This window comes from Wolbachia endosymbiont (group A) of Norellia spinipes (assembly GCF_964273535.1).
In genome coordinates this window covers 807,401-922,743 of record NZ_OZ187006.1, presented here as the reverse complement: position 1 = coordinate 922,743, position 115,343 = coordinate 807,401, and the positions used below count along the sequence as shown (strand labels likewise).

Genomic DNA, 115,343 nt, shown 5'->3' with positions numbered 1-115,343 from the left:
TCAACACGATCGTGACTTTTATCTTCAAATGAGTAATGCAACAGTGTTTTACCTTGACTATCTTTTGCATTAGGGTCAGCACCTTTATTTAAAAGTGATTCAGTAACTTTGTGGCAAGAAACGCCATCACTATTATTAATAACATAGTGTAATGATGATTTACCTTCTCGATCTCTTGTATTAGGATTAGCACCATGCTCTAAAAGCAAAGCTATGATCTTAACTCTTGACTCATTCTTATAACCTGTATATCTTAATGCAAAGTTCAATGGTATACTGCCACCAGTACCTTCTGTATTCAAATAGTTAAATTTATCATCATTTTTTACTGTCTTCAGCAACAACTTCAGAAAATCTAGCTCATTACTGTTAATAGCTGATATTACAAGATCCGAAAAAGCTTCTGCTTGACTATCGGTAAGCGATTTATATGCCTCGATCTGCGTTTTTAATACATCTGAGTTTTTTTCACTATCAAATAATTTCTTTCTGGCTTTAGAGATAACGTCATGGCTATCTGTTAGTTCCAAAATTTTTAAAGCTTCTTCTTTATTCATGATCATTACCCCTGCTAATAGTGTTGAAGTTTAGTATAACCCAAAATTTCAAAAAGCAAAGCTTTTTATGTTAAACTGCATCCACTGCGCAATCCCATAACTGTACAAACATTGTAATTTATCTCCATCTAGGAAAGGGTGTCATCCCAGTGCCCCTATGATGTCATCCCAGTGCCCAGACACTGGGATCTAGTTTTCCATAAATGGTGCATTTTAACATAACTTTTATACTTGATAAAATTCCTGGATTCCAGCATCAAGTGCTGGAATGACACCTCTCTTTGAGCTATAAACATTAAGAAATTTACCAAATGAAAAAAAAAGGCAAAAGAAGCCCCGAGTAGCGAGTTTTGACTCTATATTACTGTAAGTGGCGCTGTAATAATGTGCTAACGCTTAAAATAAGCGCGATTTGGCTGAATGTAGAAAAAATAAAAAAGACATGCAGCCGCTATAATTTTATGTAATCCGCCAATAAATACCCTAAGTTTTTTACTGAATTTTGTCATTGAGCCTGCAGGTCAAAAACAAGTTTTGAGTCATAAATACCCTTATTGTCATGATAAGGGAGCTGGCGGAGTTTGTCAAGTCGTTTTTCGTTTAATCCGTTTCTATGAGCTACTTGGATGACGAGGAAAGAGCACTTACATATTTATGGCAACCTCATTACCTGCGCTCAAACAGTTTTTCAATATCACTGAGTTTCATTTCTATATAAGTTGGTCTTCCGTGGTTGCATTGCCCGGAATATGGAGTTTTTTCCATTTGTCTCAGCAGCTCATTCATCTCCTCTAACCTCATTTTCCTGCCTGCTCTAATTGATCCATGACAAGCGATAGTAGCCAATATCTTGTTCACTTTGTCTTCTACTGGCAATGTATCTTCTATTTCCGTTAATCTACCCACTATATTAATTAGCATCTCTTTCACATCTATTGCTCCCAAAATTGCAGGGATTTCTTTTACTATCACTTTATTCTCTGATTTGATTTCAATATCAAAACCCATTTCAAATAACTTATCTTTATAGATTTCAATCATCTCCATTCCAGCTTGATTTTTGATTTCAACCGTTTCAGGAAGAAGTAGTTTTTGTCTTTTTATACTTGATTTTTGTTTTAGGCATTCATATACTAATCTCTCGTGGGCTGCATGCTGATCAACTATAATCAATTTGTCTCTTACCTCGGCAATAATGTAAGTATTATAGACCTGACAGCGTGCAAACCCGAGCGGGTGGCTCTCTATCAAATCAACTTGCTCTAACACCTTTTTTTCTAGAACCATAATTTCCGCTTGTGATGGGGATTTCTGTATGCCGGTATAATCAAACGATTTTGACTGTTCTGATAAGCCTTTTGCTTTTTCATTTGGAGAAGCAAATTCTTTTATTAGTTGATTTTCAAAAGGACTTGGCCTTCTTTCATAAAATTCATTTTGAACATCAGATTTATCAAAAGGATCTGATAATGAACCTTTCAAAAAACCCTCTATTGTATTAGTAGTTTTCTGGTCACTAGCTGGAATGACATCAAAGGTGCCTATCCTTCTTGACAATGCTTTGATTAATCCTCTTGTCACTATCTCATATATGAGCTTCTTATTCTGAAACCTTACTTCTGACTTATTTGGATGCACATTTACATCTACTTGATCATAAGGTATCTCTAAATGTAACGCTGCAAAAGGATACCTATCGCTTGGAATAAAATCATGATATGCATACCTAACCGCACCAATAAGTAAATTATCTTTAATTGGCCTTCCATTAACAAATGTATAGATCTGAGTTGACTTACCACGATTGACGGTTGGCTTACAGATGTGTCCCGTAAGTTTGATGCCGTCTTCTTCTTCATTGACCTCCAAAGAATTGCCCTGAAATTCTTCTTCTACTTCACACAATCTATGAAATAACGAAGTCTGCTTAGCGTATTTTAAGAGCTTTTTATTACCTGAAGTGAGAGTAAACCCTATATGGTAGTTAACCATTGCTAGGTTGTTTACAATATCAACAATGCTTTGAGTTTCTGCTCTTTCGGTTTTTAGAAATTTTAGTCTATTTGGGGTAGCGAAAAACAAATCTCGTACTTCAATATGTGTCCCTTGTGATAAAGAGTAAGGAGTTAGCTCCCCCATCTTTTCTCCACCCTCATAACTTATAGACCATGCTTCACTTGCTCCGCTTGCTTTAGACGATAATTTTATCCTACTTACTGCTGCTATTGAAGGCAGAGCTTCTCCTCTAAAGCCAAGATGCTTGATTTCTATCAACTCACTATCGCTCAATTTTGAAGTAGCATGGCGCATAAACGCAAGTTCTAAATCGTTTTTTTCTACTCCGTTACCATCATCTGTCACAATAATAAGGTTACGCCCACCACTTTCTATTTTGATCTCTATTTCTAAACTTCCAGCATCTATTGCATTTTCCACTAATTCCTTTACTACACTTGCTGGCCTTTCTATCACCTCCCCCGCTGCTATACGGTTTATGGTTTTTGTGTCTAGAAGGATTATTGCCATAGATTTATTATGAAACTGGTTTTTCTTTTACTTCTTTGGTCTGTCTCTCTCTCCACTTTTTTAACCTACCTGCAATTTCACTGTTGGAAATTGACAATATAGATACGGCGGTAATGGCAGCATTATATGCTCCATTTTCTCCTATAGACATGGTTGCAACTGGAACACCCTTTGGCATTTGAACTATAGAGAGTAGACTGTCCAGCCCATTTAATTGTTTACTATGCACAGGAACGCCGATAACTGGTAAACAAGTTAATGACGCAACCATACCAGGTAAATGAGCTGCACCTCCTGCACCAGCTATAATAACCTTGAAACCTTCTTCTTGTGCAGATTTAGCAAAATTGAAGAGCCTTTCTGGTGTTCTATGTGCAGATATTATGAATATGTCATGTGAAACTTCTAATGCTTTTAGCATATCGACGGTATGGACCATAGTGGTGTAATCTGACTCACTTCCCATAATAACAGCAACATCTTTTTTTATTTTTGTCATATTCAACACAATTTTACTTACTAACTAAATAGTGTTCCAGCTAAAAAGCAACAAATATTTAAGTTATATTATAAATATAGTATATAGAATTCTCGTTAAAATAGAAATTTTAAAAATTTAAATAAATATCTATGTTAAGATATAGAGATATAAACTTCTTATGTAAGATAAATTTATAAAATAATTATTTTTGTATTTCAAGCTTTGTAATTTTAGCTTGTTCTTTCTGTAAATGATTTTTTCAGAGAGGCTGATGGTAAAATGGTAATTTAAAATTACTAGAAATTTGATTGAAATATTAATATACAATCAACTTAAAGTTTTAAATTTGATATCATATAATTATTGACAAGTTATATGATATTAATATCTTGGTATATTAAATATTATGCTGTAATATTTAATAAAGTTAATTGATATGTGAGTGTAAGAATTATGGAAATAATATCGTTAAATAACTTAGACAGTGCAGCAATAAAAACAAAGTTGCTTTATATAATAAATAAAATTATAGAAAAAAATGCTTGGACTCAGGCTTTTGCAGCTGAGAAATTTGGTATTGATCAGCCAAAGGTATCACAAATTAAAAATGGTAAAATAGATGGTTTTTCTTTAGAGCGATTGTTAGGATTTCTAAAAAAACTTGATCATGAAATAACAATCACGATGACAGAAAGCCAAGAAATAAAATCTGAGGCAGAAAAAGTAAAACATGAAGTTGAATCGCAATAGATACAAAGTTGACAACTTGTTTTTTGTGATATAGTATAAAACTTATTAAGGTAGTATCTTATGGCTGAGTCTATTGTAGAAAAGTGTACAGAACAGGTAAGTAACCGTTTCAAATTGGTTCTATTGGCAAGTCAAAGAACACATGATTTAAATACAGGAGCAAGTAATCCAGTTCAAACAGTTCAGTTTAAAGACCATAAAAACACCATAGTTTCCTTATATGAAATAGCAGAAAAACAGGTGGATACTCATGAGCTATTTAACCTTTTGGTAGGTAGATGCAAGGAGTACATGAAAGGAAATATGAATAATGTTTACAGCAGTAATACAAGTAAGCTAGCGAATTTATTAAATTTTTCTGATGGTCAATTTAACACAGATCTTGATGCAAGTCAAGAAAGCCAAGATTATGAAGTGGATGGTGAAATAAATGATCAAGATGGCGATGAAGAAGTATCCGTTTAGAAATCTACTGAAGTTACATAGTCTTTAAATGCTTCACATTGCTATCTATACACTGTTGTTCTGTATGAGTATAATGTTGTGCCGCATAGTGTCTAAGTCAAGTGATGTGTACAATAAGGTTTTAGCGTTCAATAATTTCTCAACGCAAGTAGTTGTACTCATAACAGCAATATCAATCATTCTGAATAATTTTTTTTTAATTGATATAGCATTGTTGTATGCTAGCGTTAGCTTTATATCAACTATAGCACTAATGAGATTAATGTTGTTTTAATAATTTATGATAGGATCCGTTCTTATATTTTTAGGCATTTGTTCAGTAATCATTTCAAGTGTGGGAGTAATTAGATTTCCTGATTTCTATACTAGGTTACATGCAGCAGGTATTACAGATTCTAGCGGTGCAACGCTATTGTTAATTGGTTTTGCTTTGCAGAATGGATTTTCAATCAATACTGTTAAAATAATATTATTAATTCTTATAATATGGGTAGCTATCTCAACTAATGGCTATATTTTAGCGCGCACTTATTATAAAGTTAAGAAAAAAACTGTTAAAGAAGGTTAAGGTGTTAGAAATATTAAATGTAGTGCTACTTTTGTTGTTACTAACAGTTACGGTTTTTATAGTCTTCTCGCGACATTTAGTCGTAAGTGCTGTTCTAATGTGTGTATTTAGTTCACTTATTGCGCTTATATACTTAATTATGAATGCACCTGATGTTGCAATTACTGAAGCTTCTGTTGGTGCAGGGCTCAGTACGATTTTTACGTTTGCAGCACTCTCCTTGATAAAGAATCATAAAGTAAATCTATCTCATAACCCTATAACGCTTTTTTTTATGTTATTTCTGGCTGTATGTTTGTCATATTTTATGATTCAATTGCCAGATTTTGGCAGCCACAATGCTCCGATCCACTTGCATGTTGCTCCTTATTATGTGGAAAATACCGAAAAAGCTACCGGTATTCCTAATATAGTGACAGCTGTTTTGGCAAGCTTTCGTGGTTATGACACGTTTGGAGAAACTATAGTAGTTTTTACTGCTGCGCTTTGTATAACGTTGATATTAAAAGAAGAAAAAGACAATGATTAAAGATCCGATATTAAATGCAGTAACATTTTTGATGATACCTTTTATCATTTTATTTGGTTTATACATACAATTTCACGGTGATTACACTCCGGGTGGAGGTTTTCAAGCAGGAATAATTATTGCCTCCGGGATAATATTATATTCAATGCTATTTGGTGTATCTACAACTCTAAAAGCAATACCTTATTCTGTGATTAGATTGACTAACGTGTTAGGTATTTTAATTTATGGAGGAACGGGCGTTGCAACAACTTTACTTGGCCAAAATTTTTTATCTTATGATATCTTGTCAGCCAATAATAGAACCGGTCAAAAATTGGGTATTTTTTTGGTGGAATTAGGTGTAGCATTTACTGTCTGCTCCTCTATGTTAATTATATATATGAATTTTGCTCGTAGGAAAAAACAATGACTTTATATAATTATACGATTATTATTGTATTAATGGTGCTAGGTTTATATATTATTATAAACGATAAAAATTTAATCAAGAAAATGATAGGGGTAAGCGTCTTCCAAGCATCTGTTTTGTTGTTTTACATATCTCTAGGATATATAAAAAGTTCTTTGCCTCCTATATTGGTTTCAAATTTTTATTCATATAGCAATCCTATACCTCATGTTTTAATGCTTACTGCTATAGTGGTTGGAATTGCAACATTTTCAGTTGGATTGTCCATAGCAGTAAAAATGGAAGAAAAGTATGGAACAATTGATCAAGACAAGTGTACATAAATTAACAGTATCTTAAACTATATGAAGTAACGAATAGCCACAAGTTAAAAGTAAAATTATAGACTTGCTCGTTGTAAGTTTATTTGTTAATAAGAAATAAAATTATAAACTATAAAGGTAATGATGTCAACTATTAATGATGCAGAAGATAAGAAAAAAGTTATCAGAGATCTTGTAACTAAAAGTATAAAAAAAGGTGGTTTTGTCACCTTTGATGATATAAATGATAAATTATCAGATGAAAATTTTTCGTCTGATTTTATAGATGATGCTATATCTTTATTGCAGGATTCCGGAATTAATGTGCTTGAAAGTAGCGAAGATGAAGAAGATATTCCTTCCAACAGTGATGATAGTAAACTTGATGATGATGACATATCGCCAAATATTACTGCAACTTTAGTACAAAATGATGATCCAGTGAGGATTTATTTACAAGACATGAGCTCTGTAAAGCTTTTGTCAAGGGCAGATGAAATCGAGATAGCAAAAAAAATTGAATCTGAAAAGCATAACATGTTACGTACAATAATTGAAACATCAGTAACATTAAAGGTGATAAAAGTATGGCGTGATGATTTAAGTAGTGGAGCTCTCTTACTGAGAGAAATTATAGATCTGGATGCAATTTATAACTCTGACTTTAATGTGGTACCCAAAGAAGAGAGTGAAGAAAGTGCTGAAGATGTTGAGGATTCTGAGGATGTTTCTGAAGATGCTGAGTACTGTAGTGATGATGAGAAAGATAGTAAAAAAAGTGATGATGAGAAAGACGGTGATAATGAAGATATAAATTCAGCGAATTTAAATGTTTCTATTCTTGAAATGGAAAGTGACTTATTGCCAAAGGTCATAGTTGCATTGGATGAGATAATTACTTTAACAAATGAAGCATTGGTATTAAGAAAAAATTCTAAAGATTCCTCTGATGAACTAGAGAATTTATATAGTCAAATATGGTCTATAGCATTACAAATTAAGTTAAGTGATGCTGCTGTTGCCAGAATTACACAAGAACTTTATAAGATAAATAGATCCATCACGCTTGAAGAGGCTAATCTTATTGCTGAGGCTAGAAAATACGATATCGATAGAGAAAGTTTCTATAAAGTTTATGATGACGTGCTTTTAAAGCACGAATTGAAAAAGATAATTCTTTTAAAGATCAATGAAAATCAGTCCTCTTTTACAGGTGAATTAAAAAACAAATTTTTAAGGTTTATAGACGATAACTCTGAACATATAGCTAGTACTTTGAACGGTATTAAGCAGCATATACAGGAAGATAACGTGCAAGAATTTAAGGAGCTAATCAGGAGAATACAAAAACACGAACGAGAAGTCTCTGAAGCAAAGCAAGAGATGATTAAGGCTAACTTAAGGCTAGTAGTTTCCATTGCTAAGAAGTATTCAAAAAGAGGCCTTGATCTGCTTGATTTGATACAAGAAGGCAATATTGGTCTTATGAAGGCCGTGGATAAGTTTGATTACAAACGTGGATATAAATTTTCAACTTATGGCACTTGGTGGGTAAGACAATCAATCACTAGGGCAATACCTGAGCAGTCTAAAGTAGTTAGAATACCAGTTCATATGGTAGAAGTTATCAGTAAAATCAACAGAGCATTAAGAAAAATGACTCATGAGATGGGAAGAGAGCCGACGTTAGAGGAATTAAGTGTAGAACTGACAATGCCACTGGAAAGAATACGCAAAGTTATGAAAATAGCAAGGGACCCAGTAAGTCTTGAAGCTCCAACAGGAAAGGATGATAGTAGTACCTTCGGTGATTGTATAGAAGATAAGCGAGTCTCCAGACCAGAGGATGCTGCAATACTTGCTGACTTGCGTGGCATTACAACCAATGTTCTTGCAACTTTAACACCAAAGGAAGAAAGAATTCTAAGAATGCGTTTTGGCCTTGGTAAAGATGGGAAGGAGCATACCTTAGAAGAAGTAGGAAAAATTTTTAATGTAACACGTGAGAGAATTAGGCAAATAGAGGCAAAAGCACTGCGCAAGTTGAAACATCCAAGCCGCGCTAGAAAACTTAGAGGGTTCTTTTAAGTATACGTGTCAAGTTAAGAAGAAGCTGATTTTGCCCGGAAAAAGTGGAGAAAAAGTCAGAGCGTTTTTAAAATAAAACGTTTTTTCAAAAAGGTATGATATGAAGGAAATGCACAATAAAGTTTAAAATGGGGGTTGTAAAAAAGTTGCACCGCTATTTTTTTTTATGAATCTAATGAAACAACATGCTAATCTACGGTAAATATTATGACAAACAAAAATGACAATTCTAATTCAAAGTATAGAAATTTTTATGTTCTGGGTGATAGTTTATCCGATAATGGCGCAATCATTGGAATTTTAAATAACTTATCCTTTGCAAAAAGCGTAAAGTTTGATGACCCTTTTATCAAGGAGGATCTTTTAGCAATGGCCCCACTGCTGTTGAATATGTAGCAAAATATTTAGATTTAGACGAATTTAAACCTGGGTGGAGTTATTCATTTTTTGGGAAATGCCACGAACAGCAAGGTCAAAACTATGCAGTTTCATGTGCAACAGCATCTGAAATTTTTGACCCTATTTTTTATTATTTCTTCAATAAATTTCGTTTAGCTAACCAGCTAGATGCGGTAATTAAACATCATCCAGATATAGGTAAAGAAGATTTATTTTGCATCATAATCGGCGGAAATGATGTTATGGTTGCCACTGCTTATGACGATACTAAAGCGGAAGAAGTGTTGGAACAAGCAGTGAGTGAAATATGTAATGCACTTAAGGTTCTAAATGAACATGGTGTTAAGCATGTAGTTGTTGCAAACGCACCTGAAGTTGGCTCAATACCAGCTTTTAATAGAGATGAAGAAGCAAGGGAACTAGCTACGAAGCTCACAGAGAGTTTCAATGCAAAATTGGCTAATGGCTTAGATTATATGAAGAAAAGTACAAATCTTGAAATAAAAGCATTTGATCTTAACTCTAAAATGAAAAGTATGCTTAGCGAATACAAGAGCAAAGGTTTAAATTGTCAAGATGCATGCACATCGAACATTGCAGACCAAATTGGGAGATTTAAAGAAAATATAAAAATACTCTTAAAGTTGATATTTAAAGGGGAACTTGACGTTCACTATAACCCTGGGTGTAGCGAAGAAACACTAAAGGATTATTTCTTTTTTGATTATTTCCATCCAACTGCAGAACTTCATCATGAAGTTGGTAATGAAGTGTATGAGTTGATTTGACACAGTTTTTTGAACATTCCCTAGATCCCAGTGTCCCTATGATGTCATCCCAGTGCTTGACACTGGGAACCAGAAAAGTTTGCTTGTGAACAAGCAAACTAGCACAGAAAGTGATTACAACATTTTCGATGAGATTATATGGAAAACTGGATCCCAGTGTCTGGGCACTGGGATGACATCGTTTACTATGTGCCATATTGCAATGTTCGTACAGCTGTGAGTCACGCACTTTGCTTCAATATTTGCACATTAGCCACTCCTCTGAACAGATACAGTCAGTTTAGCTATAACTTCCTAAGTTTGCTCACAATCTCTTGACTTGACCATATGTTTTTTTCCCAAATGTTACTATCTTCCTCCTTTTCCTTTCTCAATTTGTGCAACCATTTCCTTAACACTTACTTGTGTGGAAGGAGGATTTTTGCTGACATGAGATTTTGGATCAGATTTTGCTGTTATGTGTTTCGTTGCAGATCTTTTATTCTCTGTTAGAAATGAATGAGATTGTTTTTTCTTCACACCGATATCCGCTTGTGCTGCTGGGGTAGTTTTGCTTGATTTTGCTCAAATTTTTCTTTTAATGCCTTTACTTTACTGCCCATCTCGCGATTAGCTCCTCCTTTCATAGTAGCTGCTGCTACTTTTGGTATCGCCTTACCAGCAGCTTTTTGTGCTGATTTCCTATTGTCTTGATTTTCAGATTTTAGTGGTACTGTAGGTTTACTTTCAGCTGATTTTTTAAGAATTACTTCTACTACTTTTGGCTCTGTGCTTACTTTTTGATCAGCACGGCTTAGATTTTTAGGCTTTGGCGGTACTGCAGGTTTATCTTTGACTACCACTTTCGATTCTTGTCTAACTTCTTGACCAGTAGTAAACATTTTTTTTGGCACTTGCGATGCTCTTGGTGGTTTTGGTAGTACGAGGGATTGAGGTTGTTGTTTCTGCTTACGTTTTCTTTTTGCCTCTATATGTTCTTTAGAAACTGTTGCATAAATTGGCTCTTCTTTGGGCGATTTTGAACTCTGCGAATTTTCTATTAAAATTTTACTCTTCTTCTCTTGATAATTTGATATGTCTTCATATTCATGCTCTTCATTTAATAAACTTCCATAGCCTAAATCTTCTCTCTGCTCATATAAAGGATTTTCCTTTTGCTTTTTCTCTTGATAATGTGATATGTCTTCATATTCATGCTCTTCATTTAATGAACTTCCATAGCCTGAATCTCCTGCTTGTAGATCATATAAAGGATTTTCTTCTTGCTTTGACGCTGTTCTATCCTCTAAGTTCACTCTATACAATCTATGTTCCTCCTGATTTTTTTTACTTTGCTCTAAATCTGAAATTTTCTTTAAAACATTTAGGTATTCGAATGTTATTTTTTCAGCAAGACTGGGCAATTTATCATTAGCAAAATTTCTTATATCGTTATCCTGAATTGAAGCATCTTTTCCCAAGATTTTATTAAATGTTTCCTTGAATATTCCAAAAAAACCTGATGGCTTTTTGTTCACCGGTTCTATATAATTATTCAAGTCACTACATATAACAAACTTAGCTACATCTTCTGCCTTATCTGTAAAACTCTCTAATGTCTGGGATAAATCTCTCACTGTTTTATTATATTGTTCACCAATATTTTTCAGCTTTATAGCTTCTATCAAGGAGTCAAGATTTTTTTTATAGTTCTCACTTTTAAATGGATCATTCATACTAATTACAGCTCATTATTTATTAAAATATAGATCTAAAATATTAAGATCTAGTAAATATTACTTTTGTAATTCATGTAGAACTATAACTATAATAAGTAATACGTCATACCGCCGCGGTATCTCTTAGCCGCTAACACGTAGCGGGATGACGAATATACCGCCACGAACCGTCATGCCACCGCGAACCGCCATACCGCCGCAGACCGTCATACCGCCGCGGTATCTCTTAGCCGCTAACACGTAGCGGGATGACGGTTGTCGTTTAGCCATAAATATTTAAGAAATTTACCAAACGAAAAAAAAGGCAAAAGAGGCCCTGGTCATTGTCTATTTTCTGTATTGGCGTTTTTTTAAGTCTTAAACACTGCAATTTAGCTGCTTTTAAGTGCAGCTCACCTTAGTTCAAATGTTTAAGAAATTTACTAAGCAGAAAAAAAGGCAAAAGAAACCCCGTGTTAGCTAGTTATCACTCTCTAATCCTGCAAATTGGCGTACTATACTGTCTTAAACGCTTTATAAGCGCGTTTCAGCTTGTGTAGGTAAAAACCTAGAAATGTTGTGAAGACATAAGGTGCGCATAGTGCAAAAAATTAAAAATAAGACGCCAACTACGTTGTTTTTTTGCTGTTTAATCTGCGCAGATGAAGATAACTGAATACCTTCAGTTTCATGATAAGGGGGCTGACGGAGTTTGTCAAGTAGGTTTTATGGCCTAGCGTCACGCGCTGGAATGACAATTTCGATTATTTCATACATTGACTTCGGTAAATCCAAATTATATTAGCTACATCTAACGAATTTTACACTTGCTAAGATTGCGCTATTTGAGTATCTTTAACTGAAAGAAGTTATTTTTTATCCAATATGAAAAAAGCCTTTATATTCACATCCTTAATAGCAGTTGTATTAATAGTCATTACTTTTTTGTATAAAAACAGCGGAACTGACAATTCACAAGTAGTGAATGTCTATTCATCGCGCAAAGAAGAATTAGTACGTACTTTATTTGATGAATTTACAAAAAATACAGGCATTAAAGTACGTTACATCATTGATGATTATTCTCAGCTACTTTCACGCATGGAAAATGGCGGTGAAGCTGACTTGCTTTTAACTGCAGATGCAGTGAACCTGATTTTGGCAAAAAAAAGAGGGCTTTTATCTCAAGTGGATTCAGAGATTTTAAAAAGTGTTATACCTGCAAAATTTAGAGATAGTGAAGATTATTGGTTTGGCCTTACAAAAAGAACCAGAATATTAGTTTATAATAAAGAGTCAGTAAATCCTAAAAACTTAAGTACTTATGAAGATTTAGCAAATGAAAAATGGAAAGGAAAAATATTAGTGCGTTCTTCTACAAGTCCATATAACCGGTCATTGATTGCTTTTATGATTGCAAATAATGGTTTTGAAAAGACGAAAGAATGGGTAAGTGGAATTGTGAGTAATATGGCAAGAAAACCAAGTGGTGGTGATACTGACCAAATTTATGCTGTAGCTGCTGGTGAAGGAGATGTTGCAATAGTAAATAGTTATTACTTTGCAAGAATTCTTTCATCAGAAAATAAAAAGAATGTTATAGACAAGCTAGGGGCTTTTTTTCCTAATCGCAATGATCACGGCGTAATGGTAAACATCAGTGGTGCAGCAGTAACAAAAAACGCAAAAAACAGGGAAAATGCTATAGTCTTATTGGAATTTTTAGTAAGCAAGCAGGCTCAAGAGCTATACGCTAAAAAAAACCAAGAATACCCTGTTATTGAAGGCGTTGAAACTTCCGATATACTAAAGTCTTGGGGAAATTATCCACAAAGTGATTTACCTCTAAGTGAACTTGAGAAGCATCTTCTTGAGGCTGTTATGATAGCGGATGAGTGTAAGTGGAAGTAATCCCCAGTGCCACTGAACACTGGGATGAAAGATTTATGCTAATGTACCTTACTCTTGACTCGCTGAACTTTTTCTTCCTTCTAACTTAATTTTGACTTTACTATCTTTTTCTGTTCTTTCACCAAAACAATTGCTGCACAAGAGGTCTATTGAAAAACAATAATAAGAAAGTAGAATAGGTTCAAGTAGTTGAAAAGGAAACTATGCACAAGAGAAGGAATTTGTTAAACATCTCAGACCTTACAGTCGATGATGTAGAAAATATAACTAAGTTGGCTAACCAGTACCTTAAAAAAGAAGCTGCAAATAGTCATATCTTGGAAAATAAGACAGTAATAAATTTATTCTTTGAAGATTCAACGCGTACACTTGCGTCTTTTGAAATAGCAGCAAAAAGCCTTGGAGCAAATGTTGTAACTTTGCCAATAAGATCTTCTTCTATTAACAAGGGAGAAGATCTAAAAGACATGATCAAAACATTAAATGCAATGAATCCTGACTATATAATAATCAGGCAAAAAAATAGCGGTATTGTTAATATGCTGGCTAAGAATGTTAGCTGCTCGCTAATCAACGCAGGCGATGGAAGCAGTGAACACCCAACTCAAGCTCTTGCAGATTATCTTGTAATCAGCAGTCATAAAAAGCAAATAAAGGATCTCAAAGTTGTGATATGTGGAGACATTCTGCACAGTAGAGTTGCAAGGTCAAATATAAGGTTGCTAAAAATGTTTGGAGCAGAGATAAGCTTGGTCGCACCACCAACTTTGATTTGTAAGCATTTTCCTGAAGTAGATTCAGTCCATTATTCATTAATTGAAGGTATAAAGGATGCTGATGTAATCATGCTTTTAAGACTGCAGAAAGAGCGCATGAATAATAGTTGTTTTGTTCCTTCAGAGAAAGAATATTTTCATTTGTATGGACTTGATTCACAAAAGCTATCATACGCAAAACCAGATGCGATTGTTATGCACCCAGGGCCAATAAATAGAGGGATTGAGATTAGCAGCGATGTAGCAGATTGTGTTATTTTACAGCAAGTAGAATTTGGATTGGCAATACGTAAGGCAGTGCTGCACTATTATAGGCCTTGTTAATATTAAAAGATGCTACACAACTAATGCGAAAGAAGGGTTTTTTCATGAAATGACGAGAATGGTTTGAGAATGGCCATTAAGATGTTAAGGCCGAGGATATAGTGTGGAAGTTTTTACGAAAGCCTGAAGTCAATCAACAACCTTGCAGAACGGCAAATTAGACGGCTATCGTAAAAACAGCTTTTTCACCTGGTTGGAACGTGGGGAAAGGTTCGTGGAAGAATGTTGTCGATATTTTTGACATCACGTCTCAATGGCCAAAATCCCTTCCAAAAGTTACGACTGCTTAGTTCTTTATTCATTCTCACAATCCGTGAACGGTTACTTGTTTTTAGCGTTAAGCAGCAAAATTAATAATTTGAGAATTTTCCTGAAAAAACTTACCATAAACTGGTCACAATTTTCTGTGAAAGACAGATATAGAAAGACTAGAGTATCCACCTTAAGTTCATTGAATTTTCTTACCTTTGCTTCTTAACTTGACGCGTATAGTTTATTTAACGCTCCCTAAGTTCGCCATTGCCTGAACGGATACAATTATTTTAACTATAAAAGCGTTTTACTTTTTGCTCAGCATATCCATCATAACTGGCTTACTTTTAGTGATTCATGGAGTTAAAAAAGTCAGCATTGCTCTTTGTTAAAAGTAGTTTGTCACGTAAAAATTCCATTGCTTCAACAGATCCCATAGGATTGAGTATTCTACGCAACACCCATATTTTATTTAGTATAGCCTTATCAACTAATAGCTCTTCCTTCCTTGTTCCGGATTTTGTAATGTCAATAGCTGGAAATATACGTTTATCAGAAAGTTTTCTATCAAGTATAATCTCAGCGTTTCCTGTACCTTTAAACTCTTCAAAAATAACCTCATCCATTTTTGAACCAGTGTCTATAAGAGCTGTAGCAATGATTGTCAAAGAACCACCATTTTCAATATTACGAGCCGCTCCAAAAAAACGCTTGGGTCTCTGCAGTGCATTTGAATCCACACCACCAGTTAGAACTTTCCCAGACGAAGGAATAACAGCGTTATAAGCACGTGCAAGTCTAGTAATATTGTCAAGTAGGATTACCACATCTTTTTTATGCTCAACCATTCTTTTAGCTTTTTCTATTACTATTTCAGCAAGCTGTACGTGACGGTAAGCAGGCTCATCAAACGTAGAACTCACTACCTCACCTTTTACAGAACGTATCATATCTGTTACTTCTTCAGGTCTTTCATCTATAAGTAACACTATTAATTCTATTTCAGGGTGATTTATAGCTATAGAGTTAGCCATTTGCTGAAGCAATACAGTTTTTCCTGTGCGAGGTGGAGCAACTACTAACGCTCTTTGCCCTTTTCCAAGAGGAGCTACTATATCTATAGCACGCATGCTTAAGCCTTTTTTATCATCACCACTATTACACTCAAGTACTATGCTTTCCTCAGGATAAAGAGGAAGCAAATTATCAAAATGGACGTACTTTCTTAATTCACTGACTTCAGTAGAGTTTATACTTTGAACCTTAGTTAAAGTAAAATATCTTTCTTTATCACCAGGTGGCCTTATTTCTCCACATGCCATATCTCCTGTACGTAAATTAAACTTCTTTATTTGCCCGTTAGAAATATAAACATCATCGGTACTTGGAGCATAATTTGCACTTGCTGAACGTAAGAAACCGAAACCATCAGGCAATATTTCCACTATTCCACTCCCTGTGGTTATGCCTCCTTCTTCGCTCATTTTCTTCATTAAGCTGAATATCATTTCCTGCTTTAGCATTCTACCATTGCTTTTACCGTTAGTTGAAATTTTTCTTTCTTCAGCTAACTCTAACAATTCTTCTGCTGTTTTCTCTTTTAATTCGCTCAGATCTAATGTTTTTCTGTTTTTCTCAGTACCTTCATTGACCATCTGTTTTACTGTATCGTTATTGTGAATTTGCTCACTTTTTTCAGGTTGAGCTGTAACCTTTCCTTTTGCCAAAACATCTTCATTGATTGTTGTCATGATCCTCCAAAAATTTTAATTGATGCTTACTAACCTAAAATGTGACTATAAGATAATAAATTAGGCTGAGCTAGTTTTAGTGCGTATTAAGCTTAATTATTATTAAACCCCGTACTTTACTTACATTATACTAATAAACACTAGCAAGTCAAGTTAATTTAATGTTAACAAAGCACAAAAATTTGAGGATTTTCAATAGCTATTCTTTATATTTTTTAACCTTTCTTGCTTCTCTTCTTCTACTTTTGCTTTTTCCACTTCTGCTTCTAAATTTTCTTGACTACATAAGCCAAGTAGTACAGGATCTTGGGGTTTTATATTTTGCATGTTATGATGAGATCCATCTCTTACTTGCTCAACTGTGTAATTTGTTGTACTAATTAATTTAGCTATAACGTTATTATCCAAGATAGGAAATTTTTTTACTAAATAATAAATCGCATCAGGTTTATCTCTACGCCTTGCCGTAGAGGCAAAGCCAAGAATGCTACCAATCGCTTTACTCCTTTTTTTTATATTTTTTATAATCAAATTTGGTACACGGTTTGAATTTTTTTTGCAATCATCGATTTCTTTTTCAGTAATTACCCCAGAAATAATAGGGTTATATTTTTCAACTTCTATTTCCTCATCAGCTATGTCTTGTACTTCTTCAAGGGCCAACCTACAGCATTGTGCTATTTGATTAAAAGTTAAACCAGTGTTGTCTACTAACCAAGCAGCTATTTGCATTAGAAACTGTTTATTTCTATCGTTATTGCCCTTAGAAGATTCCATTGACATCAAAAAAGCATCTCCCATTTAAAGTATCCCTTACTGTTATACAGAGCTAAAATATAAGCTATTAAAACTAAAAAAGCATTAATTTTGTCATTCAATGACTTTTTGTTTGTCACTTCCCACCTCTTAAGTTAATTAAATGCGCTTACGTTTAAGCATATTTCAAACGATTCAAAAAAATATTTTCCCTTCTTAAGGTATAGTATAACTTAGTCAAACATATGTTTCTATTTAAGAAAAGAGTTAAATTTTAAGTTAATATATTGTAATATTATATATATTGGCTAATAAAGCAACAGGTTTACAAGAATTAAATTATCACTATTCTATAATTAACCATTAATTAACTGAGTTTAAAATGAATGTTAAAAATTTTTTCACTAAAGTAACCGTTGTCCTTTTAGCTTGCTTATTAGTCTTCATGGGAATTGGCAACCTTTTATCAGGTGATGATGAAAAAGAAGAGGTAGCTAGGGTTGGAAAAGAAGTTATAACGTCAGATGAGTATAAATCACTATATCAAAATTATGAAAAGCAAATTTCTGGATCTGATGCGAGTAGAGAACAAGTAAAAAAGCTGAAATATGATTTGCTTAACGCACTTATAGAGCAAAAACTATTGTTTAACCTAATTAGTGAGCTGGGGTTGACAGTTGGAGAAGAGTCTATAAAAAACCATATTAAAAATACCAAATACTTTCAAAATGATAAAGGCGAATTTGACAAAAATAAATTCCATGAAACGCTAAATGAACTGCATATGACAGAGAAAGAGTATATAGCAAAGCTAGAGAAAGTTCTGCCTGCAATGATGTTCATGACTTCGTTATTTAAAGATAATTATCCGGTAACTTTTGGCGAGAGAGTTGATGAGCAGATATACAAAAGTCGCTACCAAACTAGAGTGGTTGATATTGTTAAAATAACTGAAGATGCAGTTACAAACATTCCTGAACCAGATGATCAAGCATTACTTGATTTGTACGAAAGAAATAAATCCCATTTTTATTATCCTGAGTATCGAACTGCGCAATATATTTCCCTAGGCCAAAAGTATTTTGAAGATCAAATCAAGATCTCAGATGAAGAAGTTGATGGTATAATAGAACAACAGGAACTAAAAGATCAAAGAGATGTATTCAATGTAATATTTTCTACCAAAGAAGAAGCTGAGACAGCAAGAAGAGCATTTGAGGAGGGTAAAACAAGCTTTGAACAGATAGTAGGAGAGTTTGGCAAAGCAAAACTTGAGGAAACTAGAGTAAATAATATAACTAAGGATTTTTTACCAGAAGACGTGAGGGAAAAGGTATTTGCTCTCAAAGTAGGTGAAGTAAGTGAAGTTTTAGCAAGCAGTTTTGGTTGGCATATAATAAAAGTGGAAAGTGCGCATCAAATCTCTGATGAAGACTTAGTTGATTTAAAAAAAGACATAAAGTCAGTTCTAACTAACCAAAAGTCTTTTGAAAGAGTCAATGATTTCATAAACCAAGTGAACTATAAGATATACAATGGTTCAGAAATTGAAGAAATATTGAGTGAATATAATTTACCTATACAAACTATTGGTCCAGTAGATGCGAGTGGAAAAGATCAAAGCGGTAATAACGTAGGAGATTCTGGTGATTTGATTTCTTTCATTTTTTCGCGAGAAAAGGATCAGAAAGGTTATTTCAAGGGCGTTGGGGACGCTGTTGTTAGTGTAAAAATCATTGATATCGTTCCACCAAAATTGCAAAGTTTTGAAGAAGGCAGGGCATTAGCGGTAGAGCTTTGGTGTAGTGAGTTTATAAAAGAAAGAATGTTTAAAATTGGGCAAGAGGTTGCAGTTCAACTAAGAGAAAAAACAGATTTGGAAGAAATTCAAGGTGTGGAATTAGTTAAAGGTCAGCAGATGCAACGCAATGAAGTGGATCAACAAAACTACCCCTTTTCTTTTGTAGAAGAGATTTTCAATATGAAAACAACTGGTTCAGTGACAGACCCTATTCAATACAATAATGAAATTATAATAGGTGTTCTAAAAGAAATGCATTCATCAAATGGTAAATTAAACACGCTTGACACCGGAAAACGTGTGATGATATCGCTAAAAGAGCAATTAATTAGCTATCTGGAATCAAAGTATAAAGTCGAAGTTAATCACGCTATACTTGATGATATATAGTCAAAAATCTTATAAGTTGCTTCAAACGCATCCAGTGCCGAGACACACAACTGTACGAACATTGCGATTTGAGAGCAATCTTCACTAGGAAGGATGTCATCCCAGTCTGGGATCCAGGAATTTTATTAAGTATAAAAGTAGCCGTTTTATGTTAAAATACAACGTTTTAATGATTATGAAAAGGCTGGATTCCAGACTGGAATGACACCATTTGCTGTGCAATTTACCTTCAAAAATGAATGTTCGTATAGCTGTGCGCCCGGCGCTGCCCTACATTATTGGTAATTATATTATAAGGTGCAAAAGTTGTATAATTCATTTGACTTAAAACGGCTCATTGTATAAAATTGTGACTAATATATGAATAAAGGTTAACATGGTAGTTAAAATAAGGTTGGCAAGGTTTGGCGCAAAGAAACGCCCTTTTTATAGGATAGTTGTAGCTGATTCACGAGCACCAAGAGATGGGCGTTTTATTGAGAAAATAGGACAATATGATCCAATGTTACCAAAAGACAATAAAAATCGTGTTGTGGTGAAGGCTGATAGATTAAAACATTGGCTAAGCGTAGGCGCGCAAGCAACTGAAAGAGTACTATGGTTCATTAAAAAAGGCATAGTAACTTTAGAAACAGAACCAAAGAAAACAGAAAAGAAGAAAGTAGAGAACGAGAAAGCACAGGGACAAGAAGCATAAGTCTCTTTAAAATGCTAAATACTGATTTAACAAATAATGGTAAATTAGACGATGTCGTATCTTCTGATCTATCAGCTATGAAGGACTTTATCTTCAAAAATGTCAATGATGAAGGTGCTAAGCTTGCTACTGATATTATATCTCATCTTGTTAGTTCAGGTGGAAAAAAAATAAGGCCTAAACTAGTTTTTATTATATGTAAAATGCTAAACTATTCTGGGGAGGATAGGATCAACGTTGCTGCATCGGTAGAGTTTATACACAATGCTACTTTACTTCATGATGATGTGCTCGATGAAAGTGAGGCACGCCATGGAGTTAAAACAGCGAATAAGATTTGGGGAAATAAATCAAGCATTTTAGTTGGTGATCTATTGTTGACTCTAGCATTTAGATGGCTTATAGAGTGTGGAAATTTAAATATTCTCTCTATTTTATCTAAAGCATCGCATTTACTTGTGAAGGGTGAAATAAAGCAGATGACAACACGTTTTGACCCCCACACAGTCAGGGAAAATTATTTTGATATCATTGGAGAAAAGACAGCATCTTTATTTTCTGCATGCTGTGAAGCTGCATCTACAGTATCTGGTGCAACAAATGACGAAACAGAGAGGCTAAAGAATTTTGGTTTTAATTTTGGTATGGCATTTCAAATAGTTGATGATATGCTCGATTATACTGCTAATCAAGGCACTTCTGGAAAACAAGTCGGAAAAGACTTTTTCGAAGGTAAAGTCACCTTACCTGCTATTATAGCATACGAAAAGGGCAGTCCAGCAGAGCAAAAATTCTGGGAAAAATGCTTTTCTTCAGCTAGACACAATTTTGACCAAGCATTACACTATATTAATCACCATAATGCCATTCAGCTTTCTATGGAAAAAGCTAGATACTACATTAATATGGCACAAAATGATATTAGTACTTTTTCTGATTCTTTTTATAAAATTACTTTAATTGACTTTTTAAATGCGAGCATAGAAAGACAAATGTAGCTGGTGCTTGATATTTTCGAATTAATTGCTATATATTTATTAGATTCTTAAGGATAGTGATATGTCAGACAGCAGTAAAGAAAAAAAGAGGAAATTTGCCGATATGGTAAATAGGCAGAAAGGTGACGACCAACAAAGTGATAACCATAAGCAAACTGATGATTTAAATGAAGATCTCAATACATTAAAAGAACGTGCAGCTCAGCTTGAAGATCATTTACGCCGTGCTGTTGCAGATAATGAAAACGTCAAACGTATAATGCAAAAGCAAATTAGCGATGCAAGTGACTATGCAGTCACAAAATTTGCACGTGATATGATCGACTCGTGCGACAATTTAAAAAAAGTAATGGAAATTTTGAAAGACGGTGATCCTGTTCATGAGGGGATTAAAGTAGCTTATCAAAAAATTATAAATGATCTAAAAAAACATGGAATAGAGGAAGTAGATCCACTTGGTGAGCTTTTTGATAGTAATTTACACCAAGCTGTTGTGGAAAGAGAAGACAATGAAAAAGAGCCTGGCACTATTATAGAAGTACTACAGACTGGTTATACTATCAAAAATAGGTTGCTCCGTCCTGCAATGGTTATTCTTTCTAAGAAATCTGCTGATTGTGGAAGCGATTAGCATGAGGTAAATGTATAATGACAAGTATTGTCTTTTCAGGTATCCAGCCAAGTGGCGTACTACATTTAGGTAATTATCTTGGTGCAATCAAACAGTGGATAGACTTACAGCATAAATACAAATCTCTTTTTTGTATTGTCGACCTACATGCAATCACAGCAAATAAGCTTCCCGCAAGTGAATTAAAAAGTAATATTTTCAAAACAGCAGCAGCTTATATTGCATGTGGAATAGATCCAGAAAAGTCCATTATTTTTAATCAGTCCACGGTTAGTGGTCATGCAGAACTGGGCTGGCTGCTTGGGTGCTATACACCAATTGGTTGGCTTAATCGCATGACTCAATTTAAAGATAAAGCTGGCGGCGATAAACAAAAAGCCTCTCTTGGATTATATAGTTATCCAGTACTTATGGCTGCAGATATATTGTTGTATCAAACTAAATACGTTCCTGTTGGTGATGATCAAAAACAGCATTTGGAGCTTGCACGTGATATTGCATCAGCTTTTAACAATCATTATAAACTGGATTATTTCATCGTACCTGAAATCTTAACTTTGGATTGCACATCAAGAATAATGAGCTTAAGAGATGGCACAAGCAAGATGAGTAAATCTGACCCTTCAGAATATTCGTGCATTAACCTTGATGATACGGATGATTTAATTGTCAAAAAAATAGAAAAAGCAAAAACAGATTCAATTCTAGGCTTTGATTTTGCTACTTTAGAGTGCCGACCAGAAATAAGCAATTTGATAAACATTTATTCAGTGCTTAGTAATGTAAATGCGGAAAAAGTATGTGAAGAAGTGAACAAACATGACATGAAGCACTTCAAAAAAGAGTTAGCTGATTTAATTATCAGTGTTATATCACCCATACGTGAGAGAATGAATGATCTTTTAAAAGACCAATTCCATTTACGTGAAATATTAAAAAAAGGTACAAAGAAAGCAGCAGAAATTGCAACCCATAATATAAAAGAAATCAAGGATATTATTGGATTTGCTCAATAGACCTCTTGCATAACCTAAGGAATCAATTCAAAATTGTAAAAACAGGCAATAAGGAAATGTTCAAAAAAGTGTGTCAAACCGCATTTTTAACTCAACTCAATTTTCAATCTACCAGGAAAGAAAATATCAAGTTGAGATATAGTTAAAGCCCAATTAGGATAGTCCAATTTTGCTCTGCCTTTTTTATAGCACAATATACCTGTTTGTACAAGCTAGTAAATGAGCCCTTAGTTTTAGTGAATTTTCTAATCTGTCTATGCAGTCCCTCAATAGGGTTGGTAGTATAAATTAGCCTCACGCGAACTTTAATTTTTATATTCCTTCATTAGCATAATATAATTTTGTGCTGATTGTGTAATATGTTTAATTTCTTCATTCGACATTTTTTTGAAGAACTTTGCTGGCCTGCCAGCCCATATTTCCCCACTTTTTATTACTTTTCCATGTGTCACTAGCGAGCCAGCAGCTACCATAGCTTCAGGCTCCACAACTGCATGGTCCATCACGGTAGAGCCCATACCAATAAACGCTTTATCATGCACCATACATGCATGCAACATACAAAAATGTCCCACTGTTACCATATTGCCAATAGTTGTATCACCACCTGGGTTTCTATCCACATGAATTACCGTTCCATCTTGAATATTTGTTCCATCACCTATTTTTATTGATCCAACGTCCCCTCTGACCACACAATTAAACCAGATGCTCGCATCTTTTCCTATTTCAACCTTGCCTATGATATGCGAACCACCTGCGATGAAAGCACTTTCGTCTATTTTTGGTTCATAATCTTTGTATTTTAAAATGTGATACATATTAAGCCCACAGTTTTATGCATATGCTAACCAAAATAAGGTAGGCAGTAAATACATACTTAGATTCCAAGCTACTTGGGTGACAGATGTTCTTGACTTATGCACTTTATGCTCCTAAAATTTTTATTTTCAGCTCTATCTATAATGTCAGTAGCGGTATTAAGTATATTTCAAGTAATATTGGTTGTTATGTTAGTAATTTTAGTGCTCTTGCAGCCGCCTGAGAGTAGTTCGTTAAGTGGTTTTAGTAATACACAACAGGGAGTCAATTCGATGATTCCGGTAAAATCTTCTGAAAACCCGCTCAGCAGAATAACGGCTATTGTTGCTGGATTGTTTATTATAAACACATTGCTATTGTCAGGATTATATTCAAAAGACGTACATAAAAAATCGATTGCAGAGAAAATTATATTAGAAAAAAAGCAAGAAAGTGAACCTACTTCTGTTCCATTTGAAAATTAATGAAGGAAGCTAAATTTATCTTTGTCACAGGTGGAGTTGTGTCATCGCTTGGTAAAGGCTTAGTTGCTTCAAGCGTTGGTGCGCTTCTTCAAGCTTACGGTTTTAAGATCCGTATCAGAAAACTTGACCCGTATCTCAACATTGATCCTGGGACAATGAACCCAACTCAGCACGGAGAGGTGTTTGTTACCGAGGATGGTGCTGAAACTGATTTGGATCTTGGGCATTATGAGCGTTTTACTGGAATTAAAGCAACAAAAGATGACAATATAACAACTGGTAAGATATATCATGAGTTGTTGAAGAAAGAGAGGCGTGGTGATTATCTGGGCAAAACTGTGCAAGTCATTCCTCATGTGACAGATTTAATCAAATCGTTCATTTTTAATGGTACGGAAGGTTTAGATTTTGTAATATGTGAAATAGGCGGAACTGTAGGTGACATTGAAAGCCAACCATTTTTGGAGGCTATACGCCAAGTTAACTACACATTAGGAAAACAAAGAGTTATCCTTATTCACTTAACTTTAATACCATATCTTACCGCAGCGCAAGAATTAAAGACAAAACCAACGCAGCATTCAGTTCGAGAGTTAAATTCCGCGGGGTTACAACCAGATATTATATTATGCCGCAGTGAGAAAGAAATTTTCGATAATCAGAGAGAGAAAATAGCTAAGCTTTGCAATGTTTCTTTGTCCAATGTGATACCTGCTCCTGATGTGAGTCATATATATGAGTTACCGGTGTTGTATAGCCAATGTGGGCTTGATACGCAAATTTTGGAGCACTTTCATTTAAGTGAGCCAAAACCAAGCTTGATTGAATGGGATCAAATAGTGCATTCCATAAGGCACCCAACACAGGAAGTTACTGTGTCTATAGTGGGAAAATACACCGAATTCCCTGATGCGTATAAATCACTAGTTGAAGCATTAAATCATGGTGCGATTAGTAATAAAGTCAAAGTAAAGATAAATTGGGTTAACTCAAGAGAGAAGGAAGAAAAACCTATAAATGAAAAGCTTATAGGGGAGAAGTTACAGAATTCTCATGCAATTCTTGTCCCAGGGGGGTTTGGTGATGACGGAGTAGAGAATAAAATATTAGCAATAAATTATGCCCGTACAAATAATATCCCATTTTTCGGAATTTGCCTTGGTATGCAGCTTGCAATTATTGAGTTTGCTCGTAATGTTGTTAAGCTTGAAGATGCACACTCTGAAGAATTTCATAACTGTAAACATCCAATCGTTAAGTTAGCTGGCGATCAAGATGACGATCTTGGTGGAACCATGAGACTTGGGGCATACAAATGTAATATAAATGCAAGCTCTAAAATGATGGATGCATATAGTAACACTACTATTTCAGAAAGACACAGACATAGATACATAATCAATTCAGATTATAAAGATGATTTGGAAAAAAATGGGCTGCTATGCAGTGGCATATCAGAAGATGGAACATGTATAGAGGCAGTGGAGTTAGAGAGTCATCCGTGGTTTATTGGTGTGCAGTTTCATCCAGAGTTTCAATCAAAGCCGTTTTCTCCTCATCCTCTTTTTATATCGTTTATTAAGGCAGCAGTTAATAAAATTTAAAAAAAGAAGATTAGCAAAGGAAAGTGTTCAAGTATCAATATATGGAGCTTGCCATAGAGCAAGCCAAACTTGCTCAAAAAAATGATGAGGTTCCCATAGGTGCCGTAATAGTTAGTGGAAGCAATGTCGTTTCTTCTGCACACAACATATCCAACGATCCAACTGCACATGCAGAGATGTTAGCGATCAAGCAGGCATGTGAGTTGCTCTCAACTTCAACGCTTTATGATTCTGACATATACGTAACATTAGAACCATGTCCGATGTGTGCTCAAGCTATTTCCTTTGCCAGGATTAAACGATTGTACTTTGGAGCTTATAATCCAAAAGGTGGAGGAATTGAAAATGGTGCTAAGATATTTCAATTTTGCAGCCATATACCTGAAGTTTATGGTGGGATATTAGAAACAGAATGCTCTTTTTTGTTAAAGGATTTTTTTGAGAAACTGAGAGACATTTGACAAACCGTCATGCTACTTGTTTTCCGATACAAATTCGTCATCCCGCTACGTATTAGCGGGATCTATGCTAGGAGATACCGTGACGGTATGACGGTTAAGTAATTCGTCATTCCAGCGTGTGACGCACAACTATACAAACATTGTCCCACCAGCAGGGTGTCATGCAAGTAGCTGACACATAGCTGTACGAACATTCATTTTTGAAGGTAAATTGCACAGCAAATGGTGTCATCCCAGTGCCCAGACACTGGGATCCAGAAATTTTGCTTATAACTGAGCTGATGAGCTAAAGGTAGTTGTCTTACGCTAAAACAAACGTTTTTAATTAAGTTGCATAGAAGCTGGATCCCAGTGTCTGGGCACTTTAGACAATGTTACAAAAAATAATATCATAGAATTCAATAGGATAATCCCTAGAGAATTACTCATCTACAAAAAGGCAAATCGTGTTAATGCTGTTTAGATGTAAAAGATAAGCTAAATCTTTACATGGAATTTAAAACAGTAGAATACCTTTGATTGAAAGAAAGTACCAACTTTATGGGGTGAGCAACTGCAACTACTACCACTAAATCAATAAATCTTAATAGGGGAAAACATTATGAAAACGTCAAAACTGACATTAGTATGTGATATATATGAGTTAACAGATAAAGATAGAAAGAATATACAAAAACTAGCAAGAAAAATAGAAGAAGGGGAAGGTGTTGCCGAAAAGTTCAAAAATGGAATATTCAAAAAGTCCAGCTATAACGCAAGCACGATTCTTTTAGCAAAAATAACTTACGAGTATCATGGTAGAGAGGAGACGTTGTCACTACTACATTATGCTATAAGTCATAAAAATAATCAAGCTGTAAAAGATCTTTTAGAAGAAGCCAAAAAACAAAAACTATTAAAGGAAGTTCTGAATGAAGAGATGACCACAAAACATTCAGATGGTCGGGAAGAAATTCATACAATACTTACAGATGCTATATCACGTAGAGACAATGACATGATTAGAGCAGTGTTAAAGATCTCTGAGGAAAATGGTATTTTGAAAGATATTCTAAAAAAGAGAATAATTATAAAACATTCAAATAGCAAGGAAATGACTTACACCCCATTCACCTATGCTGAAGCGTGTGAAAATAGTGAAGCTGTAAGAGAACTGGGAAATATTCTTAATAAGAGAGCAACCCAGCAGCCCACTGTTGTAACAGCCAAAACTACTACAGCTAGAAGTGAAAAAGTGCTTCAAGATACTATCGGTAATATCGAGGCACCGGCTAACGCATATGAAAATAATAATGAAAGTAGTCTTGAAGAATCTATAGAACATAAATATCTTGAGCCATGCGAAAATAGTAATGAAAGTAATACAATAGCTATAGAGCACATCGCTGCTTCAATAGAAAAGCTCGATAATACTGGAATATGCGAAAAAAATGAAACTGCTGTAACAGAAACTGACATACAAGAGCCAAATGCTTCCAACAGCCTTTCTTCTGCTGCATGTTTTGATAATGGATCTAGCAAAGAAAATACTGCAGACAAAAAAGAAAAACCATCAATGCAACAAAGACGAGCAATCTTGGCTGGTAGTGTTGGTGCGGCATTACTAGTCTGTGGTATTGTAGCTTGTATATTGAAAATGTATGCCATAGCGGTGATTGGGGGAATAGTTGGATTAGCGTGTATAGGTTTTGCACTGTACAATTCGTTCAAGCCAAATACCAAGCTCGAGAAAGTGAGAGATGTAGAACAGCCAATTATTGAATCTTCTTTAAACCCAATATAAATCAAAAAAAATGGTCATAATCATCAAGTAAATTTTTTAAAAAAGTAAAATGAGATAATTTCTTTGGAAGAATCTATAAATCATTAACTTATAGCCCTTCTCATAATAATCCAAATTAGGTAAGATACGGATTCATGGCTATGGTGGAAGTCAGTAGGCAAGCAGCGTATAGTGATCGGATTATTGTGAAAAGAGCTATACTATAAAACGTCTCAACTTTCTCTCCACTTTTTCTGGGTAAGGTCACTTAAGTGATAACCTTTGATTATTCATTATTAATGATAGCCCTAGCAATACTAACAACAAACCAACTAGTAAAAACATTATATCAATCGTAATAAAATTGGTTAACAATGCACCAATTAAAGGAGATATAATCATGAAAAAGTTTTGAATAGATTCACTGAATGCAGAAACTGAGCCTATTATATTTTGTTCAACTTCCGTCTGTAATAGAATAGCGTATGGTATATTAATAAGTGCTCCTGTTATCCCAAATAAAAGCCATATTAATACATAAAAATATACAGACAAATTTATCTGATAAAAAGCCAATAACCCTAAAAGCAATAATAATAACCCACCAAAGATTTGCCCTGCAGAAATTAATGCAATATATCTAAAACGGGCAATATAAGTAGTAACTATTACTGAACCAACAACACTACCTACTCCAATAGCACTTATTGCTATTGCATATATTGATGCATTAAAATTCATGAATTTGTTTAAAACTATTATATAAAAATCGAATACAAATATTATGGCAAATCTTAATGCACTGTTAATAATAACAACATTTAAAAGTTTATTATTTTTAATTGTATTGCCCACATTTATCAGCTTCTTATATATAAAAGACAATTTACTAACCTTATTATTAGTTAATTTTGTTTCTGTAAATTCCACAGGTAAGCTAATAGCTTTAATAAAGCATGCAGATACTAAAAAAGTGAAGGCATTAACAATAAACAGAAAATCTATATCACAATATAAGATCAACAAACCGCCGAATGCAGGACCAATAATTTTTGCAAATTGGTTCGAGGTATGCAAAAAACCTGATGCTCTTGGCAATAAATCATTAAGAACCATTACTTTTAATGCTATTTGTCTAGAAGGTAAGAAAAAACAACGGCATATTCCCTCTAAGAATAGTAGTAACAAAATTATCTTATAATGATAAGCTGAAAAATACAAAATAATAGATAAAGCTGCTCGAAAAACATCAGAATAAATCAAAATAGGTATTGGATTTTTATTATCTACTGATACTCCTATAATTGAACCAAAAAAGACGCTTGGAGCTGCCATAGCAATCTCAACAATAGCGAGCATTTGTGATGGTAAGCCAATATCATAGATGAATAATGAGGCAATAATGGGTATTATCATCCAATCACCTAAACTGGAAATAAAATCGGCAATAAGTAAGTTGACGTAGTTAGCATTACCGATCAAACGATGGGAGTGTTAAATAAACTGTGTCAAACCGAAAAAAAAGTAATAAATTGATATAAAAAAATGGAGGTTTGACAATGAGTCAGAAAGTAGTAAACAGAACTACCGGTTTGGTAGATTATAAAGAATTAGAAACAAATATCCTGTCGTCTATACGAGAAGGAAGACCGTTGACAGGAAGAGATGGAGCATTAACACCGTTTATAAAAAAGTTGCTGGAGGTAAGCCTGGAAGGTGAAATAGAAAACCACTTGTCGGCTGAAAGCGAAGAGAATAATCGAAGAAATGGGAGGAATGCAAAGACTTTACGTACAAGCGCAGGGTCATTTGAGCTTTTGACGCCAAGAGATAGGGAAGGAAGTTTCGAACCACAAATAGTCAAAAAAAGGCAAACAAACTTACATCCAGAGCTTGAAACGAAGATTTTGAGCACATTTGCCAGTGGTATGGGCTATAGAGATATAGTGTCACATGTTGAGGAAATTTATGATCACAAAATATCGGCGGCAGAGATATCAAGTATTACTGACAAATTGCTACCAGTAATCAACGAATGGCGTAGTCGCCCGCTGCAGTCTGTATATCCGATAGTTTTCATGGTTTTTTAAAGTCAAAGAGGACGGGCATTGCGTAAGTAAATGCATGTATAACATATTAGGCATAGATCAAAATGGCAAAAAAGAAGTATTAGGTTTTTATTTGGCTGAAAGTGAAGGAGCTAACTTCTGGTTGGGAGTGCTAAATGACCTCAAAGAAAGAGGAGTAGAAGATATCCTTATTGCCTGCGTTGATGGGCTGAAAAGCTTTCCTGCAGCTATAAACAGTGTCTTTCCTAATGCGGAAGTGCAGATGTGTATAGTGCATCAGATACGCAACTCACTGAAGTATGTGGCCAGTAAAGATGCGAAGAGTTTTTTGAGCGATTTAAAGAAGGTATATCAAGCTTCAAGCAAGGAAATTGCCGAGAATTATCTGTTGGAATTGGATGAAAAATGGGGCACAAAGTACCCTATGGTTATAAAATCTTGGCAGAATAATTGGGAAAACTTGTCTGGTTATTTTAAGTATTCTGGTCCAGTTAGGAGGATAATCTACACCACCAATCCCATAGAGGGGCTACATAGGCAAATTAGGAAATTCACTAAGACCAAAGGCTCATTTACCAGCATAAATGCCTTGTATAAGCAGGTATATTGTGCTATAAAGAAGGCAGAGGAAAAGTGGACGATGCCTGTACATGATTGGGCATTAACTATCTCTCAACTTGATGTTTTCTTTCCTGGCAAATTGAAAATTGAGTTGAACTAAAAATGCGGTTTGACACAGTTTATTTAACACTCCCAAAATTCCTTAAGCTATTAACTTGATAGCACCATCCATTTTACTCTATAGTACGGCTTGTTGTTTGTTCTGAGTTTGAGACTCTGCTTATTCTTTCACACCAACTCTCTTCTGTTTTTCCATTAGATTGACTCATTGCTTCAGAACGCATCAATTTTCCAGACCTTTCAAAATATCCCTGTTCAATAGCATCGTATACTAAATACCCACCAAATGAGCAATTCTTACCTAATTCTTCTTTACAATTTTTGAACTTTTCCAGTATTTCCTTTTTATTACTCACTTCTACTATTATTTTATCTTGCTTGCCAGGGTATAAATTAACTTCTAATTCCCCTAAACTAGTATAGAAAGTTAACACTATATTGCTATTGTCCGCAAGATCAGTGTAATGCCTTATGCCATTTGCCGTTATAATTTCTACCTCACTTTTACCGATCTTTATTATATCTCTTCCGTATTCTATTTCTCCTTGAGTTAGTCCTAAACTCCTTGCTCCATCTGTAATCTTCGCAACATCTATTTTACTGTCCTCTGAGTATTCTAAGTAAAAAGTAGAATTATCCATTTTTGCATTTTTTACCTTACCATTATGCGCACTTTCAACAATTTCCATAAACTTCTGAATACGATTAACATGATCTGTATAAGCTTTTTTCATATTGGTTTTATGGTCTTTAAACTCTGATTCCAATGCATTAATTACTTCCATACTATCTTTGTTATAAAGCACTGCTCCTTTTGATACTAATTTACATATTATATCACTAGCAACTTTAGGATCCTTTTTTAATTCACTAATTCTTTTTATCACATAATCTGTTAAATTATATTCAGGTCCACATCTAAGTACATGATACCCCAATACATATTTCCCAGTAGCCTCATCTTGCAAAATTTTTTGTTGAGGAAAATTAAACCTTACCCCAAATTTTATGGCTTCATCTACAACTTCTTCTAGTTTACCCATATTTTGAACTTGAGACACCATATCAAAGAATTTACCTAGCATTTTCTGTTGGTATGGTGTTAAATTATTCCATAAAGTCTTAGATTCGTGCAAACATCCTTCGCTACTACCACATCCTTTAATATGACATATATCCCTTTCATAGTTAGTTGCTCCTGCTTCTAAAAGTAAGTTTTCTATTTCGCTGCTATCACCAAAATGATCTCTGGCACGTCTAAGTACTTCCGACTGTCCGTGTGGATTTCGAGTATTTAAGGCCATCTTTAGATCTTGATTATTTCTGTGCTTGTCTAAGAACTCTTTCAGGTTTTTAGTAACTTCAATATTGTAATCTGACCAATCAATACTACGAACGCCACGTCCTTTAATTATCCCATGCAACTCGTTTGTTAACCGATATTGATTGTCAGTGATAAGGTGCAGTTCACCATCGTTTTTACGATTATCAACCGCAATTAGCAGTGGGATTTTTCCTTGTTTATCAAGTATATCGCGTTTAGCTCCGTTTTCTAGGAGCAAATCTATATTTTTGCTATTACCAGAATGAGCAGCATAATGCAAAGGTGTCTTCCCCTTAATATCCTGTGTGTTAGGATCAACTCCTGCTTTTATGAGAGAAGATATGCAATCAGACCAAATAGCAGCATAATGTAAGGGTGTCTTCCCTCTATTATCCCTTATACTATGATTAGCCCCTGCTTTTAAGAGTAAACCCATTAATGCGTCATCACCTATACCTGATACCATATGAAACATCGTTGTTCCAGACTCTCCTCTTTTCAAGTTAAGAACAGTTTTTAGATCTTGATTATTCTTATTATCTCGTAAAAATTTCTCAAGTCTTTCAAAGCTTGCATCATGAAGCTTTAACTTTTCTTCATAAGAGCGATATTCGTCAGGATGCAAATAATCTTCTTCACAACAAAAATAACTTTCTATATCACTGTAAATGTAATCGCAATAGTGATGAAGAAATAGACAGTCGCTAAGAATAGTTAATAATTCTTCATCTAACTTCTTTTGATTTTCTGTTAAATCAGATACTTTAACAAATAATAGACGTACTAAATTATTTAAGTTACTTGCATATGAACTTTGAGTACCACCTGTTAAAACGTCACTACGGGACAGCTGTAAACATTCTTTTATTAACTCATATTTACTATCCAAGTGTAGCTTTTTAGATTCCTGAGTACCTATCATTGATGCATTTACCTCTCTAACAACTATAAGGACATTATATGATACACATAAAAAACTAATGCAAGCATAATTTTTATAACTTTAGTATTTTTTAGAGAATTTATATTTTTTTCTTTCTATACCCATTTTACTTCAATAAACTTCACTGGCATTGGTACGCTTTCTTTTGAATTTGCTACATGGATTTCTTTTACCTATCTACTCTATAAATGGTTGTGCAACAAAGCTGAATTTACATAAACAAAATCTTTGGTTTACTTTTATTATAGGAATAGTTAATTTAAAGGACGGTTCGTAAGAAATTTGTGGAAGGGCAATATCTATGAAAAAATTTAATCTCAGCAAAAATCAGAGACATTATATAGGGTTTAAAGTACAAACTAGAAGTTTATTAATCTTATCACTTTTGATACTAAATAGTAGTTTCACATATGCTGACAGAACAGTTATATCTTCATGTGATAAAGTACCTTCAGGTTATAATGGTAAGGTTTTTAGGATTAAGACTGATTACCCAACTGAAATTAGTAATGCAAAAAACCCGTGGGAATATATATCATTTAAAGAGGAACCACAAAAATACGCTTACACAATTTTAAAATACATATATGACGGAAATATTAACTGTGATTTTGATTTACATTGTAATAAGGTCGCTAATTGGTATCATGCACCATGGATGCATTATGGGATAACTGGTAGAGAATTTGTTAATGGTTTAACAAGAGAAAGATCCTTTAAGTCTGGTGAATTACACAGCAATCAAAAATCTATGCTACAGAATTGGGCAATTTCTATTGTTAATGAGCGAGGAGCTTATACATATGGACGGGTATGGCAAGATATAAACAATCCTGATATTACTAAAGGTAAATTCTTAGATGGTACAGTAAGTGCAAAATTAGTATTTACAGAAGCAAAACAGAACGATATTCCAACTCTTAAAAACAGTATCTCTTGGACTAGCTATATTAATCAATCTGAAAAAGGAACTCCAAAGGTATTTAAGCAACTGAGATTATTTCAAATTGACTTTTTAGTCAAAGATAAGAGATCAGAAGAAACAGGATGGGTTGCAGGTACGTTTATTTATGATTGTACCATAAATAATAAAAATCCATGGTTGAATATGAAGTTAATGGGTATTGCTTGGGGTAACGACACTAATTATTTTACGGCAGATTATATAATCGGAAAAAGGTTATTAGAATGTTGGATAAATCCCGATGTGATGAAAAGTTCTTTAGGATATTTAGGTAGACTTAATGGTCCAATAGATAATAAAAAATCTTCATGTTTGTCATGCCATAGTACAGCACAACATCCTGAGAAATCTTCATCAGTACCACCAGAGCATGCAAAGGAACAAGAAATAAAACATTGGTTTAGGAATCTAAAGGAAGAATCATTTGATGATGGAGCATTTAATTTTGATTATTCCAAGCAGTTAAGCCATGGCATTAGAAACTACTATAGTGCTAAAAAAGAAAATGATCCTATTGGGTGTAATGCCTTTAATTATAAAGATATCACTCAAACTCCAATCAACTAATACAGTTTATGGCTTATTTATAATGGTCTTTTAAACGTGTGAGGGTGAAACTGTCAGATGGAAAACACAACAAGGCAATATCTTCTTGTGGATAGAATACCTTTGAAAGAAACACCTAACTTTAGCGTCACAAAAAATTTCATTATTTACTTTCTTCAAAAACACGAAAAAAGTACGTATATTTGTGAGAACAATTTAAACAAAAGCGGCGTTGTGAAAATAAAAACGTAAAATTATTGCAACAAAGCTAGGCAAATTAATTCGTATATAAATGTGGCTAAAGTAGGCTAATATAGCTGGTTTTACGATATAGTAGAATTATTATATAGAAAAGTTCGCACAGAACAAGCAGTAGACCATGCCATCCCAAGAAAAACACTTCTCACCGACTTTGATTTTGAACGCTGGAAGTGGTTATTTTACTTGAGATCTTAATAATATATTTTGCTAAATTAATACTAGTTTATTTTAGAATAATCACTAAGGTAGACTTATAAAAAACAGAATTTAAAATAAACAAAACGTCATGTATCTCTCATATTAAGAGGCTTTTGTTGAGAGTTATTCAAGTCTAAAAAAAATTTTCAAATTGAGGATTGACAAAACCTAAAAACGGGATATCTTACTTGAAATGGAATCAAGTTACTATAGTGTATGTTAGACGTAACAGTTTCCATTTTTTTCCATTCATAAAGAGGTGATCATGCTACGTTCAGATATTCCAAAAGTTTTATTTTCGTCTATTAAAGAGGATGATCCTTATAGAGCATCTAAGCTTTTTCAAATTGAACGCTGGTGCTATGCAAATTGGCGTCTGCACCAAAAAAGTGGCAAAAAAGGACGTAATTTTCTTGCACAGGTATTGTCTAGTGAGGATTGTTGGAAAAAAGTAGACAATTTACATGGAGTTAAGCTTGATAGGCAAGTCGTAGGCAAAAAGTTAATTGCGCCAGATTCAGGTAATCTCTTTGATAAGTATGCCATTGCCTGTAGTTGCTGTCTAGAAGAAGATATTATTGCTTTGTTTGAGGAAAGAAAAGAGGAATTATCAGCTCAAGGTAAGAGTAGTCTATTGGAGTATGAGCACTTAGTTAGGTGTTGCGGGTCGGGTCTTTTAGCGCAGTTTTGGTCACATTTTATTAGCGGTTATATCTCTAAATTAAATTTAGATGGCTGTCATCCATATGAATATGGACTTAAGTGTGCTATGAGCCTTAAGCAGGAGCAGGCAGTGGAATTCTTTTGGAATAAAATAAAATCATTACCTGAAAGTGAGATGAGTGAACAGAAAAAGGATGAAATCTTGATGAAGACAGCAGTATATGTAGCAGGGAACCGTTGTAATAGTTATCCTGAAATATTCGAGTTTTGTTTTAGTCAAATAAGTCCTGATAAATATCCAGAACTTCTAAAAAGAGACTTAGCTGAAAATGGTTATTATGGTAGTTTGAATACACTACAGGGTGCACTTCGCTTTGATAAATTTCAGGAATTATTTGATTGTTTAAAGCCAAATGATGTTCCAGAAGATGATTATAATATCTGGTTAGACATGGAAATCAAAAAACATTCAGAGCCTTATGTAAGTGAAAGTGTAAAGCTTTTTATGCATATGTGGATGAAGGAAGGATTTGATAGCCATCGTGCTTTAGTGATAAGAGAGGAACTAGAGGATAAATCACCTCTTTTCTGTACAGTTTTATTAACACCTTTAGTAGAAAAGGGCTGTATGGAACCAGTATGGGCGTTATTAAATAAAGCTAATTCTGATCAGGTTAAAGAGTTTATGTGTTCTAAACAGGCAGGCTACATACGATCTATATTGGAAAAAAGAGATGCTGATTCATTGAATAAGTTTCTAGCATATAGAAAGTCTACAGATGAAGAGTTCACTAGCTTAACTGAAGTTGAATTAAGCAAAGCATGTGAGCAATTAGGGTTAGGCAATTAAGGTATTATAAGGCAATTCTATAAAGTAGGTGGTGGTTTCTTGTTACTACTTTAGCTTCTGTCAAAAAGATGTTGCATTGTAATACAAATGTTATATACACAAGTCAGCATGTAGGCAAAAATAGCTTTTATTATTGATATCTCTGATGGTTATACAATAAGCTTGGTATAGTGGGTTTAGTATAATATAATGAAGGGGGTTTATGTTCAAGATACAATATCCAACAGATCATCTAAAAAAAGAAGATGTTAATTCAAAGATTACTGAATTATCGGATGAAGTGCAATATATAGAGCAAGCTAGAGAATTTTCTCAACTTAAGCGTTATCGGAGATCTGATGTTGATTCCGAAAGTGGAAGTCAGATTAAGAGAATCGATGTTCCAGGAGAAGGTAGTTGCTTGTTTTGGTCTGTTACTATGGCTTACTTAATACCCGTCAGAAACGACGATGCTTTATTTCGATAAAGGTATGAAGTACTATTTGGAAATGATGGAACTGTAACCCAAAATTTAGATCATATTAGAGGTTTGGTTCGGAATTTAGGTGCTGCGAATTATGATGATACATTTGCAAATTTAGTAAGAAACTTATTTCGTAATCGAGTAGTTGATCACATAAGTTCTTATAGAAATGAGTTCAGAGATTTTGTTGAAGGTGATTTTGAGCGTTACTTGGAAAACATGAGGAACCCTGATACTTGGGGAGGTGAACCTGAAATAAGAGCAATGAGTGGAATGCTTAGCGCAACGATTAGTGTTTCTGGTGAAGTTGAGACTCAATATGGTAATGGGGATATTCAAATACAATTATTTCATGTTGGTGCACCAGGTAAACGAAACCATTATAATTTTGGTCTTGAAAGGAATATTATTGATAATGATAAAGAGCTTGCAAAAGGCTTAAAAAGAGTCATGGGTAAAGTAAGACCACAAGACTTTGAGTTAATACAGTTATTGATAGAGGAAGCAGATAAAGAAGTTGGTATAAGCCGGCAAGATGAGGATTTTAAATCTTTTGAACCGAGATTTCAGTCATTTGTGGATCAGATTCCATCTTATTTACACTCTATAGAAAAAGCAGGGTTTTTTACACACTTCTTCCTAGGTAGTTTTTCTACTTTGTTGGATACAGAGATGGCAAAAAAGCTAGACATCAAGGAGATTTATTTTAGCTTTGACGGTGCAAAGACTTTGAAGGTAGCTATTATAAAAAATGGTGAAATGAAGAGTCAAAAAGATGTGATCGATAAAGTAAAATTATTTGTTATATCAGAAAGTGGTTCTCATTCTTACACTCAAGAGTTTGATCAAGGTGAATTGAAGGAGGTATTAGGCAAGCTTTACTCTCTTATTGAAAATAACCTAGATAAAATTAAAGTTAAATCAATAAAAATCATTAAAGATGCCGGTCATCAGGGAGAAATAGTTGTTGATGTGAAAGATAAAGGAGTAGACATAGAACATAATTCTGAAGTTCAATTTAAAAAAGTGAGAAAAGGGTTATGGAGGGATCCCGAAGTCGATATAGCGAAGCTAGCTATTTCCAATCAGCGAACAGTTAAAGCATCTTTAAGGAGAATTCTTGATAAGATTTACACAATTCACTCCGAATATGCAGACTCACTAATCTATGCTAGCAGAGCACGTGAAGCAGCACATCATGGGTTTGCGGTAGGCGTTTTCATGAATTTCCACTACAGGTATAATTTTAGAGTCTACCCAGAGCAATTTGCAGGAAGGGGTTATGCAGATATTATCTTGCTGGCTCGTGGTCCTGATCGTGCATTGGATTCTATTCCCATTATTATTGAATTAAAAGCGGGAGCAGGTTCTAATGCTACTCCAGATAAGGCTTTGCAGCAAGCAGAAAAGTATGCACAAGGCTTTCAACCAAATATTCAGCGAGTTCTAACCACTGCAGATGACATTTTATGTGTTGGTGTCAATCTTGATAATCCATCTCCTATCTCTGATATTAAAGTATCAAATCGTGGGGAAGAAATAATTCCTCTTTTTCAAGATATGCTAAAATCTGCTGATGACTGGGATACGCAAAGGATTGGAACAATAGAATTAAAGGGACAGGTGAAAGATAATCTAGAACGTATTTATCATACGTTTCCTGGTACACCTGAGAAGGGAGATAAACATTATTTTAGTAGATTTTTACTAGGGCAATCACTATTGCTAAATAGAGTTGAAGATTTAAAAACTGGTTTTAAAAAATACATTTTTATCTATGGAGACAATATACCTACCGAGGTACGTCCTAATCTTCGTGGGTCTGGACGTTTAGCAGCTGAAAGAGCCAGGGAGAGATTGTCAGCTAATCTTGATGCGAGTCATGCAGTTGTGACAATGGTGCTCATTCCAGAAAATACAGAGAAGTTGGTTTGTGTAATAAATATTGTTGAAGCTAACAGAAAGGATGTTCTGAACGGGCTGGATGAAGTGCTCCCTCTTGATAGATTAAATAGAGAAATAGGGAATAGGGAAATAATCGAATTAAATCTTAATTTTGATACTAGGTACAAGTCAGATTTTAAAAGATATCTTACTATTTGGACTGAAAAATACAATTCTTTACAAGAGTACAACAACGGAGATAATAGATTTCAAGGTACTTTTAAAGAAGTTACTTATCCTAATGAGTTAAAAGAAACATTTGATAAAGCACTAGATATCCAATCCTTATCAATAAGAGGATATAGTAGATTATTAGAAAAAATTGGAGAAGGAATCTTTCCTTTTAAGAGTCTCGTTAATAAAGAAGCTCATTTCCAGGGAATATTGAATGGAGTGTTTAGTTATTATAGTGACTTAAAATTACAGGAATCACCAGAAACTAGAGCATTAGTTTTAACTGAGTTTCAAACTGGTAGAGGGGAACGTATTGACATGCTAGTTCATGGTATTAAGTTTGTGGCTCAAGGTGGAAATGCTGAGGAGTACACTCCAATAGGGTTAGAACTTAAGGCATCAAGGCAGGGTAAAGGGGCTCAAGCTTTATTGAGGGAAGCAAATGATCAAATAAATGAAGAGTACAAAGAAGGTGTTACCTATAAAACACTTACAGATGGTGGTGAGGTAAAATTTATCGGTGTTGTTTTCGATAAAGGATCTAATAATCCGAATAAACTTATTTTAACAAGTAGGACAGCCGAGGAAGGATTTATTCCTGTTGGAGTAGTTCATAGTTCACATCATATGTTGCCTACTGTAGGGCAGTGTTCTAAAAGAAAATCTTCATCGCCGGAGTATCCACCAAGTAAAAAGCCAAGAAGAGAAAGAAGTGTAAGTATGGCCTGCATAGATTCGTTTGATGAAGAAAAGATTACAAAGGAAGAAAAAAAGCAACGTGTTAAAGAGCTATTTGATATTGATAATGCTAAGGATTTAACTAATGAAATTGTAGATATAGGTCGTGAGCAAGTGTTTGATATGATAGGCAATGCTGATAGGACTGATGTATATGTAAAAGTAAAAGATAACAATGGTAATGATAAAAAATTGATAATAGGTGATATTATAGAAATGAAGAATGCAGAAAGATATTTTGTAGATGATTATAGTGATGGTATTGAGATCTTAGTAAAAGTAGGCAGAGATAAGGATCGCGTTATAAAAGAAAAAATAAAAGGACAAAATATTGAGTATTATTTAAGCATCGATGGCTATGAAGTAAAATTCGATGATATAATTAAAAATTTTACTACAGATGCAGAAAGAGAGAAAATTCATAATAAATTACATCAACTATCAAATGATAAGCAGTTGTTAGAGAATAAAAAATACATTGAAGATATAGGTGATGTTCAAACTAATCAAGATTACTCTAATATTGTAGAGGAAATTAAACAGAACTTGCTAGCAAAAGGTGTTAGGGAAGATACTTTTGATACGTTTAAAAATCATTTTGATGATCTTGGTGAAAAAGTTTTTGCAGATTATATTAGTAATGTAGAAAGCAGCCTTCAAGAAAAAGGAATTGCATTTGATCGTGATAAATTTGATTCAGCGAAAATAAAAGGAGCAAAAGGTGGAAAGTTTTTTTCCATGATGGCTATATATGACTTGCTTGATAGTATAAGTGATACAGCAACACTTGGACGACATGATAATAATGCTTTAAAGCAAGTATTTGGTATCAATGGTATACTAGATGCTATGGATGATGTTAGGACAAGCGTAAGTATTTCTCCTAATAGTAAAGTGGGAAAATTGATTAGTAAGGTACCACAGCCTGTACGTCAAACGTTTGTTAAGATTATCAGTAATCCTATAGTTCAAAGTATTACATTTGCAACTATTGCTTATCAATTTGGATATAGTATAAACGAAATAGCTCAAGGTAATCATCATCCACTAAATTATTATTGGACAGCTAGTAGTGGTGTAAAACTAGCAAGCATGAGCATAAGGCCTGTAAGTGCAGGAGTTAGCTTTACAGTGAAAAGTGTAAGTACAACTACTAAGATTTTAAGAGGATTATCTGCTGCAGGCAAAGTCTTGGGTAGGGCAGCAGTAGTTACTATGGTTGCTGATGTATTAATAACAATTGGTGTAGAAATTCATGAGAGAATAGAGTATACAAAAGCAATAGCAGAACAAGTACCTCTATTACCTGGTGGTGAACAAGCGGAAGTATTTTTTGCAGGGGTAATCAAGTTTTTTACAGGAAGAGATGTAGAAAAAGAATATGAAGACACAATTAGAATAAAAGGTTATTTAACTTACGTAAAAGAAGCAGCTATTAAACTGTTAAATGACAATTATGACATAGATGCGGTTGTACAATACGTAATCTCCATTGAAGAGAAATATAGTGAGGTGATTAAAAATATGGGTGCACAGGCTATATGTATTATGCCATCACCGTATGGTCCTGAGTGTGCGACGCAGATGAAGTGGACATGTGATTTAGAAAAAAAATATAAAGATATCTCTTTTGACAAGATCAATATAGCCTCTAGTGTAAAAAGAGATTTGTCTTCTATTGATATCTCTAAGATATTGACTATGACACCTTATACTTTGGTTATGAGTGAAGGTTGGGAAAGGTTTATCTGTGGTATAAAGAATAGTCCTCAATGCTATCAAGAGATTGAAGAAAAGAAAGTTTATGTTGTTAATACGGATGCAAAACATATCCCTCATCTAACAAAATACGAGTATGAAAATCTTGGCTTAAGAATTGTAGATGCACCATTAACAAATCCGATACAAAAATCTCAATGCAGCAAAACAATCAATACAAAGCACACAGGTGACGATGCGTTCGCTCCATGTAACAGTGGCAAAATTTATAGAAATTGTCAAGAGAGCTTTACTCTCTCAGGCGGACCTTTTATCTTTACTAATCCAACAAGAAAAGAGCATAGTAATACAAAAAAGCAAACATTTCCTAGAGGATCAGTATTATATATTTCAGGACCTAAAACATTAACAGCAGCAGCAAATTATCCAGCAGTAATGCATATTCCAGAGGGTAGTAATATACGTTATGTTGGCTCAAAAAATAATGAAACTATTTTTATTATTAATGACTATACGTCTGGTACTCTTGAAGGTGGACCAGGAAAAGAAAATACTCTAGTAATGAATGTTAAGGCTAATAATGTCGTTGCAAATTTGCATGGTAGAACTATACGTTATGGTAATAGTAATAACATAAGATTGGTTAACACATATAACTATGTGTCTAATTCTGACAGCAAGCAAAATATTACTACTCACTGTAAAACAAGATTGATTAATGTAAAAAATGCAGAAGTCTGGCAGAATTCATCTAACTGCACAGATAAAGATTATGAAGTTAGAGTAGTCAACAAAGAAAACGTGCATCACAGGGGATTAAAGCAAACAATATTTATCGTTAATGAAGACAGTGATAATGCTAGGATAATAAGTGATTCAGGCAGTACAGGAAAAATGAAAGGAAATATTGACGTAATAAGGGTTCAAGTTGCTAATATTACACAGTGGGGAGTAAGTAAAGATACAGAAAAAGACAGCTATAGCTTAGATCTTTTAGCTAATGATACACAAAGTATTGCTTCAAGTACTACAATCGATGATTTTAAAAATATAGTAATTCAAGTAAATTGCCAGGGAATAACAGAGTCTGTTACAATACAAGATAAGTCTTTGTCTGATACAATAGAAGATATTAGGTATCAAAAGTTGAGAAATTCAGGAAGTGATACTGACAGAGAAATCATACAAAATAGTGAAAAAAAGTTAAAAGCATTTATACAAGCAAGTATTCTAGATCAAGAGTTACTTGATACTTATCAAATTGCAAAAGGTATTGCTGATGACAATAATTTTGACATACCAATATCTCAAATAGAAGTCACTAAAAATCATATGGGAATACCTGCTGAAAAGGTGATAATTGCTGGCATATACTCAGATCAGGTAATTGTTGATTTTAGCTATAATAATTCTGACGTTACTCAGAAATACCGTAATAATGGAAGGAGCTATGATTATGATAACTATATGACACTATGTAATTACTATCAAGACGCCACAGTAGAAGGGGGAGAAGGACAACATCAGTATATTATCAAACTACCAGATACATTAAACCACGAAATCTCGTCATTCCCCATAAGACTTAATTTAAAAATAAAAAGCAAAGCAGTGCCTTATCAGAACATACCTTACAATATTATTGATTTTGCTGAATTGAATGTAACAGATGTTGATAGTATAAGCATACAAGAGGGTAAAAGGAGTTATATAAATGAATATTATAACCAATCAATTTCCGACCTTACAGAGGATAGCTTAGAGATAAAAGATATTACACTTGGTAGTGAAGGTACTAAATGGTCTTTATCCATTGGTTTAGTTGATTATTTTCAAAGCCCAGAACATCAACAAATTGTATTACGAATGAATAATGAGCTTTATAAGATTGATAGTACAAACTTAAGGCTTGAGCATGTAGAAATGAACCCTAACTCTTTCAGATATTATCAACCAGAAGAACAAGGGTTACAGATTTATCATAATCAACCTATTGACGATAATAGTGTTGGGTTAGTTAATTTTAGAGATAAGTCTATATTGGATTTTGATACCGAGATTACTGATGGTAGTTTAGTGTTATCACATAAGAATCATACCTTAGCGAAAGTAGAAAATTGGAATACCTATCAACCAGCAAGGGAAATGATGTTTGCTTTTAATGATACGATGATCTCTAATCTGAAATGCATAGTCTCTGCTTGTAATTCGAAAGATATTATAGAGGACTTTAATAAGGAGAAAGTAACTTTATTAAAGGAGCACATGTTTGATGCTATAATGCGAGATAATATTAATGAGGCTAAAGATTTAATTGGAAAAATTGAAAGTATTAATACTGAAAGTAGGCATGAATTAACACCTTTGTATGTTGCTATTCAAGCAGGTAGGTTGGACATAGTAGAAATTCTTTTTGATAGGAAGCATTTTAGTGTTAAAGATAAAGACATCCATGGTTGTAACCCTCTGCACTGGGCTGCTCAGCAAGGCAATTTGAATATAGCTAAGTTTCTTGTGGATAAAGGTGCTGACATTGGAGCTAAAGATAAAAATGGTAGAACATCTCTTCGTATAGCTGCTTGCAATGGTAATCTAGATGTGGTCAAATTCTTCCTTAATAAGAGTGTTGATATCGAGTCTGAAAGTAATGATCCAGATAAGATGATGGGAAAGATTGAGAGTGTAAGGAAGGAAATTATAAATCAAGTAGGTGCTTCATCTAATGTAAAAAAGTGGGCAAAGTCTTTTATAGAAGAGTTAAGATATTCAATAAAAAGTGTAGCAAAAGAGAAGCTAAAGGATGGCATGTTGCGTAATAGGTATAGTTCAGTTAATGAACTTGCTAATGAAATTTATAAATCAGATGGAAAGCTGTTTGATGATATAATTAGGGGAGTTATAAATGACGTGTATGGAAAAGTAGATACAAAAAAAATATTAAGTTGTGCACGCAGTCATGGTTATATTGCTCAGCTTATTTCAGGTTATGTAGCTGCGTTTGATGCAATGCAAAGGAATAATGATTTAAACAATGGTGCAGTATTTAAGTTAGCTTACTATATCAAAGAAACAATGGAGATGGAGAACTATCCTAAGGTCCATTCAGAAAAAAGATCTAGCCTTGAAAAGCTAAAAAGTGGATTACCGGAATCAGTGAAGAATGTGGTATTTTCATCAAAAGTATGTATTAAAAATATTTATCAAAATGAATATTTATATGCTGCTAATAGTTGTTTTAATTATGACAACGATAGACGAATGGTATTTACTTGGATTCAAAAGAATGAAAAAAATGATAAGTTTAGGTGGAAGATTAGACCTTATGGTGACAATTTTAATATAGTGAATGCTGAATTTAATGAAAATTTGTATCCTTCTAGTAATTATTTCAATTATGACAACGACAGGAGAATGGTATTTACTTGGGTTCCAGGTGGAGGAGTTGCACGAGATGTGTGGAAGATTGAACCTGATGGTGATAACTGTTCTATAAGAAATGTTGAGCTTAAAGAATATTCATATGCTGCTGATTATGGTAAATATGACAAAGATAGAAGGAGAGTATTTACTTGGATTCCAGGGGGCAAGGTTACACAAGGTGTATGGAAGATAGAAGATTGTGGATCTACTTTAAGAAAAGTGAGAAATGCAGATGCTAGTTCTAATTTAATAGTTTCAAGGCAAGTACAATTGGATTACGCATTGTTGAATGCCACAAAAATTGGCAATATTAGTGAAGTAACAGGCCTTGTTAATCAAGGAGCTAATGTTAATACCAAAGACAGAGATGGTAATACTCCTGCACGCAATGCTGTATTAAAAGGTCACTTTGGCATAATTAAGTACCTTGTTGAAAAGGGTGTTAGTTTAAAGGCTGAAGATCATTATTGTGGTCCCCCTACATGTAATGCCGCTTATAGTGGTCATTTAAATATACTAAAGTACCTTATTAGCAAATGTGTTGATATTAATGATACTGATAAAAATGGTTGGACACCGCTACATTTTGCTGCATGGAGAGGCTACTTAGAAGTTGCTAACTTTTTAATAGAAAAGGGTGCTGATATTAACGCTGAGAACATTTTTGGCAGAAAACCTATACACATTGCCGCTGAAAACAATAACAAGAACATCATAGAATTTTTTCTCAGCAAGGGAGTAGACATTGATAATGCTGATAGGTATGGTCGGACGCCCCTGTACTGTGCCTCTCGGAATGGTCACTTGGATTTAGTAAGGTACCTCGTAGATAAGGGGGCTGACGTTTACACTCAAGACAAAGGCGGTAAAACATTGCTGGATATTGCTACTGATCAAAAACACAATAATATTGTAGAGTATTTAAAACAAGTGCAATTAGATAAAGAATTATTGATTGCAGCACAATATGGAAATCTTAGCAAAGTTGAAGATCTTGTAAGTCAAGGAGCTAGCTTAAGTGCTAAGTATAGCGATGGCCGAACTCTTATGCATTGTGCTGCTTATGGGGGCGAGCTAAATGTAGTAAAATATCTTGTGGTAGGTGAAAAAAGTAGTTTAAAAATTAAAGATAATAGTGGTAGAATTCCCCTTCACTATGCTGCTTACAGTGGTAAACTAGATATAGTAAAATATTTTATAGAGGAAGAAAAAGTCGATGTTAATATTAAAGATAATGGTGGCTGGAAGCCCCTATATTATGCTTCTTGTGGTGGTTATTCTAATGTAATAAACTACCTTGGTAAAATACATAATTCAGATTTGATAAGTAACTTACAAGAAAATTCTACGTCTTTAGAAATCCCAAATAGTAATAACATTGAGGTTCAAGACAAACTTGGTAGAACACCCTTACATCTTGCTGCCAAAGCAGGTGATCTGAGCAAAATAAAACTTCTTTGTGATGATTATAATGCTAATATTGAAGCTCAAGACAATTTTGGTTATACACCAATTTTTTTCGCTACTCAATCAGGAAAATTGAATGTAGTGAGTCTTGTTCTTTATTATGGTGCTAATATTAATGCTCAAGATATGTATGGTTCTACGCCTTTACACTATGCTGCTCAAGAAGGTAACTTAGGTATGATTCAGCTTCTTCTTAGTAGATGTGCTAGGATTGAGCTTCTAGATAGGAATGGTTGGACACCTATACTTTTTGCTGCTCGAGAAAGTAAATGGAATGCAGTAGAACTTCTCGTTAGTAAGGGTGCTAAATTTAATAATGAAATAACGTATCAGGGAACACCTTTACATTTTGCTGTTCGAGAGGGTAATTTGGATACGGTAAAATTTCTTATTGATAAAGGTGCTAATATTGAGTCTCAAGACGACTATAATAAAAAACCTTTGCATCTTGCTGTTAGGGTGAACAGATTGGATATAGTAAAATTTCTTCTTGATAAGCACGCTAACATTGAGGCTAGAGACATGGATGGTGATGTACCTTTAGAATTGGCTATTCAAAGTGGTTACAAAGATATAGAGGAAGTCTTAAGGCAAGCACAATTAGATCTAGATAAAGAATTATTGAATGCTGCAAAAAGCGGAGACCTTGATAAAGTTAAAGAATGTATCAAACGGGGTGCTTATATTAATACTAAGAGTAGTAATGGAAGGACTTCTTTACACTGGGCTGCATTTGAAGGTTGCTTACCCGGAGTAGAGTATCTTATAAAGGAAGTTGCTGACATTAATGCTAAGGATAACACTAGTAGGACTCCTCTACACTATGCTGCTAGAAATGGTCATTTAGATGTAGTAAAATACCTTATAGAAGAAGGTGCTGATTTTGAAGTTAAAGACAAGGATGATAAAACACCGTTGGATCTTGCTTCTTGGAAAAAACATAATGATGTTGTAAAATATTTAGAGAAAATCAAAGAAGAAAGAGACAAAACTGTTCAACGCAAACGCCGTCATCACCATGGAGATCATGCTCGTCATCATATGTCAAGAAAACCTCTTGCTATAGATTCAAGTAATCAACCTGAGATAGCAGCAAGTGGTAGTACAAGACCATCTTCATGGATAAATGATTTATTTGGTTGGGTAAAGAGCTCTATAGGTGGATTGTTAAGTTCTAAACCTGTGGGAATATCAAGCACTAAGGATTCAATCTCACAAGTTGATGGGCAATTTGCCAAAGCTTCGGTAAGTAATAGTAGTCCAACAAGTACCACACTATCATCTGATGGTACAGATAAAAAACAAGAAAGTAATTATTTTACAAGTGGGGGTTTTTCCCGAGATAATATTGATTATGTAAATGCAAATATAAAACAAATGCGTGAAAGGCAAACACCTGTTAAATTTAAACCTAGTGGCGGAAATATAATACTAGAAATGGGAGATCACTATCTATCACATGTTGATTTTAATGGTACAATAATGTTACTTGATTTATTAATTAGAAAAGTTACAGGTCAGAAGTATATTTCTACAGTAGATCAGTCTATATCCCCACTAGAAGCACAGGGCTATGCACTCAATATTACAAAGGAATTTGAGAAAGTAGTAGAGCAAGCTGGATTAAAAAGTGGTGTATCAATGCATCGATTAAATATTGATTATATGGAAATGCAGAAAGAAATTACTAGAAAAGTCATGAGTGGTAAATTCAATGAAATTTCAGGGATTTTAAAATCGTATGTAGAGAAAGCATGTCCTGATGAAGAAGCTGGTAAATTAAGTCCGAAGAAATTTGAAAAGTTTATGGCTACATTTAATAACAAGCTAGATGTATCACTAAATCAATCAATACACCAAATGCTACATAATGAAAATAACGTACTAAAAATGGATAATATAAAAGAACCGCAAAGCTTAGGTTTATCTGGACCTAGAACTAGGTTAGATGATGTATTAATTGCGGGCAATGCCAGAGAATTAGTCGCTGGAAGAAGGTAGTAGACTAAAAAGTTTCTTCCTTAAGTTGTGTAATGTCAGCCTGAGGAAGGCCAGTTGTCTGGGAAATAACATCAATAGAAATGCCAGCATTAAGTAGGTTTTTTGCAACTTCGATTTTTTCTTCTTGTCTACCTTTTTCGTGACCTACTTTAAGACCCTCATCAAATTTTTGAGCTAAAGCAGCTACCTCATCCATTATGCGTTTTTTCATTTGTTCATATGCTAGTAACTCTTCTTCTGACCAATTAAACTTATTCATCTCTTCATAAGCTCGTTTTATTATTACGTCACTACCAACTATTTTATCTAGGTCCTCTTCGTTTGTTTCTGCTGCATATCGAAAAAAGTAACACCATTTTTCTACTATATTTTCTAGTTGGTCTTCTTTTGTCTTTGTAAATTTTGGTAGTTCTATGAATACGAAGTAAAAATCCTTTAAGTCATGTTCAAAGCTATTTTGATCTAAAATGACATGATTAGATTTGTACTCAGCCTTATCTGGAAAAATAATACAATCAGCAACAGCTATGAAGATAATTTCCTTGAGATTATGATAATTATCACCTTGATCAGCTTGACTTGAGTAGGCTTTAGCAGCATAATATTGAGCACGCTTTTCGAAGCCTTTGGTCTTAGTGAACTGCATTTCTATAATATATCTGGAACCTTGAGAGTCTTTACAAAGAACATCGACAATACTCTGCTTTTTAGCGGCAATTTCAGGGTCCAAAATGGTAGCCAAGAATTCAACATCGTGAATAGCAGCTAAGCCAGTGAAGCCTAAAATATCGTTCAAGAAATGAATAAGGATATCTTTATTCTTTTCAGTGCCAAATATTCTTTTAAAGGCATAATCATTGCGTGCATCAAGAAACTTCGAAAGAGCCATAAGAAAGTAAGATAAAAAGCATTAATAATTATACACAATTGTGAAGAAATATTCAACTAAAATGCAAACATTTTGTATATCTTTATTTGGTAGTATTAACCTGTATAATATTTATGGCAAATATCTCAATAAGGTACCAAATAGCACAAAAAGTAAGGAGCTGGAGGTTAAAAAGAAAATATACCCTGAAAAACTTAGCAGACAAGGCAGGCATAAACTATCATACACTGATAAGATACGAGCAAGGAACATGTGGCATTCCAACTGAAAAGTTAAAAATATTAGCAGAGGCGTTATCAATTCCTATTAGAAATCTCTTTCCAGGACGAAAAGTGCTAAAAGAAGATAGTTGTTTCGACAAAGCCAAGACCCAGGAAATGTATAATTTCATAGAAAAAACAGGAGGACACAAAGCAATTTATGCATTAACCAAATCTGTCCGAGCTGAAGAAGAAAGTAACATAAAAGCAGCAAGAATAAGAATTGCAAAGAATCTAGTTAAGGCAGGGTTTGATACTGAGATTATCTATCGAGCAACAGGCTTATCAACTGAAGAATATGCTGATAAAGAGAGATACGAGCCAAACGGAGGACAAGAGATAAAAAAGTGGAGAATAATAAAAGGATATACACAAGAAGAATTAGCGAAAAAGCTTAATATAGGGCCCTCACAGATACATCACTATGAACAAGGTAGTGTTACCATTTTAAGTGAAAGATTATGGGAAATAGCAAGAGAATTATCAGTGGATGTTGAAGATTTGATAAAGGAATATAAAGAAAATGATTGCAAAGATGGTGAAGGAGAAAATGAATTATTAAGTTTGGCAAGAGAATATAGAAAAATTGACAATCAAGAATCACGAGATGAGCTAAATATATGGGTAGAATTTTTCTTGCAAAGAAAGCAAATTTACAAAGAGAAGATTGATAAAGTAGAGAGAATGAAAGTTGCAAATAATTTACTTCAGTTAGGTTTTTCTACTGATGTTATTTCTCAAATAGTAACAACTTCTTTTACATAAAGAATTAATTTTCAATTAGATAAAATAAGCATACGTTAATATCTTAAATTATTCATAAAAAAATAAGTAAAAAAGATTGAGAAATTGATTTGACTTCACTCGAAAGCTATGGCTCTATGCCAATGCTGATAAAAAACAGCAGTAAATAATTAAAAACAATTTGTTATTAACGAGGAGTATATTTTATGAATAATAGTGAAAAACTTACAGAAGAAATAGAGAGAGTACTACAAAGCGGAGGAGGAAGTGCTCTATTTGATCGTGAAATAGTGTCAGTGCTTTTAGGAGCAGTTCATGACAGAAAGCAAGCACAAGATGTTACTAAAACTCTAATGGATAATTGCCCAGGAATAGGAGAAATTTTAGGGCGAGAAATCGATGATCTGAAAATGATAGAAGGAATGACCGAACATGCAGCCGCAGCAATTGAATGTGTAAAAGAAGCTTATAAAAGAGCACTCAGAGAAGGGTTAAAGAGAGGACCTGTAATGGATAGCCAAGAAAAGCTGATAGAGTATGTAAGGGTAAACATAGGCTTTTCAGCAAAAGAAGCTGTCCTGGTAATATACTTGGATAAACAGAACCGTCTGATAAGAGATGAAGTGTATTTTGGTACAATAGATGAAGTACACCTATCTGAAAGGAAAGTGGTAAAAAAGGCGTTATCAATGGAAGCAGCGTCAATAATATTAGCTCATAACCATCCAGGAGGGAGTTTGGAACCGTCAGAAGATGATAAGGTTATGACTAGAGAATTAGTGTCAGCATGTCAAGGAGTGGGAATTGAACTAGAGGATCACATTATTATGACAGACAAAGGATATTGCAGTTTTAAGGAAAGAGAGCTGTTATAAACCAAATTTCAATTGCTTGAGAAGTTTGGCTACTACACAGTAGCAAAAAAACTTAGTCAAGAATCTGAAGAGCAAGAACTGCACAATATAAAAGATCTTTGTATAGCTTGTATATTAAGTCGTGATTAAAGAATAAAAGTCCCAAAAAAATCTATTCTTTTATTATAAATAGTTGCAAGATATACAAGATCTTTTTATAATTTGCGTATTAAGTTAATTATAAAGCAATAAATTGCTCTGTAGACTTGAATAACATGCTTAATAGGAGGCTATATGACTACTAAAAAAACAGTATCATTTGATGATACAGATGGAAATACTTATGAGTTAATCATTGATTCTAAAAAGTTACCAAAAGGACTATATAGTGCTATTGAAGGTATAAGGCGTACTAGCAAAAAAAATCAGCAGCTTATACTTGTAGACGAGACTGATCCGAAAATATTTGATGATAAAAGTAGGTTTGAGAAGCCTGAAGGTGTGCCTTCCCCTAGCGATGTTTCTGGAAAATCAATCAATCTTGGAGAAGGACGTGAGGTTTATAACAAAAAATCTTCAAATCGTCAAAATCCGTTTATTCCAGCCTTAAGCAAGATAGAGCCAAGTGCAAGTGAAAATGCAGAATTAAGATGGTTTAAAAGTAGAGTAGTAAAGGCAAAAAGCGTAGAAGAACTGAACAAAACTATAGACCAAGCACTAAGTGCTGGAATCAGGATAAATGCTTATAGCGAAGGACAGAAGAGTTTTGCTGATACGGTGATATCGAAAATACCTTCGATCAAATGCAAGGAAAATGAGAAGGAAGACATAATATGTGAATTGATGCTCAATGGAGCAATATTCAGTTACGATCTATTGCAGGATAAGGGAATAAGTGAAATGCATAACAAACTGTATCAAGAGATTCGTTCACAGATAGATGAGTGGCTTAAAGAACTGAGAGAAATCGGTGAAAGTGCTATTGAAAATGAAGGAATCATAGAAGATGTGGAAATAGACAATCAGACGTTTTTTATGAAATTTTCTGAAAATAGTAAGGTAAATATTGCAAGAGTATTGGAAGGTACAAAAAATTTAGGGTTAACGACAGGAGAGGTAAAATTAGGAGGTGATGTTATAGAAATAGGAAATAGCAAGGTTGAAGTTAGAATTGGAAAAGAAGGTGAAAGGAATTATGTTGATGTGTCTGACAATAGTGCTTTTGAGGTAGCATTTCCCACAAGTATTGGTAGCCTGAAAATTGTAGTATATCATAATGCGGAAAATGACAGTCAAGTAGAGGTCAGAGTAGCAGATAAAGAAATATGGTCTGAGCTACAAAAAAGAGGGGAAACTATAGGAAAAGGATGTTTTTTTGGAGGAATGTCAGTCGAAGAAGCGGTAGAAAAGGGAAGTTTTCCTAGGGATGGCAAGTGGAATAAAGAAAAGGCAAAAGAAGAAATAAAGGCGATTAGTAATAATGAAACATTATCATGGGTTAATAGGATATATGCAGGTAGTAAAGAGACCTCTCGGAAACTTTAAACGAAGGGAGGTTTTCTTCCCTTCTTTAACCAAAATCATAAAATTACAAAATCTTTATAAGCTAAACTTAGGTTGTAGCAAAATAACAGATGTTTATTTCGGTAAAATTGTTACGATATGGCAAATATCTCTATAAGATATAAAATAGCACAAAAAGTAAGAAGCTGGAGGCTAAAACAAAAGTATACCCTAAAAGATTTAGTAGAGAAAACAGGCATAAAATATCATACATTACTAAGATATGAGCAAGGAGCATGTGGCATTCCAACTAAAAAATTAAAAGTCATAGCGGAAGCATTATCAGTTCATGTTGGTAGCTTATTTCCTAGACAAAAAGTACTGAGAGAAAATTGTTCTTTTAACAAAGAATGGATGATAGCAAAAATAAAGGGACAAGAGTCATGCAAGTTAATTCGCGACTTAACTGGATTTATTCAAGCTGAAGAGGAAAATAATGTAAAAGCTGCAAGGGTAAGCATGGCCAAGAACTTAGCGAAAGTGGGGTTTGATAATGATATTATCTATCGAGCAACAGGCTTATCAACTGAAGAATATGATAATAAGGAGAAAAAAGGCTCTGAGCATTCAAACGAAGGACAAGAGATAAAAAAATGGAGAATAATAAGAGGATATACTCAAGAGGATTTAGCAAGAGAGCTAGATATAGGACCTTCACAGATATATCACTATGAACAAGGGAGTGTTACCATTTTAAGTGAAAGATTATGGGAAATAGCGGAAAAGTTATCAGTGAATGCTGAAGATCTGATGAAGAAATATGAAGAAGATAATTGCAAAGCAGAAAACGAGCTATTGAGTTGGGTGAGAGAGTCTAAAAAGATTGACAATCAAGAATCACGAGATGAACTGGACATATGGGTAGAATTTTTATCGCAAAGAAAGCAAGTTTACAAAGAAAAGATTTACAAAGCAGAGGCAATAAAAGTTGCAAATAATTTACGTATGTTGGACGTTTCTATTGATGCTATTTCTAAAATAACAGATTTATCTATTGAGGAGCTTGAAAATTGTGCTTTTAAAACTTAACTGGGTTAAAAACTTCAGTAGTTTACTGACTCAGAAATAATATATTAAGATATAAATAAAAGTAGTTAATATATCTATTATAAACTCTTGTTTAGCTCTGCAGAATTTGACGTATCAAGATAAAACATAACAGAATTTTTCTATCACTTTATGATTGTCCTCTATCATTGCATTTGCCTCCTCCTGAAGAGATTTGATATTTTTTGATGTAATATTATCCATATCAGGTGATGCTATTTTTAATTGCGATTGTATACGTATATATTTATCACCTATAACTTGATCCAACTGATAATTTACTGCATCTAAACTTGAGGCAAACATCACATGTAGTAGTGGTTTTATCCAGCTTATTTTTCCAAATCTCCTTGAATTAGCTATGCTTCTATCTGTTCTACCAGTACCTAGTGATAACAGTATAATCTCATCATTTGGAAACAATTTTTTACCACTTGCATATGCACAAGCCGCTGGATTATTGGCAAAAACCCCTCCATCCACTAATACTCTGTTTATCTGGTTAATTTTGAGATGTTTTGGTATGAAATAAGTAGGTGCAGCCGTTGCAGCTCTGAGTGCATCTTTCAGCTTAATATTACCTTCTTTCCAGCTTTTGAAGAAAAATGGGCAATTATTGTGAATATCGTAACTTGCAATCAGTACATTATTTAAGGTGCTTTGTAAAGTATCATCACCAAAATATTTATCCAGTACAAATTCAATATTTTTATGTGGGTATTGTGCACAGTTAAACCAAGATAATATTGATCGCCTGAAGAATGAAGATTTAAAAATATATGACCCGTATTCTTGGTAAAATTCAACTAAATCATTGGCTGAGTATTGGGGATTTCCTTGTTCATCTTTCCTGCATAACCCTGCTACAACAATCCCACCAGTTGAAGTACCAGCCATTAGATCAAAGATTTCAGCTATCGGTTTTCTTGTTCTTTTTTCTATTTCTGCTAATATTATGGCTGGTATTATTCCTCTTATGCCTCCGCCGTCCACTGAAAGAATGTATTTTGCCATGTTTAGATATTTATTGATTTTATTAACTTGCTCGCTTTTATCAGGTTGCGTTTCCTGTCCAAGAATCACTGTCTGTTTCACTCCTAGAGAAAATTGCACCAATCTAATAATTGATTCCGTAGAGCATGCTAAAGGGTCTGTATTGGTTCAAGCATATTCATTTACTTCTAAATCTATTGCAAAGTCGCTAATCGAAGCTAAGGAACGTGGTGTTGATATTAAGGTTATTCTAGATGAATCACAAACTAGTTCAAAACATAGTGTAATTAACGAATTATTTGAGCACAAAATCCCGATATGGATTGACTTTAAACCTGCTATTGCTCATAGCAAGGTAATTATTATTGATAATCAAAAAGTCATAACTGGATCATTTAACTTTTCAGATGCAGCTCAGCAAAGAAATGCTGAAAACCTACTGATCATAACAGGAGATTCTCCACTAGTTGAACAATACGTCAAAAATTGGAAAAATCGCCAATCGCAGTCTAAGCATTATACACCAGACTTTAAGTTATCTTTGAATTCATCTAATTCCTCAGAAAGATTTTTCACCCTTTCCTCAAGTACTAACACTTTTTCCATTAAACCATATTCAATAAGTTTATCGTGAAATTGTACCCTTGAGTCTAACTTGGATAACCACCATATGATTGCTACGGTTTGGATTAATAACGTGATAATTACTGTAATTGGAACTTTTTGCTTTTTCATGTGAAAGTATTAATCTATTATGAATAGTTTTGGAAGTTTATATACAGATCATAGAAAACTTATAGCTTTAGTGATTACTTTTTGTTGATTCGTATTGATCCTCTGCTTCTGCAAGTAGCTTTATTATTTCTCTGTATTGCTTTCGTTCGTTATGCTTTGATTCCACTACAGCCATATTTCTAGGTCTTCTTCCATCTTTAGCTGTAGCAGTGGGATCTGCACCCTTGTCTAATAAAAACTTAACAACCTCTAAATGTCCTTGATCTGCAGCATGATGCAAGGCTGTCCATCCCATATATCCACCTGTGGCACTTATATCAGCTCCTTCCTCTACAAGGAACTTTACAACTTGCAGACACCCTGAACTAGATGAATAATGCAAAGCTCTCATCATAGGAATTTGTGTATTAATATCTAATAGGTTTTTTACTGAAAATTTCACTACTTCTAGGCTGCAGCTCTTAGAAGCAACTTGCAACATTGTTTTATAATTATCTGTAGCTTTTGTTTTCATATAGCAATAGGTAATAACAACACATATTATCATTGTTATACACCACCGAAAATGTAGCTTATTTCTTGAGTCTCTATTCATATTCAATACTTTTTTCAATATTAAACATTTGTTTTACTGATTTTTCTTTAACGTTGATGCTGATAACACAGTGTGATAACCTGAACTATCTAACACATGTTCTGCTCTGTCGATTACCCATTCACCATCTATGTCTTGATGAAATCCTAACAAGCTAAGTTTTGCCTCTGCAAATAGTTCTGGATTACCAGGCATAGTGGCATCCAATACTGCATTATTTCGCTTTAATTGTTTTAACTTAGCATTTGCTGCACTTAATGCTGATTCTACATTAGAGTAAAGCGTCTGTATAGTATAACTTGGACTACCAGAGCCAACTTTTTCTGATATAGTTTCACCTCTTTCATAGCTATGCCATTTTGCAATCACTGAGTTGTACCTGCTTACGGTAAAATGCACTTTCCAATTTATCGTGTCTTGAGGTTTAATAGCTGTTGTTCCTAAAGCTTTTCCAGTTGCCGACTTTGCTTTGCCTTTTGGAATAAAGAGTATGTATCCGCCAGCTAGCTTTGCCATTGCCTCATATTCTATTGCTATTTTTGTTAATAAACTTATATCACTTTCTTCTATTTGATTAATATGTGGAATCAACACATTTTCAAATTCTTCTGCAACTCTGCATCCATACCCGTGCTTTTCTGCTATTTCCTTAACCAAGTTACCTAGAGTAATTTGATGCCATTCTTTAGATACTTTTTCCTTTAATGATAGTCTTAAATTTGTTGCATGAGCCTTTATTAGTAAGGTTTTAGGTGGACTCTGTACTGTAATTTCATTAATTGTATATACACCCATGGGCATCACTCCGATTTCCCTGTACCCTAAAGAAATATTCAATTCATCTGGGATATTTAAGTTTTCATCTCTGTAATCAACATACACTTCAACTACATCGTCTATTGTCCCAGATTCATCTGTGAGGCGCAATGATATAACTCTATCTTTAATTGATTCGCATTTATCTATTATAAAATCTGGCTGCATTTATTCCCAGACCTTTAATTTTGACTTTTGTACTGTTTTCTTAATAGTAGGAAGCTTTATCTTTAATCCTGCAGGCAAAAAGCTTCCGTATTCTGCAAGTCCAGGGTTTTCTTCTAATACTATTTCTACTGCTCCTGAAGTAAATCCATAGTGCTTCCAGCAAATATAGTCTAGCATATCATTTTCTTTTGCTAAGTAGTATATAGTCATGAATAACGCTTCAAGCTTAAATTAAATTCAACTTTTTTCGGCAATCCACAAGGGAAAAATGATGTTTGATTTTCTTCTAATTTTGTAATCACAAACTGTCCAAAAACATTTCCCATGTTGTCAACCAAAGTGTGAGGTTCTTCTGCTTCTTTTGCACTATTTAATTGACTTAAATTTCCAGGGTTATGAAGATAAGTTATTCCCTCTAAGTCTATATTTTCCACTCCTTGACCAATATTTTGTAGTGAAGGCATTTTATCGATACATTCAATTACACTCCAACGATTTTCTTTACTGTACTTCAAACTTATCGGAGTAAATTTATATGGACCAAGAGATAACATTTAAAGCACATATTCGTTAACCATAAAATCTAAGCAGTGGTTGCTGTTTGATATAAATTTCTTTCTGTATAAACTAAGATCTTTGTTGCCAAAATACATTTTTCAATTGAATAAAAATACAAAATTATCAACAAATGAGACTAAATTCAAAAAATTTTAAAAAACATAGTTGATCAATAAAACGTCTCTACTGTATCAAATAAAACATCACGTGACTTTTCTCTTATCCTTTTTATTACTTCATCTGCAAGACTACGAACATCTTGGTTAGGTTCTGCTTTAATGCTGATAGTGTAATTATTAGTGATGTTCTGAGTTTTATTTTGTTCTTTATTTTCAAACTTACTCCTTGCAAATATCTTATTGCTCTCTGTAAACTTTTTCTCCTCAATAAGGCTTTTGACTCTGAAGCTATTTTTATTTCTCTTTGAAAATTCTTTAATTATACTGTTACCTAGCACAGGATTTCCACTGTTGAGAATATTACTCTTTAGGGGACTATGTACTGCTTTTATTTCAGTAACAATACTTTTTCTTTTTTCAAATTCTTTCAGTGGACTATTTTCAGAGATTTTTCCAAATGTGCTACTAACTGTATTTCCCATCCATGAAAAAGCTTCTTCTATGGGTTTTATTATCGATTTCCAAAAGCTAGAGAAAAAGTCTTTCACCTTTTGCCAGTTAGTTATAACAAGAGCTGCACCAGTGACAAGACTTGCTATTAAAAGTCCAACTGGGTTACTCATTACAGCGAGTGTTATTGCTCTTAGCCCTGTTATAACTGCAGGAAAAACTGTAGCTGATAAAAATGAAAATACTCCAAGTAGGTTTGCTTTCAGACCAAAAATCGTACTTCCTAGCAATGTAAATCCGTATCCTAGTCCTACTGCTGCAATTTTTAAACTTATCAAAGCTGCTACAGTACCCATGATCGCCGTGGTTAAAGTTGGATATTTTTCTGCAAACTCTGCTATATATCTAGTTTTTTCTTGTAAAAGTTCAACTATAGATTTTAAAGTAGGCAGCATCACTGAGCCCAGGTTCATACCAACTTCAGCTATTGCATTTCGAAGAAGTCGTAATTTACTGGCTGTGGTGTCTGCACGATTTTTAAATTCTTCTTGCAGAGAGCTTCTGTACTTTTCTGTATTAGTCAATAACTTTATTGCATCCTCATACTTATTAAAACTTCCAGCTAATAATGCAATATCATCTTGAAATTCTTGGCCAAAAAGTTTCATCAGGGTTTGAGAACGCTCCTGGTTATCCATTTTTTTTAGAGTTTGGAAAAAATATAGCAATGCTTCTTGACCATTTTCGCTTACTCTTTGGGCCATTTCTTCTGCAGTTATTCCCATTTCTTCTAATGCTGCTTTAAAATCCCCTCCTTGTTCTTCAGCAGTCTGAAGTTTACTAAGTAGAGCATTTATAGCAGTTGCAGCTTTTGCTGGTTGTTTGCCTAAACTAATGAAAGCATTTACTAAACTGCTTGTTTGTTCAAACTTTAATCCAAACTGCTTTGCAGTACCACCAACTATTGCTAGAGCTTCAACCATGTCTTTTGCTTTAGCAGCAGTGTTATCTGATAAGTGGTTGATTACATTACCAACATGCTCCATTTCACTAACATCAATTCCATAAACATTAGAGAGTTTAGCTATGGAATCACCTGCCTGCTCTGCAGACATATCAAATGCTGTTGACATTTTTGCCACTGTTTCTGTAAACTTAAAAAGATCTTCTTTCTTGATACCAAGTTGACCACCACTTGCAGCTATTTGTGCTAATTCTGCAGCTGATAATGGTATAGTATGTGACATCTCCTTTAGTTTCTGCGCAAATTTGTCAACTTCTTTTGTTTCATCATCAAACTTTACTACTTTTTTAACATCAGCCATAGCACTTTCAAAATCAATCGCAACTTTAATTGGCGCTGCAAGTGAAATACCTAGTCCAACAGTCTCTATAATTTGTGACTTAAAATGTGCCTTACTTGCTAAAAAACTTTGGTGACTACGTATTGCAGATCCAAGCTTACCATACTTACCTTTTAGTACTTCAATAGAAGAACCAAGTTTATATTGATCACTTACTAATGACTTAATGTTTCTGCCACTTTTCCTTACTTCTTCATTGAGCAAATGCAATGATTCTCTCTTCTTTAGGTAAGCCTCTTTTGCTTTTATTGCAGAAGTTTTAGCCTTATCAAACTCAGCTTTTAAAGTCTTGCTTGGCTTTTCCACTGCTTTGATCTGTTTAGCTAAAGATTTGACTTGATCTTCAAAGCCTTTCCATGACCTCCTGCTAGTCAAAACATCACTACCCAACTGCTTAAATTTTGATACTGATTTTAAAGATGAATCAAGCTTTCTTATATTCTCACCAAGACGAGTAAGTTGACTGCTACTTCCTTTTATTACAGTATTAAAACTACCATCTAAGACTGCTCCGATTTTTATAGATAACGTTGACATTTAGACCTCTTTGCTGTTTCTTCCCATAAGATAAATTCGTTAAATTCCATATCAAGAATGTGCTCAACTCCACCACCTATGATAGAGCTAAGCACGAGTACTTCTAATCTCAAGTCTTTTGAATAATTGGTGAAAAAAAATCCTTTAATACCTCTTGAATTTTCACATAATCAGCAATATCTAACTCTTCAATCGCTTCTTTTGCAACTGATGTCAAATTGGCAGTCAAAGTTACTTCCTTACTCAAATCACTACCATTAAGTCTCTCAATAGCAAGATAGTCTCTAACTTTTGGACGTCTAACGATAAGCTCTGAGACAGAAATTCCATCAATTGTTATTGGGTTATTAAGCGTTATAGTTTCCATAAAATTCTCCTAAAAAATAAAATATTTTTACACTTTTAAAGTTATTTTAATATGCTTCTCCTTAAAAAATAAAATTTCAAATAAGTTTTCATATTCCTAAAACCGTTTGCAGCAAGGCCATTTGATCAACACCATTTATCTTTCTAATCATATTTTCAGCATCGATCTCTATCAGTTCATTACCACCTATAGTAAGTTTATAGTAATGAGCAGCTACAGTACACTTCAGCGTTGCTTTTTCAGCAGGTTTCCAGTTACCAAAATCAAACTCTTTAAAAATGCCTCTTAAATTGATTATTACTGCTTCAATATCATTACTACCACTCCCTTGCATTCCACCTCTGAGTGTCAAAGAAACTGAATTCCCATTTATTAGACCAAATAGCTTAAAGAGTTCTGTATCGTATTCAGAAAAAGTGAAATCTGCTTCAAGCTTTTCCATTCCCATATCAATATTTATTGGAATATCCATACCACCAGCTCTATATTCATCTGTTTTTATGGTAAGTTTTGGCAAGGTTATTTCATCAATTTTCCCTGCATAACCTCGACCATCTACGAATACGTTAAAATTCTTTAAAATCTTCGGTAACATTTTTTCCTCTTTCTCCCATTTTTATAATATTGTACCACTCACAAGATGTGACCTGAAAGTAATCTGTTCTGCTGGATATGGTGGTGTAAACTCGAAGTCAAAATACACTTTCCCGCTTGCAATGTTTGCCGGTGTGTTGAGTTCTGGAGTTGCATAACATTTTCCGCTAATAATCGCCCCTTGTGCTTTTAAACTTGCCAGATAGGAATTCACCCCCTCAATCACATCATCTATATAAGTTTTGGTAATATTGCGATCAACTGCCCATAGATGAGCTCGAAGTAGACTATCGTTGATTAAATCTGCAGTCCTTCTCACTGACAAAAAAGCCCATTTTGAGTCATTTGAACATGTCCTATTTCCCCAAAGCCTGTAGCCATTTTGATGAATTATCGTTGTTACTTCATTTTCATTTAAATGGTTTGCTCTACAATTTGTATTACCGAGCGTAAAATCAATAGGCCTGCTTGTGCCAACAATACCATTTATCTCTTTATTTGAAGGTGAGTGCCAAAATCCTTGCTCGCTGTCTATTTTAGCTATTAAACCTGCTACAAATGGACTTGCTGGCAAGATTTCTTCTTCAATAAATACCTTAACCCAAGGGTCAACTACGTAAACTCTTGAGCTGCCTACACTTTTTCTCCATTTTATTGCTTCTTCATCATTAGTATTTGGTCCATCTGCAACAATAATTGCTCTTAATTTTTCTGCTATGGAAATTAAAGCACTCACTACTGGATTTACTCCATCTATTTCAGGTAACTGATGAGTAAACTGAGGTGCAATTAATATTCTTGGAGCAATATGAACTATGCTTTCACTACTGAGGAATGCCTCTATCCCTTGATACTCTCCAGTCTCTTTATCAACACCGCCAATTATATTTTGGATAGTTTCACTTTCTTTGAGCTTTGAATCGCTGTTTTCACTTTCTTTAACTCGAATAACTACTACTGTTGCACCAATCTGGGAAAATATTCCGTTTGTTGCAGAAGGTAAACTGCCACTCTTTCCAAGTCTTGCTGCTTCTTTTAAGCTTCCTGCAATTAACACTGGTTTATTTAGCGGAAATTCTTCCACGTTCGCTTCCGGAGCAGTACCAATTACGCCTATCACTGATGATTTAGCTGTACGTACTGTCTTTGCTCCTGAGGTTACCTCAATAACATTTACTCCGTGTAAAAATTCTTCAGCCATTTCTTTGTATCTTTTGTTTAAAATCGTTTAGTAAGTTCTCTAGCTCATTTTTACTTTTGGCTTCTGCAATTTTTTTCTTGGTAATGTCTTCCAACTCTTCACATTTAATTATTTCTTTTACTGCTTTTTTTGCTTTTTCTTCAATTATTCTTGCCATTTCAATAACTGTAATACCACGGACTTTTGCTAAAGGTTCTATAATTTCTGTATCCTTTTTACTTATAGACTCTGGTGCTGCTAGAATGCTTTTTGCGGCTTTTTCTTGTATTTGATACGATTTAGCTTTTTGGTGAGAATTTCCAGCGTATTCGTTAGTATAGTTATTAAAATAAAAACGCACACTATCAAGTGCAGAAAGTTTCGCATTTTCCAATAATTCCAGCTCAATATCTTCCTTATTCCTTTCAACAATTTTCTCTCCTTCTGTTAAACAATAACTTTTTTGCCAGTCAAAATTCTTTGGTGCTTCATACCAATCATTTCCAGTTGGCTTGTTTTCAAGTGTTGTTGTTTCAATCTGCTTGTGGTTTTCAAAACGTATATAAATAGTCACAAATTCCTCCTCATTGCCATATTTGATCAGTTCGTTCTAACCCTGGACATTGCCAACCCCTGAGCGTCCTTTCCACATCTACCTCAAGCCCTGTGGTGAGAAAATTGCTACGTATGTTATAAATCCCCCACTGAATAAATTGACCATAGTTGTGTACATAATTTGATGCAAGCATACCTTGACTAACTTGTGTTCTGGAATACAGATAAGATGATGTGTAAAGTAATATTGCAACTGTTTTTCCTGCTGGAATCTCCACATTACCAGATCCGGCTAACTTGCTATCAGAACTCGTGTATTGGTAAACATTTTTCCATACTATTTTTGAAATACTTGATTTATTAGAATTAGTGTTATCAGGAGTTCCCACAAATAATCCTGCTCCCCCATACTCCGTACTCGAATACGATGATCCAACAAATTCCATTGTCTTATTTATGTTCACATTGGTTGTATTTTTTACAAATACTACTCCAAGTGCAGCATACGGGTAATAGTATATCTCATCATAACTACCCGAAAAACTTTTTGTGCATAACTCTCCGTAAATAAATGTTCCTTTACTTCCCTCTATAAAACTTAGTTGTCTTGGCCGATAAAAACTAACGTAATCTGTATTGTACGTATGGCTACCTGCTAGTAGTTGTAACATATAGTCAGTTTTTGTTATATCACTACTCCACTTTCCAAGCTCTGTCGTAAAAGTTCCGTGGCCAAAATAATTATTTTTTCTGCCAAGTACACCAAATAAGAAAGGTAATGACCCTGGTTCAACCATGTTGCGCTTTCTTATTTCATTTATAAGAGACGCTTTTAACTGTTCATCCCGAGTTTTTACCTCATTTATCAGGGATGTTTTTAATTGGTTATCACGAGTTTCTATTTCCCCAATAATTGATGAGCCAGATGGTACATTATTAACAGCACGAAAATCTTCTACTAAACCTTTAAGACCATCTTTATGACTATTACTAATGCTATTTATTGCTGCAATATTGGCATTCTTTCTCGTATCAAGTAGCGATAAATTTGTTGTTCCTTTTTCATCAATTCTCTTTAATAATTGCTTCTCTGATTCAGAGATCACTGCTAAAGAACTAGCTTTTTTATTATCCAGATCAGTTAAGTGTTTTTTTGCACTATCAAGAAGTTCTTTTAGCTTACCATCAGTCATCTGTACAATTTCAGAAACTGCACTTTTGTCGACTATTGATTCCAATGCTTTAGCAAGATATGCTAATTGATCTGGTGTACTGTTTTCTGCTAAATCCTTAAGTCTTTTTTGTAGTGCATCAATTATTCCTTTTACTTCAGTCATCTGCACAACGTTGGAAATAGCTTTTTTATCTGCTATCAATTCCAGCGATTTTGCAAGATATGCCAGTTGATCAGCTGTGCTACTTACTGCTAAATCCTTTATCCTTTTATGTAACGCTTCTATTGCTTCTTTCATTCCCAAAAATTCAAAAAAGTCTCAAAATTAAACCGCTCAAAATTACTCTTAAGTTGATTATGCTCATCTTCTCTTTCGGTAATATCTTCATCTATTTTCTCAATTGTGGTACGGATACGAACAACATCCTGCACAGCAATATTTTCTGGATGTAGTAGTGTATATCCTCGTTTGCTTTGGTCATTTGGCATTGATTTAAGTAATAATCACTCGCAAATTTTTGACTTTAGGACGATAGACAACTGTTCCACTTAAAACTAATTTTATCCTTGTCTCATTACCATTAAAGTTTGTTAGCACATGAGTTCTCTCTACCCAATTTTCCCCTATTGGTTTTCCCGAGGTTAAATTTACTAGCTGCCATTCTTTGACGCTTTTCTGCACATATGCTTTTACGTCTGCAGTGCCAGGTATTAGCGCATCATATGTTATGGTAATCTTAGTGTTAGCTCCTGCTGTAATGCTTCTTGTAACATAATCTCCTTTTTCCCCTATATTACCCATAACTAGCTGTAACCCAGGATAAAGAACTGGACTTTTTTCTCGCCCTCCTTTTAGGCTTGCTTTTACCGTTAATTCCCCATTTATTCTTTCACGCAGTGCGAGCGGCAAATTATCAGACAAAAAATTTTCTTTTCCTTCTTCATCTGTTAAAATAAATTCCACATTGGTATCAAATGCTACTTTTTCGACGTTCGTCAAAACAATTAAATCTGATACGTTATTTGCAGTAACCTTGCCAAGATCAATAATGTGAGAAACTTCGCTAAATTTTGCAGCCAAAAGCCGAAACGTTAAATCTAAGTTCTGATGTGGAGTCCAGGTACTTGCATTGCTTGATGAAAGTAATACTCCTACTTGATATGGTTGACTTGTTACCCAACGAATATTTACTGTATCATATTTGCCAAGCTCTGCTATTTTTACTGCAGTATCTGCATCATCAGTGAGTAGCACTATTGCATACTCTTGTCCTGCATGGCAAAACACTGGTAACCACTCTATACGTGTTGCTGTGCCATCTATCTTTATATCTTTTGGCTCAATATAACTTTCAGCAATGACAGTCTGCGAGGGCATTCCCACTGCTGTTTCTCTAATCTGCACAACAACACGTTTTTTGCCGCTATTTGTGAACCATAAATCTAGACCCCCTATGTGTCTGCTCTCATTTAAAGTAAATGTTTGTGCTAAAGGATCAACTCTTCTTGCTGCGATAACTCTTCTTCTTTCCTCTATGGTAATTGTTTTTTTACCAGTATAAGTTGCTTCTCCATAACTTCCTTTATCCCCGTAAAATTGCACTAATTTAGTACCGGCTGGAATATTTGCTGGTACTTTCACCTTTCCCTTTAATTTTCCCTGATTGTTAGCTGTTAACATTTGGTTTTCCAGTTTTAAGTTATAGGTTGAATGTTTATTCCGTCAAATTTTATCTCTTTAAGCTTCTCATTTGGCTCAAAACCTTCAATTTCAAAATTCTGTATTGCTTCTCTCATAAATTCAGTTTCGTATGAAGCACTTGACAGCAGCTCTGTCGTTTCTTTAACATTAAATACTCTTGTTACTGGACTTTTCCAATTTGTTTTTACCTCCGTCCAGTGATCTATATTTTTATTTAGAGTAATTTGTGCCGGTACTGGATCAAAAGCTTGGTATGGATTGATCTTTTCTCCTTTAGTCTGTAAAAGCTGCTCCAGTACCGGTTCAAGTTCATACGGCAAAAGATATCTTTCCCCACCTTTTTCAATATCTGCAACTTCTACATCTATTGGCAGAACTAGCTCTCTATTTACTATTGCTGCAGACTGCGAAATTCCTTGATCACGCATATCATCATCAAAGAATGGGTCAACAAATACTCCTTTTTTGGTAGTAGGTTCTCTTGAATTTGCATCATTGCGTAAACGCTCCTGTGCAACCAGCGCATAAAGATCATTTATTCCCTTCTTCATTGCTTCAAGTTCATTCATTGGCACAGCATGAATAGCATTATTCACTATTTTTACCCCTTCGCCTTTTTTCCATGTCTGATGAATGTAGCAGAGCAAAAGTTGTCCACTAGGCGCTCTAGGCATTGATGGTCGCCAAGGGTGGGAAATTCCTTTTATTCTTCTTACCACTCCTTTGCTATCGATAGTAATTAAATCATAGCGGGGCATTTTCCAGGTATAATCAACCAGAACCAAGCTGTTATCAACTGCACCTCTTACTTTACATCCCTCTTCGCTTATATCTTCAGGGCTTATATGAGTGCGGCAGCGATAGGTTATCAGGTAACTACTTCCAGGAGCTGGTTCTTTACCAGGTAATGACCAATCAACGTTTCCTGCGTTTAGTTTGTAATCTATACTGTTTTCATAAATAACATTGCCTTGTTTAACTTGAATAATCTCAAGTACTGCAGAGTCAGGTATCGGATCAATAGCTCCAGAATATGAACCGTGAGTAACAATAATAGTTTTTTGAACAGTTATGTCTACTTTTTTGATTTCACTTATTGGAAAATCATTAACCTTCAGTTCCATTACTCTTTGGCTATTTGGCTGAAAAGTATGTGGTTCTGATTCAACTGATTTTATATCCGGATCTTCATCAAAAGAAACACGAATACTGTGAGGAAGTTCAATCTCATAGCCATCAACATGAGCTTTTCCCTCATTAATCACAAATATTTCTTTTTTACCTTTTTTTACCCCTTCTTCTCCCTTTTCTTCTTTGTGGAGGAACATCACTTCAAGGCCATTTACAACGTAGGAACCATTTGCTTCTTTGTCATAACGAGCAAGAGCAGTAGTTACTATATTTGCTTGTGGTGGCGGTGAATGTTCTATCAATACTCCATTTTCAATGTTATAAATTGGATAAAATTCTCCTGAAGCATTAGTAGTCACACCCTCAGCTTGATAACTCCAAGTGGTGGAAACTTTAAGCCTTGCAGCGCCTACTTCTTGATAATTACGTGTACCAACAGCAGGATCACGAAGGTTTTCATCCTCAAGCTCTGTAATGGTAGATTCTAGATAATAAACACCTATGCGAACTATAGTACTCAGTGGAATAACAAACTCTTTTTCCTCTACTTTTCTCACTGCTCCACGCAGATAGATTTTTCCTGACTCAAGTGTAACTTTACCAGTTTCTCTATCTATAATACAATTGCTTCCTGTTATAACATCACCATCACGAAATATTGCATCACCTATGCCTTTAAGCTTAGAAAGAGCATACTCCTGAGTCTCATTTAATTCTGCAGACTGTAGACCTCTTCCAGCAAGAAATAAGCTTTTTTCGTATTCTTTGTCAGGATTAAAGCGGTTATAATAGGCGTTTAAAGTCATTTTATGCTAGAAAAATTCAAAAAGTTACAACAAATGAAAAAGTTTCCCGAGTTGCAGATGTTCTGATAAGTGGTACGGTGTGTTCTAAAACTAACAAAATTCCAGGATTTTCCACGTCTTTTGGCTCGAAATATCTCTGTCCTTCAGGTAATCCTTCTTTTATTTTAGTACCAACCATAACTCCTAGCTCCCTGATAACTTGATTTGCTGCGTCCGTGAAATCGAAAGTAAATTTAAGATAGAGATTATTAGTTGGTACATTTGAGGGCCTAAACCTTCCAGAAGGGGTCAAAAGCTCTCCATTCTCATCACCTGTGCAGAAGAGCACTTCGTTCGCAGTACGTCTGCCAAGCTCATTGAGCAGTTTTTCAGAAGTTATCAGCTCTGGTGGTGTGCTTTCACTATATTCTACAGTAACTGCACTATTTGCCCTGATAGAGCTATTTCCCGTACGTTTAATTACACCACTACTGCTATCAACTATATAATCTATACTTGGCTGATAAGTTGTTTGTCCTGTAAAAACCCTTACATCTTTAATAGTATGGTGATTTAGAGCTATTTCACCCTCAACAAAAACTTTTTCGACCTGATGACTACTTTCCCAATTAGCATCACCACTGCCCCAAGCAAGATGGATAGATTGCTCTTTTATGCTGGCTGCTATTGCTGCTCGACCTGATTGTGTAAGAATTGACATGTTTGCCCCTCTTACTATATATATACCGGATTTCTCACATGTTTTTCCGGGAAAAATGAAAATTTTTTTTGAAGTGCATTTTTATGCTTAAACATCCTTTTATCTTAAAAAACCAGAACTACTTTTTCTTTCGAGAATATCGAAACAATGCTTTTTGACATATTGAAAATCAAAGCTCACAAACAGTTTCAAAAGACTCTGCATTTTATCGCTTCTCCTTTCAGCTTTACGTTTTTTCCTACTGCGTATTTAATAGCTCTCTCAATTACAGCAATCCAGAGCTTCTCTTCATCGTATTTCAAAATGGCAACCAATCAACTTCAGATTGTTCTGGAGTAATAACAGTAGCAATCTTGTTTTTTTCTCCATATCGATCAGCTTCAATACTAACTTTTGCAGTAAATTCTAACCCGTTAAAGTCAGCTATAGAATTGATCTTTCTAGCAATAACTGCTTTTTCTGAAGTGTCATGTGCATGAATATTTCGTGCTGACTCCAAAATGCTTCTAAGCATAGAACGACCAGATTCTCCCCAGATGTCTTCTTCACCTTCTGCTTTGCCACTTTTAATACCAATTACTTGAAAAATCTTGCGTTTTGCATATGGACCTTCAGTGACAGTAAATTCAGCGTTTAAATAGATGCTGCCAGTAGTGTAGCTTTTAGTGAACCAATTTTCATAACCTCCTGGTTTAATCGCCATTTTGACTTTCACCGTTGTACCTTTTGGTATTAAATTACTTTGTGATTTTGCAGTATTAAAATCAGTTAAAAAATCTGATAGCATATTGTCCTCCTATAAATTAATTGCAAAACGAAAAAAAGAATCAACTCCATTGGTCTACAAGTTTCCAACGACCATTTATCTTATCGACAAGCTTGCTTGCCACACGTTCACCATTTCGCAACTCAAATACTACTTGACGGGTAGTGCTTTCCTCATCATGAGCAAACATCACCATACCAGTACTGTAAAATCCACGTAAAGATCCAGCACCGCTTAACCCTTGAAATGGATCCTCTTCTAGCATCTTTTTAGACAGTTTTTTTGTATGGTGGGTGAGTATTATGCCCGAATCTGGATTGATAACATTTCTCAGTCTTTCAAGTTTCTTTTGCAAAAAGAATAGCATAGCGCTATTGTCATTTTCATTGCCATATTCACTTGAGTTAAAAATGTTACGAAGAGGATCGATGGCAATAATATCAGGTTTGAAACGCTCTTTGACAACATTTTTAATTTCATCTATTTCTTCACTGCTAAATGATAATTGCACTCTTGGCGTGATAATTAAGTTATTGGCAGCTATGTCCAAAAGCTCTTTATTCAGTTGAAGTTGTTGCAACCGTTCTTTCATATATTCATATTCAATTTCAGTTTGCATGTAGAAGATTTTCAAAGGTCTATTTGGTGTCATACCAAGAAACGATCTACCAGCAGCCATATGAACGAGCCAAGAGATCAAAAAGTCGCTTTTACCAATCTTAGGTGGGCCACCTAGTACCAATAAGCCTCTTTTTGTTAAAATTCTTGGTGAGATTATATCCTCTGGTATTGGCATTTGATCACTTAAATACTCCTTTACGCTGTAAAAAGGGATTTTTTTACCGATATTGAAAAAGCTTTGTTCCATATTACTCCTTTTAAAATTAGGCAACAGAAGCCAAGGTTTTGGCTTTAATTTTCGCAAGTAATTTACCCAGATGCGGTTCTTCAACCATATTCAGGCAGCCACTTCGATCTTTAGCTGGATATCCCCAAGAGTTAATAGTCTGACAGACAAATGAACGTTTCTCCGTGCCATCATCTTTCTTGATTCCAACCATACTGATTACTTCGTCAACTATCCCTGGAATCTCACTAGCAGTTTTAGCCCCTTCACATTGAGGTAGCCAAATTGAACGATTACAGTCATCGAGATATTGACCTAGTGTGCCAACTATGATGATGTCTTTATCTCGAATATGTTGAAACTGATTGAGCCAGGCCATCATTTCTTGAGCAAGTAATCCATAGGCAGCTCTTTTGTCTTCTTTTCCCGATCTATCAGAAAAACACTCAGGTTGCATTCTTGCCCATAAAAGACATAAACGTGATGCAACAGTTATACTATCAATAAAAATAGAGCGATATTTAGAAACTTCAGAAAGAAGATCTTTATACTTACCAGATACATGCTCATAGTGCTTTTGACTATACGCTTGATCAGATTTTAGTGCAGGGTTTGGACCACCAATTAGGCAAGCAATATCACGAGCTTGACTCCAAGTACGAATCTCATACCAAATTCCATTACTAATCGAACAAATAAGAAACATTACAAACTCGTTTAATAGTAGCACTGGAAATACTGACAATAAAATTACACAGAACATCTTCAAGTAAGCCTATGGTATAGTAGACTCTGTTGCGTAAAGTATTGTGTTTGATATATTGCCACAACCTCTCAACAGGATTCAGTTCTGGTGAATAAGGAGGCAAGTATATAATGGTAATGTTTTTCTGAATTTTCAAACTTTTTGATCTATGCCAGCCTGCACAATCCATTACAAGAAAGGCTTTTTTCGTGCCTAAATCTTTCGACATCTGCTCCAGAAATATATTCATACAATCAGTGTTTACATATGGAGCAAGTAGGATAATTTTCTTACCACTTCTTGGATTTACCGCACTGTAGATATAGAAATTTTGTCTACCAATTTTCATTTTAACCTGCATTCTGACCCCTTTTTTAAACCATCCGTGTCCGATTTTTGAATGAGTTCCAAATCGTGATTCATCAAAAAAATACCTCCTTTTCAGGGTGGGAATTGACTATTTTATTGAAGTATTTTTTAAACTCTTCTTGCTTGTTTTTATCTTGTTTATGGTGAATTGGCCTCGGTGTTATGTAAGAAAACTTCATCCTTTGTATCTCACGATGCACTGTTGATTTGCTAATGTTTAGGCCAAATTCCTCTGAGATTTTTATTTGCACTTCCTTAATAGTAATATTTGGATTTCTTTCTACCCATATTTCAATTTGCTCACGTTGATTTTTGTTTAATTTGCTTTTTCTTCGCCGCTGAGAAGGGGAAAATAATTTTTCTACTCTACCAAATTTTAGATGCTTTATCCATTCAGTCAAAGCAGTCCTTGAAATTTTACATATTCTTGCCACAGCGCTTATACTACTTTCTTTTCCTACTATCACCGCTTGTAACTTTTTTGAAACATATGCGTTATTTCTGACCTTTTTTAACATTTCTTTCGCCAAATTTACAACTTTTTCGTCTAACAGTTTTGACCTTAATGCCATTTATACCTCTCTATTTTATCTACTTTAGTATCACTTCTTTCCCATTATTGTCTATCTGTTCTTTACATAGTGGGAATTGGTATCAGTTGAATCTCCTTTCCAGTCTTGTACAGCTAGAAGTCCTGCTTCAAAATCAAGGCAAAGTGTTGTTGATTCATCGAGGGTTTTGAGCAGACTGGTCTTGCCGATTCCATAAGGTCCAAAGATTACTACTTTCACACCTGTGACCATTTTTGCTCTTTCTTTGCTGTTTATTATTTTCATATTTTTCCCCCTTATAGTTAGAAATCTCGTTTTAGGTATGTTTTAAGGTGGGAAAACTCTTTGCGTAATTTGTTGATTGTGTCGTAGAGAGTTGATTTTGGTACACCAGTCCTTCTGGAAATTTCACAAATGCTGTGATCTTCTGCTAATAGTTTACATATTTTTCTTAACTCTCGAGGTAACTTTGCAATTGCTTCATTTACGTCAATGCGTACTGCGGAGCTATATTCAAGACTTTCATCGCTCTCTTCGTATAAAGCTTCATCAACAAAATTAATGGTACGTTTTTTACATAGTTCTTTCTCTTTTAAATTAAGAGCACGGCATTTAACGTACTGTTTTATAAAATGTCCTTCAAGTTCATTAAGGCCAGGCAAACAGTCAAGTAAAAGATCTTGCTCAATATCTTCAATGTCTTTATAAGCAAAAGCTTTTCCTCTCTTCAGAAGTTTAGCATAGTGTCGTATGTGTTTAACAACTTTTGGATTAATACCAGTATAGGAATTTTTAGAATGCATATTTTCTCCCTCTAATTAAGAAATGATTAAAGTGTTAATTGTGATAAACCCAAGTATTTGGATTTTCTACAGGAATTACGCTGCCATAATGCGGTGATTTGTAGTGTGTGGGTAGTAACCTGTGATAGACTGTAACCTTTTTGTTCTTCTCTGGATCAAGTATTTTTTGCCCAAATTCCATACCTTCAACGCAAAGTACTCCGTATTTGTTTCTTGCAGCGTTTTTGCCTTCTTTGTTGAATTTAACGTAGCCTTTGGTAGCAAGAACATCGAGACGATCACGAATAGAATGTGTACTGCCAAGACCTTCTTTATTTTCAAATGCCTGACAAAACTGATTAATTGTATAAGCATGACCCTTACGTCCTTCTGCACATATTAAGTCCAAGATGATGTCATATCTACGAGAACGTTCGGCATCTAGTTTTTCACCATAGTCTTTATTTATTAACCTTTGTGACTCAGCGTCAACTTCGTACCAATGACCATTAATTTTATCAACAAATTTTGGCATAACAGAATTTCCATTACGTAACTCAAACATCAGTTGACGATAGCTGTTCTTCTCATCAGGCCTAAACATGATCATTCCAGTGGTATAGAATCCTCGTAAGCTGCTAGCGCCACTAAAACTTTGAAATGGATCTTCTTCTAATAGTTTCTTTTGCATTTTCTTTGTATGGTGCACAAGAATAACTCCAGCATCTGGATTGATTAGAGAACGCAGTTTTTCAACTCTCTCCTGGAGAAAGAAAATCATGGCATTATTATCATTTTCGTTACCGTATTCATCAGCATCAAAAACGTTACGCAATGGATCTACCGCTATGACATCAATGGTGTTTAGGTCAAAGTTTCTTTCTGCTTCAGCTACGATATCTTTAATGCCATTTTCATTTAAAAGCAGCTTAGTCTGTGGTGTAATAACTAAATTGTTTGCAGCAAGTTTAATAAGTTCTTCACTAAGTTTCATCTGTTGCAGCCGTTCACGCATATAGTGGTAACCGATTTCAGTCTGAAGGTAGAAGATTCTTAAGGGCCTTTTTGGCACCATATCAAAAAATGGAGTTCCAGATGCCATATGAAAAAGCCAAGAAATAAGAAAGTCACTTTTTCCCACTTTAGGCGCGCCAGCAAAAACTAAAAGACCACTAGGAGTTAAAACTCTAGGAGCAATTATGTCTTCTGGCATTGGTGATTTGTCATTTAGGTACTGCAATACAGGAAATGAAGTAACGTTTTTTGTATATGGGAAAGAAACAGTTGAGGTTAAAAATCTTTTGACGTCTACTCCTTCTTTAATACAATCAGCAGCATCCCAAGCTTTTGGTTTATCTTGTGGAATTTTAAGAATAGAAAGCGATGCAACGCCTATATCTAAAAGCTTCTTTGCAACATTTTCAGCATATTTCTGACCTGAACTATCGTTGTCTGGCCATATGGTTATGTGTTTACCTTTTAGCGGAGCCCAATCTGTTTTATTTACAGGTGAATTTGCTCCAAACATCATTGTTGTGGCTGTTATGCCCTTACTGATTAAACTTTCAGCACATTTTTCACCTTCAACGAAAACAATTTTATCGGATTTAATTATACCTGGAACATTGTACAAAGGCCTTGGATCTGGAGCAGTACTACTTGAGTTTTTTACATCAAAACAGCTATATCGTTTTTTCCCTGAAGTGCTATCATAACGGTAAATTTTAGCTATTACTTGATTATTTTCATCATGATAGTCCCAACATGCTATTAAACGTTCTGAAAATTCTTCTTTATGGTTTGTTGAGTGACCAAGCCATTTTTCTATATCTTCTATGGTATCAAGAAACTTAGTCTGACTAGTAACATCCCACCAGAGATTAAGTATATCTCCGCCTTCACCAGTAGCAAAATCGTGCCATAATCCGGCTCTTTCTCCTCTTGTTTCTACTACTAAACTTTTCCCTTTATCTCCTCTAATATTACCAACATAGAACTTACCTCCGTGGAAAGTACCATTTGGTAATAAGTAGGATAAAGATGATTCTATTCTTGAGAGTAGTTCTGCTTTTATTTCTGCTGCTCTTTCAAATAAAGCTTGCTTGTCATGCATATTGTTTTCTCCTGTTAAAATAAGCTATGTTTGTTGACAAAATGTCTCTGCTACATAGCTCATGATGATGTTCTTAAAGGCTGGTAATTTAAAATACAGTTATAAATGGGTAGAGAGATGTCTCTGTACCTTTTACTATAGTAATACCGGATTTCTCATAGGTTTTTCCGGAAGAGTGGAGAAATTTTTTTCAAGCGTAAGTTGACACTGTCCATATTTACCCCAAATATTTACAATTCAGAAGACCAGGCTGCTAGGTCTTACTATAGTAAGTTCAACAAAATACAAAAACTGGTCACTTTTTAGAAAATTTTGCACAAGCTACTACCTGCGTTCTCTTATCTTTCATATGCCCCTGTAGTATATATATACGTTCAATTTCAAATTCGTCCAAAAAACTACAAAAATATATAGGCAACACTAAAAAAGTTCTCTTCTGTAGAGGTAAATGGTGATATTGAAAATTTAACTCTGCTCTCAACTTACACTCCTCAAAAAAATTACAAAATTTAATTTCATTTTAACTTTAAACAAAAAAGCCGCCTATAAGTTGCATCTGCATTATGTTGCAAAATATACTATACTTTGCTTATGAGAATAACCAAATAAGCCATCCTTTTTTCTCCTCCATAACAGATATATACTAGAAATGCAGTCCGAAATATGAATTGCTCTAAAATTTTTTTCATTACGATTTTTCTATTAAACTTTAATAGAGCTTAACACATTTACAATATACTCAGGGGAGAGATTTTCCGTCTATAAGAATTAGCCACAAAATGCTATATTAGTAAAGTTATTCATAATAATTATTTGTGAATTAAGTGCTTTAGATTCGAGATTACATAGATTTTTGGCAGTTTAAGCCATTTTAGATTGAAAAATGAAATCTCCAAAAAGGAAAAAACCCGGCTATATTAAAGGGTTAAGAGTAATTTAAGTTTGAAATTCAAAAAAACTTCTTAATTGCTTTAAAAGCTAGGATTATAGAGGGTTTTTGAGTGTAGCCCAGTTTCAGGTAAAACCTTATATATTATATATATAATATATAATAATATATAATAATAGAACATATAGGATATGTACCTTTCATAATACCTACCTAAATATTATTAACGCGCTTAAATGTTTAATTTGTTACTTTTTTAATAATAAGTTAAGCAAAAAAACATGAACTGTAATAAGTTTATTATAATATAAACCTTAAGAGAAGTTCCGCGGTGGCCATCTGCTCAACTGAAATGGTTTTCAAAAAGGCTAATATACCGTCCATTTAAATTTTTAACCGAAATATAAAAGTCATTTAAAAAATAAACTCAAGTGGCAACTAACCGGTTTTTTAAAGCCGCCTATAACCTACTCTAACTACTTACGCATACAGGTGGACCAGCTGTATTTCATGATATTAGTAGACATAAACCTAGTTATTGTAAGATAATTAAAGGCATCACTCAAAGGAAGATAAATGTGTGGCCTATTCTTCAAAGTAAGGTTTTAAGGAATAAGAAGCTGTTCTGAGTTTTGTGATTTCCAGTAAAATTGAAAAATTAGGAACAAAAACATACTATACTTAACTCACTGAATTTCTATGCTTTTAGCCACTTAGTGCATTACTTTTCCATTTCCAAAAGACTTAATGAGTCAGATCGCCCTTGTATATTGCCTACATAAAACTTATCACCACAAAAAATCCCTCTTGGCAATAGATAAGAAAGGCATGATCTGATATTTAACAGAAGCTGAGCTTTAAGTTGTTCTTTTTCTACTAACGGTGCATTTTTTCGTGGAGCTGCAGTATTAAAATCACAATAGATACCCATAAAATCTCCAATATATTTAAAGTTTAGAAATTTGGTTAAGCTGTAGCTATCCAGCGTCCGTTAACCATATTTATGAATTTTGTTGGTATTGGTTTGCCGTTTTTAAGTTCGTATATCAATTGCAGAGTATTCCTTTCTGGCCTAAATATCATTACTCCAGATGTATATAAACTTCTTAAAACATTAGCACCACTCAATGCTTGAAATGGATTCTTTTTTAACGTGGTTGTTGACACTTTTTTGGTATAATGTGTAACTATTACTCCAGCCGTAGGGTTAGTTATAGAGCGTAGTTCATCAATACCATTTTGCAAAAAAGAGATCATACTCCTATAATCAAAAAGAGAGTCTATCACTATAAGATCAACTGTTTTTACATCGAGATTTTCCGACATAATTTCTTTTATTTTTTCCACATTCAAAGTTAACTGTACTTTTTTAGTAATAACTAAGTTTTCTGTTCCTTCACCAAGGATTTTCTTGCTGATTCTTAGCTTCTGTAAGCGCTCTCTTATGTAATCATATTCCATTTCATCCTGTAGATAGAATATCTTAAGTGGCTTTGCAGGCTTCATACCAAGAAATGATACTCCAGCAGCTAAATGTACTAACATGGAAAGTAGAAAATTACTTTTTCCTATTTTGGGAGTTCCGCCTATAACCAAAAGACCGCCTGGAGTTAAAATTCTTGGGCCTATTATATCTTTTGGCATTGGTGATTTATCATTCAAGTAATGCCTTGCTGAAAACGATGTAATTTTATGTTCTGTTGTGTTTTCTTTAGTATTTAACCACTTCTTAGCGGAATTTATATCACCTTTAACTAAAGTCCAAAGATCAATAATATCACCACTAATTCCTTTAGTAAAATTACGCCAATTTCCAGCTTCTTTACCCACTATTTTAACCGTAATCATATCCCCGTCACAGTTGCCAACATAAGTCCTCTCTCGATAAAAATTACCGTTTGGAATTAGGTAAGGTACACACTCCTTAATATTATCAATCAATAATCCTTTTATTTCCTTTCTCTGCATAAAACCCCCATACATACTTTTCATACGCTTAGAGCTGAGATTAGCTAGCTCACAAACAGTTTCAAAAGACTCTGAATCAAACCATTTAATTGCTTCTTTCTTTAGCTCTGGATTTTTTCCTGCTGCATCTTTGATAGCTCTCTCAATTACAGCAATCCAGAGCTTCTCTTCGTCGTACTTCAAAATGGCAACCAATCAACTTCAGATTGTTCTGGAGTAATAACCGTAGCAATCTTGTTCTTTTCTCCATACCGATCAGCTTCAATACCAACTTTTGCAGTAAACTCTACCCCGTTAAAGTCAGCTATAGAGTTGACTTTTCTAGCAATAGCTGCTTTTTCTGAAGTGTCATTTGAATGAATGTTCCGTGCTGACTCCAAAATACTTCTAAGCATAGAACGACCAGATTCTCCCCAAGTATCTTCTCCTTCAACTCTTGCTTTGCCACTTTTAATACCAATTACTTGAAAAATCTTGCGTTTTGCATATGGACCTTCAGTGACAGTAAATTCAACGTTTAAATAGATGCTGCCAGTAGTGTAGCTTTTAGTGAACCAATTTTCATAACCTCCTGGTTTAATTGCCATTTTTACCTTGACTATTGTACCTTTTGGTATTAAATTGCTCTGCAGTTTTGCGTTATTAAAATCAGTTAAAAAATCTGATAACATATTGTCTCCTATAAATTAAGTAAAAATCAGTTACTCCATTGGTCTGCAAGCTTCCAACGACCATCTATCTTATCAACAAGCTTATTTGCTACACGTTCACCATTACGAAGCTCAAATACTATTTGACGGACAGTGCTTTCCTCATCATGAGCAAACATCACCATGCCAGTGCTATAAAATCCACGTAAAGATCCAGCACCACTTAGGCCTTGAAATGGATCTTCTTCTAACATTTTTTTGGATAGTTTTTTTGTATGGTGAGTGAGTATTATGCCCGAATCTGGATTGATAACATTTCTCAGTCTTTCAAGTGTTTTTTGCAAGAAGAATAACATAGCGCTATTGTCGTTTTCATTGCCATATTCACTTGAGTTAAAAATGTTACGAAGAGGATCGACGGCAATAATATCAGGTTTGAAACGCTCTTTGATAACATTTTTAATTTCATCTATTTCTTCACTGCTGAAAGATAATTGTACTCTTGGTGTAATGATTAAGTTATTGGCAGCTATATTCAAAAGTTCGTTATCCAGTTGAAGTTGTTGCAAACGTTCTTTCATATATTCATATTCAATTTCAGTTTGCAGATAGAAAATTTTCATAGGTTTGCTTGGAGTCATAACCAAAAATGAAACTCCAGCAGCCATGTAAACAAGCCAAGAGATCAAAAAGTCGCTTTTGCCAATCTTAGGAGGGCCACCCAGTACCAATAAGCCTCTTTTTGTTAAAATTCTTGGTGAGATTATATCTTCTGGTATTGGTGATTGATCATTCAAGTATTCTTTCACACTGAAAAAGGGAATTTTTTGACCGATATTGAAAAAGCTTTGTTCCATAATAATTATTCTCCAATTTTTAATTAAACAGCAAAGTTTTGGCTTTAATTTTCGCAAGTAATTTACCTAGATGTGGTTCCTCAACCATATTCAGGCAGCCACTGCGATCTTTAGCTGGGTATCCCCAAGTATTAATAGTCTGACAGACAAATGAACGTTTCTCTGTACCATCATCTTTCTTGATTCCAACCATGCTGATTACCTCATCAACTATCCCTGGAATCTCACTAGCAGTTTTAGCTCCTTCACATTGAGGTAGCCAAGTTGGACGATTGCAGTCATCGAGATATTGACCTAATGTGCCAACTATTATGATGTCTTTATCTCTGATATGTTGAAACTGATTGAGCCAAGCCATCATCTCTTGGGCAAGCAACCCATAAGCAGCTCTTTTATCTTCTTTTCCTGATCTATCGGAAAAAGCTTCAGGTTGCATCCTTGCCCATAATAGACATAAACGTGAAGCAACGGTTATACTATCCACAAAGATGCATCGGTATTTAGAAACTTCAGAAAGAAGATCTTTATACTTGCCAGATACATGTTCATGGTGTTTTTGACTGTATGCTTGGTCAGATTTCAGCGCAGGGTTTGGACCACCAATTAGGCAGGCAATATCCCGAGCTTGATTCCAAGTACGAACACTAATTGAATCTCCCTGCCAATCTTGAACAGCAAGCAGACCTGCTTCAAAGTCAAGACATAGTGTTGGTTCACTTATAGTCTTTAAGAGACTGGTTTTACCAATACCGTAAGGACCAAAAATTACTACTTTTATGCCTGTAGTTGTTTTCAATCTTTCATTATTGTTTAAAATTTTAAAAGTCATTTATTCACCTCAATGGTATATGTTATATATTCAGGAAAGGTAGAATTTATGTTCAATTTTTCTTTTTGCCCTTGTAGTAGATGGAAGAGAGTTTTATACGTATTTTTCTTACCATAGTATTTAAAGTAGTTCTTGATATGTTGTTCATCTTAGCAACTTCATATAAGTTAAAGTACTTGAGTTGTTCGCATATCCTCTGCATCTTTCTTGGTAGCGTTGAAATCATGTAATCTACATCAGTACGTTTTGCTACTTCATCTTCAAAAGCTTCTGTTTTCTCAATATTGATGTAGTTATTAATATTGCGTTTTATACATAGTTGTTTCTCCAATAAGTTATTGGCACGACGTTCAGTTAATCTTGCTACAAAAGTGTTAAAGCTACCTTTACTTTCATCATATCTATCAAGATAAGTCCAAATTTCACAGAAAAGTTCTTGCTCAAGATCTTCATGAGCAAAGCATTCAAAAAGTTTTAATCTCTTAGCTTGATACCGTATATTTTGAACAACTATGGCAGTTTTTAGTTTCATAACTTTTCCCTAAAACAATTAATGCTTTAAGGATGAGAACTTATAGGTGCACTTTGTAGGACAGGAGCAAAAATAAATAATACAGATGCAATTTTTAACCTATTGATATTCTATTGTTTTTTTTCGAGAATAATACAGTTCGATTTTTAAATAATACTGCAACAAAAAATTAGGCAAAAATTCATTTTTTTTGGACAAAAATTTTCCAAATCCTGAATATATATTATATAAGCCTTTCAAACTCATCACAGGTGTCAATTCTTACACAATCAGGTCGAGCAGCAATAGCAGCCAGCATAAAAGAGCAATCTATCCATCTTGCTTGGGGCAGTGGTGATGCTAATTGGGAAAGTAGTCATCAGGTCGAAAAAGTTTTTGTTGAGGGTGAAATAGCTCTAAATCACCATACTATTAAAGATGTAAGGGTTTTTACAGGACAAACAACTTATCAGCCAAGTATAGATTATATAGTTGATAGCAGTAGTGGTGTAATTAAACGTACGGGAAATAGCTCTATCAGGGCAAATAGTGCAGTTACTGTAGAATATAGTGAAAGCACACCACCAGAGCTGATAACTTCTGAAAAACTGCTCAATGAGCTTGGCAGACGTACTGCGAACGAAGTGCTCTTCTGCACAGGTGATGAGAATGGAGAGCTTTTGACCCCTTCTGGAAGGTTTAGGCCCTCAAATGTACCAACTAATAATCTCTATCTTAAATTTACTTTCGATTTCACGGACGCAGCAAATCAAGTTATCAGGGAGCTAGGAGTTATGGTTGGTACTAAAATAAAAGAAGGATTACCTGAAGGACAGAGATATTTCGAGCCAAAAGACGTGGAAAATCCTGGAATTTTGTTAGTTTTAGAACACACCGTACCACTTATCAGAACATCTGCAACTCGGGAAACTTTTTCATTTGTTGTAACTTTTTGAATTTTTCTAGCATAAAATGACTTTAAACGCCTATTATAACCGCTTTAATCCTGACAAAGAATACGAAAAAAGCTTATTTCTTGCTGGAAGAGGTCTACAGTCTGCAGAATTAAATGAGACTCAGGAGTATGCTCTTTCTAAGCTTAAAGGCATAGGTGATGCAATATTTCGTGATGGTGATGTTATAACAGGAAGCAATTGTATTATAGATAGAGAAACTGGTAAAGTTACACTTGAGTCAGGAAAAATCTATCTGCGTGGAGCAGTGAGAAAAGTAGAGGAAAAAGAGTTTGTTATTCCACTGAGTACTATAGTTCGCATAGGTGTTTATTATCTAGAATCTACCATTACAGAGCTTGAGGATGAAAACCTTCGTGATCCTGCTGTTGGTACACGTAATTATCAAGAAGTAGGCGCTGCAAGGCTTAAAGTTTCCACCACTTGGAGTTATCAAGCTGAGGGTGTGACTACTAATGCTTCAGGAGAATTTTATCCAATTTATAACATTGAAAATGGAGTATTGATAGAACATTCACCGCCACCACAAGCAAATATAGTAACTACTGCTCTTGCTCGTTATGACAAAGAAGCAAATGGTTCCTACGTTGTAAATGGCCTTGAAGTGATGTTCCTCCACAAAGAAGAAAAGGGAGAAGAAGGGGTAAAAAAAGGTAAAAAAGAAATATTTGTGATTAATGAGGGAAAAGCTCATGTTGATGGCTATGAGATTGAACTTCCTCACAGTATTCGTGTTTCTTTTGATGAAGATCCGGATATAAAATCAGTTGAATCAGAACCACATACTTTTCAGCCAAATAGCCAAAGAGTAATGGAACTGAAGGTTAATGATTTTCCAATAAGTGAAATCAAAAAAGTAGACATAACTGTTCAAAAAACTATTATTGTTACTCACGGTTCATATTCTGGAGCTATTGATCCGATACCTGACTCTGCAGTACTTGAGATTATTCAAGTTAAACAAGGCAATGTTATTTATGAAAACAGTATAGATTACAAACTAAACGCAGGAAACGTTGATTGGTCATTACCTGGTAAAGAACCAGCTCCTGGAAGTAGTTACCTGATAACCTATCGCTGCCGCACTCATATAAGCCCTGAAGATATAAGCGAAGAGGGATGTAAAGTAAGAGGTGCAGTTGATAACAGCTTGGTTCTGGTTGATTATACCTGGAAAATGCCCCGCTATGATTTAATTACTATCGATAGCAAAGGAGTGGTAAGAAGAATAAAAGGAATTTCCCACCCTTGGCGACCATCAATGCCTAGAGCGCCTAGTGGACAACTTTTGCTCTGCTACATTCATCAGACATGGAAAAAAGGCGAAGGGGTAAAAATAGTGAATAATGCTATTCATGCTGTGCCAATGAATGAACTTGAAGCAATGAAGAAGGGAATAAATGATCTTTATGCGCTGGTTGCACAGGAGCGTTTACGCAATGATGCAAATTCAAGAGAACCTACTACCAAAAAAGGAGTATTTGTTGACCCATTCTTTGATGATGATATGCGTGATCAAGGAATTTCGCAGTCTGCAGCAATAGTAAATAGAGAGCTAGTTCTGCCAATAGATGTAGAAGTTGCAGATATTGAAAAAGGTGGGGAAAGATATCTTTTGCCGTATGAACTTGAACCGGTACTGGAGCAGCTTTTACAGACTAAAGGAGAAAAGATCAATCCATACCAAGCTTTTGATCCAGTACCGGCACAAATTACTCTAAATAAAAATATAGATCACTGGACGGAGGTAAAAACAAATTGGAAAAGTCCAGTAACAAGAGTATTTAATGTTAAAGAAACGACAGAGCTGCTGTCAAGTGCTTCATACGAAACTGAATTTATGAGAGAAGCAATACAGAATTTTGAAATTGAAGGTTTTGAGCCAAATGAGAAGCTTAAAGAGATAAAATTTGACGGAATAAACATTCAACCTATAACTTAAAACTGGAAAACCAAATGTTAACAGCTAACAATCAGGGAAAATTAAAGGGAAAGGTGAAAGTACCAGCAAATATTCCAGCCGGTACTAAATTAGTGCAATTTTACGGGGATAAAGGAAGTTATGGAGAAGCAACTTATACTGGTAAAAAAACAATTACCATAGAGGAAAGAAGAAGAGTTATCGCAGCAAGAAGAGTTGATCCTTTAGCACAAACATTTACTTTAAATGAGAGCAGACACATAGGGGGTCTAGATTTATGGTTCACAAATAGCGGCAAAAAACGTGTTGTTGTGCAGATTAGAGAAACAGCAGTGGGAATGCCCTCGCAGACTGTCATTGCTGAAAGTTATATTGAGCCAAAAGATATAAAGATAGATGGCACAGCAACACGTATAGAGTGGTTACCAGTGTTTTGCCATGCAGGACAAGAGTATGCAATAGTGCTACTCACTGATGATGCAGATACTGCAGTAAAAATAGCAGAGCTTGGCAAATATGATACAGTAAATATTCGTTGGGTAACAAGTCAACCATATCAAGTAGGAGTATTACTTTCATCAAGCAATGCAAGTACCTGGACTCCACATCAGAACTTAGATTTAACGTTTCGGCTTTTGGCTGCAAAATTTAGCGAAGTTTCTCACATTATTGATCTTGGCAAGGTTACTGCAAATAACGTATCAGATTTAATTGTTTTGACGAACGTCGAAAAAGTAGCATTTGATACCAATGTGGAATTTATTTTAACAGATGAAGAAGGAAAAGAAAATTTTTTGTCTGATAATTTGCCGCTCGCACTGCGTGAAAGAATAAATGGGGAATTAACGGTAAAAGCAAGCCTAAAAGGAGGGCGAGAAAAAAGTCCAGTTCTTTATCCTGGGTTACAGCTAGTTATGGGTAATATAGGGGAAAAAGGAGATTATGTTACAAGAAGCATTACAGCAGGAGCTAACACTAAGATTACCATAACATATGATGCGCTAATACCTGGCACTGCAGACGTAAAAGCATATGTGCAGAAAAGCGTCAAAGAATGGCAGCTAGTAAATTTAACCTCGGGAAAACCAATAGGGGAAAATTGGGTAGAGAGAACTCATGTGCTAACAAACTTTAATGGTAATGAGACAAGGATAAAATTAGTTTTAAGTGGAACAGTTGTCTATCGTCCTAAAGTCAAAAATTTGCGAGTGATTATTACTTAAATCAATGCCAAATGACCAAAGCAAACGAGGATATACACTACTACATCCAGAAAATATTGCTGTGCAGGATGTTGTTCGTATCCGTACCACAATTGAGAAAATAGATGAAGATATTACCGAAAGAGAAGATGAGCATAATCAACTTAAGAGTAATTTTGAGCGGTTTAATTTTGAGACTTTTTTGAATTTTTGGGAATGAAAGAAGCAATAGAAGCGTTACATAAAAGGATAAAGGATTTAGCAGTAAGTAGCACAGCTGATCAACTGGCATATCTTGCAAAATCGCTGGAATTGATAGCAGATAAAAAAGCTATTTCCAACGTTGTGCAGATGACTGAAGTAAAAGGAATAATTGATGCACTACAAAAAAGACTTAAGGATTTAGCAGAAAACAGTACACCAGATCAATTAGCATATCTTGCTAAAGCATTGGAATCAATAGTCGACAAAAGTGCAGTTTCTGAAATTGTACAGATGACTGATGGTAAGCTAAAAGAACTTCTTGATAGTGCAAAAAAACACTTAACTGATCTGGATAATAAAAAAGCTAGTTCTTTAGCAGTGATCTCTGAATCAGAGAAGCAATTATTAAAGAGAATTGATGAAAAAGGAACAACAAATTTATCGCTACTTGATACGAGAAAGAATGCCAATATTGCAGCAATAAATAGCATTAGTAATAGTCATAAAGATGGTCTTAAAGGTTTAGTAGAAGATTTTCGTGCTGTTAATAATGTACCATCTGGCTCATCAATTATTGGGGAAATAGAAACTCGTGATAACCAATTAAAAACATCCCTGATAAATGAGGTAAAAACTCGGGATGAACAGTTAAAAGCGTCTCTTATAAATGAAATAAGAAAGCGCAACATGGTTGAACCAGGGTCATTACCTTTCTTATTTGGTGTACTTGGCAGAAAAAATAATTATTTTGGCCACGGAACTTTTACGACAGAGCTTGGAAAGTGGAGTAGTGATATAACAAAAACTGACTATATGTTACAACTACTAGCAGGTAGCCATACGTACAATACAGATTACGTTAGTTTTTATCGGCCAAGACAACTAAGTTTTATAGAGGGAAGTAAAGGAACATTTATTTACGGAGAGTTATGCACAAAAAGTTTTTCGGGTAGTTATGATGAGATATACTATTACCCGTATGCTGCACTTGGAGTAGTATTTGTAAAAAATACAACCAATGTGAACATAAATAAGACAATGGAATTTGTTGGATCATCGTATTCGAGTACGGAGTATGGGGGAGCAGGATTATTTGTGGGAACTCCTGATAACACTAATTCTAATAAATCAAGTATTTCAAAAATAGTATGGAAAAATGTTTACCAATACACGAGTTCTGATAGCAAGTTAGCCGGATCTGGTAATGTGGAGATTCCAGCAGGAAAAACAGTTGCAATATTACTTTACACATCATCTTATCTGTATTCCAGAACACAAGTTAGTCAAGGTATGCTTGCATCAAATTATGTACACAACTATGGTCAATTTATTCAGTGGGGGATTTATAACATACGTAGCAATTTTCTCACCACAGGGCTTGAGGTAGATGTGGAAAGGACGCTCAGGGGTTGGCAATGTCCAGGGTTAGAACGAACTGATCAAATATGGCAATGAGGAGGAATTTGTGACTATTTATATACGTTTTGAAAACCACAAGCAGATTGAAACAACAACACTTGAAAACAAGCCAACTGGAAATGATTGGTATGAAGCACCAAAGAATTTTGACTGGCAAAAAAGTTATTGTTTAACAGAAGGAGAGAAAATTGTTGAAAGGAATAAGGAAGATATTGAGCTGGAATTATTGGAAAATGCGAAACTTTCTGCACTTGATAGTGTGCGTTTTTATTTTAATAACTATACTAACGAATACGCTGGAAATTCTCACCAAAAAGCTAAATCGTATCAAATACAAGAAAAAGCCGCAAAAAGCATTCTAGCAGCACCAGAGTCTATAAGTAAAAAGGATACAGAAATTATAGAACCTTTAGCAAAAGTCCGTGGTATTACAGTTATTGAAATGGCAAGAATAATTGAAGAAAAAGCAAAAAAAGCAGTAAAAGAAATAATTAAATGTGAAGAGTTGGAAGACATTACCAAGAAAAAAATTGCAGAAGCCAAAAGTAAAAATGAGCTAGAGAACTTACTAAACGATTTTAAACAAAAGATACAAAGAAATGGCTGAAGAATTTTTACACGGAGTAAATGTTATTGAGGTAACCTCAGGAGCAAAGACAGTACGTACAGCTAAATCATCAGTGATAGGCGTAATTGGTACTGCTCCGGAAGCGAACGTGGAAGAATTTCCGCTAAATAAACCAGTGTTAATTGCAGGAAGCTTAAAAGAAGCAGCAAGACTTGGAAAGAGTGGCAGTTTACCTTCTGCAACAAACGGAATATTTTCCCAGATTGGTGCAACAGTAGTAGTTATTCGAGTTAAAGAAAGTGAAAACAGCGATTCAAAGCTCAAAGAAAGTGAAACTATCCAAAATATAATTGGCGGTGTTGATAAAGAGACTGGAGAGTATCAAGGGATAGAGGCATTCCTCAGTAGTGAAAGCATAGTTCATATTGCTCCAAGAATATTAATTGCACCTCAGTTTACTCATCAGTTACCTGAAATAGATGGAGTAAATCCAGTAGTGAGTGCTTTAATTTCCATAGCAGAAAAATTAAGAGCAATTATTGTTGCAGATGGACCAAATACTAATGATGAAGAAGCAATAAAATGGAGAAAAAGTGTAGGCAGCTCAAGAGTTTACGTAGTTGACCCTTGGGTTAAGGTATTTATTGAAGAAGAAATCTTGCCAGCAAGTCCATTTGTAGCAGGTTTAATAGCTAAAATAGACAGCGAGCAAGGATTTTGGCACTCACCTTCAAATAAAGAGATAAATGGTATTGTTGGCACAAGCAGGCCTATTGATTTTACGCTCGGTAATACAAATTGTAGAGCAAACCATTTAAATGAAAATGAAGTAACAACGATAATTCATCAAAATGGCTACAGGCTTTGGGGAAATAGGACATGTTCAAATGACTCAAAATGGGCTTTTTTGTCAGTGAGAAGGACTGCAGATTTAATCAACGATAGTCTACTTCGAGCTCATCTATGGGCAGTTGATCGCAATATTACCAAAACTTATATAGATGATGTGATTGAGGGGGTGAATTCCTATCTGGCAAGTTTAAAAGCACAAGGGGCGATTATTAGCGGAAAATGTTATGCAACTCCAGAACTCAACACACCGGCAAACATTGCAAGCGGGAAAGTGTATTTTGACTTCGAGTTTACACCACCATATCCAGCAGAACAGATTACTTTCAGGTCACATCTTGTGAGTGGTACAATATTATAAAAATGGGAGAAAGAGGAAAAAATGTTACCGAAGATTTTAAAGAATTTTAACGTATTCGTAGATGGTCGAGGTTATGCAGGGAAAATTGATGAAATAACCTTGCCAAAACTTACCATAAAAACAGATGAATATAGAGCTGGTGGTATGGATATTCCAATAAATATTGATATGGGAATGGAAAAGCTTGAAGCAGATTTCACTTTTTCTGAATACGATACAGAACTCTTTAAGCTATTTGGTCTAATAAATGGGAATTCAGTTTCTTTGACACTCAGAGGTGGAATGCAAGGGAGTGGTAGTAATGATATTGAAGCAGTAATAATCAATTTAAGAGGCATTTTTAAAGAGTTTGATTTTGGTAACTGGAAACCTGCTGAAAAAGCAACGCTGAAGTGTACTGTAGCTGCTCATTACTATAAACTTACTATAGGTGGTAATGAACTGATAGAGATCGATGCTGAAAATATGATTAGAAAGATAAATGGTGTTGATCAAATGGCCTTGCTGCAAACGGTTTTAGGAATATGAAAACTTATTTGAAATTTTATTTTTTTAGAGGAAAATATGAAAACAATTACACTTAGTGAATCAATAACAGTTGATAGTATCTCTGTCTCAGAGTTATCGATGCGTGAACCTAAAGTAAGAGATTTACTTGCTATAGAACGCATAGAAGGCGAAGCTTTGAAAGAGGTAGCTTTAATTGCTAATCTAGCATCTGTGCCAAAAGAAGCAGTTGAAGATTTATGTATTAAAGATTATGTAGAAATACAAAAGGTGCTAAAAGATTTTTTGTCGCCGCTGAAACAGAGAACTTAAAGTATAATGTATTACTACTCAGTTCTATTTCAGGAAGTGGAATTGAGCAGATTACTAATATGGATGTAAATGAATTTTTATCCTGGATAGAAATAAGTAAAGGAGTGGCAAAAAAATGTCAATGCTTTCAATAAAGATCGGTGCAACATTAGATGGCAGTTTTAATAGTGCAATGAAAGGTAGTGCAGCAAAGCTTTCTAAGTTGGGTGATAGTATAAAGCAGCTTGATTCGTCAATGAAATCAGTCTCCAAATTTAAGCAATTAAATCATGATGCTCTTGAAGCCATGAAGAATTGGAAGGAAGCGGAGAAGAAAGCAAAAGAATCAGCTACAGCAATCGCTAAAGAGAAGAAGGAAAAAAAAGAACCAAGCAAAGCACTGAGAAATGAATTCGAAAAATTGAAAGCATCGGCATCAAAGGCAAAAGAGGCTTATATTAAAAAGAGAGATGCACTTCACACATTAAATGAAGAAATAAGGAAAAGTGGAAAGGATATTAAATCTTTAGTGAGGGATCAAACTAAACTTGGTTCATCTATTGAAGTACTCAAAGGGAAATACAATAAATTAGGATCTGTAATACAAAAACAGCAAAATGCTTTGGCAAAAAAAGCGCATTATAGATCACAAGTAATGGAGACTATAGGACTAGGGCTTTCACTTGCAGCGCCAATTAAAGTTGCGATTGACTTTGAGAGTGCCATGGCTGACGTTAGGAAAGTAGTAGAATTTAATGGTGATAATGAAGCTAATATATTTACTCGAAAATTGAAGAAATTATCCCGTGAAATACCATTATCGGCTGCAGAGTTAGCAAAAATAGCTGCAAGTGGTGGTCAGCTTGGTATCGACAAAGATAAGCTACTTGAATTTACCACAACAGTAGCTAAAATGGCCACAGCATTTGACATGTCTGCCGAACAAGCTGGTGATTCCATAGCTAAACTCGCTAACATTTATGGAATTGCAGTAGAGAAGATGGAAGGAGTTGGTGATGTTATAAATTACCTATCAGATAACACTGCTGCCAAAGCAAAAGATATGGTTGAAGCTCTAGCAATAGTTGGTGGTACTGCAAAACAGTTTGGTCTTGATATTAAGGAAACAAGTAGTTTAGTAAATGCCTTCATTAGTTTAGGTAAACAACCAGCAAAAGCAGCAACTGCAATAAACGCTCTACTTAGTAAACTTCAGACTGCTGAAGGACAGGGAAAAGAGTTCAGAGCAGCATTGGAATCCATAGGAATAACTGCAGAAGAGATGTCACAAAAAGTTGCTCAAAACGGTCAAGAAGCATTACTCTACTTTTTTAAAACTTTAGAGAAAATAGATAAACAGGAACGTTCGCAAATTCTTCTCAACCTCTTCGGTCAAGAATATCAAGATGATATTGCATTGATAGTTGGGAGTTTGGAAGAATATAAAAAAGCAATAGGTTTTGTGACTGATAAAGAAAAGTATAATAAATCTATGCAAAAGGAATTTAATAACCGTGCAAGTACTACAGCAAATAATTTGCAGCTACTTAAAAATACAATAGCAGAGCTAGGAATGAACTTAGGGTCAGTTATGCTACCTCCTTTAAATTGGATAAGTAAGATTTTGAGGTCAATATCTACAGTTATAGCTTGGTTCGCAGAGAAGTGTCCAATTTTAACTACAGGAGTTATGAGCATAATTTCAGCTCTTATTATTGGCAAGATTGCAGTGGTAGGTTTTGGTTATGCATTTGCATTGGCTGGAGGTGGAATATTAACTTTTAAGGCTATTTTGCAGGGAACACTTTTACCAGTATTAACTTCGTTATCAGCGCGAGTAATTCCAGCAGTAATCATGGGACTGAAAGCTTTAACGCTAACCAATCCTATAGGAGCTGCTGTTGCTGGACTATCAGTTGGTGCAGCGCTTGTAATCGCTAATTGGCAAAAGGTAAAGGACTTTTTCTCAAGTATCTGGAAATCAATTACAAAACCTATAGAAAATTGGATTGGTATAGGAAAATTGTTTAATGATAATCCAATAAAAGCATTAGAGAACCCAGTAGAAGCAAAAATAGGCAGCACAACTAGTGAAAACAATGTTTTTAGTAAAGAAAATCCTTTATTAAATAATAATGCTTTTAGTGGAATTTCGAATAGTAGAACGAATATTGAAAGTGTGATTACAGAAAAAAGTGCTATGGAAGATAATTCAGAGAAAGTTTTAAAAGACTGTGAAAAGTGTGAACAAAAAATTTTCAATCAAACTTTTACATTTAATATAAGTATAAAAGCAGAACCTAACCAAGACGTACGTAGTCTTGCCGATGCAGTGATAAAAAGAATAAGAGAAAAATCGCGAGACGTTCTATTTGATTCAATAGAACCAATTTATTAATGCTATCACTTGGTCAACATAAGCTTTCTCCAACAAGTGTAAGGTATAGTAAAGAAAATCGTTGGGGTACAATTGAGTGCATTGGTAAAATACCTTCATTACAAAATATTGGTCAAGGTGCAGAAAATGTAGACTTAGAAGGAGTAATTTATTTCCATAATCTGAATGATTTAAATCAATTAAAAAGTATGAAAGAAACTGAGAAAAATCATGAACCAAGTATCTTAGTAGACAATTTAGGGAATGTTTTGGGAAGATTTGTTATTGTGCGGTTAGAAGAAAAGCAAACGTCGTATTTTCCCTGTGGATTACCAAAAAAGGTTGAATTTAGCTTAAGTTTAAGGAGTTATGTATGACAGTACATTATATAACCCGAGAAAATGAAATGTTAGATTACATATGTTTTAAGCACTATGGATATAGCTCTGGAGCAGTAGAAATAGTATTGGAGGCTAATCCTGGTCTTGCAGAGTATGGAAGTTTTTTGCCTACAGGATTAAAGATCAAGTTACCTACAATACAAAAGCAATTAAAAAAATCGAAGTTAAAAGTGTGGGAATAAATGAAACCTGAATTTAGCATTGAAGGAATAAAAGATCATGTAATATCGGTGCATCTTACTGATGAATCTGGTACTATAGATGATGTCGCAGAGGTATGCGTTGATTATGGCAATGAAAATGTAGAAGTTCCAAATGAATTGAACATAGCACTAGGTTATAAGGAAACTGGAATCTTTCCAATGGGTATATATACAGTCAACGAAGTTACGATACAAGGTCCACCTAAGACTCTACTAATCAAAGCTCATGCAACAAATTTAAGAATATCTTTAAAAGCAAAGGTATCAAAAGAATGGCATCAAATTACCATAGAAAACTTAGTGAAAGAAATAGCTCAAAAACATGGATATGGACATAAAGTTGCTGAGGAATTTAAGAATGTATTGATACCCCATATTAATCAGGCAGATGAAAGTGATATAAGTCTGTTAACAAAGATCGCAACAGAGCGTGAAGCAATGGCAAAATTAGCTGGTGGGTATATATTGTTTATTTCAAAGAATATGGCAAAATCAGCCACAGGAAAAGCTTTAGGAACAACGACTATTAGACCTCAAGACACAATTAATTGGAAAGTGCATTTTACCGTACGTGATAAGTATAATTCAGTAGTAGCAAAATGGCACAGCTATGAAAAGGGCGAAACTATTAAAGAAACAGTTGGTAGTAGCGAGCCAAGTTATATTATGCTGGAACTTTACTCTAATGCAGAGTCAGCGCTGAGTGCAGCAAATGCCAAGTTGAAACAATTGAAGCGTAACAATGAAACTTTAGATATAACTATGCCTGGTAATCCAGAGTTATTTGCAGAAGCTAAACTTAATCTTATAGGTTTTAATCAAGCGGTAGATGGTAAATGGATAGTTAATAGAGCGGAACATACTTTAAATAGCTCGGGCTACCTTACTATGTTATCAGCATCTTTGAGTAAGTAACGTTAAGGAAAAATAAGTATATAGTCTATTCAATGTAAAGAAACTACTGAATATGAGTCAACTGAAATGTAATGAAAAGGAAAAAATACATTTTGTATGGTTTATAATATTAATGGTATGTGTTGTTATTACTTATTGCTACCAAAGATCTAAAGCTGCAGATAATTATAACAAAACATTACAAGTGGCTACTAATAATTGCAACTTAGAAATAGTAAAACTTTTAGTAAAAGACATGGCTCCAAACTTGAGTGGAACAACGTTACATTTTGCAGCAAGAAAAGGATGTTTAGACATTATCAGATTTTTAATAGAAGAGGAAAAAGTAAATATAAACGCACTTGATAGAAATGCATTTAAAAGAATAGCTTTACATCACGCTGCAGGTGAAGGACACCTAGAAGTTATTAAGTTTTTATTAGACAAAGGTGCAGACCCTACCATTAGAGACACAGATGGGAAAAACCCAAGAGATGTAGCTGTACTAAGATCAAGGCACAATAAAGATAAACCTTACAGAGAAATAATAAAGCTACTTGCAGAAGCAGAGGATCAATACGAATCAACAAAAAGTAATCACTAAAGCTATAAGTTTTCTATGATCTGTATATAAACTTCCAAAACTATTCATAATAGATTAATACTTTCACATGAAAAAGCAAAAAGTTCCAATTACAGTAATTATCACGTTATTAATCCAAACCGTAGCAATCATATGGTGGTTATCCAAGTTAGACTCAAGGGTACAATTTCACGATAAACTTATTGAATATGGTTTAATGGAAAAAGTGTTAGTACTTGAGGAAAGGGTGAAAAATCTTTCTGAGGAATTAGATGAATTCAAAGATAACTTAAAGTCTGGTGTATAATGCTTAGACTGCGATTGGCGATTTTTCCAATTTTTGACGTATTGTTCAACTAGTGGAGAATCTCCTGTTATGATCAGTAGGTTTTCAGCATTTCTTTGCTGAGCTGCATCTGAAAAGTTAAATGATCCAGTTATGACTTTTTGATTATCAATAATAATTACCTTGCTATGAGCAATAGCAGGTTTAAAGTCAATCCATATCGGGATTTTGTGCTCAAATAATTCGTTAATTACACTATGTTTTGAACTAGTTTGTGATTCATCTAGAATAACCTTAATATCAACACCACGTTCCTTAGCTTCGATTAGCGACTTTGCAATAGATTTAGAAGTAAATGAATATGCTTGAACCAATACAGACCCTTTAGCATGCTCTACGGAATCAATTATTAGATTGGTGCAATTTTCTCTAGGAGTGAAACATACAGTAGTACTTGGACAAGAAACACAACCTGATAAAAGAGAACAAGTTAATAAAATCAATAAATATCTAAACATGACTAAATATATCCTTTCAGTAGATGGCGGAGGCATAAGAGGCATCATACCAGCCATTATACTAGCAGAAATAGAAAAGAGGGCAAGGAAACCGATAGCTGAAATCTTTGATTTAGTGGCAGGAACCTCAACCGGTGGAATTGTTGTAGCGGGATTATGTAGAAAAGATGAACGAGGAAATCCCCAATATTCAGCCAATGATTTAGTTGAGCTTTACCAAGAGTACGGAGCATATATTTTTAAGTCTTCATTTTTTAGGAGATCAATATTATCTTGGTTTAACTGCGCACAATACCCACATAAAAATATTGAATCTGTACTGGATAAATATTTTGGAGAGGATATTCTAAAAAACACATTAAGTAAGGTACTGATAACAAGTTATGATATTCACAATAATCGTCCATTTTTCTTTAAAAGCTGGAAAGAAGGTAATATTAAGCTGAAAGATGCACTCAGAGCTGCAACGGCTGCACCTACTTATTTCATGCCAAAACATCTCAAAATTAACCAGATAAAAAGAGTATTAGTGGATGGTGGGGTGTTTGCCAATAATCCAGCGGCTTGTGCATATGCAAGTGGTAAGAGGTTATTTCCAAATGATGATATTCTACTGTTATCAATAGGTACTGGAAGAAGAGATAGAAGCATAGCTAATTCAAGGAGATTTGGAAAAATAAGCTGGATAAAACCACTACTACATGTGATGTTTGCCTCAAGTTTAGATGCAGTAAACTATCAACTTAATCAAGTTATAGCTGATAAATATATACGTATACAATCGCAACTAAAAATAGCATCACCTGACATGGATAATATTACATCAAAAAATATCAAATCTCTTCAGCAAGAAGCAAATGCAATGATAGAGGAAAATCAAAAAGTAGTCGATAAATTCTGTGATGTTTTATCTTGATACGTAGAAATGCCAAAAAAATTCTGCAGAGCTAAATAAGGGTTTAGAATAGATAATATATTAACCATTTTTACTTATATCTTAAACACAATTCAATTTTCACACTCATCGGCAGTTAGGCCACTTGCTCGCACAATAATATCAATAGCAACACCTTCCTTTGCTAGATTTTTTGCAACCTTGATCCTTTCTGTTTTTTTAACTTTTTCCTTGCCACTTTTCATATCTTCAGATAGAGATTTGACTAATGATTCTTGTTCTCCGTACTCATCCATTAAACTCAATAGCTTTTTGCTTTCTCTTGTTTTAGGTAGCAGAACTTTAATATTCACTGATAATGCATCTGATATTTCATATAATTTATCAAATGTTATAGCAGTATACCCTCTTTCATAGTCGTGTATTTCCTTGAGTGTTAAACCAACTTTATCCGCCAAATCTTTTTGAGTGTATCTCCTTATCAATCTCCATTCTCTTATTCTTTGCCCTACTCTGTAGTATATAGAATCAGTGCAGACTTCTTTCTCTGTATTATCATACTCGTAAATAGATAAGCCGGTTGCTTGGGAAATTATGTCAACTGAAACTCCTTCTTTAACTAGATTTTTTGCTACTTCTAATCTTGCCTCCTCTTGATTGATTTTCTCGCTAATATGAACAAACCTGATTAATGAAGGTACTATTTTGCCTAACTTTTGATTCTCGTATATTTTCGTTAGATAGAGTATTTCCTCGTCTTCATAGCTGTCTTCCCTTACTATTACTGGTTCAGGTAATAAATCTACAACGTCAACTGATAATACTCTTGCTATTATATATAGTACTTCAATTGGAATAGGAATATACCCATCTTCATAGCTGTTTATTTCTTGGTATGTTAAACCTATTTGACTTGCTAATCCTATTTGAGTATGCCCTCGCATTAACCTACAATTTTCTATTCTTTGCCCTATTCCGTAACTAACATTGCTTGCAGAAACAAACATTTATCCTCCATTTAAGAAAAAAACTTTATTGCTATAATTTTTTTACGAGCTATCCATCTAAAACCATATCAATAGATAAACCTACCGCTTGCAAAATAGTATCAATAGAAATTCCCCCTTTTACTAGATCCTTTGCAACTTTAATCCTTTCTATCTCTCTCACTTTCCCCTCACAAATACGTATCCCTTCAAACAAAGATTTTATTAGTGCATGACGTAGTTCTTGGCTCTCAATTTCTTTGTATTCTTTAATCAAATTCGGTAGCTCATTTTCCACTTTACTACCTTCATCTTCCTCTGTTAGTAGATCTGTAATACTAATCGATAATGTTTCTGCTATCTCATATAATTTTCCCAGTGGAGTAGCTACGCGTCCTTGTTCATAGTTGCTTATTTCGTCACGTGTTGTACTCATTTTCTCCGCTAAATCCTTTTGAGTATACTCTCTCACTAGTCTCCATTCCTTTATCTTTTTGCCTATTTGGTAGTAGATAGAACCAACTTTTTCTTCAACACATTCATCAGCAGAGAGACCAATTGTTTTCGAAACAACGTCAACAGAAACTCCTGCTTTAACCAGACTCTTTGCAATTTTTATTTTTTCCGATTTTCTACTACTTTTCTCACTAACTTGGACAAATTTGGTTAGCAAACAAAACATCTTACGTAACTCCTGATCGTTAATCTTTTTATATTCTCTTACTAGATTTAATATTTCTTCTTCATCTTCAAGACAGCTTTTTGATACAGGAATAAGATCCGTAATACTGATTGATAGTGCCTCAGTTATAGAATACAACCTTTCAATTGGAACTCTACGATTCCCTTTCTCATATTGCAATATCACCCAGTATTTTACACAAATTTTCTCTGCTAAATCTTTCTGAGTGTACCCTCGCTCTAACCTCCAGCTTTTTAATTTTTCTCCCACTTTATAATCTAGACTTTTTTCCACAAAAAGAACCTTGCATATAATATTTTCTATTATAGCTCAAAGGCTCCAGATATAATAGCCAGACTCTGGAACCTTTAAATTAAAGTGCCCTACAAGTTTCTTTACTATTTTCACGTACTTTGTCTGCCCATGAAAACAATTTTTCACTTGGGCTATCAACCTCCTTCATAAGCTGCTTGCTATTCCATATGCCACACCTCATAAAACTTCCCTTTTCTACTGCTTCTTTAAGTTTTACTCCAGCAAAAAGACAATTTTTTCCTATTTCTTCTCCTCTTTGTTGTAGTTCAGCCCACATTTCCTTGTTTTCTACTCTGACTTGTACTTGATCATATTTTTTTACATCGTGGTACAATATAATATTTAGCTTACCAATGCTTGTAGGAAATTCTAACATGATAGAGCTGCCATCTGAAATATCGGTATAGTTTCTTATACCTCCCTTCTCACTTTTAACTTCAACTGCATCATTACCAATTTTTAAGATATTACTTCCTAACTTTCTGTTTGCTTCCAGTATTTTGGCTACCTCTACCTTACTATTCCCAGAAAATTCTATATACGATGTTGTATTATCTATCTCAACATCTATTAATTCTCCTTCTTGCACAGCATTTTCGCCAGCTTCCTCTAGCTCTTCTAGTTGCTTATCTATCTGTGGCTGAACTTCTGGCTGTAGCTCATTATAGATTTCACCTATCAGTTTATTCTGCAGTAGAGTATCATGAAACTCTGCACCACTTAGCATTAATTTACGTATTAGCTTTTTACGATCAGCCTTATCAAATTTATGAAAATGTGTGCCCAGTATCACATATTCCGCGAAGCTCCATTCTCCATCATTACATGCATTTAGCCTTGCTCCAGAAGCTAGTACTTTGTCTATAACTTTGTGCAATTCATTTACGTTTTTTGCCTCTACTATAGAACTCTTAAACCAGCTCAGCTTCTCTGTATTTGGCTTTATTTTTTGCAAAGCTGAGGCAAATGGATTTTTATCTTCTTGATCACTTACAGGTTTTGTGCCATATATATAATCAAGTCCTTTTCCATAGTTGATTTTGTTTTCACGAACGTTTCTGCTAGGGAAAGGCATTGTATCTTCCAGTTTTATCTCCTTCTGGCTATTAATTTTACTCACAAATTTAGACTGCTCTATATCAACGCTCTCAAGAGCACCAAATATTTTCTTGTGATTAACATTAGTCTTTTTATTCTGATCTTTACTAGTCATATAAACCTCATATTAAAAATACTTTTTAAGTGTACAATAAACTTTGTTATTATACATTATATTACTCATTATAAATTAATATGAGTAGATTTGCAAATACTTTCTGCTATAACAATCCGTTTTCTCTAAAGCTAAAATAACCCCCACTTGTAATGATAATATGATCAAATAATCTAACGCTTACAGTACTACATGCTGCTGCTAAGCTCTTTGTTACTTCTTGATCTTCTTCTGAAGGTTCTAAACTTCCCCCAGGGTGGTTGTGTGACATTATTACTAATGTTGCATTCTTTATTAATGCTTTTCTTGTAATTTCCTTTATGTATACTGGTGCTTTTTCCATTTCACCAATATAGGATTCTTCTCCAATTAGTTGACGCCTTTTATTCAAGTACAGTATTTTTACACATTCCCTTTCTGAGTGGCCTATACTTACGTTTAAGTACTCTACTAGCCCTTGTAAGTCCATTATTGGCTCACTTTTGAGCTTTTCTCTCAGTACCCTTTCTAGTGTTTCCTTAACACACATAATCATTGCTACTGCAGAATCAGTTACTCCTTCTATAACTTTCAGGTTATCCATTTCTCTACCTAAAATCCTTCCTACTCCTGCATAAGTATTCACCAGATTTTTAGCAATTTCTTGAGCTTGCGGCCTTTCATGTACTGCACTTAAAAATGTTTCCATTATTTCACGATCAAGTAGTGCTTTGCCTTTGCTTTCTAATATTCTGAATTCTATTTCTTCTTTATTCTTATTATTATTCATATAATTTACCCTTCACTAACAACAAACTTTTTTTTAATATTTACTGCTTTATCAGCATTGGCATAGAGCCATAGCTTCCGAGTGAAGTCAAATCAATTTTTCAATCTTTTTTACTTATTTTTTCATCAAAAAGTAAAGATATTAATAGATACTGATTTTTTATTTTAAATTTGTTGAATTTCGTCTAAAGAGATGCCTACTGTTTTTAAAATAATATTGATAGAAATTCCTTCCTTAACTAAATCCTTTACAATTTTCATCTTTTCTGCTCTTTTCACTTTCTCTTCGCAAATTTGTATGCTTTCAAACAGAGATTTCATTAGTGCATAACGTAGTTCTTGGCTTTCAATTTTTTTGTATTCTTCAATTAAATTAGGTACCACTTTATCATCTGCATCCTCTGTTAGTTCAAGTAGGTCCATGATATTAATCGATAACGCCTTTGCTATCTCATATAATCTTCCCAGTGGAACAGCAGTTCTTCCTTGTTCATAGTTGCTTATTTCATCACGTGTTGTACTCATTTTCTTTGCTAAATCCTTCTGAGTATATTCCCGCACTAGTCTCCATTCTTTTATCTTCTTTCCTATTTTGCAGTATATAGAACCTATTTTTTCTTCAACACATTCATCAGCAGAGAGGCCAATTGCTTGTGAAACAATATCAACAGAAATCCCTGCTTTAACCAGGCCCTTTGCAATTTTTACTTTCTCTGCTTTTTTACTACTTTTCTCACCAACTCGGGTAAATTTTGTTAGCAAGTAAAACACCTTCCGCAACTCTTGATCATTAATCGTTTTATATTTTCTTACTAGATTTAATATTTCCTCTCCCTTATCTTCAAAACAGATTTTTTCATTTGATACAGGAATAAGATCCGTAATATTAATTGATAATACCTTTGCTATAGCGCACAACTTTTCAATCGAAATTTTTCGTGTTCCTTTTTCATATTGTAGTACTATTTGATACGTTACACTGATTTTTTTTGCTAAATCTTTTTGAGTATACCCCTTTGCTATCCTACAACTTCTTACTTTCTGTCCTACTACTTTATAATATAAAAAATTAGAGTAATTATTCTCTTTTTTCACATTTTATACTCCATAACCAGAAGAGCTGTTACGTATGCTTAATTGAGAACCTTTTTGACAAACTGAACTCATCTCCTTTCAAACAATTTTTCTATATCACTTAGTTTCATTTCTATATAAGTTGGTCTTTCATGACCAGAATATGGAGTTTTCTCAATTTGTCTTAGTATCTCATTCATCTCTTCCAATTTCATTTTTCTTCCTGCTCCATGGCAAGCGATTGTGGCTGATATTTTATTCACCTTATCCTCTATTGGCAACGTATCTTCCATTTCCGTTAACTTATCTACTATATCAACTAGCATCTCTTTTATATCTATTGTTCCTAAGATTGCAGGTATTTCTTTCACCCTTACTTTATCTTCTGATTCTATTTCAATACCAAAACCCATTTCAAAAAGCTCATCTTTATAAGTTTCAATCATCCCCATTCCAGCTTGGTTTTTGATTTTAACTGTTTCAGGAAGAAGAAGTTTCTGTCTTTTTATGCTTGATTTTTGCTTTAAGCACTCGTATATCAATCTTTCATGAGCTGCGTGCTGATCTACTATAATTAATTTGCCTTTAGCCTCAGCAATAATGTAAGTACTGTGGACCTGACAGCGTGCATATCCTAGAGGGTGATCCTCTATCAAATCAATTTGCTCCCTTTCTAGAACCATCGCTCCCTTTTGGGGTGGAGATTCTCCATACTTAAACGTTTCTGGTAAGCTTTGCCTTCTTTCATCTGGTGCATTGAATTCTTTCATTAGACGATTTTCTAAAAGACTTGGTCTCTTTTCATAAAACTCTTTTTGATTCTTTTTCTCTTTACTATCAACCTGCTCTTGGCTTTTACTATCATTAAAAATTAGCTCCTCTTCAATACCTTGACCACTTGCTGCAAACCTCGTTGATAATGCTTTTATTATCCCTCTTCTCACTATTTCATATATTAGCCTTTTATTCTGAAATCTTACTTCCGATTTATTTGGATGCACATTTACATCTACTTGATCGTATGGTATCTCTAAGTGCAGCACTGCAAAAGGATACCTCCCACTTAGAATAAAATCTTGATACGCATATCTAATTGCACCAATAAGTAGATTATCTTTTATTGGCCTTCCATTAACAAACGTATAGATCTGAGTTGAATTGCCACGACTAATAGTTGGTTTACAGATGTGTCCCGTAAGTTTGATGCCATCTTCTTCCTCTTTAACTTCCAGCGAATTGCTCTGAAATTCTTCTTCTGTTTCACATAATCTGTTAAATAATGAAGTTTGCTTAACATATTTTAAGAGCTTTTTATTACCGGAAGTGAGAGTAAACCCAATACTATAGTTAATCATTGCTAAGTTATTTACAATGTCAACAATGCTTTGTGTTTCTGCCCTCTCGGTTTTTAGAAATTTTAATCTATTTGGAGTGGCAAAAAATAAGTCACGAACTTCAATATATGTACCCTGTAGCAAAGAACAAGGTGTAATCTCTCTTATTTTTTCTCCTCCCTCATACCTTATAGACCATGCTTCCTTTGCTCTACTTGCCTTAGACGATAATTTCATTCTGCTTACTGCTGCAATTGAAGGTAAAGCTTCTCCTCTAAACCCAAGGTGCTTGATCTCTATTAACTCACTATCGCTTAATTTTGAAGTAGCGTAGCGCATAAACGCAAGTTCCAAATCTTCCTTTTCTATTCCATTTCCATTATCTGTCACAGTTATAAGATTACGCCCACCACTTTCTATTTTGATCTCTATCTCTGAACTTCCAGCATCTATTGCATTTTCAACTAATTCCTTTACTACACTTGCTGGCCTCTCTATTACCTCTCCCGCTGCTATACGATTTATAGTTTTTGTGTCTAAAAGAATTATTGCCATAATACTCCACCCAATCTATGAAACTTAGAGTTCCCTCTATTTTTTGGTGATTTCTTGACCTCACAATCTCTATATTTTAGCTTTTTAGATTCCTTTCTAGCAAGTCTATCTGCCTCCTCATTGTACATATTACCGTTGTGAGCTCTAACCCACTTCCAATTAATATCATGCTGCAAAGCAACTTCTTCTAGTTCCTGCCATAATTCCCTGTTCTTCACTGGCTTTTTATCGGTTGTCTTCCAACCATTTACCTTCCATTTATTGATCCACTCTGTTATACCTTGCTTAATATAACGACTATCAGTGTGTAAAATAACTTTGCAAGAAACTTTCAACATCTTTAGCCCATTAATCACAGCCTTTAATTCCATTTTGTTATTCGTTGTGTTTTCTTCACCTCCAGAGATGCGTTTTTTGATAAAGACACTTTTATTTTCATACATCACCACGGCTGCCCATCCACCAGGCCCCGGATTTCCAGAACATGCTCCATCTGTATATATTATAACCTTCTTTTTGTCCATATTGACAGGATATAGATTTAACATAAATTTGCTACTGAAATGTTGACATTAAGTTTCAAGATCTTTATCATGTAAAGGTGTGGGAGGCTAATGAACCTGTCCTCACGATGTTAGGTAAATCGTAATTGAGCTTTTAGGCTCGTATTTTTATTAGGAGGTTAGTCTCTCATACCCAAAATAATTGTTTTTAAAGCTCTTTATAGCTCATGAATTCATTTGCTGGGGTTTATAGAGGGAGTTGTAAAAGATGATAAAATATAACATTAAGGTGCGTAATAGCATTCTAGGGTCATTTATGAAGGTAGTTTTTGCCGACTCTTGAAATTTAGCTAACCTTAATAGGCTTTAGCACAAAAACGTTGAATATTTCTTCACAATTGTGTATAATTATTAATGCTTTTTAGGTTAATTCGTCATGGCTCTTTCGAAGTTTCTTGATGCTCGCAATGATTATGCCTTCAAAAGAATATTTGGCACTGAGAAAAACAAAGATATTCTCATTCATTTCTTGAACGATATTTTAGGCTTTACTGGTTTAGCTGCTATTCACGATGTTGAATTCTTAGCTACCATTTTGGATCCTGAAATTGCCGCTAAAAAGCAGAGTATTGTTGATGTTCTTTGTAGAGATGAAAATGGGCTGCAAGTCATAGTCGAAATGGTGCGACCTGAAAGTCTTCGGTCATATTGTTTAAAAGGAGAGGAATTCATTCAGAAAGAAACTGAAAGGATTCTAAAACTTATTAAACCAGATGTTTTGCCATCTGAGTCTACGCATCAGTGCGAATCGGGCAACCGGTTGGTGCCAAGCGATGCGGACAATGAACCTCCTCTTGAAAAAGAAGATGCTCAATCGTGAGAGGGGCATAAACTGCAAGCATCATGTGGTTGGAGGGCTAGGCTTAGTGGTATGGTGAACGTAAGTGAAGCTTTATAAGTACCGATACGATGAAAGAGCTAAAGATGCTGATAAGCTCTGACCAAAAGGTAATGTGGATAAGTTACATTTTTCATTTCTAGATGTACGCAAATAATAACTCCACCGGTATAGAGAAGCCACCTAACCCACTGTTGTATGATAGAAGGAACAGGGTAAGCCTGTATTTTCGCCTACATGGCAAGCAAACCGCAAGGAATGCTGATGGAAGTGCAGGTAAAGGAGAATGGAGAAAGCGAATGCCATTTTGTAACGAAATGGATAGAATTTGTAACATTAATTCTCGTGAAAACGAGCAGACTTCCATTTGGTCCCTCGTGACAAGAAACTTTGTTAACCACTTAAGGTAGGAAAGCAGATGATTACAAGTAAACCTGTAAGTGCATCTACCGAAAGCTTTGAAGCATGGAAGCAATTGCCATGGAAGAAATGCCAGAAAGTTATTGTGAGGCTACAAAGACGTATTGTTAAGGCTGTCCAAGAAGGAAGATGGGGTAAGGTAAAAGCTTTACAACATCTTCTCACACGCTCTTTTAGCGGAAAAGCTTTGGCTGTTAAGAGAGTAACTGAAAACCAAGGAAAAACCACAGCAGGTGTAGATCGTCAACTATGGTCAACTTGCAATGCTAAATTTCAAGGAATAAAGCTTTTAAAACAAAGAGGATATAAACCTTCTCCGCTCAAACGAATTTATATCAGTAAATCTAATGGCAAAAGAAGGCCTCTTGGTATACCCACGATAAAAGATAGAGCGATGCAAGCATTGTATCTGCTCGCGTTGGAACCGGTAGCTGAAACAATCAGTGATCGTCACTCTTACGGCTTTAGACCTAAAAGATCCTGCGCAGACGCTACTGTGGCTTGCCACTTATTACTGGCAAGTCGTAATCAACTACAATGGATACTCGAAGGTGATATCAAAGGTTGTTTTGATAACATTAACCATGAATGGCTCATGAAGCATATTCCTATGGAGAAGAAAATTCTTCATAGATGGTTAAAAGCTGGTTTCCTAGAATCGAAAACTCTGTATCCCACAACTGCTGGCACTCCGCAAGGAAGTATAATTTCTCCAATACTAGCTAACTTTACCTTAGATGGTCTTGAACAGTTATTAGAAAGTCGCTTTGGTAAATTAGGTAGCAAAAGAAGAGGAAAAATCAGAAGTGGAGTGAATGTAATCAGGTACGCAGACGACTTTATTATTTCAGGTTTCACACATGAAGTACTGGAAAATGAAGTTAAGCCTTTAATATCATCTTTTCTTCATGAGCGAGGTTTAATTCTGTCAGAAGAGAAGACAAAGATTACATCTATCACAACAGGGTTTGACTTTCTTGGTTGTAATGTACGTAGATATAATAAGAAGTTAATTATTAAACCTTCGAAAGAAAGTATTAAAAGACTTCTGAATAAAGCACGTACATTGATAAAAGCAAATATAGCGAACACTCAGGCTATAGTAATTAAGTCACTCAATTCTCTACTGAGAGGATGGGGAAATTACTATCACCATGTGTGTGCTAAAAAAGCGTTTAGAAAGATCGACAATGAAATTTGGCATAGTTTATGGAAATGGGCAAAGAAAAGACATCCTCGTAAAGGATTACGTTGGATAAAGAATCGTTACTTCAAAGTAATGGGTCAACGACAATGGGTCTTTGCTGCACCCATATGCAAGAACAAACCAAAAGAGATACGGTATTTAAGACTGCTTAAGCTGATTGATATACTTATCAGACGACATGTTAAAATCAGAGCGGATGCAAATCCCCTTGACTTAAAATGGAAAAAGTATTTTGATGAGAGAGTAAAACGAACAAGAATGTTGGCAAGCTCCTTTTCAAGAGGCTGCGTTTCTAAGGGAGGGAGTAGTAGTAATATTGCTTCCTTACCTGACCAACTCGCTCGTGATAAAGGCTTCGAAAAACGGGCTCAATTATATGCTGCTAAGGCTTACTCAAGGCAGGCTGATAAAGGTGGTAAGTACACTGATTTAAAGAAGGTTTTCTTTATTGCTATTTCCAATTGTAATTTATTTCCTGATAAGCCTGATTATATATCTAGCCATACCATAAGAGATGAAAAAACTAACGAGCATGACTTAAAAGATTTTCAATTTATCTTCATTGAGCTGCCAAAGTTTCCTAAGAACAGAGAAGAGCAGCTAGAAAATGTAGTAGATCGTTGGCTATTTTTCTTTAAATATGCAGAAGAAACAACTGATGAAGATTTAAGGAAAATAGCAGAAAAGTCACCAATAATAAAGCTAGCATAGGAATGAGAAGGATCTAGTGGCTTATGAAGAAAGGGTAATGGATTTAAAAAAAGAAGCTGCTATCTTGGAACAAAAACTCGATGATGCTAAACATGAAGGTAGACTAGAAGGCATCCAAATCGGCCATCAATCGGCCATCAAAAAGGTAAAATTGAAGGTAAAATTGAAGTTGCAAAAAACTTACTGAAAGCTGGCGTATCTGTTAACTTAATAGCTGAGTCTACCGGCCTTTCGATAGATGAAATTGAACAACTCAAGGAAAAAGCCTAAGTATTGCAACTCCCTTAAAGCTCTATCCATTTTTAACTTATTATATTTCTTTATCCACTAGTCTAGAGGCTATATCTAACTCTTCCGCTATTCTCGCTATGGCCTGTTTGATTTTCTCACCAATTCTACGCATCAGTTAAGTGCAAAATAGATGATATTTAAATATAAAAAATGTTTTTCATAAAATTTTTCTTGTCCTTGATAATTTTAGTGTTGCCATTTAATTCTAACTTTTGCATAATGCAGTAAATATTTTTATATAGGGGGTAAAATGCCAATAGAAACAAAGCGTCAAGCTGCAGTACTTAAAAAGCTACAAGATGTTATAAAACATACAGATCCTGAAGCTGCTGGGAGGAAGTTAGCTATTAAAAGGTGGGCGGAGACCTATATAGAGAATATTAAATCTTTTGAGGGTGATAAACTGCAGTTTTTGTACAATATATTCCAAGATGAAAATTGTTGGTCAGGTACAAGACTAAATAATCATGTTCTAGGTCAAAGGTTGACTGAAGAAAAAGTAGAAAAAATAGATAATCCACTTCGCATATATGAAATAGCTTCTAGTTACTGTGTGGTAGATAAAATTCATCCATTCTTCCAAAAAAGATTTGAATCTTACAAAAGTAATTTTTCTTCTGATGAACTTGATGGTAGTGGCAATCCTATAACTGACAAATACATAAGAAATTCACTTTTGAGTGGCATTGGAAGGAAGGGACATGTATTTAATTTCTGGATAGATAAAGAGTCTGGAGAATTGAAGCAACCAAGTAATGCATCAGAAGGTTTTGATAGTGCTGTAAAACTTAAGTGGAGTGAAGGAGTAGAATATTTTTATAAAGAAATTTTAAAAGAAAATCAAGATATGGCAGAGAAGAAGCTTACAGAAACTATTCTTGCTCTGTCTCGCGTTCAATCTGTTGAGAAAGATGCTCCTATTTTAGATTTTTGTGTAAATAAGGTAGCTGACAAAGATACTCTTTTGCAGAAATTATCGCAGAAAGATAAAGGAGTATATTCCCTTTTTGCTGAATTAATAGATTCGTATTTTTTTGATACAGTGCATGATTTAGTACAGTGCTGGTGTTATAAAGGAGTTTCAGAACGTGGAGGCGGAGATCATTCAGAGAAAATATTCTCATATGAAGAATATAAACTTCTTCTTTCCTCACTTTCAAATGTTATGTTGGAAAATCCTGAGTTTAATGCTCAAGCTAGATCTCTTATTATGGAAATGTGGAGATGTGATCGCTTTTATAAACACAAGGAGGCTGCTGTCGATACTTCTAACTTCCAAGTTCCTATAGAAAACGCACTTGCAGGGTTAGTGGTTAATTGGGAACGATCTGGTCGTAAGTCTGATGAAAAAAAAGAAATATTAGAGATAATGTTATTTGCCAAGGATTGCTTTCCTGAAAAGTTTGAGTCCTTCAAAGAAGTTATGATAGAAGACCTTAGATTATGTGGTAGAGAAGGAATGAAAGAAGATATAGACTACGGTAATTTCGCAAAAGAATTGTTTTCTGAGTTAGAAAAAGCAACTTTACCTCCTAGAGATGATGGTTCCGGTGATTATCGAAGACGGTCCATATCCATAGTGGAAGCTGAAGATTCTAGTCTTTCTATTAGACATGATGGTTCTGGTGATGCTCCGAAATCCATTCTTGGAACCCCTGGTGTAAGTGATTTTTCTCGCCGTAGCAAGTAGAAAGGTATATTATATGAATAATGGTGATGGATTTATCAGAAGTTTGGTCAATAAAAATCTTGAAGGTTTTAGACGAGAGTTTGAATCCTTTTTAGATCAATGTCCATCTTTCTTGTATCACGTGGGTACGGGTCGTTTCCTTCCTGTATTCTTTTTCAGTATGTTTGCTACTGCACATGACGCAGGTATTTTAGCTCCAGATGAGAGAGTCTATATTCGTTTTGATAATCATGGTATTGATACAGATGGTAGGAATAGAAGTACAGGAAACCTGAAGGTTGCAGTTTTAACTAATAAATCCCTTGGTAAAAAGCGAGTTGTCAGGTGTTACAGCATCTCTGATGTCCCTAATAGTGATGGGTTAAGATTTAGTGAAAGGGAGAAAAATTCTCTAGTGCAAGAGATTGGACGGGAAAATCGGGATTTAAGGGAAGAAGGCCTAAGTTTTGAGCAATACAAAGTGTGTACGCATGGGAAAGGCAAGAGCCAGGGAGAGAAAGGAGCAGTAGTATTTGAAGAGATTCGCGAAAAAGATTCTCGAGGTGGAGATAGATTTGCCAAATATTCAGCATCTGAAATCAATCTTATTAGAGTGCTCTTAGAAAATCACGAATTAACAATTAAGGAAATAGAAGGGATGGACCTCAATCAAAATCAGCATGGACAGCTTGATGAGTTGGTCAATTTTGTGCAAATTGCACCAGGTCAACAAAGAATTGATAACTTTGCAGAAATGTTAAGAAGTGGAGTTGTACGAACTTTACGAGACAATAGCACAGTAATTTTTAGATATATAACTCGAATCTATCGTAATTACGCAGGCACATTAGAAAATGATATTCAAGATCGCAATCAAAAGTTTGAGAGTCATGGGTTTTTATTAGGTTTTTTAGCGAATTTTAGTCATCTTTGCACAATAGATATTGACCTTAACTTATCTCTTGTAAATTCGTACGTTGCTTTTCTTGTACACCATCAAGCAGAGAGAGAAAACATTCCTATCGTTATTAATATTGGATGGAGAACATTGTTTGCATTGGAACACGCTAGAGGTGACGCTCAAAGATTACATGCTTCTTCATTTATATCTATTCATACTGAATCAAGACATGCTGTCTGTGTTGGATTAAATTTTAATTCACATCTAACCCCTTTTAGGGTTGGCATAGCAGAGCGTCAACAGAATAGGTTTCCTTTAGTACAAAGATTATTTGAGTGTGTAGAAGATGAAGGCATTAGAGAAAATGTTAGAGATTTCTTGCTTCAACATTTTCCTATCGAAATACCAAGAAATGCAGAAAATCATGACAGAATACTTGATTATATAATTGGTTTTGCTTTTGGGAATAGTGCTGTTACAAGAGAATATTTAGAGCTAAGAGAGGGAGAAGATCAAGTACGTCTAAAAAAGTACATATTTAGATATAATAATGAGGATTTAAGAAGACATGCTTTAACTATGGTTTTCCATGCTCAAGGTTTTCCTATAGTTATCCTTGATATTAGAAATCCCCATGATATACGATCAGTAAAAGCCATCTCTCTACCACCAGGTTATGATGGTGCTGTGAATAGAGTTACATACATACTTAATAATCAATATGGACTAAATGTTCTATTAGATAGATTTAATTCGCCTGATAGTTACCTACGTAGGAGTAGATATACTTCTTATGATGGTAATCTTATAGGAGTCCCTAATGCTGAAAATGTACATAATACTTTGAATCAAGTTATGAATGATGGGTGGCAAGGTATAGCTCAGCATAGAGAATTATTGAGAGCTATTTCTAGAGTGTTAGTTCCAGATAATATGAATGGTAATGCAATAATAGATGTAAGTAACAATGACAAATTTCGTTCTATACTGCACGGTATATTTTATGTTTGTAACAATCCTGATAAAGTGGTTACTGAATACAGGGTAGGTCAAACGTATAGTCCTGATATAAGAATGGCAGGAGAAGTAAGTACAAGAGCTGCAGAGCATAGATTAGATCTTCTATTATTAAGACAACCTACAGAGAATGATTCAGATACTCACCCAATTGGATATGTATTAGGGTTTGCTGATAATGAAGAAGAAGTAGAACAGGAGCAAGACGAAGCAAGGTACAGAATAACAGAATTGATGAGCAAACAAAGAGGATATTTGCCTATTACTTCTGGAAATGAGGTGGTTTTGTTTCCTATTGTGTTTAATAGAGGTGCAAATGAAGCAGGTAATCTTATACTTTTCCCAGAAGGAATAGGAAGAGAAGAGTATGTACATAGATTTGATCGTCGTAGTCGCAGCTTAAGACCAGGAAGAATTGTAAGGCCAGTAGCACTTAATAGTATTTTACCCCTAATAAATACATATATTCAAAATAATCCAAATGGTGCTTTCGGTCAGCTGAGGGATGTACATGATATACTTACACTAGATTTTGCAACAGATAATTGTAATTATCATTATTGGCTTCAAGATGAGGATATACGTTACGCTGCAAGGGCACAACGATATAATCTGCCACATGATGAAGGTAATATATTGTTTAACGTAATAAGAGAACAAGATATACATGATCAGTTGCAAGGTTATATTAACTATAGAGGAGTGCAAGTTGGTGAAATATTAATATCAAATTTGATCATCAATACAGGTCGTAGTCATTGGGTTACATTAGTTATTGTCTACCAAAATGGAAATTATTATGGATATTATGCTAATTCACTTGGTGGTAATGTTCCAGATCAGCTGAATACTCTTAGGATAAATAATGTTCCTGTTCCTGTCCATAATGTTTTAGCTGATCAAGAAGGTAATTTGTTAGTACAACAAGAAGATGGTTATAATTGTGGCATATGGGTATTAGAAAATGCCAGAAGTATTAATCAAATTTTACAACAGAATAATAATCTTGGAGAACAAGGTCGAGGCGTGTTGGGTGAAATACGTAATTCTCTTACGTTAAATGTTCCAGGTCTGAATAATATAGTTGATCAAAATAATCTTAGAAATGAACAGTACTTTCAAAACCTGAGAAGAGAAATCTCAAGAGAATTTCGAAACACTGGTACTAATGCTGGACACGATCGTGACAATAATCCACAGATTAGAGGTGCTATACGACTTCAAAATCAAAATGAAATCCGTGAACTACTATTAAACTTTTTAGAGCTCCAATATCCAGCGCATAGGATATGGCAACAGCAACCACCAGGGGGAGGGGGAGGAATGCCTATACTTAGTATTGGTGATTCTGATAATAGGGAATTATTAAAAGAACTAGAACAACCAAAAAATGATAAGATGGAAGCAAGGCAAGAAGCTGAGGAAAGAAAATGTGAAGGAATAAAGCAGAATAAGAATCTAATATTGAATGCAAGCGATGCAAATAAAACTGTAAATGATGCGAGATTATCTGGAATAAAAAGCTTTGAGAGTCAAGGGGTTTCAACTATGTTAAGTGATGCAAATGTCTCTGGTGTAAGTACTCGACTGGGTAGATATTGATTGTGGAAAGTGTTTAACAAAACATAAGCTTCAAGTTAAGGACATGCTGAACTGTAAAATTATATGGTCACGAAGGATAATAGTGTGGATTATGAGTGTAAACAACCAATATTATTAGCCAATAGGGTAAGAAAGAATAGCCTATAATTGCAGGCTTAGCTGGTTTAACGTGTTATCCAGTTCTTTTCGAGTAACATTGATTGGTGTAAAAATTTGCCTATATTATTAAATTCAATAATGAAAGAGTATTTGCAAAGGAAATTGGAATCTATAGAAATCCGATTTATGTTTTTTCAAGCTAAAGTTAACCTTGTAAAGGTTATGTGGTTTATCGACAAAAAAGATTTTATCCTATTTTACCGTGAGTTCACCCTTATGCTTCTTTGGTATTTTTGAGTAGAGATTAATATTAACTTAGTGTTATATATTGCTAACAATTTAATTGTATAACTATTTTCAGCAACCAAAGCCAATAAGCGTGAGAAGTGTTTGTCTTGGGATGGCATGGTCTACCGCTTGTTCTGTGCGAACTTTTCTATATAATAATTTTACTATATCGCAAAACCAGCTATATTAGCCTACTTTAACTAAATTTATATATGAACTAATTTGCTTAACTTTGTTGCAACAGTTTTACTTTTCTATTTTCACAACCCTATTTTTACGCGGCTTGTTCTCACAGATATATGTACCTTTTTGTGGTTCTGAGAAAGGTTAAAGAAGTAAACAAACAAATTTATTGTAGTGCTAGAGATAGTAGTATTTACTTGCAAATTTTGACAAGAGTTGCTAAGCTTTTATCTAACTTAAACAAAAATTAAATTGTTCATTAGAAAATAGTGAGGAAAAGATGAGATTACATCAAAAAGAGAAAATTTCTGGGACTGCAGAGGAAATATACAACACTTACTTACTATTATATAAACTAAATGAGATTAAAGTTGATAGTGGAAAATCACTGCAAGATATAATTGTTGAAGCAATTACTCAAGGTAAAACACAAGCAGAGTTTAAAGTAAAAGGTAATTCATATAAAGTTAACATTATCAAAAAAGGTGGTAGCTATGAGCTTGGAATTTTAGGTGAGCATACTAAACCAGAAGCTAAAGATATACTGAAATATACTGACGAAGAGATAATAGCTCTATGGGCCGATAGTAAAGTGTCTTTCGAAAAAGATCCAAATAATAATAGGGCATTTGCTGTTGGTTTACATGATCAATCAAGATTGCAAGATTTAAAAGTCGGTGGGCTAGGTAAAAAAGTTCCATTTGCTTTGCGTTTTGCCAATTTTTACAAAGTCATAGAGGTTTTAAAGGATGAAGGGACACCATTAGAAGAAAGACTAAGAATAGCAAATAATATAGCAACTGGTTCAGGAAAAACAGGGGATATAGCGCTCTTAAAATTCTGGGCTTATCTTACAAATATTCCTTGCGTTACTGCAGTTCCAAGCGACAATTTGAGAAATCAATCAAATAATTTTGATAGAGCATTTTTACCTGATGAAGTTGCACAAGAATTTGCTGAACCTTTTTCTGAAACAAATGCTGAATATGCAACTTCAACTTTTACTGAAGCGTTTAATACGCAATGGAATTTGCTTAATGATAAATATGGTAAAAATAAAAGCAAACCAGCATTGATTCTTATCGATGAAGCTCCAAAATTGAAAGAAAATGCTGTGCAAATGGCTCGTGCAGTTGAAGTATCTCGTGGTAACCCGACTGCTTTTTTCAGTGCTACACCAGATAAATTTCTCAGTGAAGAATTTAAAATAAAACAACAGATCTTGCTTTCTCCAAAGGAAAGAGAAGCACTTGGTATTGGAAAATTGCCTGTGGTGTACTACCATAAAATGAAATTTAAAAACTTGGAAGAGATGGTAAGTGCTAAAGGTCGAGGCAAAAGCACATATGAGTTGCGATTTGTAAATCCAGAAATAGCATATACAGAAAAAAGTGAAAATACCCATACAAGACTCAATCAATATAAAGATGCAGTAGCGAAATTTATAAGTGAGATAACAAAGCAGAACGGTGATCTTAGTAAGCTATCACAGCCATTTTTAGATTTCATTAGCAAATCATTAGACAGTCAAGCTTATAAGAAAGGTTTAATCGGCACTGAAGAAAGGTGGGCAGAAAACGTGAAAAATTATATCACTGAGGGAAGAAAAGATGATGCTCAAGAAAGAAGAAAAAAGCGCATAGAATCTTTTGTTAAAGTAATTAAAGATCTGAATATTGGGTTAACAGAAAACAATATAAGATGCCTGGTAGAGGAAAACTTAAATGTTGAAATTGGTAGCAAATTACTTCCTTCCATTAAACTACATAACATACTTGATACTTTGGATGAATATAAAAAGAGTGGCAGAGCAGTTAATAAGGATGAAATAAGTAAATTTATTGATGAAAAATATGAAATTACTGATTCTTCTTCTCTAGAGTTCAATTCTGAACTCACAGATGCTATATTGAAATTACATAAGCTTCAAAGTGATCAAGGTCACAAAAAAAGTACGGAACGTAACTATCCTGGAGATAAAAAACTACATGAGCATATTTTTAACGAATTTCCTAAAATTAAAAAATTTTGTGAGCAGGATGCAGTTATCTGTTGCTTTAATGGAAGTGTGAAGCGTTTCAAAAGTAATGGAGAGCAAATCTATCAGTATATTGATGATATGGATAAAAAGAATATACTTAGTATAATTAAGGCTGGCTTTGTGCCAAACACTATTTCTAAAGAGCTGGCATTAGGAATTGATGCTCCAAGACTCAGCAGAGCTGCAGCTATAGTAAAAGACAAAACCGAAATGCTAGATCCAATGTTTTTACTTCAGCTTATGGGAAGAGTTGGAAGAGATGCAAAAAGTAAAGGATCATGTTATTTTGATATGTTTACATCTGATGAAAGCTGCTTAAAGGTTGATGAAATAACTACGCTATCAGGAGCAAACCTCATTACAAAGCTTGAGGAGGGGCATGAAAATTATATTCGAGATGGAGAAGGTAATATTAAAACGTGTTCTGCTTTGTTGGAGTGGGATATAAAGCAAATTATCGTACTCTATGATTTGAATCCTCATCTTCAGAAAGAACAAAGTCTTCGAAACGCAGTTGCAAAAAGAATAAAGAGCGAGTTGAGTAATCTAAGCATTCAATATCGTTATGATAAAAAAGCTGTTATAAGCGTTTTTACCGGTGTTTTAAAACGAAGTACATCTAATTTGGAAAGAACTTTCAATACACAAAAAGTAAACCTAGAAAATGTAAGGAGATTAGGGGCTTGTGTAGATTATGCAGAAAGCATCCCATTAAATGATGCAGCACTCAAGGAGTTAGAAGAGTCAATAAAAGGGCTTAAAGGTGTAGTCAAGCAATTGGAGCAAGTGAGCACAAACGCACTAGAATACTCGGACGACATGTCACTAGCAGATTGGGCACGCTATATAGTTCATACAAAACCTATGAGCCACGAAGATTTACTTAAAGCCGATCCCAATTCTAGAGCTCCAATTTTCATGGAACAAAAAGAAAGATCACAAAGAAGATGTGCCTCTGTACATAATGCAAGTGAAAGTATAGGAACACCTAGTACTGCAAGTAAATCCTTTCAGCAAGTCAGCACAAAAAAGAAAATTATGTATGGTGTGATGATAGCTTCTCCATTTATAGCAGTGGGAATTTACGCTTTAGTTGTAGGTGCAGCAGTTTTCGATCCTGTGGTAGCTGCTGGCATATTTGTTGGAGCTGTGGTAACTGCTGCTATACTATTTGGAGCAGTAAAAATTTATGAAAAGAAAGCAGAAAATCCAGATATGGAAGTAGGAACTGCTGTTAAGCAGGGAGTGTTAAATAAACTGTGTCAAACCGAAAAAAAAGTAATAAATTGATATAAAAAAATGGAGGTTTGACAATGAGTCAGAAAGTAGTAAACAGAACTACCGGTTTGGTAGATTATAAAGAATTAGAAACAAATATCCTGTCGTCTATACGAGAAGGAAGACCGTTGACAGGAAGAGATGGAGCATTAACACCGTTTATAAAAAAGTTGCTGGAGGTAAGCCTGGAAGGTGAAATAGAAAACCACTTGTCGGCTGAAAGCGAAGAGAATAATCGAAGAAATGGGAGGAATGCAAAGACTTTACGTACAAGCGCAGGGTCATTTGAGCTTTTGACGCCAAGAGATAGGGAAGGAAGTTTCGAACCACAAATAGTCAAAAAAAGGCAAACAAACTTACATCCAGAGCTTGAAACGAAGATTTTGAGCACATTTGCCAGTGGTATGGGCTATAGAGATATAGTGTCACATGTTGAGGAAATTTATGATCACAAAATATCGGTGGCAGAGATATCAAGTATTACTGACAAATTGCTACCAGTAATCAACGAATGGCGTAGTCGCCCGCTGCAGTCTGTATATCCGATAGTTTTCATGGTTTTTTAAAGTCAAAGAGGACGGGCATTGCGTAAGTAAATGCATGTATAACATATTAGGCATAGATCAAAATGGCAAAAAAGAAGTATTAGGTTTTTATTTGGCTGAAAGTGAAGG

The 115,343-nt window shown here is 34.5% G+C and carries 94 protein-coding genes and 13 pseudogenes (2 of these 107 running past the window's edge); 57 read left to right on the top strand and 50 right to left on the bottom strand.

Translation table 11 applies throughout. From position 1 onward, the window contains the following. From ACFZP3_RS04500 to purE, 4 genes are all read right to left on the bottom strand, one after another. Positions 1 to 563 carry the 5' portion of an ankyrin repeat domain-containing protein gene (locus tag ACFZP3_RS04500; protein WP_386086943.1) on the bottom strand. It extends 250 nt beyond the left edge of the window, so 563 of the gene's 813 nt are visible here — the first part of the coding sequence; the start codon lies at positions 561 to 563; the stop codon falls past the left edge of the window. Between the two features lie 149 nt (positions 564 to 712). Next, the gene (locus ACFZP3_RS04495; protein WP_264736007.1) at positions 713 to 853 is read right to left on the bottom strand and encodes a hypothetical protein; all 141 of its coding nucleotides are present in this window, start codon (positions 851 to 853) and stop codon (positions 713 to 715) included. 370 nt (positions 854 to 1,223) lie between these two features. Next, positions 1,224 to 3,083 carry a DNA mismatch repair endonuclease MutL gene (mutL, locus tag ACFZP3_RS04490; RefSeq protein ID WP_265017345.1) on the bottom strand — a complete coding sequence of 620 codons (1,860 nt, stop codon included), beginning with the start codon at positions 3,081 to 3,083 and terminating at the stop codon, positions 1,224 to 1,226. Between the two features lie 7 nt (positions 3,084 to 3,090). Then, on the bottom strand, positions 3,091 to 3,582 hold the full coding sequence (purE, locus tag ACFZP3_RS04485; protein ID WP_253307285.1) for a 5-(carboxyamino)imidazole ribonucleotide mutase: 492 nt from the start codon (positions 3,580 to 3,582) through the stop codon (positions 3,091 to 3,093). Between the two features lie 435 nt (positions 3,583 to 4,017). Between purE and ACFZP3_RS04480 the strand changes: the two genes are divergently transcribed. The 11 genes and pseudogenes from ACFZP3_RS04480 to ACFZP3_RS04430 all read left to right on the top strand — a co-directional run bounded on the left by ACFZP3_RS04480 (position 4,018) and on the right by ACFZP3_RS04430 (position 10,085). Further along, a complete protein-coding gene (locus ACFZP3_RS04480; RefSeq protein WP_386086942.1) occupies positions 4,018 to 4,314 on the top strand; it encodes a helix-turn-helix domain-containing protein in 297 nt (98 codons plus the stop codon). Positions 4,315 to 4,374: 60 nt separating this feature from the next. Further along, a complete protein-coding gene (gene rpoZ, locus ACFZP3_RS04475; protein ID WP_386086941.1) occupies positions 4,375 to 4,779 on the top strand; it encodes a DNA-directed RNA polymerase subunit omega in 405 nt (134 codons plus the stop codon). 28 nt (positions 4,780 to 4,807) lie between these two features. Then, positions 4,808 to 5,053: a monovalent cation/H+ antiporter complex subunit F gene (locus tag ACFZP3_RS04470; RefSeq protein ID WP_082860906.1), complete on the top strand. Its 246-nt coding sequence runs from the start codon at positions 4,808 to 4,810 to the stop codon at positions 5,051 to 5,053. A gap of 6 nt (positions 5,054 to 5,059) precedes the next feature. Further along, a complete protein-coding gene (mnhG, locus tag ACFZP3_RS04465; protein WP_386086940.1) occupies positions 5,060 to 5,347 on the top strand; it encodes a monovalent cation/H(+) antiporter subunit G in 288 nt (95 codons plus the stop codon). A 1-nt stretch (position 5,348) separates the two neighbouring features. Further along, the gene (locus ACFZP3_RS04460; protein ID WP_264688399.1) at positions 5,349 to 5,876 is read left to right on the top strand and encodes a DUF4040 domain-containing protein; all 528 of its coding nucleotides are present in this window, start codon (positions 5,349 to 5,351) and stop codon (positions 5,874 to 5,876) included. After that, a complete protein-coding gene (locus ACFZP3_RS04455) occupies positions 5,869 to 6,288 on the top strand; it encodes a Na(+)/H(+) antiporter subunit B (RefSeq protein WP_164224942.1) in 420 nt (139 codons plus the stop codon). The genes ACFZP3_RS04460 and ACFZP3_RS04455 overlap by 8 nt, the downstream gene beginning before the upstream one ends. Next, a complete protein-coding gene (locus tag ACFZP3_RS04450) occupies positions 6,285 to 6,611 on the top strand; it encodes a cation:proton antiporter subunit C (protein WP_253307288.1) in 327 nt (108 codons plus the stop codon). Before ACFZP3_RS04455 ends, ACFZP3_RS04450 begins: the two co-directional genes overlap by 4 nt. Before the next feature lie 123 nt (positions 6,612 to 6,734). Continuing rightward, positions 6,735 to 8,678: an RNA polymerase sigma factor RpoD gene (gene rpoD / locus ACFZP3_RS04445; protein ID WP_386086939.1), complete on the top strand. Its 1,944-nt coding sequence runs from the start codon at positions 6,735 to 6,737 to the stop codon at positions 8,676 to 8,678. Between the two features lie 207 nt (positions 8,679 to 8,885). After that, on the top strand, positions 8,886 to 9,074 hold the full coding sequence (locus ACFZP3_RS04440; RefSeq protein ID WP_386086938.1) for a hypothetical protein: 189 nt from the start codon (positions 8,886 to 8,888) through the stop codon (positions 9,072 to 9,074). Positions 9,075 to 9,091: 17 nt separating this feature from the next. After that, positions 9,092 to 9,865: pseudogene (locus tag ACFZP3_RS04435) on the top strand (SGNH/GDSL hydrolase family protein); the annotation flags it as partial. A 52-nt stretch (positions 9,866 to 9,917) separates the two neighbouring features. After that, positions 9,918 to 10,085 carry a hypothetical protein gene (locus tag ACFZP3_RS04430; RefSeq protein ID WP_265017346.1) on the top strand — a complete coding sequence of 56 codons (168 nt, stop codon included), beginning with the start codon at positions 9,918 to 9,920 and terminating at the stop codon, positions 10,083 to 10,085. Positions 10,086 to 10,213: 128 nt separating this feature from the next. Here ACFZP3_RS04430 and ACFZP3_RS04425 read toward each other — a convergent pair whose 3' ends face one another. Together ACFZP3_RS04425 and ACFZP3_RS04420 are read right to left on the bottom strand one after the other, a co-directional pair. Further along, on the bottom strand, positions 10,214 to 10,384 hold the full coding sequence (locus ACFZP3_RS04425; RefSeq protein WP_353286839.1) for a hypothetical protein: 171 nt from the start codon (positions 10,382 to 10,384) through the stop codon (positions 10,214 to 10,216). Then, entirely contained in the window at positions 10,381 to 11,580 is a 1,200-nt protein-coding gene (locus ACFZP3_RS04420; protein WP_386086937.1) for a hypothetical protein, read from the bottom strand. Before ACFZP3_RS04420 ends, ACFZP3_RS04425 begins: the two co-directional genes overlap by 4 nt. Positions 11,581 to 12,447: 867 nt before the next feature. Here ACFZP3_RS04420 and ACFZP3_RS04415 point away from each other — a divergent pair. From ACFZP3_RS04415 to ACFZP3_RS04405, 3 genes and pseudogenes are all read left to right on the top strand, one after another. Further along, positions 12,448 to 13,473, top strand: a complete 1,026-nt coding sequence (locus ACFZP3_RS04415; RefSeq protein ID WP_253307261.1) for an extracellular solute-binding protein — start codon at positions 12,448 to 12,450, stop codon at positions 13,471 to 13,473. A gap of 203 nt (positions 13,474 to 13,676) precedes the next feature. Then, positions 13,677 to 14,573, top strand: a complete 897-nt coding sequence (locus ACFZP3_RS04410) for an aspartate carbamoyltransferase catalytic subunit (protein WP_253307260.1) — start codon at positions 13,677 to 13,679, stop codon at positions 14,571 to 14,573. Positions 14,574 to 14,898: 325 nt separating this feature from the next. Further along, positions 14,899 to 15,051: pseudogene (locus ACFZP3_RS04405) on the top strand (IS4 family transposase); the annotation flags it as partial. 121 nt (positions 15,052 to 15,172) lie between these two features. On the opposite strand, the gene rho reads toward ACFZP3_RS04405, so the two are convergent. Together rho and ACFZP3_RS04395 are read right to left on the bottom strand one after the other, a co-directional pair. Then, a complete protein-coding gene (rho, locus tag ACFZP3_RS04400) occupies positions 15,173 to 16,576 on the bottom strand; it encodes a transcription termination factor Rho (protein WP_264328936.1) in 1,404 nt (467 codons plus the stop codon). A gap of 192 nt (positions 16,577 to 16,768) precedes the next feature. Beyond that, on the bottom strand, positions 16,769 to 17,377 hold the full coding sequence (locus ACFZP3_RS04395; protein WP_064124724.1) for a cell cycle transcriptional regulator TrcR: 609 nt from the start codon (positions 17,375 to 17,377) through the stop codon (positions 16,769 to 16,771). 334 nt (positions 17,378 to 17,711) lie between these two features. On the opposite strand from ACFZP3_RS04395, the pseudogene ACFZP3_RS04390 reads away from it, so the two are divergent. The 5 genes and pseudogenes from ACFZP3_RS04390 to trpS form a co-directional block, all read left to right on the top strand. Next, a pseudogene (locus ACFZP3_RS04390) lies at positions 17,712 to 19,523 on the top strand (SurA N-terminal domain-containing protein); the annotation flags it as partial. Between the two features lie 376 nt (positions 19,524 to 19,899). Next, positions 19,900 to 20,220 carry a 30S ribosomal protein S16 gene (gene rpsP, locus ACFZP3_RS04385; protein ID WP_253307256.1) on the top strand — a complete coding sequence of 107 codons (321 nt, stop codon included), beginning with the start codon at positions 19,900 to 19,902 and terminating at the stop codon, positions 20,218 to 20,220. 11 nt (positions 20,221 to 20,231) lie between these two features. Beyond that, positions 20,232 to 21,218, top strand: coding sequence for a polyprenyl synthetase family protein (locus ACFZP3_RS04380; protein ID WP_253307255.1), 987 nt, complete (start codon positions 20,232 to 20,234; stop codon positions 21,216 to 21,218). A 61-nt stretch (positions 21,219 to 21,279) separates the two neighbouring features. Then, on the top strand, positions 21,280 to 21,849 hold the full coding sequence (locus ACFZP3_RS04375) for a nucleotide exchange factor GrpE (protein WP_253307254.1): 570 nt from the start codon (positions 21,280 to 21,282) through the stop codon (positions 21,847 to 21,849). A gap of 17 nt (positions 21,850 to 21,866) precedes the next feature. Beyond that, complete coding sequence (trpS, locus tag ACFZP3_RS04370; RefSeq protein WP_264688393.1) at positions 21,867 to 22,865, top strand: tryptophan--tRNA ligase; 999 nt, start codon at positions 21,867 to 21,869, stop codon at positions 22,863 to 22,865. Between the two features lie 86 nt (positions 22,866 to 22,951). Here trpS and ACFZP3_RS04365 read toward each other — a convergent pair. Together ACFZP3_RS04365 and ACFZP3_RS04360 are read right to left on the bottom strand one after the other, a co-directional pair. Next, positions 22,952 to 23,160 (bottom strand): annotated as a pseudogene (locus tag ACFZP3_RS04365) (IS256 family transposase); the annotation flags it as partial. 10 nt (positions 23,161 to 23,170) lie between these two features. Next, the gene (locus tag ACFZP3_RS04360; protein WP_253307252.1) at positions 23,171 to 23,686 is read right to left on the bottom strand and encodes a gamma carbonic anhydrase family protein; all 516 of its coding nucleotides are present in this window, start codon (positions 23,684 to 23,686) and stop codon (positions 23,171 to 23,173) included. Positions 23,687 to 23,830: 144 nt separating this feature from the next. Between ACFZP3_RS04360 and secG the strand changes: the two genes are divergently transcribed. The 4 genes from secG to ACFZP3_RS04340 all read left to right on the top strand — a co-directional run bounded on the left by secG (position 23,831) and on the right by ACFZP3_RS04340 (position 27,999). Beyond that, the gene (gene secG / locus ACFZP3_RS04355; protein WP_386086936.1) at positions 23,831 to 24,151 is read left to right on the top strand and encodes a preprotein translocase subunit SecG; all 321 of its coding nucleotides are present in this window, start codon (positions 23,831 to 23,833) and stop codon (positions 24,149 to 24,151) included. Next, entirely contained in the window at positions 24,151 to 25,755 is a 1,605-nt protein-coding gene (locus tag ACFZP3_RS04350; protein WP_386086935.1) for a CTP synthase, read from the top strand. The genes secG and ACFZP3_RS04350 overlap by 1 nt, the downstream gene beginning before the upstream one ends. Before the next feature lie 41 nt (positions 25,756 to 25,796). Further along, positions 25,797 to 26,216, top strand: coding sequence for a nucleoside deaminase (locus tag ACFZP3_RS04345; RefSeq protein ID WP_253307249.1), 420 nt, complete (start codon positions 25,797 to 25,799; stop codon positions 26,214 to 26,216). A 601-nt stretch (positions 26,217 to 26,817) separates the two neighbouring features. Continuing rightward, entirely contained in the window at positions 26,818 to 27,999 is a 1,182-nt protein-coding gene (locus ACFZP3_RS04340) for a hypothetical protein (protein ID WP_265017585.1), read from the top strand. Between the two features lie 243 nt (positions 28,000 to 28,242). Here ACFZP3_RS04340 and ACFZP3_RS04335 read toward each other — a convergent pair whose 3' ends face one another. Further along, entirely contained in the window at positions 28,243 to 29,460 is a 1,218-nt protein-coding gene (locus tag ACFZP3_RS04335; protein ID WP_309166137.1) for an MFS transporter, read from the bottom strand. A 77-nt stretch (positions 29,461 to 29,537) separates the two neighbouring features. On the opposite strand from ACFZP3_RS04335, the pseudogene ACFZP3_RS04330 reads away from it, so the two are divergent. Continuing rightward, positions 29,538 to 30,768, top strand: a pseudogene (locus ACFZP3_RS04330) (IS256-like element ISWpi15 family transposase). A 73-nt stretch (positions 30,769 to 30,841) separates the two neighbouring features. On the opposite strand, the gene ACFZP3_RS04325 reads toward ACFZP3_RS04330, so the two are convergent. After that, positions 30,842 to 32,974, bottom strand: coding sequence for an ankyrin repeat domain-containing protein (locus ACFZP3_RS04325; RefSeq protein ID WP_386086934.1), 2,133 nt, complete (start codon positions 32,972 to 32,974; stop codon positions 30,842 to 30,844). Between the two features lie 322 nt (positions 32,975 to 33,296). On the opposite strand from ACFZP3_RS04325, the gene ACFZP3_RS04320 reads away from it, so the two are divergent. The 4 genes from ACFZP3_RS04320 to ACFZP3_RS04305 all read left to right on the top strand — a co-directional run bounded on the left by ACFZP3_RS04320 (position 33,297) and on the right by ACFZP3_RS04305 (position 48,403). Continuing rightward, positions 33,297 to 34,526, top strand: coding sequence for a hypothetical protein (locus tag ACFZP3_RS04320; protein ID WP_386086933.1), 1,230 nt, complete (start codon positions 33,297 to 33,299; stop codon positions 34,524 to 34,526). 703 nt (positions 34,527 to 35,229) lie between these two features. Beyond that, on the top strand, positions 35,230 to 36,477 hold the full coding sequence (locus ACFZP3_RS04315; RefSeq protein ID WP_386086932.1) for a hypothetical protein: 1,248 nt from the start codon (positions 35,230 to 35,232) through the stop codon (positions 36,475 to 36,477). A gap of 202 nt (positions 36,478 to 36,679) precedes the next feature. Then, on the top strand, positions 36,680 to 36,943 hold the full coding sequence (locus ACFZP3_RS04310; RefSeq protein ID WP_386086931.1) for a hypothetical protein: 264 nt from the start codon (positions 36,680 to 36,682) through the stop codon (positions 36,941 to 36,943). A gap of 63 nt (positions 36,944 to 37,006) precedes the next feature. Then, a complete protein-coding gene (locus ACFZP3_RS04305) occupies positions 37,007 to 48,403 on the top strand; it encodes an ankyrin repeat domain-containing protein (protein WP_386086930.1) in 11,397 nt (3,798 codons plus the stop codon). A 4-nt stretch (positions 48,404 to 48,407) separates the two neighbouring features. Here the strand turns inward: ACFZP3_RS04305 and ACFZP3_RS04300 are convergent, their stop codons facing one another. Beyond that, positions 48,408 to 49,292: an Rpn family recombination-promoting nuclease/putative transposase gene (locus tag ACFZP3_RS04300; protein WP_250120258.1), complete on the bottom strand. Its 885-nt coding sequence runs from the start codon at positions 49,290 to 49,292 to the stop codon at positions 48,408 to 48,410. Between the two features lie 113 nt (positions 49,293 to 49,405). Here ACFZP3_RS04300 and ACFZP3_RS04295 point away from each other — a divergent pair, with 113 nt between their 5' ends. From ACFZP3_RS04295 to ACFZP3_RS04280, 4 genes are all read left to right on the top strand, one after another. Next, the gene (locus ACFZP3_RS04295) at positions 49,406 to 50,317 is read left to right on the top strand and encodes a helix-turn-helix domain-containing protein (protein ID WP_386086929.1); all 912 of its coding nucleotides are present in this window, start codon (positions 49,406 to 49,408) and stop codon (positions 50,315 to 50,317) included. A gap of 185 nt (positions 50,318 to 50,502) precedes the next feature. After that, entirely contained in the window at positions 50,503 to 51,171 is a 669-nt protein-coding gene (locus ACFZP3_RS04290) for a RadC family protein (RefSeq protein ID WP_386086928.1), read from the top strand. A gap of 273 nt (positions 51,172 to 51,444) precedes the next feature. After that, positions 51,445 to 52,695, top strand: a complete 1,251-nt coding sequence (locus ACFZP3_RS04285; RefSeq protein ID WP_386086927.1) for a hypothetical protein — start codon at positions 51,445 to 51,447, stop codon at positions 52,693 to 52,695. 117 nt (positions 52,696 to 52,812) lie between these two features. Further along, positions 52,813 to 53,742: a helix-turn-helix domain-containing protein gene (locus ACFZP3_RS04280; protein WP_386086926.1), complete on the top strand. Its 930-nt coding sequence runs from the start codon at positions 52,813 to 52,815 to the stop codon at positions 53,740 to 53,742. Between the two features lie 114 nt (positions 53,743 to 53,856). On the opposite strand, the gene ACFZP3_RS04275 is transcribed toward ACFZP3_RS04280, so the two are convergent. Then, positions 53,857 to 54,774, bottom strand: coding sequence for a patatin-like phospholipase family protein (locus ACFZP3_RS04275; RefSeq protein ID WP_386086925.1), 918 nt, complete (start codon positions 54,772 to 54,774; stop codon positions 53,857 to 53,859). Here ACFZP3_RS04275 and ACFZP3_RS04270 point away from each other — a divergent pair. Beyond that, positions 54,773 to 55,279 (top strand): annotated as a pseudogene (locus tag ACFZP3_RS04270) (phospholipase D family protein); the annotation flags it as partial. The gene ACFZP3_RS04275 and the pseudogene ACFZP3_RS04270 sit on opposite strands and share 2 nt — an antisense overlap. Here ACFZP3_RS04270 and ACFZP3_RS04265 read toward each other — a convergent pair. The 28 genes and pseudogenes from ACFZP3_RS04265 to ACFZP3_RS04130 all read right to left on the bottom strand — a co-directional run bounded on the left by ACFZP3_RS04265 (position 55,270) and on the right by ACFZP3_RS04130 (position 80,202). After that, positions 55,270 to 55,488: a hypothetical protein gene (locus ACFZP3_RS04265; RefSeq protein ID WP_386086898.1), complete on the bottom strand. Its 219-nt coding sequence runs from the start codon at positions 55,486 to 55,488 to the stop codon at positions 55,270 to 55,272. The pseudogene ACFZP3_RS04270 and the gene ACFZP3_RS04265 overlap by 10 nt on opposite strands. Before the next feature lie 67 nt (positions 55,489 to 55,555). Beyond that, positions 55,556 to 56,083: an ankyrin repeat domain-containing protein gene (locus tag ACFZP3_RS04260; protein ID WP_386086924.1), complete on the bottom strand. Its 528-nt coding sequence runs from the start codon at positions 56,081 to 56,083 to the stop codon at positions 55,556 to 55,558. 33 nt (positions 56,084 to 56,116) lie between these two features. Next, entirely contained in the window at positions 56,117 to 57,067 is a 951-nt protein-coding gene (locus ACFZP3_RS04255) for a phage tail protein (protein WP_386086923.1), read from the bottom strand. Further along, on the bottom strand, positions 57,068 to 57,277 hold the full coding sequence (locus tag ACFZP3_RS04250; RefSeq protein WP_386086922.1) for a tail protein X: 210 nt from the start codon (positions 57,275 to 57,277) through the stop codon (positions 57,068 to 57,070). Then, the gene (locus ACFZP3_RS04245; RefSeq protein ID WP_386086921.1) at positions 57,274 to 57,621 is read right to left on the bottom strand and encodes a phage tail protein; all 348 of its coding nucleotides are present in this window, start codon (positions 57,619 to 57,621) and stop codon (positions 57,274 to 57,276) included. The genes ACFZP3_RS04250 and ACFZP3_RS04245 overlap by 4 nt, the downstream gene beginning before the upstream one ends. A 173-nt stretch (positions 57,622 to 57,794) precedes the next feature. Beyond that, the gene (locus ACFZP3_RS04240) at positions 57,795 to 60,095 is read right to left on the bottom strand and encodes a phage tail tape measure protein (protein ID WP_386086920.1); all 2,301 of its coding nucleotides are present in this window, start codon (positions 60,093 to 60,095) and stop codon (positions 57,795 to 57,797) included. A gap of 109 nt (positions 60,096 to 60,204) precedes the next feature. Then, positions 60,205 to 60,462, bottom strand: a complete 258-nt coding sequence (locus ACFZP3_RS04235) for a phage tail assembly protein (RefSeq protein ID WP_386086919.1) — start codon at positions 60,460 to 60,462, stop codon at positions 60,205 to 60,207. A gap of 88 nt (positions 60,463 to 60,550) precedes the next feature. Beyond that, positions 60,551 to 61,057, bottom strand: a complete 507-nt coding sequence (locus tag ACFZP3_RS04230; RefSeq protein WP_386086904.1) for a phage major tail tube protein — start codon at positions 61,055 to 61,057, stop codon at positions 60,551 to 60,553. A 21-nt stretch (positions 61,058 to 61,078) separates the two neighbouring features. After that, positions 61,079 to 62,257 (bottom strand): phage tail sheath subtilisin-like domain-containing protein, encoded by a 1,179-nt coding sequence (locus ACFZP3_RS04225; RefSeq protein WP_386086905.1) that lies wholly within the window; start codon positions 62,255 to 62,257, stop codon positions 61,079 to 61,081. Beyond that, on the bottom strand, positions 62,250 to 62,810 hold the full coding sequence (locus ACFZP3_RS04220) for a hypothetical protein (RefSeq protein WP_019236467.1): 561 nt from the start codon (positions 62,808 to 62,810) through the stop codon (positions 62,250 to 62,252). Before ACFZP3_RS04220 ends, ACFZP3_RS04225 begins: the two co-directional genes overlap by 8 nt. 10 nt (positions 62,811 to 62,820) lie before the next feature. Continuing rightward, on the bottom strand, positions 62,821 to 64,263 hold the full coding sequence (locus ACFZP3_RS04215; protein ID WP_386086906.1) for a hypothetical protein: 1,443 nt from the start codon (positions 64,261 to 64,263) through the stop codon (positions 62,821 to 62,823). Next, positions 64,260 to 64,454, bottom strand: a complete 195-nt coding sequence (locus ACFZP3_RS04210; RefSeq protein ID WP_386086907.1) for a hypothetical protein — start codon at positions 64,452 to 64,454, stop codon at positions 64,260 to 64,262. Before ACFZP3_RS04210 ends, ACFZP3_RS04215 begins: the two co-directional genes overlap by 4 nt. Positions 64,455 to 64,458: 4 nt before the next feature. Further along, entirely contained in the window at positions 64,459 to 65,646 is a 1,188-nt protein-coding gene (locus tag ACFZP3_RS04205) for a hypothetical protein (protein WP_265032412.1), read from the bottom strand. A gap of 14 nt (positions 65,647 to 65,660) precedes the next feature. Then, positions 65,661 to 67,604 (bottom strand): DUF4815 domain-containing protein, encoded by a 1,944-nt coding sequence (locus ACFZP3_RS04200; protein WP_386086908.1) that lies wholly within the window; start codon positions 67,602 to 67,604, stop codon positions 65,661 to 65,663. A 16-nt stretch (positions 67,605 to 67,620) separates the two neighbouring features. Further along, positions 67,621 to 68,304 (bottom strand): hypothetical protein, encoded by a 684-nt coding sequence (locus ACFZP3_RS04195; protein WP_386086909.1) that lies wholly within the window; start codon positions 68,302 to 68,304, stop codon positions 67,621 to 67,623. A gap of 298 nt (positions 68,305 to 68,602) precedes the next feature. Next, positions 68,603 to 69,091, bottom strand: coding sequence for a hypothetical protein (locus ACFZP3_RS04190; RefSeq protein WP_386086918.1), 489 nt, complete (start codon positions 69,089 to 69,091; stop codon positions 68,603 to 68,605). Between the two features lie 40 nt (positions 69,092 to 69,131). After that, positions 69,132 to 69,938 (bottom strand): AAA family ATPase, encoded by an 807-nt coding sequence (locus tag ACFZP3_RS04185; RefSeq protein WP_386086917.1) that lies wholly within the window; start codon positions 69,936 to 69,938, stop codon positions 69,132 to 69,134. Positions 69,939 to 69,954: 16 nt separating this feature from the next. Beyond that, positions 69,955 to 70,584: pseudogene (locus tag ACFZP3_RS04180) on the bottom strand (AAA family ATPase); the annotation flags it as partial. A gap of 16 nt (positions 70,585 to 70,600) precedes the next feature. Next, a protein-coding gene (locus tag ACFZP3_RS04175) for an IS630-like element ISWpi10 family transposase (RefSeq protein ID WP_386086916.1) occupies positions 70,601 to 71,603 on the bottom strand; the annotation gives its coding sequence in 2 pieces (ribosomal slippage) (positions 70,601 to 71,092 and positions 71,094 to 71,603; 1,002 coding nt in all). Between the two features lie 87 nt (positions 71,604 to 71,690). Further along, positions 71,691 to 71,867 (bottom strand): annotated as a pseudogene (locus ACFZP3_RS04170) (AAA family ATPase); the annotation flags it as partial. 17 nt (positions 71,868 to 71,884) lie between these two features. After that, the gene (locus ACFZP3_RS04165; RefSeq protein ID WP_386086915.1) at positions 71,885 to 72,385 is read right to left on the bottom strand and encodes a sigma-70 family RNA polymerase sigma factor; all 501 of its coding nucleotides are present in this window, start codon (positions 72,383 to 72,385) and stop codon (positions 71,885 to 71,887) included. A gap of 34 nt (positions 72,386 to 72,419) precedes the next feature. Continuing rightward, on the bottom strand, positions 72,420 to 74,477 hold the full coding sequence (locus tag ACFZP3_RS04160) for an AAA family ATPase (protein WP_386086914.1): 2,058 nt from the start codon (positions 74,475 to 74,477) through the stop codon (positions 72,420 to 72,422). A gap of 1,610 nt (positions 74,478 to 76,087) precedes the next feature. Next, entirely contained in the window at positions 76,088 to 76,297 is a 210-nt protein-coding gene (locus ACFZP3_RS04155) for a hypothetical protein (RefSeq protein WP_386086913.1), read from the bottom strand. A 35-nt stretch (positions 76,298 to 76,332) separates the two neighbouring features. Beyond that, positions 76,333 to 77,517: an AAA family ATPase gene (locus ACFZP3_RS04150; protein WP_386086912.1), complete on the bottom strand. Its 1,185-nt coding sequence runs from the start codon at positions 77,515 to 77,517 to the stop codon at positions 76,333 to 76,335. Next, positions 77,514 to 78,005 carry a hypothetical protein gene (locus ACFZP3_RS04145; protein ID WP_353277479.1) on the bottom strand — a complete coding sequence of 164 codons (492 nt, stop codon included), beginning with the start codon at positions 78,003 to 78,005 and terminating at the stop codon, positions 77,514 to 77,516. Before ACFZP3_RS04145 ends, ACFZP3_RS04150 begins: the two co-directional genes overlap by 4 nt. 26 nt (positions 78,006 to 78,031) lie before the next feature. Then, positions 78,032 to 78,841 (bottom strand): AAA family ATPase, encoded by an 810-nt coding sequence (locus tag ACFZP3_RS04140; RefSeq protein WP_386086911.1) that lies wholly within the window; start codon positions 78,839 to 78,841, stop codon positions 78,032 to 78,034. 19 nt (positions 78,842 to 78,860) lie between these two features. After that, entirely contained in the window at positions 78,861 to 79,670 is an 810-nt protein-coding gene (locus ACFZP3_RS04135; RefSeq protein ID WP_264724057.1) for an ATP-binding protein, read from the bottom strand. A gap of 52 nt (positions 79,671 to 79,722) precedes the next feature. Further along, positions 79,723 to 80,202 (bottom strand): sigma-70 family RNA polymerase sigma factor, encoded by a 480-nt coding sequence (locus ACFZP3_RS04130; RefSeq protein WP_386086910.1) that lies wholly within the window; start codon positions 80,200 to 80,202, stop codon positions 79,723 to 79,725. A 251-nt stretch (positions 80,203 to 80,453) separates the two neighbouring features. On the opposite strand from ACFZP3_RS04130, the gene ACFZP3_RS04125 reads away from it, so the two are divergent. The 15 genes from ACFZP3_RS04125 (at position 80,454) to ACFZP3_RS04055 (ending at position 93,242) form a co-directional block, all read left to right on the top strand. Further along, positions 80,454 to 81,137 carry a hypothetical protein gene (locus ACFZP3_RS04125; protein ID WP_386086909.1) on the top strand — a complete coding sequence of 228 codons (684 nt, stop codon included), beginning with the start codon at positions 80,454 to 80,456 and terminating at the stop codon, positions 81,135 to 81,137. Positions 81,138 to 81,153: 16 nt separating this feature from the next. Further along, a complete protein-coding gene (locus ACFZP3_RS04120) occupies positions 81,154 to 83,097 on the top strand; it encodes a DUF4815 domain-containing protein (protein WP_386086908.1) in 1,944 nt (647 codons plus the stop codon). Between the two features lie 14 nt (positions 83,098 to 83,111). Further along, entirely contained in the window at positions 83,112 to 84,299 is a 1,188-nt protein-coding gene (locus ACFZP3_RS04115) for a hypothetical protein (RefSeq protein ID WP_265032412.1), read from the top strand. Between the two features lie 4 nt (positions 84,300 to 84,303). Then, on the top strand, positions 84,304 to 84,498 hold the full coding sequence (locus ACFZP3_RS04110; RefSeq protein ID WP_386086907.1) for a hypothetical protein: 195 nt from the start codon (positions 84,304 to 84,306) through the stop codon (positions 84,496 to 84,498). Next, the gene (locus ACFZP3_RS04105; RefSeq protein WP_386086906.1) at positions 84,495 to 85,937 is read left to right on the top strand and encodes a hypothetical protein; all 1,443 of its coding nucleotides are present in this window, start codon (positions 84,495 to 84,497) and stop codon (positions 85,935 to 85,937) included. Before ACFZP3_RS04110 ends, ACFZP3_RS04105 begins: the two co-directional genes overlap by 4 nt. Positions 85,938 to 85,947: 10 nt before the next feature. Further along, positions 85,948 to 86,508 carry a hypothetical protein gene (locus tag ACFZP3_RS04100; protein WP_019236467.1) on the top strand — a complete coding sequence of 187 codons (561 nt, stop codon included), beginning with the start codon at positions 85,948 to 85,950 and terminating at the stop codon, positions 86,506 to 86,508. Continuing rightward, positions 86,501 to 87,679 (top strand): phage tail sheath subtilisin-like domain-containing protein, encoded by a 1,179-nt coding sequence (locus ACFZP3_RS04095; protein WP_386086905.1) that lies wholly within the window; start codon positions 86,501 to 86,503, stop codon positions 87,677 to 87,679. Before ACFZP3_RS04100 ends, ACFZP3_RS04095 begins: the two co-directional genes overlap by 8 nt. A 21-nt stretch (positions 87,680 to 87,700) precedes the next feature. After that, positions 87,701 to 88,207, top strand: a complete 507-nt coding sequence (locus tag ACFZP3_RS04090) for a phage major tail tube protein (protein ID WP_386086904.1) — start codon at positions 87,701 to 87,703, stop codon at positions 88,205 to 88,207. A gap of 36 nt (positions 88,208 to 88,243) precedes the next feature. Continuing rightward, the gene (locus ACFZP3_RS04085; protein ID WP_386086903.1) at positions 88,244 to 88,498 is read left to right on the top strand and encodes a phage tail assembly protein; all 255 of its coding nucleotides are present in this window, start codon (positions 88,244 to 88,246) and stop codon (positions 88,496 to 88,498) included. Positions 88,499 to 88,613: 115 nt separating this feature from the next. After that, positions 88,614 to 90,875 carry a phage tail tape measure protein gene (locus ACFZP3_RS04080; protein WP_386086902.1) on the top strand — a complete coding sequence of 754 codons (2,262 nt, stop codon included), beginning with the start codon at positions 88,614 to 88,616 and terminating at the stop codon, positions 90,873 to 90,875. Further along, positions 90,875 to 91,231: a phage tail protein gene (locus ACFZP3_RS04075; protein WP_386086901.1), complete on the top strand. Its 357-nt coding sequence runs from the start codon at positions 90,875 to 90,877 to the stop codon at positions 91,229 to 91,231. Before ACFZP3_RS04080 ends, ACFZP3_RS04075 begins: the two co-directional genes overlap by 1 nt. Next, a complete protein-coding gene (locus ACFZP3_RS04070) occupies positions 91,228 to 91,437 on the top strand; it encodes a tail protein X (protein ID WP_264723594.1) in 210 nt (69 codons plus the stop codon). Before ACFZP3_RS04075 ends, ACFZP3_RS04070 begins: the two co-directional genes overlap by 4 nt. Continuing rightward, entirely contained in the window at positions 91,438 to 92,373 is a 936-nt protein-coding gene (locus ACFZP3_RS04065) for a phage late control D family protein (RefSeq protein ID WP_386086900.1), read from the top strand. Between the two features lie 52 nt (positions 92,374 to 92,425). Beyond that, on the top strand, positions 92,426 to 92,956 hold the full coding sequence (locus ACFZP3_RS04060; RefSeq protein WP_386086899.1) for an ankyrin repeat domain-containing protein: 531 nt from the start codon (positions 92,426 to 92,428) through the stop codon (positions 92,954 to 92,956). A 67-nt stretch (positions 92,957 to 93,023) separates the two neighbouring features. Then, on the top strand, positions 93,024 to 93,242 hold the full coding sequence (locus ACFZP3_RS04055; RefSeq protein ID WP_386086898.1) for a hypothetical protein: 219 nt from the start codon (positions 93,024 to 93,026) through the stop codon (positions 93,240 to 93,242). On the opposite strand, the pseudogene ACFZP3_RS04050 reads toward ACFZP3_RS04055, so the two are convergent. Beyond that, positions 93,233 to 93,739: pseudogene (locus tag ACFZP3_RS04050) on the bottom strand (phospholipase D family protein); the annotation flags it as partial. The gene ACFZP3_RS04055 and the pseudogene ACFZP3_RS04050 overlap by 10 nt on opposite strands. Between ACFZP3_RS04050 and ACFZP3_RS04045 the strand changes: the two are divergent. Then, positions 93,738 to 94,655 carry a patatin-like phospholipase family protein gene (locus ACFZP3_RS04045; RefSeq protein WP_386086897.1) on the top strand — a complete coding sequence of 306 codons (918 nt, stop codon included), beginning with the start codon at positions 93,738 to 93,740 and terminating at the stop codon, positions 94,653 to 94,655. The pseudogene ACFZP3_RS04050 and the gene ACFZP3_RS04045 sit on opposite strands and share 2 nt — an antisense overlap. 92 nt (positions 94,656 to 94,747) lie before the next feature. On the opposite strand, the gene ACFZP3_RS04040 is transcribed toward ACFZP3_RS04045, so the two are convergent. The 7 genes from ACFZP3_RS04040 to rnhA all read right to left on the bottom strand — a co-directional run bounded on the left by ACFZP3_RS04040 (position 94,748) and on the right by rnhA (position 102,085). Further along, positions 94,748 to 95,641 (bottom strand): helix-turn-helix domain-containing protein, encoded by an 894-nt coding sequence (locus ACFZP3_RS04040; protein ID WP_386086896.1) that lies wholly within the window; start codon positions 95,639 to 95,641, stop codon positions 94,748 to 94,750. Between the two features lie 49 nt (positions 95,642 to 95,690). After that, on the bottom strand, positions 95,691 to 96,596 hold the full coding sequence (locus tag ACFZP3_RS04035) for a helix-turn-helix domain-containing protein (RefSeq protein WP_386086895.1): 906 nt from the start codon (positions 96,594 to 96,596) through the stop codon (positions 95,691 to 95,693). A 79-nt stretch (positions 96,597 to 96,675) separates the two neighbouring features. Next, on the bottom strand, positions 96,676 to 97,830 hold the full coding sequence (locus ACFZP3_RS04030; protein ID WP_253309529.1) for a hypothetical protein: 1,155 nt from the start codon (positions 97,828 to 97,830) through the stop codon (positions 96,676 to 96,678). A 106-nt stretch (positions 97,831 to 97,936) separates the two neighbouring features. Next, positions 97,937 to 98,599 carry a RadC family protein gene (locus ACFZP3_RS04025; RefSeq protein ID WP_386086894.1) on the bottom strand — a complete coding sequence of 221 codons (663 nt, stop codon included), beginning with the start codon at positions 98,597 to 98,599 and terminating at the stop codon, positions 97,937 to 97,939. A 164-nt stretch (positions 98,600 to 98,763) separates the two neighbouring features. Then, a complete protein-coding gene (locus ACFZP3_RS04020) occupies positions 98,764 to 99,693 on the bottom strand; it encodes a helix-turn-helix domain-containing protein (RefSeq protein ID WP_386086893.1) in 930 nt (309 codons plus the stop codon). Between the two features lie 68 nt (positions 99,694 to 99,761). Then, positions 99,762 to 101,561: a DNA mismatch repair endonuclease MutL gene (mutL, locus tag ACFZP3_RS04015; protein ID WP_386086892.1), complete on the bottom strand. Its 1,800-nt coding sequence runs from the start codon at positions 101,559 to 101,561 to the stop codon at positions 99,762 to 99,764. After that, complete coding sequence (gene rnhA, locus ACFZP3_RS04010; protein ID WP_386087113.1) at positions 101,552 to 102,085, bottom strand: ribonuclease HI; 534 nt, start codon at positions 102,083 to 102,085, stop codon at positions 101,552 to 101,554. Before rnhA ends, mutL (ACFZP3_RS04015) begins: the two co-directional genes overlap by 10 nt. A gap of 415 nt (positions 102,086 to 102,500) precedes the next feature. Between rnhA and ACFZP3_RS04005 the strand changes: the two are divergent. The 8 genes and pseudogenes from ACFZP3_RS04005 to ACFZP3_RS03970 form a co-directional block, all read left to right on the top strand. After that, a pseudogene (locus ACFZP3_RS04005) lies at positions 102,501 to 102,746 on the top strand (PD-(D/E)XK nuclease family transposase); the annotation flags it as partial. Between the two features lie 359 nt (positions 102,747 to 103,105). After that, positions 103,106 to 103,372 (top strand): hypothetical protein, encoded by a 267-nt coding sequence (locus ACFZP3_RS04000; protein ID WP_386086891.1) that lies wholly within the window; start codon positions 103,106 to 103,108, stop codon positions 103,370 to 103,372. Between the two features lie 8 nt (positions 103,373 to 103,380). After that, positions 103,381 to 104,643, top strand: a pseudogene (ltrA, locus tag ACFZP3_RS03995) (group II intron reverse transcriptase/maturase); the annotation flags it as partial. 204 nt (positions 104,644 to 104,847) lie between these two features. Further along, positions 104,848 to 105,570: pseudogene (locus ACFZP3_RS03990) on the top strand (Rpn family recombination-promoting nuclease/putative transposase). 271 nt (positions 105,571 to 105,841) lie between these two features. After that, positions 105,842 to 107,281, top strand: coding sequence for a cytoplasmic incompatibility factor CifA (locus ACFZP3_RS03985; protein ID WP_386086890.1), 1,440 nt, complete (start codon positions 105,842 to 105,844; stop codon positions 107,279 to 107,281). A 13-nt stretch (positions 107,282 to 107,294) separates the two neighbouring features. Then, positions 107,295 to 110,780, top strand: a complete 3,486-nt coding sequence (locus ACFZP3_RS03980) for a cytoplasmic incompatibility factor CifB (protein ID WP_386086889.1) — start codon at positions 107,295 to 107,297, stop codon at positions 110,778 to 110,780. An 850-nt stretch (positions 110,781 to 111,630) separates the two neighbouring features. Further along, positions 111,631 to 114,681, top strand: coding sequence for a hypothetical protein (locus ACFZP3_RS03975; RefSeq protein WP_265016526.1), 3,051 nt, complete (start codon positions 111,631 to 111,633; stop codon positions 114,679 to 114,681). Positions 114,682 to 114,704: 23 nt separating this feature from the next. After that, positions 114,705 to 115,343, top strand: a pseudogene (locus ACFZP3_RS03970) (transposase) (its annotated part continues 64 nt past the right edge of the window); the annotation flags it as partial.

Excerpts from the sequence above, each read along its gene's own strand:
- ACFZP3_RS04495 (WP_264736007.1), bottom strand. The coding sequence starts at position 853 with ATGTTTATAGCTCAAAGAGAGGTGTCATTCCAGCACTTGATGCTGGAA.
- mutL (WP_265017345.1), bottom strand. The coding sequence starts at position 3,083 with ATGGCAATAATCCTTCTAGACACAAAAACCATAAACCGTATAGCAGCG.
- purE (WP_253307285.1), bottom strand. The coding sequence starts at position 3,582 with ATGACAAAAATAAAAAAAGATGTTGCTGTTATTATGGGAAGTGAGTCA.
- ACFZP3_RS04480 (WP_386086942.1), top strand. The coding sequence starts at position 4,018 with ATGGAAATAATATCGTTAAATAACTTAGACAGTGCAGCAATAAAAACA.
- rpoZ (WP_386086941.1), top strand. The coding sequence starts at position 4,375 with ATGGCTGAGTCTATTGTAGAAAAGTGTACAGAACAGGTAAGTAACCGT.
- ACFZP3_RS04470 (WP_082860906.1), top strand. The coding sequence starts at position 4,808 with ATGCTTCACATTGCTATCTATACACTGTTGTTCTGTATGAGTATAATG.
- mnhG (WP_386086940.1), top strand. The coding sequence starts at position 5,060 with ATGATAGGATCCGTTCTTATATTTTTAGGCATTTGTTCAGTAATCATT.
- ACFZP3_RS04455 (WP_164224942.1), top strand. The coding sequence starts at position 5,869 with ATGATTAAAGATCCGATATTAAATGCAGTAACATTTTTGATGATACCT.
- ACFZP3_RS04450 (WP_253307288.1), top strand. The coding sequence starts at position 6,285 with ATGACTTTATATAATTATACGATTATTATTGTATTAATGGTGCTAGGT.
- rpoD (WP_386086939.1), top strand. The coding sequence starts at position 6,735 with ATGTCAACTATTAATGATGCAGAAGATAAGAAAAAAGTTATCAGAGAT.
- ACFZP3_RS04440 (WP_386086938.1), top strand. The coding sequence starts at position 8,886 with ATGACAAACAAAAATGACAATTCTAATTCAAAGTATAGAAATTTTTAT.
- ACFZP3_RS04420 (WP_386086937.1), bottom strand. The coding sequence starts at position 11,580 with ATGAATGATCCATTTAAAAGTGAGAACTATAAAAAAAATCTTGACTCC.
- ACFZP3_RS04415 (WP_253307261.1), top strand. The coding sequence starts at position 12,448 with ATGAAAAAAGCCTTTATATTCACATCCTTAATAGCAGTTGTATTAATA.
- ACFZP3_RS04410 (WP_253307260.1), top strand. The coding sequence starts at position 13,677 with ATGCACAAGAGAAGGAATTTGTTAAACATCTCAGACCTTACAGTCGAT.
- rho (WP_264328936.1), bottom strand. The coding sequence starts at position 16,576 with ATGACAACAATCAATGAAGATGTTTTGGCAAAAGGAAAGGTTACAGCT.
- ACFZP3_RS04395 (WP_064124724.1), bottom strand. The coding sequence starts at position 17,377 with ATGGGAGATGCTTTTTTGATGTCAATGGAATCTTCTAAGGGCAATAAC.
- rpsP (WP_253307256.1), top strand. The coding sequence starts at position 19,900 with ATGGTAGTTAAAATAAGGTTGGCAAGGTTTGGCGCAAAGAAACGCCCT.
- ACFZP3_RS04380 (WP_253307255.1), top strand. The coding sequence starts at position 20,232 with ATGCTAAATACTGATTTAACAAATAATGGTAAATTAGACGATGTCGTA.
- ACFZP3_RS04375 (WP_253307254.1), top strand. The coding sequence starts at position 21,280 with ATGTCAGACAGCAGTAAAGAAAAAAAGAGGAAATTTGCCGATATGGTA.
- trpS (WP_264688393.1), top strand. The coding sequence starts at position 21,867 with ATGACAAGTATTGTCTTTTCAGGTATCCAGCCAAGTGGCGTACTACAT.
- ACFZP3_RS04360 (WP_253307252.1), bottom strand. The coding sequence starts at position 23,686 with ATGTATCACATTTTAAAATACAAAGATTATGAACCAAAAATAGACGAA.
- secG (WP_386086936.1), top strand. The coding sequence starts at position 23,831 with ATGTCAGTAGCGGTATTAAGTATATTTCAAGTAATATTGGTTGTTATG.
- ACFZP3_RS04350 (WP_386086935.1), top strand. The coding sequence starts at position 24,151 with ATGAAGGAAGCTAAATTTATCTTTGTCACAGGTGGAGTTGTGTCATCG.
- ACFZP3_RS04345 (WP_253307249.1), top strand. The coding sequence starts at position 25,797 with ATGGAGCTTGCCATAGAGCAAGCCAAACTTGCTCAAAAAAATGATGAG.
- ACFZP3_RS04340 (WP_265017585.1), top strand. The coding sequence starts at position 26,818 with ATGAAAACGTCAAAACTGACATTAGTATGTGATATATATGAGTTAACA.
- ACFZP3_RS04325 (WP_386086934.1), bottom strand. The coding sequence starts at position 32,974 with ATGATAGGTACTCAGGAATCTAAAAAGCTACACTTGGATAGTAAATAT.
- ACFZP3_RS04320 (WP_386086933.1), top strand. The coding sequence starts at position 33,297 with ATGAAAAAATTTAATCTCAGCAAAAATCAGAGACATTATATAGGGTTT.
- ACFZP3_RS04315 (WP_386086932.1), top strand. The coding sequence starts at position 35,230 with ATGCTACGTTCAGATATTCCAAAAGTTTTATTTTCGTCTATTAAAGAG.
- ACFZP3_RS04310 (WP_386086931.1), top strand. The coding sequence starts at position 36,680 with ATGTTCAAGATACAATATCCAACAGATCATCTAAAAAAAGAAGATGTT.
- ACFZP3_RS04300 (WP_250120258.1), bottom strand. The coding sequence starts at position 49,292 with ATGGCTCTTTCGAAGTTTCTTGATGCACGCAATGATTATGCCTTTAAA.
- ACFZP3_RS04295 (WP_386086929.1), top strand. The coding sequence starts at position 49,406 with ATGGCAAATATCTCAATAAGGTACCAAATAGCACAAAAAGTAAGGAGC.
- ACFZP3_RS04290 (WP_386086928.1), top strand. The coding sequence starts at position 50,503 with ATGAATAATAGTGAAAAACTTACAGAAGAAATAGAGAGAGTACTACAA.
- ACFZP3_RS04285 (WP_386086927.1), top strand. The coding sequence starts at position 51,445 with ATGACTACTAAAAAAACAGTATCATTTGATGATACAGATGGAAATACT.
- ACFZP3_RS04280 (WP_386086926.1), top strand. The coding sequence starts at position 52,813 with ATGGCAAATATCTCTATAAGATATAAAATAGCACAAAAAGTAAGAAGC.
- ACFZP3_RS04275 (WP_386086925.1), bottom strand. The coding sequence starts at position 54,774 with ATGGCAAAATACATTCTTTCAGTGGACGGCGGAGGCATAAGAGGAATA.
- ACFZP3_RS04265 (WP_386086898.1), bottom strand. The coding sequence starts at position 55,488 with ATGAAAAAGCAAAAAGTTCCAATTACAGTAATTATCACGTTATTAATC.
- ACFZP3_RS04260 (WP_386086924.1), bottom strand. The coding sequence starts at position 56,083 with ATGAATAGAGACTCAAGAAATAAGCTACATTTTCGGTGGTGTATAACA.
- ACFZP3_RS04255 (WP_386086923.1), bottom strand. The coding sequence starts at position 57,067 with ATGCAGCCAGATTTTATAATAGATAAATGCGAATCAATTAAAGATAGA.
- ACFZP3_RS04250 (WP_386086922.1), bottom strand. The coding sequence starts at position 57,277 with ATGACTATATACTACTTAGCAAAAGAAAATGATATGCTAGACTATATT.
- ACFZP3_RS04245 (WP_386086921.1), bottom strand. The coding sequence starts at position 57,621 with ATGTTATCTCTTGGTCCATATAAATTTACTCCGATAAGTTTGAAGTAC.
- ACFZP3_RS04240 (WP_386086920.1), bottom strand. The coding sequence starts at position 60,095 with ATGTCAACGTTATCTATAAAAATCGGAGCAGTCTTAGATGGTAGTTTT.
- ACFZP3_RS04235 (WP_386086919.1), bottom strand. The coding sequence starts at position 60,462 with ATGGAAACTATAACGCTTAATAACCCAATAACAATTGATGGAATTTCT.
- ACFZP3_RS04230 (WP_386086904.1), bottom strand. The coding sequence starts at position 61,057 with ATGTTACCGAAGATTTTAAAGAATTTTAACGTATTCGTAGATGGTCGA.
- ACFZP3_RS04225 (WP_386086905.1), bottom strand. The coding sequence starts at position 62,257 with ATGGCTGAAGAATTTTTACACGGAGTAAATGTTATTGAGGTAACCTCA.
- ACFZP3_RS04215 (WP_386086906.1), bottom strand. The coding sequence starts at position 64,263 with ATGAAAGAAGCAATAGAAGCGTTACATAAAAGGATAAAGGATTTAGCA.
- ACFZP3_RS04210 (WP_386086907.1), bottom strand. The coding sequence starts at position 64,454 with ATGCCAAATGACCAAAGCAAACGAGGATATACACTACTACATCCAGAA.
- ACFZP3_RS04205 (WP_265032412.1), bottom strand. The coding sequence starts at position 65,646 with ATGTTAACAGCTAACAATCAGGGAAAATTAAAGGGAAAGGTGAAAGTA.
- ACFZP3_RS04200 (WP_386086908.1), bottom strand. The coding sequence starts at position 67,604 with ATGACTTTAAACGCCTATTATAACCGCTTTAATCCTGACAAAGAATAC.
- ACFZP3_RS04195 (WP_386086909.1), bottom strand. The coding sequence starts at position 68,304 with ATGTCAATTCTTACACAATCAGGTCGAGCAGCAATAGCAGCCAGCATA.
- ACFZP3_RS04190 (WP_386086918.1), bottom strand. The coding sequence starts at position 69,091 with ATGCTATCAGATTTTTTAACTGATTTTAATACTGCAAAATCACAAAGT.
- ACFZP3_RS04185 (WP_386086917.1), bottom strand. The coding sequence starts at position 69,938 with ATGGAACAAAGCTTTTTCAATATCGGTAAAAAAATCCCTTTTTACAGC.
- ACFZP3_RS04165 (WP_386086915.1), bottom strand. The coding sequence starts at position 72,385 with ATGCATTCTAAAAATTCCTATACTGGTATTAATCCAAAAGTTGTTAAA.
- ACFZP3_RS04160 (WP_386086914.1), bottom strand. The coding sequence starts at position 74,477 with ATGCATGACAAGCAAGCTTTATTTGAAAGAGCAGCAGAAATAAAAGCA.
- ACFZP3_RS04155 (WP_386086913.1), bottom strand. The coding sequence starts at position 76,297 with ATGGGTATCTATTGTGATTTTAATACTGCAGCTCCACGAAAAAATGCA.
- ACFZP3_RS04145 (WP_353277479.1), bottom strand. The coding sequence starts at position 78,005 with ATGTTATCAGATTTTTTAACTGATTTTAATAACGCAAAACTGCAGAGC.
- ACFZP3_RS04140 (WP_386086911.1), bottom strand. The coding sequence starts at position 78,841 with ATGGAACAAAGCTTTTTCAATATCGGTCAAAAAATTCCCTTTTTCAGT.
- ACFZP3_RS04135 (WP_264724057.1), bottom strand. The coding sequence starts at position 79,670 with ATGACTTTTAAAATTTTAAACAATAATGAAAGATTGAAAACAACTACA.
- ACFZP3_RS04130 (WP_386086910.1), bottom strand. The coding sequence starts at position 80,202 with ATGAAACTAAAAACTGCCATAGTTGTTCAAAATATACGGTATCAAGCT.
- ACFZP3_RS04120 (WP_386086908.1), top strand. The coding sequence starts at position 81,154 with ATGACTTTAAACGCCTATTATAACCGCTTTAATCCTGACAAAGAATAC.
- ACFZP3_RS04115 (WP_265032412.1), top strand. The coding sequence starts at position 83,112 with ATGTTAACAGCTAACAATCAGGGAAAATTAAAGGGAAAGGTGAAAGTA.
- ACFZP3_RS04110 (WP_386086907.1), top strand. The coding sequence starts at position 84,304 with ATGCCAAATGACCAAAGCAAACGAGGATATACACTACTACATCCAGAA.
- ACFZP3_RS04105 (WP_386086906.1), top strand. The coding sequence starts at position 84,495 with ATGAAAGAAGCAATAGAAGCGTTACATAAAAGGATAAAGGATTTAGCA.
- ACFZP3_RS04095 (WP_386086905.1), top strand. The coding sequence starts at position 86,501 with ATGGCTGAAGAATTTTTACACGGAGTAAATGTTATTGAGGTAACCTCA.
- ACFZP3_RS04090 (WP_386086904.1), top strand. The coding sequence starts at position 87,701 with ATGTTACCGAAGATTTTAAAGAATTTTAACGTATTCGTAGATGGTCGA.
- ACFZP3_RS04085 (WP_386086903.1), top strand. The coding sequence starts at position 88,244 with ATGAAAACAATTACACTTAGTGAATCAATAACAGTTGATAGTATCTCT.
- ACFZP3_RS04080 (WP_386086902.1), top strand. The coding sequence starts at position 88,614 with ATGTCAATGCTTTCAATAAAGATCGGTGCAACATTAGATGGCAGTTTT.
- ACFZP3_RS04075 (WP_386086901.1), top strand. The coding sequence starts at position 90,875 with ATGCTATCACTTGGTCAACATAAGCTTTCTCCAACAAGTGTAAGGTAT.
- ACFZP3_RS04070 (WP_264723594.1), top strand. The coding sequence starts at position 91,228 with ATGACAGTACATTATATAACCCGAGAAAATGAAATGTTAGATTACATA.
- ACFZP3_RS04065 (WP_386086900.1), top strand. The coding sequence starts at position 91,438 with ATGAAACCTGAATTTAGCATTGAAGGAATAAAAGATCATGTAATATCG.
- ACFZP3_RS04060 (WP_386086899.1), top strand. The coding sequence starts at position 92,426 with ATGAGTCAACTGAAATGTAATGAAAAGGAAAAAATACATTTTGTATGG.
- ACFZP3_RS04055 (WP_386086898.1), top strand. The coding sequence starts at position 93,024 with ATGAAAAAGCAAAAAGTTCCAATTACAGTAATTATCACGTTATTAATC.
- ACFZP3_RS04045 (WP_386086897.1), top strand. The coding sequence starts at position 93,738 with ATGACTAAATATATCCTTTCAGTAGATGGCGGAGGCATAAGAGGCATC.
- ACFZP3_RS04040 (WP_386086896.1), bottom strand. The coding sequence starts at position 95,641 with ATGTTTGTTTCTGCAAGCAATGTTAGTTACGGAATAGGGCAAAGAATA.
- ACFZP3_RS04030 (WP_253309529.1), bottom strand. The coding sequence starts at position 97,830 with ATGACTAGTAAAGATCAGAATAAAAAGACTAATGTTAATCACAAGAAA.
- ACFZP3_RS04025 (WP_386086894.1), bottom strand. The coding sequence starts at position 98,599 with ATGAATAATAATAAGAATAAAGAAGAAATAGAATTCAGAATATTAGAA.
- mutL (WP_386086892.1), bottom strand. The coding sequence starts at position 101,561 with ATGGCAATAATTCTTTTAGACACAAAAACTATAAATCGTATAGCAGCG.
- rnhA (WP_386087113.1), bottom strand. The coding sequence starts at position 102,085 with ATGGACAAAAAGAAGGTTATAATATATACAGATGGAGCATGTTCTGGA.
- ACFZP3_RS04000 (WP_386086891.1), top strand. The coding sequence starts at position 103,106 with ATGTACGCAAATAATAACTCCACCGGTATAGAGAAGCCACCTAACCCA.
- ACFZP3_RS03985 (WP_386086890.1), top strand. The coding sequence starts at position 105,842 with ATGCCAATAGAAACAAAGCGTCAAGCTGCAGTACTTAAAAAGCTACAA.
- ACFZP3_RS03980 (WP_386086889.1), top strand. The coding sequence starts at position 107,295 with ATGAATAATGGTGATGGATTTATCAGAAGTTTGGTCAATAAAAATCTT.
- ACFZP3_RS03975 (WP_265016526.1), top strand. The coding sequence starts at position 111,631 with ATGAGATTACATCAAAAAGAGAAAATTTCTGGGACTGCAGAGGAAATA.